The sequence below is a fragment of the Gordonia sp. SGD-V-85 genome (assembly GCF_001456905.1).
Lineage (GTDB): Bacteria > Actinomycetota > Actinomycetes > Mycobacteriales > Mycobacteriaceae > Gordonia > Gordonia hongkongensis.
In genome coordinates this window covers 57383-146292 of record NZ_LNQO01000014.1, presented here as the reverse complement: position 1 = coordinate 146292, position 88910 = coordinate 57383, and the positions used below count along the sequence as shown (strand labels likewise).

At 69.6% G+C, this 88910-nt stretch carries 71 protein-coding genes and 2 pseudogenes (1 of these 73 cut by a window edge); 21 read left to right on the top strand and 52 right to left on the bottom strand.

Going from position 1 to position 88910, the window contains the following annotated elements; all coding sequences use genetic code 11:
• Nucleotides 1–732, top strand: a 732-nt coding sequence (locus AS181_RS16710) for an HNH endonuclease signature motif containing protein (protein WP_139114215.1), incomplete at its 5' end; no start/stop codon positions are given.
• A gap of 476 nt (nt 733–1208) precedes the next feature.
• Here AS181_RS16710 and AS181_RS16705 read toward each other — a convergent pair.
• The 4 genes from AS181_RS16705 to AS181_RS16690 form a co-directional block, all read right to left on the bottom strand.
• Nucleotides 1209–2969: a DUF4012 domain-containing protein gene (locus AS181_RS16705; protein ID WP_058252676.1), complete on the bottom strand. Its 1761-nt coding sequence runs from the start codon at nt 2967–2969 to the stop codon at nt 1209–1211.
• Nucleotides 2966–3589, bottom strand: a complete 624-nt coding sequence (locus tag AS181_RS16700) for an arsenate reductase/protein-tyrosine-phosphatase family protein (protein WP_231742510.1) — start codon at nt 3587–3589, stop codon at nt 2966–2968. Before AS181_RS16700 ends, AS181_RS16705 begins: the two co-directional genes overlap by 4 nt.
• The gene (locus tag AS181_RS16695) at nt 3583–18510 is read right to left on the bottom strand and encodes a non-ribosomal peptide synthetase (RefSeq protein ID WP_058252675.1); all 14928 of its coding nucleotides are present in this window, start codon (nt 18508–18510) and stop codon (nt 3583–3585) included. The genes AS181_RS16700 and AS181_RS16695 overlap by 7 nt, the downstream gene beginning before the upstream one ends.
• A 604-nt stretch (nt 18511–19114) precedes the next feature.
• Nucleotides 19115–20179, bottom strand: a complete 1065-nt coding sequence (locus AS181_RS16690; RefSeq protein ID WP_058252689.1) for an LLM class F420-dependent oxidoreductase — start codon at nt 20177–20179, stop codon at nt 19115–19117.
• A 143-nt stretch (nt 20180–20322) separates the two neighbouring features.
• On the opposite strand from AS181_RS16690, the gene AS181_RS16685 reads away from it, so the two are divergent.
• Genes AS181_RS16685 through menE form a run of 4 tightly spaced genes read left to right on the top strand, consistent with a single transcriptional unit; the run spans nt 20323 to nt 23439 of the window.
• Nucleotides 20323–21618, top strand: coding sequence for an inorganic phosphate transporter (locus AS181_RS16685; RefSeq protein ID WP_058252674.1), 1296 nt, complete (start codon nt 20323–20325; stop codon nt 21616–21618).
• Nucleotides 21619–21620: 2 nt separating this feature from the next.
• A complete protein-coding gene (locus AS181_RS16680; protein ID WP_058252673.1) occupies nt 21621–21902 on the top strand; it encodes a hypothetical protein in 282 nt (93 codons plus the stop codon).
• A 29-nt stretch (nt 21903–21931) separates the two neighbouring features.
• On the top strand, nt 21932–22276 hold the full coding sequence (locus AS181_RS16675) for a DUF3349 domain-containing protein (RefSeq protein WP_058252672.1): 345 nt from the start codon (nt 21932–21934) through the stop codon (nt 22274–22276).
• A gap of 38 nt (nt 22277–22314) precedes the next feature.
• Complete coding sequence (menE, locus tag AS181_RS16670) at nt 22315–23439, top strand: o-succinylbenzoate--CoA ligase (protein WP_420871667.1); 1125 nt, start codon at nt 22315–22317, stop codon at nt 23437–23439.
• Nucleotides 23440–23481: 42 nt separating this feature from the next.
• On the opposite strand, the gene AS181_RS16665 is transcribed toward menE, so the two are convergent.
• A complete protein-coding gene (locus AS181_RS16665; protein WP_058252687.1) occupies nt 23482–24357 on the bottom strand; it encodes a type IV toxin-antitoxin system AbiEi family antitoxin domain-containing protein in 876 nt (291 codons plus the stop codon).
• Nucleotides 24358–24503: 146 nt separating this feature from the next.
• Here AS181_RS16665 and AS181_RS16660 point away from each other — a divergent pair, with 146 nt between their 5' ends.
• Nucleotides 24504–25373, top strand: a complete 870-nt coding sequence (locus tag AS181_RS16660) for a 1,4-dihydroxy-2-naphthoate polyprenyltransferase (protein WP_058252686.1) — start codon at nt 24504–24506, stop codon at nt 25371–25373.
• 30 nt (nt 25374–25403) lie between these two features.
• Here the strand turns inward: AS181_RS16660 and AS181_RS16655 are convergent, their stop codons facing one another.
• From AS181_RS16655 to AS181_RS25435, 6 genes are all read right to left on the bottom strand, one after another.
• Nucleotides 25404–26264: a Clp protease N-terminal domain-containing protein gene (locus AS181_RS16655; protein WP_058252671.1), complete on the bottom strand. Its 861-nt coding sequence runs from the start codon at nt 26262–26264 to the stop codon at nt 25404–25406.
• Nucleotides 26239–26538 (bottom strand): hypothetical protein, encoded by a 300-nt coding sequence (locus tag AS181_RS16650; RefSeq protein ID WP_058252670.1) that lies wholly within the window; start codon nt 26536–26538, stop codon nt 26239–26241. The genes AS181_RS16655 and AS181_RS16650 overlap by 26 nt, the downstream gene beginning before the upstream one ends.
• Nucleotides 26539–26630: 92 nt before the next feature.
• The gene (locus AS181_RS16645) at nt 26631–29195 is read right to left on the bottom strand and encodes an FtsX-like permease family protein (RefSeq protein WP_058252669.1); all 2565 of its coding nucleotides are present in this window, start codon (nt 29193–29195) and stop codon (nt 26631–26633) included.
• Complete coding sequence (locus AS181_RS16640) at nt 29195–29896, bottom strand: ABC transporter ATP-binding protein (RefSeq protein WP_058252685.1); 702 nt, start codon at nt 29894–29896, stop codon at nt 29195–29197. Before AS181_RS16640 ends, AS181_RS16645 begins: the two co-directional genes overlap by 1 nt.
• A gap of 45 nt (nt 29897–29941) precedes the next feature.
• The gene (locus tag AS181_RS16635) at nt 29942–31075 is read right to left on the bottom strand and encodes a PLP-dependent cysteine synthase family protein (RefSeq protein ID WP_058252668.1); all 1134 of its coding nucleotides are present in this window, start codon (nt 31073–31075) and stop codon (nt 29942–29944) included.
• Between the two features lie 12 nt (nt 31076–31087).
• Nucleotides 31088–31465, bottom strand: coding sequence for a DUF4229 domain-containing protein (locus AS181_RS25435; RefSeq protein WP_058252667.1), 378 nt, complete (start codon nt 31463–31465; stop codon nt 31088–31090).
• 190 nt (nt 31466–31655) lie between these two features.
• On the opposite strand from AS181_RS25435, the gene AS181_RS16625 reads away from it, so the two are divergent.
• The 3 genes from AS181_RS16625 to AS181_RS16615 all read left to right on the top strand — a co-directional run bounded on the left by AS181_RS16625 (nt 31656) and on the right by AS181_RS16615 (nt 32835).
• The gene (locus AS181_RS16625; protein ID WP_058252666.1) at nt 31656–31880 is read left to right on the top strand and encodes a BldC family transcriptional regulator; all 225 of its coding nucleotides are present in this window, start codon (nt 31656–31658) and stop codon (nt 31878–31880) included.
• Nucleotides 31881–32016: 136 nt separating this feature from the next.
• A complete protein-coding gene (locus tag AS181_RS16620) occupies nt 32017–32235 on the top strand; it encodes a hypothetical protein (protein WP_058252665.1) in 219 nt (72 codons plus the stop codon).
• A gap of 123 nt (nt 32236–32358) precedes the next feature.
• Nucleotides 32359–32835 carry a helix-turn-helix domain-containing protein gene (locus tag AS181_RS16615; protein WP_058252664.1) on the top strand — a complete coding sequence of 159 codons (477 nt, stop codon included), beginning with the start codon at nt 32359–32361 and terminating at the stop codon, nt 32833–32835.
• Between the two features lie 36 nt (nt 32836–32871).
• Here AS181_RS16615 and ccsB read toward each other — a convergent pair whose 3' ends face one another.
• The 7 genes from ccsB to AS181_RS16580 all read right to left on the bottom strand — a co-directional run bounded on the left by ccsB (nt 32872) and on the right by AS181_RS16580 (nt 40102).
• A complete protein-coding gene (ccsB, locus tag AS181_RS16610) occupies nt 32872–33891 on the bottom strand; it encodes a c-type cytochrome biogenesis protein CcsB (RefSeq protein ID WP_058252663.1) in 1020 nt (339 codons plus the stop codon).
• A gap of 20 nt (nt 33892–33911) precedes the next feature.
• Nucleotides 33912–35654, bottom strand: a complete 1743-nt coding sequence (gene resB / locus AS181_RS16605; RefSeq protein ID WP_058252662.1) for a cytochrome c biogenesis protein ResB — start codon at nt 35652–35654, stop codon at nt 33912–33914.
• Between the two features lie 11 nt (nt 35655–35665).
• On the bottom strand, nt 35666–36493 hold the full coding sequence (locus AS181_RS16600; protein WP_058252661.1) for a cytochrome c biogenesis CcdA family protein: 828 nt from the start codon (nt 36491–36493) through the stop codon (nt 35666–35668).
• On the bottom strand, nt 36493–37086 hold the full coding sequence (locus AS181_RS16595; RefSeq protein ID WP_058252660.1) for a TlpA family protein disulfide reductase: 594 nt from the start codon (nt 37084–37086) through the stop codon (nt 36493–36495). The genes AS181_RS16600 and AS181_RS16595 overlap by 1 nt, the downstream gene beginning before the upstream one ends.
• 15 nt (nt 37087–37101) lie before the next feature.
• The gene (locus tag AS181_RS16590) at nt 37102–37728 is read right to left on the bottom strand and encodes a histidine phosphatase family protein (RefSeq protein ID WP_058252659.1); all 627 of its coding nucleotides are present in this window, start codon (nt 37726–37728) and stop codon (nt 37102–37104) included.
• Complete coding sequence (gene hemL / locus AS181_RS16585) at nt 37728–39077, bottom strand: glutamate-1-semialdehyde 2,1-aminomutase (RefSeq protein WP_058252658.1); 1350 nt, start codon at nt 39075–39077, stop codon at nt 37728–37730. Before hemL ends, AS181_RS16590 begins: the two co-directional genes overlap by 1 nt.
• Nucleotides 39078–39160: 83 nt before the next feature.
• On the bottom strand, nt 39161–40102 hold the full coding sequence (locus tag AS181_RS16580; protein WP_058252657.1) for an SGNH/GDSL hydrolase family protein: 942 nt from the start codon (nt 40100–40102) through the stop codon (nt 39161–39163).
• Nucleotides 40103–40237: 135 nt separating this feature from the next.
• Between AS181_RS16580 and AS181_RS16575 the strand changes: the two genes are divergently transcribed.
• Both AS181_RS16575 and AS181_RS16570 read left to right on the top strand, forming a co-directional pair.
• On the top strand, nt 40238–41707 hold the full coding sequence (locus AS181_RS16575; protein ID WP_058252684.1) for an NAD-dependent succinate-semialdehyde dehydrogenase: 1470 nt from the start codon (nt 40238–40240) through the stop codon (nt 41705–41707).
• Between the two features lie 82 nt (nt 41708–41789).
• Nucleotides 41790–42392, top strand: coding sequence for a YdcF family protein (locus AS181_RS16570; protein WP_058252656.1), 603 nt, complete (start codon nt 41790–41792; stop codon nt 42390–42392).
• A gap of 142 nt (nt 42393–42534) precedes the next feature.
• Here the strand turns inward: AS181_RS16570 and AS181_RS16565 are convergent, their stop codons facing one another.
• Together AS181_RS16565 and AS181_RS16560 are read right to left on the bottom strand one after the other, a co-directional pair.
• Complete coding sequence (locus AS181_RS16565; protein WP_058252655.1) at nt 42535–43698, bottom strand: acyl-CoA dehydrogenase; 1164 nt, start codon at nt 43696–43698, stop codon at nt 42535–42537.
• Between the two features lie 170 nt (nt 43699–43868).
• Nucleotides 43869–44564 (bottom strand): TetR family transcriptional regulator, encoded by a 696-nt coding sequence (locus AS181_RS16560; protein WP_058252654.1) that lies wholly within the window; start codon nt 44562–44564, stop codon nt 43869–43871.
• Between the two features lie 157 nt (nt 44565–44721).
• Between AS181_RS16560 and AS181_RS16555 the strand changes: the two genes are divergently transcribed.
• The 3 genes and pseudogenes from AS181_RS16555 (at nt 44722) to AS181_RS16550 (ending at nt 47807) form a co-directional block, all read left to right on the top strand.
• The gene (locus AS181_RS16555) at nt 44722–46815 is read left to right on the top strand and encodes an acyl-CoA dehydrogenase family protein (RefSeq protein ID WP_058252653.1); all 2094 of its coding nucleotides are present in this window, start codon (nt 44722–44724) and stop codon (nt 46813–46815) included.
• Nucleotides 46816–46912: 97 nt separating this feature from the next.
• Nucleotides 46913–47076 (top strand): annotated as a pseudogene (locus AS181_RS25725) (manganese catalase family protein); the annotation flags it as partial.
• 26 nt (nt 47077–47102) lie between these two features.
• The gene (locus AS181_RS16550; protein ID WP_058252652.1) at nt 47103–47807 is read left to right on the top strand and encodes a hypothetical protein; all 705 of its coding nucleotides are present in this window, start codon (nt 47103–47105) and stop codon (nt 47805–47807) included.
• On the opposite strand, the gene AS181_RS16545 is transcribed toward AS181_RS16550, so the two are convergent.
• From AS181_RS16545 to AS181_RS16505, 9 genes are all read right to left on the bottom strand, one after another.
• A complete protein-coding gene (locus tag AS181_RS16545) occupies nt 47789–48352 on the bottom strand; it encodes a hypothetical protein (RefSeq protein ID WP_058252651.1) in 564 nt (187 codons plus the stop codon). The genes AS181_RS16550 and AS181_RS16545 overlap by 19 nt on opposite strands.
• Before the next feature lie 5 nt (nt 48353–48357).
• Nucleotides 48358–48783 carry a hypothetical protein gene (locus AS181_RS16540; protein WP_058252650.1) on the bottom strand — a complete coding sequence of 142 codons (426 nt, stop codon included), beginning with the start codon at nt 48781–48783 and terminating at the stop codon, nt 48358–48360.
• On the bottom strand, nt 48780–49511 hold the full coding sequence (locus AS181_RS16535) for a hypothetical protein (RefSeq protein ID WP_058252649.1): 732 nt from the start codon (nt 49509–49511) through the stop codon (nt 48780–48782). Before AS181_RS16535 ends, AS181_RS16540 begins: the two co-directional genes overlap by 4 nt.
• A 48-nt stretch (nt 49512–49559) precedes the next feature.
• On the bottom strand, nt 49560–50537 hold the full coding sequence (hemB, locus tag AS181_RS16530; RefSeq protein ID WP_058252648.1) for a porphobilinogen synthase: 978 nt from the start codon (nt 50535–50537) through the stop codon (nt 49560–49562).
• A gap of 110 nt (nt 50538–50647) precedes the next feature.
• Entirely contained in the window at nt 50648–52339 is a 1692-nt protein-coding gene (locus tag AS181_RS16525) for a uroporphyrinogen-III synthase (RefSeq protein ID WP_058252647.1), read from the bottom strand.
• A 49-nt stretch (nt 52340–52388) separates the two neighbouring features.
• Nucleotides 52389–53333, bottom strand: coding sequence for a hydroxymethylbilane synthase (gene hemC, locus AS181_RS16520; RefSeq protein ID WP_058252646.1), 945 nt, complete (start codon nt 53331–53333; stop codon nt 52389–52391).
• Entirely contained in the window at nt 53330–54709 is a 1380-nt protein-coding gene (locus AS181_RS16515; protein ID WP_058252645.1) for a glutamyl-tRNA reductase, read from the bottom strand. The genes hemC and AS181_RS16515 overlap by 4 nt, the downstream gene beginning before the upstream one ends.
• A complete protein-coding gene (locus tag AS181_RS16510) occupies nt 54706–55512 on the bottom strand; it encodes a redox-sensing transcriptional repressor Rex (RefSeq protein ID WP_058252644.1) in 807 nt (268 codons plus the stop codon). Before AS181_RS16510 ends, AS181_RS16515 begins: the two co-directional genes overlap by 4 nt.
• A 150-nt stretch (nt 55513–55662) precedes the next feature.
• Nucleotides 55663–55917, bottom strand: coding sequence for a glutaredoxin family protein (locus tag AS181_RS16505; protein WP_058252683.1), 255 nt, complete (start codon nt 55915–55917; stop codon nt 55663–55665).
• 179 nt (nt 55918–56096) lie between these two features.
• Between AS181_RS16505 and AS181_RS16500 the strand changes: the two genes are divergently transcribed.
• Nucleotides 56097–57224 (top strand): HAD family hydrolase, encoded by a 1128-nt coding sequence (locus tag AS181_RS16500; protein ID WP_058252643.1) that lies wholly within the window; start codon nt 56097–56099, stop codon nt 57222–57224.
• Between the two features lie 32 nt (nt 57225–57256).
• Here AS181_RS16500 and AS181_RS16495 read toward each other — a convergent pair.
• The 11 genes and pseudogenes from AS181_RS16495 to AS181_RS16450 all read right to left on the bottom strand — a co-directional run bounded on the left by AS181_RS16495 (nt 57257) and on the right by AS181_RS16450 (nt 69386).
• Nucleotides 57257–58946, bottom strand: a pseudogene (locus AS181_RS16495) (DUF222 domain-containing protein).
• Between the two features lie 383 nt (nt 58947–59329).
• Nucleotides 59330–60493 (bottom strand): zinc-binding dehydrogenase, encoded by a 1164-nt coding sequence (locus AS181_RS16490; protein WP_058252642.1) that lies wholly within the window; start codon nt 60491–60493, stop codon nt 59330–59332.
• Nucleotides 60494–60564: 71 nt separating this feature from the next.
• Entirely contained in the window at nt 60565–61740 is a 1176-nt protein-coding gene (locus AS181_RS16485; protein ID WP_171011610.1) for a lysophospholipid acyltransferase family protein, read from the bottom strand.
• A 192-nt stretch (nt 61741–61932) separates the two neighbouring features.
• Complete coding sequence (locus AS181_RS16480) at nt 61933–62985, bottom strand: NAD-dependent epimerase/dehydratase family protein (RefSeq protein WP_058252640.1); 1053 nt, start codon at nt 62983–62985, stop codon at nt 61933–61935.
• A 97-nt stretch (nt 62986–63082) separates the two neighbouring features.
• On the bottom strand, nt 63083–63184 hold the full coding sequence (locus AS181_RS24625) for a 30S ribosomal protein bS22 (protein WP_003402602.1): 102 nt from the start codon (nt 63182–63184) through the stop codon (nt 63083–63085).
• A gap of 293 nt (nt 63185–63477) precedes the next feature.
• Nucleotides 63478–63711, bottom strand: a complete 234-nt coding sequence (locus tag AS181_RS16475; RefSeq protein WP_004019963.1) for a helix-turn-helix domain-containing protein — start codon at nt 63709–63711, stop codon at nt 63478–63480.
• A gap of 188 nt (nt 63712–63899) precedes the next feature.
• Entirely contained in the window at nt 63900–64760 is an 861-nt protein-coding gene (gene proC, locus AS181_RS16470; RefSeq protein ID WP_058252639.1) for a pyrroline-5-carboxylate reductase, read from the bottom strand.
• A gap of 6 nt (nt 64761–64766) precedes the next feature.
• A complete protein-coding gene (locus AS181_RS16465; protein ID WP_058252638.1) occupies nt 64767–65624 on the bottom strand; it encodes a thioesterase family protein in 858 nt (285 codons plus the stop codon).
• A gap of 38 nt (nt 65625–65662) precedes the next feature.
• Nucleotides 65663–66565, bottom strand: a complete 903-nt coding sequence (locus tag AS181_RS16460) for a sugar phosphate isomerase/epimerase family protein (protein ID WP_058252637.1) — start codon at nt 66563–66565, stop codon at nt 65663–65665.
• 52 nt (nt 66566–66617) lie between these two features.
• Nucleotides 66618–68354: a hypothetical protein gene (locus AS181_RS16455; RefSeq protein ID WP_058252636.1), complete on the bottom strand. Its 1737-nt coding sequence runs from the start codon at nt 68352–68354 to the stop codon at nt 66618–66620.
• Between the two features lie 54 nt (nt 68355–68408).
• Nucleotides 68409–69386, bottom strand: coding sequence for a Ppx/GppA phosphatase family protein (locus AS181_RS16450; protein ID WP_175404346.1), 978 nt, complete (start codon nt 69384–69386; stop codon nt 68409–68411).
• Between the two features lie 54 nt (nt 69387–69440).
• Between AS181_RS16450 and AS181_RS16445 the strand changes: the two genes are divergently transcribed.
• Nucleotides 69441–70301, top strand: coding sequence for a hypothetical protein (locus AS181_RS16445; protein ID WP_058252634.1), 861 nt, complete (start codon nt 69441–69443; stop codon nt 70299–70301).
• Nucleotides 70302–70328: 27 nt separating this feature from the next.
• Here AS181_RS16445 and AS181_RS16440 read toward each other — a convergent pair whose 3' ends face one another.
• From AS181_RS16440 to AS181_RS16425, 4 genes are all read right to left on the bottom strand, one after another.
• Entirely contained in the window at nt 70329–71015 is a 687-nt protein-coding gene (locus AS181_RS16440) for a response regulator transcription factor (RefSeq protein ID WP_058252633.1), read from the bottom strand.
• A complete protein-coding gene (locus AS181_RS16435) occupies nt 71012–72424 on the bottom strand; it encodes a sensor histidine kinase (protein ID WP_058252632.1) in 1413 nt (470 codons plus the stop codon). The genes AS181_RS16440 and AS181_RS16435 overlap by 4 nt, the downstream gene beginning before the upstream one ends.
• Before the next feature lie 139 nt (nt 72425–72563).
• Complete coding sequence (locus AS181_RS16430) at nt 72564–72884, bottom strand: GNAT family N-acetyltransferase (protein ID WP_058252631.1); 321 nt, start codon at nt 72882–72884, stop codon at nt 72564–72566.
• Nucleotides 72885–72965: 81 nt separating this feature from the next.
• Nucleotides 72966–73712: a phosphoglyceromutase gene (locus tag AS181_RS16425; RefSeq protein ID WP_058252630.1), complete on the bottom strand. Its 747-nt coding sequence runs from the start codon at nt 73710–73712 to the stop codon at nt 72966–72968.
• Nucleotides 73713–73863: 151 nt separating this feature from the next.
• On the opposite strand from AS181_RS16425, the gene AS181_RS16420 reads away from it, so the two are divergent.
• Complete coding sequence (locus tag AS181_RS16420; RefSeq protein WP_058252629.1) at nt 73864–75309, top strand: APC family permease; 1446 nt, start codon at nt 73864–73866, stop codon at nt 75307–75309.
• A gap of 69 nt (nt 75310–75378) precedes the next feature.
• Here AS181_RS16420 and AS181_RS16415 read toward each other — a convergent pair whose 3' ends face one another.
• The 3 genes from AS181_RS16415 to mshA all read right to left on the bottom strand — a co-directional run bounded on the left by AS181_RS16415 (nt 75379) and on the right by mshA (nt 79105).
• Complete coding sequence (locus AS181_RS16415) at nt 75379–76986, bottom strand: 4-coumarate--CoA ligase family protein (protein WP_058252628.1); 1608 nt, start codon at nt 76984–76986, stop codon at nt 75379–75381.
• Nucleotides 76987–77068: 82 nt separating this feature from the next.
• Nucleotides 77069–77689, bottom strand: coding sequence for a YbjN domain-containing protein (locus AS181_RS16410; RefSeq protein WP_058252627.1), 621 nt, complete (start codon nt 77687–77689; stop codon nt 77069–77071).
• Between the two features lie 60 nt (nt 77690–77749).
• Nucleotides 77750–79105 (bottom strand): D-inositol-3-phosphate glycosyltransferase, encoded by a 1356-nt coding sequence (mshA, locus tag AS181_RS16405; protein ID WP_058252682.1) that lies wholly within the window; start codon nt 79103–79105, stop codon nt 77750–77752.
• A 127-nt stretch (nt 79106–79232) separates the two neighbouring features.
• Between mshA and AS181_RS16400 the strand changes: the two genes are divergently transcribed.
• From AS181_RS16400 to AS181_RS16390, 3 genes are read left to right on the top strand one after another with little or no spacing between them, the layout of a single operon-like run.
• Entirely contained in the window at nt 79233–80225 is a 993-nt protein-coding gene (locus AS181_RS16400) for a metal ABC transporter solute-binding protein, Zn/Mn family (RefSeq protein WP_058252626.1), read from the top strand.
• Entirely contained in the window at nt 80222–81064 is an 843-nt protein-coding gene (locus AS181_RS16395; RefSeq protein ID WP_058252625.1) for a metal ABC transporter ATP-binding protein, read from the top strand. The genes AS181_RS16400 and AS181_RS16395 overlap by 4 nt, the downstream gene beginning before the upstream one ends.
• Nucleotides 81061–81930: a metal ABC transporter permease gene (locus tag AS181_RS16390; RefSeq protein WP_058252624.1), complete on the top strand. Its 870-nt coding sequence runs from the start codon at nt 81061–81063 to the stop codon at nt 81928–81930. Before AS181_RS16395 ends, AS181_RS16390 begins: the two co-directional genes overlap by 4 nt.
• Nucleotides 81931–81982: 52 nt before the next feature.
• On the opposite strand, the gene AS181_RS16385 is transcribed toward AS181_RS16390, so the two are convergent.
• Nucleotides 81983–82528 (bottom strand): DUF2599 domain-containing protein, encoded by a 546-nt coding sequence (locus AS181_RS16385; protein ID WP_058252623.1) that lies wholly within the window; start codon nt 82526–82528, stop codon nt 81983–81985.
• Nucleotides 82529–82541: 13 nt separating this feature from the next.
• Here AS181_RS16385 and AS181_RS16380 point away from each other — a divergent pair, with 13 nt between their 5' ends.
• Complete coding sequence (locus tag AS181_RS16380; RefSeq protein WP_082652958.1) at nt 82542–83690, top strand: beta-mannosidase; 1149 nt, start codon at nt 82542–82544, stop codon at nt 83688–83690.
• 24 nt (nt 83691–83714) lie between these two features.
• Here the strand turns inward: AS181_RS16380 and AS181_RS16375 are convergent, their stop codons facing one another.
• The 4 genes in view from AS181_RS16375 to AS181_RS16360 are tightly spaced (at most 5 nt apart) and all read right to left on the bottom strand, a layout consistent with a single transcriptional unit that may run on beyond the window.
• On the bottom strand, nt 83715–85370 hold the full coding sequence (locus AS181_RS16375; RefSeq protein ID WP_058252622.1) for a glycosyltransferase family 39 protein: 1656 nt from the start codon (nt 85368–85370) through the stop codon (nt 83715–83717).
• Nucleotides 85367–86926 (bottom strand): glycosyltransferase, encoded by a 1560-nt coding sequence (locus AS181_RS16370; protein WP_058252621.1) that lies wholly within the window; start codon nt 86924–86926, stop codon nt 85367–85369. The genes AS181_RS16375 and AS181_RS16370 overlap by 4 nt, the downstream gene beginning before the upstream one ends.
• The gene (locus AS181_RS16365) at nt 86923–88533 is read right to left on the bottom strand and encodes a hypothetical protein (protein WP_058252620.1); all 1611 of its coding nucleotides are present in this window, start codon (nt 88531–88533) and stop codon (nt 86923–86925) included. Before AS181_RS16365 ends, AS181_RS16370 begins: the two co-directional genes overlap by 4 nt.
• Nucleotides 88534–88538: 5 nt before the next feature.
• Nucleotides 88539–88910, bottom strand: the 3' portion of a protein-coding gene (locus tag AS181_RS16360) for an LPXTG cell wall anchor domain-containing protein (RefSeq protein ID WP_082652957.1). It continues 1590 nt past the right edge of the window; only the last 372 of its 1962 coding nucleotides appear in the window; its start codon lies beyond the right edge, outside the window; the stop codon is at nt 88539–88541.

Here is an 88910-nt window from a genome sequence, read left to right as displayed (position 1 = left end):
GTACCGGCCGCCGACGACCCATCGCTGAACGCGGTCAACGCCCACACCACCGACGACGGCCGCGTCGAAATCCGGGCCGACCTCACCCAGATCGTGGGCGAGAAGTTCCAGGCCATGATCGACGAACGATCGTGTCCACGGTCCGAACCCGACGGCGCTGAAGATCGTCGCACCGCCGAGCAGCGCCGTGCCGACGCTTTCGAGTTGATCCTCGACCAAGCCGCGATCGGCGCTACCCTCGATACCGTTGGTTCCCCGCGCACTCAATTGATGCTGACCATCCCCGCGACCGGAGAACTCGCAACGCTGCCGTGGACCGGATCGGTCAGCCATGCCACCGCGAAACAGGTGTCGTGCGACGGCTCGCTCACGGAGATCATCCTCGATAGTGAGGGCGTACCGCTGCAGATGGGTCACACCCGTCGGTTGTATCCGTCACACTTACGCAAAGCGATCATCGTCCGCGACGCGTGCTGCATCAAATGTGGTGCACCGCCGTCCCATACGCAGGTGCATCACATCAGGCCGTGGGCCGACGGAGGTCCCACCGACCTCGACAACGGCTGTTTGCTGTGTCAGCGCTGCCACACACAGGTCCACCACCACGGCTGGGACATCGTGATGGGTTTCGACCGCCACCCCTGGCTCGTACCGCCCGTGTCGATCGATCCGCAACGCCGACCGCTACCCGCATACAACCGACGCACCATGCGCCTCGACGACGCCGCCTGACCGGCCCTCCGACACACACTTTCGCGCAGCACCTTTTCGCACCCGGCCATCGCCCGGGATCGCATCTGTCCCTTGACAACTCCACAGTGACGCCCCAGTCGGCTCCGTTCCCGGTCAGATCGTCGGCCGGGGACGGGCCCCGTCGGGGACTACGAAGAAACCCGTTGTGCACGGGGCGAGCCCCACTACTGCTCCCTGAGGAGGCCGGAGCTTGCGGAGGCCGTCACGAAGGGGCCTGGCGAGTTGCGTCGCCAACCCTTCGAGGCTCGTCGACCTCGACGCGCTCCTTCGTCGCTCGCTCGGCCCGGCGGCTAACGCTCCTCGCACCTCAGGGAGCAGAAGGGGCCATCGCTTGCACCCCCTAGAACAGCGGTTTTGTGGTTCTTCGGATTAGGGAGCGGGGTGACGCGCCCTCCGCAAGCGCCGGCTTCCTCAGGGAGCAGGGGCTGGCCGCGCCCTCCGCAAGCTCCGGGTGCTCAGTTCTCCGGCCCACACGCCGGGACGTCGACGGTGACGGTCGGGTCGTCGACGAGCGGCTGGATCGGGACCTCGGCGTCCCCGTGTGCCGAGGTCGGCTCGTCGATCTTCAGCACGATGGTGGCGGTCTCGCCCGGTGCGATGCCCACGCGGGTCGAGTAGTACGGCCGACCGTGCAGGGCCTGCTCGACGTAGAAGGCCCCGCCCTCGCCGAGGGTCATCTCCTTGAGGACCGCGCCCTTCGTCGCCAGGAACTCGACGTTGGCGAGGTTGGTTCCCTTCTTCACCGACAGTTCGGTCCCGAGGTTGCCGGCGACGTAGTCGGTGGTGTCCGTGGTGTCGAGGGTGTTGGTGAGCTTCACCGTGATCGTCGACTCCCTGGTGTCACCCTCGCACCCGCCTGAGGTGTAGCTGATCTCGCGCCGCAGGAAATAGTCCAGCTTCGTTCCGGACGCATTGCCGATGGCCACCTGCAGATAGGGCGACGACGTGTCGGAGATCTGGTGACCCAGCTTCGTCGACTCGAGGATCTTCTGATCCTCGGCATCGGTGCTGTACACCATGATCCGCCGCTCGTGCACGCCACGGCCGAGCGCCTCGAGCAGATCCCGCGTGCTTCCGCCGGAGGTGACGAGTTTGTTCACAACGGCCTGGGAGATGGCCTGCAAGTAGTCCTTTCGCGCGGCGTTGTCGTCGGCGAAGCGCTGATACGCCGTCGACAGCGTGATCGGGACGACGTTGTCGGCGGTGATCTTCTCCCGTCCCACCGACACCGGGCCGACGACCTCGAGGACATACTTCAGCGCGATCGGATCCAGCGCGATCGCCCCGTCGAGCTGGCGGCCGGTCTGGGCGCGCCAGTTCGCCAGCCAGATCTGCGCGGCGTCGGGGAAGTGGGCGCTGAGGTTGCCGTTCCGGAAGTCGGTGTAGGGGCGGTAGTAGGAGTAGATCGCGTCGTACTCGGGGCCGAGGTTGATCTGCGGGGTGGCCGGGTCGCGGAACTCCGAATTCGCACCGAGCTCGGGGATGGTCACCCGGCCCCCGGTCGCGTTCAGTACCGCGAAACCACCGACGAGGCCGCCGGTTCCACGAGCCTCGGACGGTGTCTGGAACGCCATGAAGTAGTTGCGCGGACCGTCGGCGCCGAGCATCGACGGGACGAGTTCGGCCGCGATGCTCGTCGCCTGCACCGTCGAGTCGGCAGCCTCGACCTGCTCGGCGAGCTGAGCCCGGGCATCAGCCACGACGCCCAGCCAACTCGGTTCGATCGCCGAGACCTGGGCGGCCACCGCCGCCGACTCCTCCGCGACCGACTTCAGCGCCGGCTGCGCATCCCGCAGCAGTGCCAGGTTCACGGTGTTGCCGGTGCGCAGGCGATTCGGGTCGAGCACGGTGGCGAGGTCGGCAGCCGGCACCAGCACGTCGGCCGACAGCGCCGCAACGGCATCGCTCATCTGCTGCACCGATTTCAGCGGCGATCCGACGACCGGCACCGCCGCAGCCGCCGACCACAGGAAACCGTTCGCACGGTCCTGGGCGTCCTCGGCCCGCACCGACGCCGCCTCGGCCGCCTGACGGGCGCCGGCCTGATCGCCGTCGAGCATCAACGCCCGGGCCCTGCTCGCATCCGCGCGCACCGATTCCAGGTCGTCGCGGACCTGGAATGCCGAGTACGCCAGCCAGATCAGCGCGGCGGCGACGAGCAGCAGCACCACCGCGACGACCTGGACGACGCGGTTACCCGCCAGCCGCCGGATCATCGGCTCTCCCCCGTCGCGTGCCGGCCCGGTCGAGTGGCGGAGGCCTGCTCGGCGGACGATTGGCCCGCTCGCTTCGCTCCCGGCGCCGCCAGCCACGTGACCAACGCCTCGACCTTCGGTTCGACCTCGGCGAAAACCCGGTCGAAGTCCTCGCGCGGGCGGCCCATCGGGTCGACGATGTCGAGCAGGTCCGAGTTCGGATCGAGGCGTCCACGCCCGGCGATGATCTCCGGCAGCGCGCCGAGGTCGCAGAGCGCGGCGAACTCGGTCAGCGTGAAGACCCGCTTCCAGCGTGCCGGGGCCATCTGCTGCGCGGCGGCACGGTGTTCGCGGCTCATGCACAGCACGAGGTCGGCCTCGGTGAGCATCGGCGGACGCAGATACCGGGACTCGAACCCCGATGCGTCGTAACCGTTCTCGACCAGGACGGCGGAGGCGTGCGGATGGATGGGCTGCCCGTTGAGCGCTCCGACCCCGGCGCTCGACGACGTCACGGGGACACCCGCCCGGCCGGCGAGGCCGGTCAGCACGCGTTCGCCGATCGGTGAACGACAGATGTTGCCCGTGCACACGAACAGGATCGACATCTGCGGCGTCGCCGCTTCGGATCCGGTCACCATTCCTCCTCGATTCTGCGGGCCACCCGCGCCAATACGTCCGGCTGCCCCAGCTCTGCGTGCGTCGTGCCGGCGTGCAGCACGTCGACGACGACCCGTCCGTCCGGATCGACCGCACGCCTCCAGGCGTCCGGGTCCGGGTTGTCCTGCGCCGCAACGTAGAGCACCTTACCGGCGGCCACCGGACGCAGGTCGTAGGAGCGCGCCGCCGCGGCCAGGCCCCTCGTCCGGTCCTCGAACCGCCGCAGTGCGTCGGGGTCGTGCTGCTCGGCCAGGGCACGCAGGGGGTGATCGGCGGCTCGCAGCTCCGCGTCGTCCACAGTGGCCAGTTCGGCCGGCGTCCGCGCGTCGAGCAGCACCAGCAGCGCGACCTCTTCGCCGAGTTCGACGAGCCGGCGCGCGATCTCATGGGCGACGATGCCGCCGACGGACCAGCCGACGACCCGGTACGGTCCCTGCGGCTGGGTCGCCCGGATGGCCTCGACGTGCAGTGCCGCGATGCCCTCGATCGTCGTCGGCAGATCCCGTTCGGCGAGTACGAGTTCGGGCAGTTGCAGGCCGAACACCGACGCCGACGGCAGGGACTCGCCCAGCGCCCGGAACGGTTCGACGATCCCGGTCGCGGTGTGCACACACCAGACCTCGGGTCGTCGGCCGGTGCCGGGCGACAGCGGCACGACGCGTCGGCCGCTAACGCCGCCTTCCGGGTCGTCGAGCAGCCGGGCGATCTCGGCCGGGGTGCGATGACCGAAGAGTTCCGCCGCGTCGACGACCCGGCCCGTCCGGCGGGCCAGTTCGTCCCGCAACTGCAGCAGGGCGAGCGAATGCCCACCGGCGGCGAAGAAGTCGTCGTCCATGCCGATGGGTGTCCCGGCACCGTCTGCGCCCGCGTGCGGACCGGCCGCCGCGTCGCCCAGCACGGCCCGGAAGGCGTCGAGAACCGCTGCCTCGGTGGCGGTTCCCGGTTCGCGCACGGACTCCGACCAGGCCGGTTCGGGCAGTCGGCGTACGTCGATCTTGCCCGCGCCGCTGAGCGGCAGGTCGTCGAGTACGACGATCCGGCTCGGCACCATGTGCCGCGGCAGCGACGATCGGCACGCGGCCCGGAGCTCGGTGGCCGGCACCGACGGTGCCACCACATAGGACACGAGCGCTGGTCCGACCGGACCCGGCCGCAGGACGGTCACCGAGCGCTCGGCGCCCGCCCGCACGATCACCGCGTCGATCTCGGCGGGTTCCACTCGCTGACCCCGGATCTTGACCTGACGGTCCGCCCGGCCGACGTAGACCAGCTCGCCGGTGTCGCGATCCCACCGCATCAGGTCCCCGGTGCGGTAGCGGCGCACGCCGTCGGCGCCGGCGACGAACGTCGCAGCGGTGAGCGCCGGATCACCGAGATAGCCACGGGCGACCCCGGTTCCGCCGATGTACAACTCGCCGACGACACCCGGCGGGACGTGGCGCAGCTGGGCGTCGAGCACCTCGGCGCCGATGCCCGGTCGCGGATGCCCCAGCCGGATCGGTTCGCCGCGCCGGAACGCACTGGTGGACACGGTCACCGTCGTCTCGGTGGGGCCGTAGATGTTGAGGACCTGGGCGTGCTCCGACCACATCGCGGCCAGATCGGCCGAGAGTGCCTCGCCGCCGATGTACACCAGGCGCAGCGCACCGATCGCCGCCGGTCGCAGTGTGCGGACGACCGAAGGCGTCGCCGTGAAGACGCTGACCCCGGTGCGGTCGAGGAACCGGGTGAGGTCGTCCCCGCCGGTGATCCCGGCCGGGACCACCACCAGGGTCGCGCCGGCGGCGAGTGGCAACAGCATGTCGTGGAACGTGGCGTCGAATCCCGGACTGATGGCCATCCCGACGCGGTCGTCTGGTTCGACGTCGCCGAGCGAGGCCACGCGGTGTACACCGCGATGGGTGACCCCGACGATGTTCGGGGTCCCGGTGGTACCCGACGTGGTGATGACGTAGGCCAGCGCGTCGCGCGACACCGGCGTGACGGGTTCGGACACAACCGGTTCCGTCGGTTGGGCGGGGATGTCGGCGGGCGTGATCACACTCGCCGACGCGCCGGCGACCACGTGGTCGATCCGGGCCGTCGGGTAGGTGACGTCGACCGGTACGCACACCGCGCCGATCCGGCTGACCGCCCAGATGGCGACGACCGACTCGATCGACCGCGGCACCACGACGGCCACCGCGTCACCGGCACCGAGCCCTCGACGTCGCATCGCGCGGGCGGTCACCGAAACCCACCCGTCGAATTCGCGGTAGGTGAGGGACCGGTGCTCGTCGGCGATGCCGGGACGGTCGCCGTACGCCGCGACAGCCGTCGTGAACAGCTCGGCCAGCAGCGGTTCGGCCCCCGTCGTCGAGGATGCCCGCGCCCGGTCGGCGACGAAGCGTCGTTCGGCGCCGGTCAGCGGCTCGATGGCCGCGAGGCGACGTGACGGCTCCCCCACGACGGCGGCGACCGCGGCGACCACTCGCTCGCCGAGGGCGCGGATCGTGCCCTCGTCGAACAGTTCCCGGCCGTGGTGGACGCGCAACCGCCAGCCGCCGGCGTCGGGCACCGCCTCGACGTGGATGTCGAACTCGCTGCGCGGCGACATCCACGTCGGCGCGCCGGTGTCTGCCGGGTCGGGCCCGGGCATCTCCGGATCGGCCATCGAGAACGCCACCTGTACCAGCGGATGCCGCCCGGGGACGCGCGGCGGATCGATCAGGGCGACCACATCGTCGAAGGCGATCGCGGCATGATCGAGCGCCGCCAGGTCGTCGTCGCGGACCGCCGTGATCAGATCGCCGACGGTCATGCCGGGGCGAATCCGGGTGCGCAACACGACCGTGGAGATGAGCATGCCGACCGTGCCGGCGGTGTCGGAGTCGCGGCGCATCGAGGCGGGCGTGGCCAGCGCGATGTCATCGGCCCCCGACTGCACCGCGAGGGCCAGCACCAGGGCCGCGTGCAGGATGTGGAACTCGCTCGCCGACGCCCGGCGCGCGGCTGCCGGAATCGCCTGGCCGACCCCATCTTCCAGCAGATACTCAGTCGTCGAGGTCCGCAGGTCCCGGACGGCGGGACGGCGCTGCGCGAGATCGAGCTCGCCGCTGTGCCCCTCGAGCGCACGCCGCCAGAAGTCCACCAGCACGGCCCGGGACCGCTCCTCATCGGCAGCCAGCCGGCGGGCGACCACCGCGAAACCCGTGGGCGCCGGGCCCAGGTCGAGACCCGCCAGCAGCGCCGCCAGCTCACGCTGCACGATGCCGGCGGATTCACCGTCCATCGCGATGTGGTGCGCGACCACCACGACCGCCGCCGGGGTCACCTCATCGTCGCCGATGACCAGCCACACCCGAACCGGGGGCTCGCCGGCGAGATCGAAGGCCTCGCCGAGCATTCCGATCCCCGCGGGGGTCGTGAGCTCAGCCGCACCCACCCGCCGCAGGGCCGGGCGCCAGGCGTCGAGGACACGCTGCCGGGGACCGTCTGGCGTCGCGAGATACCGGGTACGGAGCGCGGGATGGCGGTCGACGAGCGCCTCGACCGCGCCGACTACCGCGGACTCGTCGGTACCGGGTGGCACGGGTACCACCGCGGGCACGGCGTAGATCGGCACCGCGCCGAGCACCTGCGCGCCCACCCACATCCGGCGCTGCGTGGGGGCGAGTGGGAGGTCGCCGAGGTCGGCCTCCGACGTGCCGGTCGGCGCACCGCCTCCCGCGTCCGTCCCCTCCGCGGGGAGTTCGGTCACCGCGCGTGCGAGCGCGATCGGGGTGGGGTTCTCGAAGAGCACCCGGGTGGGCACGCGGACGCCCAGACGGCGCCCCAGGGCGGAGGTCACCCTGGTGGCCGACAGTGAGGTCCCGCCCATCGTGAAGAAGTCGTCGGTGTCCCCCACCGATCCCGGTGCGACCTCCAGCACCTCGGCCATCACATCGGTGACCGCGGCGACGAGCGGAGCCGAGGGCGCCGGAGGCGACGACGCCCCGGCACCAGCCGGCGCCACCGCGGTGCCCGATACCCGTTCGGCCGCAATGACGTCGACGTCCGGTCCGTCGACCTCCGGGAACGGCTGATCGGCATCGGTTGCCGCCGCGACGACCGATCTGCGGAAGTCGTCGAGAAGCGCCTGCGCGACCACGGTCGGGACGGCGGCGGAGTGCACCACCGTGATGTGCAATTCGTCGTCGCGTTCGGCGAGCACGACCTCGACGTCGAACTTGGCGTCGACGGTGTCCGTGTACTCCGGGACCAGCGTGGCGACGACGGAATCCGCCTCGGGACCCGGGCCACCCGCCGACGCTCCGCCGAGCACGATCTCGCCGGAGGACTGGGGCACGACGTCCTGGTTGACCAGCAGTATCGAGATCAGCGGGTCCCCGGCCTCCCGGCCGTCGGGACGGACCGTGCGGGCGACGTCCTCGTAGGGGACCTCGCTGTGCGGTTGGGCGGCCAGGGCGGCATCGCGAGCCCGCACGACGGCGTCGCGGATCGGGAGCTCCGGATGCAGTTGCGTCCGCAGGGCGACGGTGTTGACGAACATGCCAACCACCGACTCCCACTCCGGCGCGTGCCGGCCGTGCACCGGTACGCCGATCAGCAGGTCCCACTCACCGGTCCACCGGCCCAGCACCGTCGCGAGCGCGGCGTGTGCGACCTGGAAGACGCTCGCCGACATCGCTTTCGCGGTCTGGTGCAGTGAATCCGTGCCGACGATCGACGCCGACAACCGCCCGGCGGCAGCGTCGCGCGGCCGCCCGCCGGTGTCCGCGATTCCCGGCAACCGGAGCGGGCCGGGGGCATCGGCGAGCGTCGACGTCCAGAAACGCAGTTGCCGTGCGTATCTGCTGCGCGGATCGGACGGGTCGCCGAGGCGGGCGATCTGCCACTGCGTGAAGTCGGCATAGGTGAACGCCTCGTCGGCGGGGACCGAGAGCCGCTGGCCGTCGTAGGCACGGAGCAGGTCCGTGAGCAGCACCCGGATCGACCACCCGTCGATCGCGACGTGATGCAGGACCACCGCCAGATGGGTGTGCGGATCCTCCGCCGAGTCGAGCTCGAAGACCGCGGCCCGGAACCCGGTCTCGGACTCCAGATCGAACGGCCGGCGCAGGAAGTCGTCGATGTCACGACGGAGACCCTCGGGACCCGTCGCGGCGTCGACGAGGCGATGCCGTAGCACCGGACTCCGATGCTCGATCCGGCGCTGCCGTGGACCCGACGGCGAATCCGGGTGGACCGTCCGGAGGACGGCATGAGCCGCGACCACCTCGTCGACCGCCTTCCGCAGGCGGGCGAGGTCGACACGGCCACTCATCCGCAACACGAGCGGAACATGGTAGGCCGTCGAACGCGGATCGAACTGATGGTGAATCCACATGCGGCGCTGCGGATATGCGAGCGGCAGGAACTCCGGCACCGGGAGTCGGGTGGGTGCCGCGCCGGACTCCACTCCGCTTCCGGCGCCGGTATCACCCGGCCCGGCCAGCAGTTCGTCGACACGTCGCGCGACTCCCGCGACCGTGCGTGCTTCGAAGATCTCGCGGACCCCGATGTCCGCACCGGTCGCCGCCGTCAGTCTCGACGTCACCTGCGTGGCCGACAGCGAGGTACCGCCCTCGGTGAAGAAATCGGAATCGGCGTCCAGCGACTGGACGGGACGGTCGAGGACCTCCGCCCACACCGCGGTCACCAGTTCCTCGGTGGCCCCCGACGGCGGCCGTCCGGGGCGGACATCCGAACCCGCTGCCGCACCGGCGAAATCGGGATCGGGCAGCGCCGCCACGTCGATCTTCCCGTTGCGTCCGAACGGCAACGCCGGGACACCGACGATCGCACTCGGGATCATGCTGCGCGGCAACAGGTGCGCGAGCTGACGAGGCAGGTCGGCCACTTCCGCATCGTCTCCGTCGACCACGACCCACGACACGAGGATCTTCTCGCCCGCCGGGGTGGTCCGCGTCGCGGTCACCGAGGTCGCCACGCCGGGCAGCCCCGACAGCGCCGCATCGACCTCACCCGGCTCCAGACGCACGCCGCGGATCTTCACCTGGTCGTCGGTGCGACCGTGGATCACGAACGTGCCGTCGGGACGCCGGTGGACGAGGTCACCGGTCCGGTACATCCGCCCGCCGGCGATGAACGGGTCGGTGCTGAACGGATCGGGGACGAACGCCCCGGCCGTCGTCGCCGGGTCGTCGAGATACCCTCGGGCAAGGCAGTTCCCGGAGAGGTACAGTTCGCCGACGGTGTGGTCGGGCACCGGCCGCAGGGCACCGTCGAGCACATACATCCCCACACCCGGCAGCGGAGCGCCGATGTGAACCGGCCCGCCCGGAGTTGCGGTGTACCGCGCACTGCTGACCGCGACGGTGGCCTCGGTCGGGCCGTACTCGTTGCTCAGCGTGTGGCCGGCCGTCCACTCCCGGACCAGCCCGGCGCCGAGGGGTTCACCGCCGACCGCCACGTGACGAACACCGGGGACTTCGTCGGGCCGCAGGGTCGCGAGCACCGACGGGGTGGTCAGCAGGACGCTGACCCGTTCGGCGCCGACGAACTCGGCGAGCTCGTCCGCGGCGATGACATCGGGCGGGCACACGACGATCGTGGCGCCGGCGACCCGCGGGGGCACGAGCCCCATCAGGTGTGCGTCGAATCCGGTTGCATACGTGTGCAACACCGCGTCCGACGAGTCGAGCCGCAGTCGGGCCACGGTGTCGCGCGCCCAGTCCGTGAGGCCCCGATGGGTCACCTGCACACCCTTGGGCAGTCCGGTCGTCCCCGAGGTGAAGGTGATGTAGGCGACGTCGTCCACCGACAGCGGGCGCACCCGCTCGGCGGCGGCGAACGGCAGCGAATCCGCCGCATTCGCACCGGAATCGGTATGTCGGGCGAGCAACTCGTCAAGGGCGAGCACCGGGATGCCGCCGGTCACGGATTCCGCGGTCGCCGCGAGGGTGACAACGGCACGCGGTCGGCACCGCTCGATGATCATCTGCCGGCGCCCCGCTGGGTCGGCCGGATCGACGTTCACGAACGCTGCGCCCGCGCGGGCGACCGCGACCGTGGCGAGCACGCCGAAGACCGAGCGCGGCAGCAGGGCGACCACCACGTCCCCCGGACCGATTCCCGCCTCGATGAGCGAGCGAGCCGTGAACGTCGCGAGCCGGTCGAGGTCGGAATTGGTGAGCGAGACACCCGACCCGGGCACCGGATGGCGCCGGTCGACGACCGCGATCGCATCCGGATCGTCAGCGAGCCCACCGGTCAGCAGCTCGTCGAGCGTGTCGAACTCGCGAATCCGATTCTGCGGCGCGATTTCCGGGACCGACGTCGGGTCCGACGGGGCGAGCAGCGCCGCGACCGTCCGGTTCGGTTCGCGCACCCCGCGCCGGATCGTCTCGACGACGAGGTCGCACAGAGCGTCCAGTCTCGCGGCACTCGCCACCGCATCCGTGCACGTCATCATCAGATGCAGCGCACCGTCCCGGCGGTACATCGACACGTCCACACCGAACAGCGGCACTCCCCCGAAGGCACTCGCGTCCGACGGGACGCTCGCTGCCGCAGCCGGACTCGCCGCCACCAGCTCGTCCGGGACGGCGCCGAGGGAGACCTCGAACAGCGGGGTGCCCGCCTTGACACGACCGGGATCGGCGATCTCGGTGATCTCGGTGAGCGGGAGGTCGGCGTGCGCGAACGCGCCGAGGTCGACCGCGGTGACCGAGGCCAGGAGGTCGACGAACGGCAGGTCGACGTCGATCGGGGTGTGCAGGGGTACGGCACGGGCGAACAGCCCCGGCACGGAGACCAGGCGCGGGTCGATCCGCCCGGACAGAGCGGTGCCGATCGTGACCACCTCGGCGTCGGACTGCCTTGTCAGCACCGCCGCGAGCGCGGTGTGCACGACGATGAACGGAGTGCTGTGTCTGGCCACCGCCAGATCGTCGAGTGCTCCGGTCTCGGTGCGGTCGAGCGACCGGTGCGCACGGTGCACCACCGCTCGTCCCGGCGCGGACGGATGCGGGGCCGCCGGGTTCAGTTCGGGCAGGCGCAGTGGTTCGACGGCCCGATCGAACGCCGAGACCCAGTGCGCGACGAGCTCGGTCCGCCGGGCGGCCAGCGACCCGGCTCGCCACGCCGAGTACTCCTGGTAGTCGACGTCGGCGGGCGCCGGGAGGGTCCCGGACAGGGCGGATCGCAGCTCTGCGGACAGGATGCCGAACGACTCGCCGTCGACCGCGATGTGGTGCGCGACGACGAGAAGCCAGGTCTGCCCGTCCACCGCGCAGATCCGTACCCGCCAGGGCAGTTCGGCGGCCAGGTCGATCGGCGTGTGCAGCGTACGCAGAGCGGCGTCGACCGACTCGATGTCTGCGACCGAGACCGTCTGCGCCAGTTGCGCTCTCAGTTCACCCGCGACATGGGAGTCGGGTCGGCGACGCTGCACCGGGCCGTCGGGACCCGAGGGGAACACGGTGCACAACGCGTCGTGCCGCGTCACGATCTCGAGCAGGGCACGGCGCAGCTCGTCGGGGCCGGCGTCGACGGGGAGGGCGAGCGGCATCAGATACCCGGTGAAGTCCGGCTCGGTGCGCCATCGGAGCCATAGATCCATCTGCTCGGGGGTCAGCGGCAGATCCACCCCGTCAGCGGTTGCGAAGTCGGCGAGACCGGTCCGGGAGCCGTCGGCGATCGTGCGCCCCGAACTCGCCGCGGACTCGATGTGCGCGGCGAGCGCGGCCACCGTCGGATGGGCGAACACATCGGCGACGGAGACTTGGTCGCCGACACCCGTCAGTGTGGCCGCGAGTCGCGCTGCCGACAGTGATGTTCCTCCGGTCGCGAAGAAGTTGGTGTCCGCGGCGACCACGGCATCCGTGCCGGTCACCGCGCGCATGGCGTCGGCGACGGTCTGCTCGGCCGGTGTCAGTGCTCGGGTCGATCCCGTCGGCACCTCGGGCAGCAGATCCGTGAGCCGGTGGCGGTCGAGTTTGCCGGTCGGGGTCATCGGCCAGCCGTCGACGATCGCGAGTCGCGCCGGGATCATGTGCGCCGGGAGCCTGGTCGCACAGAACACGAGGATCTGCTCGGCGGAGAGGGCGTCCAGCACATCGAAGTCGGCGAGGCCGTCCTCGGTGACGAATGCGAGCAGCCGTTCCTCGCCGCGGCGGCTGCCCGGGTCGAGGAGCACCCGCGCGTCGCCGACGCCGGGGTGCTCGCGCAGCACCGACGTGATCTCACCGAGTTCGATGCGGTGCCCGCGGATCTGGACCTGGTCGTCGCTGCGGCCGAGATAGACCATGCGGCCGCCGGCGATCTCGCGTACGCGGTCGCCGGTACGGTACATCCGGCGGCCGGTGCCGCGCGGGTCGGCGACGAACCGCGCGGCGGTCGTGGCCGGGGCGTTGTGATAGCCGAGCGTGACCTGATCGCCGCTCACGTACAGTTCGCCGATGGCGCCCACCGGGACCGGGCGTAGGTCGCGGCCCAGGATCGCCGTCGAGACGCCGTCCAGCGGGACACCGATGTCGCTGCGGGCGTCGTCGACATCGACGTCGACCGCCGTGAGGTGCACGGTCGTCTCGGTGATGCCGTACATGTTGACCAACCGGACGTCCGGATGCGCGGCCGACCACTCCCGTAACAGCCCCGGCGACAACGGTTCGCCACCGAAGACGACGGCCCGCAACGCGAGTGATCCGGCGTCCGGGGGGGCAGCGGCCACCGTCGGGTCGACGAGGTTGCCGAACGCCGTCGGGGTCTGCGAACAGACGGTGACCCCGTACCGGTCGATCGCCGCCGCCAGCAAGCGCGGGTCGAGCACGGTGGCGCGCTCCAGCACGACGACGGCACCACCGGAGGCCAACGGCCCCAGGATCTCCCAGACGGAGAAGTCGAACGCGTAGGAGTGCACCCAGCTCCACACGTCGTCGTCGGACGCGGCGATCGTGTCCAGCGCGGCGCCGAGCATGGCCGCCAGATTCGCGCGGGTCACCAACACGGCTTTCGGGACGCCGGTGGAGCCGGAGGTGTGGATCACATAGGCGCCACCCGGAACCGGTTGTGCACGTTCGCTTGTCGCGACGGCGCGCACCGCCGGCCCGGCTTCGATCACCGCGACGGGTGCGGTCGCGTCGACGATCAGCTCCGTCCTCGACGGCGGATCGTCGGGTTCGATCGGCACGTACACGGCATCGGCCAAGAGCACCGCGACGATCGCGATCACGGTCTCGACGCTCCGGGGCAGCGACAGCGCGACTCGGTCGCCCGGTTGTACCCCGTTCTCCCGCAACGTGTTCGCGAGGGCCTCGGCGCGACCGAGCAGATCCCGGTAGGTCAGAATCGCGTCGTCGGCGATGACGGCGGCGGCGCCCGGCTTCGCCTGCGCACGGCGTCGCAGGGCATCGATCGGGTCGACGGGAGCGGTCCGGCGGCTGCGGGCGGAGAGCGCCCGGTCGGCGGGAACCGGGATGCACGCCGCGACGACCGAGTCGGGCGTCGCGACACCGAGCGCGGCGACCGTCTCGACGAATCGGTCGAGCAGGTGGCCGGCAGCCATCGGGTCGACCCGGCGTTCGGCGACGGTCAGCGCGACCGACAACCCGTCCGGTTCGTCGAAGACGGTTACTTCCAACGCGGTTCGCGCCTGGCCGGCGGACAAGGTCTGGACCTCGGCGAACACCGCCGGGTCGGCGACGTCGGGCCGGGAGGCGTGATAGGCGAAGATGACATCGGCGAGCCCCGTCGGTGCCGCGTCGGCGTGGGTGATCGCCGCCGTCAGGCCCGCGCCCACGCGGGCGAGGGCCTCCGCAACGCTATTGCTCCGTACCCCGGTGATCCGCACCGGCACCGTCTCGACGAACATGCCGACCGGGCGTAGTTCCTCGGTGGTGAATCGCCCTGAGACCGGCACCGACAGCACGAAGTCGTCGGAATCCGAGTACTCGGCCAGTACGGCCGAGAGCGCCACGCACAGCATCGTGTTGAGCGTCGTCCCGGACTCGCGTGCACGAGCAGCGGCACGGTCCCGGGCCCCACGGTCGACGTCACGACGCAGGACGGTCGCCGGGCCGGAGGTGAGTCCCGCCGGCACCGGTTGCGCCGGCTCCGGCAGCACGATGCGAGAAGGAGCCTCCCGCAACGTCTTCGCCCAGTGGACCTCGGCCGCCGCATCCGCCGCGGCCGGCCGCGCGGACAGCGCGGCACTGAAGGCCACCGCGTCCTCCGTCCACACCGGAGTCGCACCGTCGAGACGAGCACGCAGTGCATGCGCGAAGTCGTCGACGACGATGTGCAGCGACCACTCGTCGATCGCGATGTGGTGGGCGACGAGAACGAGCTCGGTCCGTCCGCGGGTCTCGTCGACGACCGCACGCCACGGCAGGTCCACCGTCAGGTCGAAGGGGGCCGCGACGGCGAGGTCGATGCCGGTCGCGTCGAGGGTGGCCGCGGTCACCGGCGCGGCAACCTTTGCCTCGTCGACTCCGCGGACGACCGCGACCGGCTCCCCGCCGTTGTCGGGGTACACGGTCCGCAGTGCCTCGTGCCGCGCCGCGACGTCGATGAGTGCGGCGCGGACGACTTCGGCCGAGATGCCCTCGGCGAGAACGACATGCACCGGCAGGTGATAAACGGTCGCCTGCCGGTCGGCGCGATTGAGCAGCCAGATCTCCTGCTGCGCGCGGGTCGGCCGGTAGCGGACGGTGCCCGCGGGATCACCCGGCGCGGCGCGGCGCGGCGCGGAGGCCTCGAGGACGGCGGCGAGTTCGGCGAGGGTCGTGACATCACCGAGATCGCGCACGCTGACGACGACCTGCAAGGTGTCACCGAGGTGCGTGGCCAGTTGCATGAATCCCAGTGACGTGGCGCCGAGCTGGACCAGTTCGTCGTCCAGGGACGGCTCGGGCACGCCGAGGACGGACGTCACCGCGTCGGCAACGGCGCGTTCGACCGGCGTCGACGGACGGCGGCGCGCGGCCCGCGTTTCGGGCGCCGCGGCGATCAACCCGGCGGCGGCAGACCGGTCGACGCCGCCGAACCCGTCGAGCGGCACCGCATCCAGGATCGCGACCCGGCGCAGCCACAGCACCGCCGGGAGTTCCGCATTGACCCGGCGTCGAACCGCCGCCCGAATCCGTTGCGGATCCGATGGTTCGGTCGCCTCCGACGAGGAACGGGCCGGCACGAGTCCGAGCGCGAGCCCGTCACCGTCGCCGAGTACGGTCGCAGTCGCTGCCACGACCCCGGGGACCTCCGTGGCGGCACGTTCGAGCAGTGCGAGATCGACTCGGATGCCGTCGATCTCGACGATCTCACCGGCGCGGTGATCGATGACGAGAAGTCCCGTCCCCGGTTCGAGATGCCCGCGGTCGCCGGTGACCAGCATGCGCCGGCCGGGATGCCACGGACAGGCGACGAGTGTCGGCGACGTACGCGAGCCTTCCCCAGCGAAGTGCTGTGGCACAACGCTTCCCACGACGTACACGTCGCCCGTGATGCCGGGCGGCAGGGGTCGTAGACGGCGGTCGAGGATCGCGATGCCGACGCCGTCGCGCGGGTGTCCGCTCGGGAGTGGCCGGCCGATCGGCTGGTCGGGACGGACACGGTTCGCAGCGGTGTAGGGGCCCAGCACGCCCCGAGGGCTGTAGGCGGTCCGCACATCCCGGCCGGCGGCGTATCGGACGGCCGGCGCCGGCGCTGCGCCGGCGTCGACGATCAGCACCGTCGTCGCGGCGCCGCGCCCCGTGTCGTCGGCAAGTAACCCGGAGGGCACGATCCGGTGCGTCACTCCGGCGGCGTCGGGCTCGACGAGCCGCAACCCGTGGGCGGCACCGGCGACGATCTCGAGGTGGGCCGCCCAGGAGGCCATCGGCGCCGTGACCGCGAGCTGTCCGTGTCCCGCATCGGATGTGTTGTGGCCGAATGATTCCGGCGCGAACAGGCCGTCAACGATGAGCGCGGCCACGGCCCGCTGCGGGAGTGCGACCACACCCTCGGCGCCGACGGCGAAGCAGGCGGTGTCCTCCAGACGGGGCGACGCGGGCTCCGCCGACGGCGCGACCCCGGTCAGTCCGGCCAGCGTGTGCACGTCCTCCGCGCGGACACCGGCCGGCACGTCCGCATCGTCGTCGGCGATCACCAGCACGCCGGACACCCCCGGGACATCCGGCGACACCGAGTGCGGTGCTGCGGGATCGAGCAGGATCACGGCGGCCCCCGTCGCCGCGACGGCCCACCACGACAGCACCCGGTCCGCGTCCGACCCGACCAAGACGCCGACCGCCGAGCCGGGTCGCGCTCCGAGCGTGCGCAACCGGGCGCCGAGATCGCGAGCCCGCGCGTGCAGCTGTTCGAAGGTCAGCAGCGTTGCGTCCGAAGATGTTCCAGAGATCTCGACGGCGGGATCACGCCGGTGCCGCAGCGCGACGTCGGTGAGGGCCGTCCAGACGGTGCCCGCGTCCGGCGCCTCGTTCGCCGGCAGCTCACGCGCCTCTCCGGCCGAGGTGTCGGCGAAACGCAGCGGCAGGTCGTCGACGCGGGTGTCCGGCGCCCGGAGGAGCGCATCGGCGAACGTGTCGAGCATCGACAGGAACTGCCCGTGGTGTTCGGCGACCTCCGCGTCGTCGTATCGGTTGGGGTTCGCCTCGACGCCGATCATCAGCGAGGAATCCTGATCCTCACCGGGTACCGGGTAGATGTTGATCGTCAGGTCGTCGGCTGGGCCGACGGTCAGGATGTGAAACGTGGCTCGTGCTTCGCCGCAGGGGAATTCGCGGTCGAACAGCATCAGGTTGAGCATCGGACCGGAGCGTTCCTGAGCCGCCGTGCGCGGTGTCGCCCCGGAGGATTCGTCGGCGGCGAGGTCGGCCCAGATGTCCTCGCCGCGGTAGCGCTGGTGCCGCAGCGCGCCCATGAGCGCGGCCTGGGTGGACGCGAGCGCGTCGGCGACGCTGCCCGATCCGGTGACCCCGGTGCGCAGCGGCACGATGTTGGCGACCGGGAGCGGGGTGGCACGCAGCGCGGCGGTCGTCCGCGCGGCGACCGGGAACTGGAAGATCACCTCGTCGCCCTGCGCGGCCGCGCGGCCCAGATAGGCCGCGAAGGCGGCGACGAGAACGTTGGGCAGGATCGTCGAACCGCGTTGTGCGGCAGCACGTAACCGCGCCATCGTGTCGGCGGGCACCGCGGCGGCGACGCGTCTGGCAACGGCTGCGGGACGTCCCGGGCGGTGCGCCAGGGTCGCGGCGATCCCCACGCCCGCCATGTTCTCCCGCCAGTACGCGCGGTCGGTGGCGAAGCGCTTCGACTGGCGGTACTCGGCGTCGGCGCGGGCCGGAAGGTCCAGGTCGACCGGCTTCTGGGGCGGCGCGGGCTCGCCGGTGACCGCCGCGTGATAGGCCGCGAGGGCCTCGACCATCCGGTCCTTGCCGCCCATCCCGTCCGAGAGCAGGTGATGACCGCGGTTGTAGACCAGCGCCTTGTCGTCGGACAGCCGGAACAGGCACCCGCGTGCGGTCCGGTCCACCCGGGGGTCGAGGGGTCGCGAATAGTCCTGCGCCATCATCTCCTCGGCGACGGCGCGCGGGTCCGGCCGGTCACGGAGATCGATGATGTCGGCCCAGTAGTGCAGGGCGGGGTCGTACACGCCGACCAGCCCGTCCTCGGTGTCGACGAACCGGAGCTGGGTGAACTGCGCGCGCTGCACCACCGTGCTGGTCGCCCGCACGAAGAGCTCGGCGTCGATGGGACCGTCGATCTCGACGTACTGGGCGACGTTGATCGGCACATCGAGCGCCGCCTGCTGGGTGAACCACAGCGATCGCTGGGCCGCGCTGAGGGTGAAACGACGCGGGGCGTCGGGGTCGGAGGGACCCGACGGGGCCACGAACTCGCGCTTGGACGAATCGCTCATACGACGACCCGGCCTCTACGCGTGCGGCCGGGGAGAACGGGGCTCACGGGGCGGGCCGACCGTCTGATCCCCCCGGTCCCAGAAATGCCATGCCACACCCAGCCGTGCATGAAAAAGGCATGCGTCGGCCGCGAGATCGAAACACGGGCGTCGTCGAATTCAACGCCTTGCCTCACCACCCACCATGTGCCGTCCTCTTGTCACGCCGATCCGTTGCCGCCGGTCGCGTGGTGATTCTCATCATCGACGCGTCACCGGGGCGAACGGCCATTTCCCGACACTGTCATCGCGACGGCCGCTCGGCGTGAAACCGATGCGGGCCGAGCGGATGACAAGAGCCTATGGGACGGGTTGTCGCCTCACAACTCGGGGGGAACGCCGTTACTGACGCTAATCGATGTGAACGGAATGGTATTTCGCGCGACCTGCGACGGGATTCGGAAACACCGTGAATGCACACCCGAATTCACGGTCGGCAGAACATCGTCGAAGTGTAGTGAAATGTCTCGGAATTGCACCCGAGGAGCAAATGACCGAGAAAGGAAAACGACGGCCGTGCGTACACGGGCCGTCGTTTTCCGGACAACAATCGCCGATCGCGCGATCAGCCCCCGAAGATGTCGCGCAGGTGCTCGACCTCGGTGACGCGCTCGGCGTGGGTCGGCGCGGTGGGCGAGGCCAGGATGCACGTGACACCGGCCTCCCGGAACGCCGCGACCCGCTCGGCCACCTGGGCCTTGGAACCGATCAGCGACATCGACGTGACGAGGTCCTCGGGGACCGCGGCGGCGGCCTCCATCTTCTTGCCGTCGAGGTAGAGGTCCTGGATCAGCTTCGCCTCGTCGGTGTAGCCGTAGCGGATGGCGAGCTGGTTGTAGAAGTTCTTCCCACGGGCGCCCATCCCGCCGATGTACAGGGCGGCATGATGGCGCACGAGCTGCTTGGCGTTGTCGATCTGCTCGGCGTCGTCGGAGATGCGGGCGGTGGCCTGGACGACGATGCCCAGATCCCCCAGCGACGGATCGCGCTTGGCCTTGCCCGCCGCCAGCGACTCACCGAAGGCCGCGTCGATCTGCTCGGGGTGGAACAGGATCGGCTGCAGCTCGTCGAACATCTCCGCGGCCAACTCGATTTTCTTCGGGCCGATGGCGGCGAGGAGCAACGGGATGTTGTCGCGTACGGGGTGATTGATGATCTTCAGGGACTTGCCCAGTCCCGAGCCGCCATGCTCCTCGTCGAGCGGCAACGTGTAGTGCTTGCCCTGGTAGTTCAGTTTCTCGCGGCGCCAGACCATCCGGCAGATCTCGGCGTGCTCGCGGGCGCGTCCCAGCGGGTAGTCGTACTTGACGCCGTGGAATCCCTCGATCACCTGCGGACCGGATGCGCCGATACCGAGCACCGCGCGACCGCCGCTGATGTAGTCGAGGCCGGCCGCGGTCATCGCCAGGTTGGTGGGCGTCCGCGAGTACATCGGCAGGATCGCGGTCTGCAGTTCCATCGTCTCGGTCTTGGCCGCGATGTACCCCAGCTGCGAGACGGCGTCGAAGCTGTAGGCCTCCGGAACCGCGATGCGCTGCACGCCCGCGGCTTCGAAGTCCGCGAGGTTGTTGATGGTCTCGCGGAAGTCGCCCGCGTAGTTGATCGGCATGCCCAGCTTCATCGATGTCATGCCGACGGATTCTTCCACAGCGGCGACCGGTTTCCGAGGGTCTGTTGAACGTTCGATAGGTCGGCCCCGGCCGGGGACCCCGCGCACCGGAACTGTGCCCGATGTTTAGGTAAATGAGGGCGGTAGGTCCCACAATCGTCACCATGAGCGGCGAGATGCTGATCCTGGTGCTGTTGGTGGTCACAGCCCTCGGCTTCGACTTCACCAACGGCTTCCACGACACCGGCAACGCGATGGCGACGTCGATCGCCACCGGCGCCCTGAAGCCGAAGGTCGCGGTCGGGCTGTCGGCGGTGCTCAACCTGGTCGGCGCCTTCCTGTCCGTGGAGGTCGCGGCGACCATCACCAAGGACGTGCTGAACATCCAGCAGACCTCGGGACCCGACGCCGGGGAGCTGGTGGCCGGACTGTCGGCGACGACGGCGCTGCTCATCATCTTCGCGGGCCTGATCGGCGGCATCCTGTGGAATCTCTTCACCTGGCTTTTCGGGCTGCCCTCGAGTTCGTCCCACGCCCTGTTCGGCGGGCTGATCGGTTCGGGTCTGGCCGCGATCGGTGTCAGCGGGATCAACTGGTCCGGGATCACCTCCAAGATCCTCATCCCCGCGCTGGCCGCACCGGTCATCGCCTGTCTGGTCGCGGCGTGCGGAACCTGGCTGGTCTTCGCGATCACCCGCCGGATCGCCGACCGGCAGAAGGAGGACGGCTTCCGCTACGGGCAGGTCGCCACCGCATCGCTGGTCTCGCTGGCCCACGGCACCGGAGACGCCCAGAAGACGATGGGTGTCATCGCGATGGCCCTCATCGCCACCGGACACCTCGAGGCGTCGAGCGTCAGCCACGGACTCCCCTTCTGGGTGGTGTTCAGCTGCGCCGCCGCCATCGCGATCGGCACCTACCTGGGCGGCTGGCGGATCATCCGCACCCTCGGCAAGGGACTCGTCGAGATCACCTCGCCGCAGGGCATGGCCGCCGAGGCGTCGTCGGCCGCCATCATCCTCACCTCGAGTGCCGCGGGCATGGCGCTCTCGACCACCCAGGTCGCGACCGGCTCCATCCTGGGTTCGGGGGTCGGCCGCAAAGGCGCCCAGGTCCGCTGGTCGGTCGCCGGCCGGATGGCCGTCGCCTGGGTGACGACCCTGCCCGCCGCCGGCGCGGTCGGTGCCGCCTGCTACTTCCTCGCGCACCTGTTCGAAGACGTCACCGGGGCCCTCATCATCTTCGCGATCCTGGTCGTCGCGTCGGGCTACATGTACTGGCGCGCGCAGGAGAACAAGGTCGACCACGAGAACGTCAACGACGCCTGGGAGGGCGAGGCCCTCGCGGGCGAGGAGTGGGAGGAAGCGGTCGCCACCGAGACGGACGACACGACCCTCCCGCTGCCACCGGTCATCCCGGCCGAGATCATCGTGCAGCACGACCCGGAGAGGAGCGCCTGAGAATGGAGACGTTCGAGGCCATCGGCAAAGTCCTCATCGTCGGACTGGTCCTGGGAGCGGGACTGCCCGCGCTGTTCGCAGTCGGGTTGCGTCTGCGGTCCCTCGCCGACGGTTCCGTTGCCGCCGACGAAACGACCTCCGATCCGCATCCCGCGCTGAAGCCCGTGGCGTATCTCATCTTCGGCGTCGTCATCCTGGTGATCGTCGTCGGGATCCTCTGGATCACCCGGCAGACGATCTTCTACTACACCGGCGTCAAGATCTTCCCGTTCGGCTACAAGTGATCGTCCCCGCTTCTGATCGGAGACACCCCGTGGACCGCCCGACACTTCTGCAGAAGGTCGTGGAGTGGTTGCGCGCCGGCTACCCCGACGGCGTCCCGCACAACGACTACATACCGCTCGTGGCGTTGCTGCGCCGGCAGCTTACCGACGACGAGGTGAGCCAGGTGTCGGCGGAGCTGGCCCGCGAGTCCCCGCCGCCACCCGAACCGATATCGCGGATCGACGCGGCGGTGAAGATCACCCACTACACCCATGAACTGCCGCACGAGGACGACATCGCGCGGGTACGCGCACACCTCGTCGCCCGCGGATGGCCGTTCAGCGACGAGCCCGATCCCGATGGGGACGGTCCGACCGATGGGGACCTGCCCTGAGGACCCTGCGAACCCTGCCGCTGCCGTCGACCGCCGCCGTGCTCGACCACGTCGACGACCTCCGGGCGATCCTCGACGGTTCCTCGGCCTTCCTGCCCGTGCCCGACGACGCCCGCGCCGCAGCCGAACTCGCCTCGGCGCTGCAGGTCGACGCACCGATCGACGACCCCGTGTCCCTCGTCGTCTCGACGTCGGGGTCGACGGGCACCCCCAAGGGCGCGCAACACTCTCCGGCGGCCCTCGCCGCGTCGTCGCGGGCCACCGCCGACCATCTGGGCGGGCCGGGCAATTGGCTGCTGGCGCTGGCACCGCACCACATCGCCGGCCTGCAGGTCCTGCTCCGCGCGCTGACCGCCGGGCAGACGCCGGTTGTCCTGGACATGCGGGCCGGTTTCGATCCCGAGGTCTACGCCCGCGCCGTACGCGACTTCGAGGGTCCGCGGCGATACACCTCGCTGGTGCCCACCCAGCTCGTCAAGGTTCTCGACCAGCCCGCCGCGACCGCCGCCTCGCGGGAGCTCGACGCCATCCTCGTCGGCGGTGCGGCGACCCCGAAACCGTTGTGGGACAGAGCGGTCGACGAGGGTCTGCCGGTCGTCGCGACATACGGGATGAGCGAGACCGCCGGAGGGTGCGTCTACGACGGGCGACCCCTCGACGGCGTCGCGGCCCGCATCGCCGATCCGGCACCCGACGGGGTGGGGCGCGTACTGCTCGGCGGTCCGGTCGTCGCCTCCGGCTATCGCAATCTGCCCGACCATCCGGCCTTCGCCGAGCCGGGCTGGTTCCGCACCGACGACCTCGGCCGCGTCGACGACGCCGGGCTGCTCTCGATCGTCGGCCGCGCCGACGAGGCCATCTCGACCGGCGGGCTGACCGTCGTACCGCAGGTCGTCGAGGCCGTGATCGCCGACGACCCGGCGGTTGCCGAATGCGTCGTCGTCGGACTCCCCGACGACCGGCTCGGCGAGGCGGTCACCGCGTTCGTCGTCGTCCGTCCCGGAGAACGCGTCGACGTCAACCGGATTCGCGGTTCGGTCACCGAGCGGCTCGACAAGTACGCGGCCCCCCGGCGGGTCGTCGAACTCGACGCCCTCCCCCTCCGCGGACCCGGCAAGTACGACCGACGCGCGTTGCGGGCCCGCTTCGGTGCGCAGATGTAGTGTGTCGTCGCGCCTGGCGCAACGATGTGCGACAGCTGCAGTTCAGGCGGCGGTCGCAAGTGCCTGGGAGATCGACGTAGCGACGTAGTCCGCTCGGTCGCGGAGGTCACCCCAGGTGTAGTTCAGCACCGTCCAACCCGCCGCGATGAGCGCATTGCGTCGGGTACGGTCGCGCTGAAACGTCTCCGCGTCGCGGTGGAAAGCGAACCCGTCGATCTCCACCGCCACCATCCGGTCGAGGAAGGCGAAGTCGATCTCGTACCCGCAGGCCGGATGGTTCGCCACCCACCCTTCGATACCCGCGGTCCGGAGGATCGTGACAGCGAGCCGCTCGGCGGCCGACCGCGCACCCGATTCCAGCAGCTCGACCATCGGACCCATGTCCGCCGCGCCGACGCAACGGCGTCGCCGCTCGTAGGCCTCGACGAGACGCTCGACCGTGGTGCGCCGCTGCTGCAGCGCGGAATCGATGACCTCGATGCCGCCCTCTACCGCACCCTCCAAAACCGACAACGCGACCCCGGTGACCGGTAGCCCGTCCCGGGTCAGCACGTCGGCGTCGGCGAGAGCGCGGTTGAGAATCCGGACTCCCGTCACCGGATGACCGTGGCGGCCGCGGAGAGCGGTGACCGTGGGCAAGGCGGGTGGGGCTTCGACGATCCCATGCCACCATGCGGCAGCGAGTCCCGAGAGGACCCCGTGAGTGCCGACGGCCAGCGTCGCGGTCCGGATTCGCGTGCGGTCGGTCTCGGGGTGGTCGGCGAGCCGATAGACACGAGGATGCACCGATACCCACTCGCCGGCCCGCACCCGACGGTGCACCGCCGACCGGTTGATGCCGTGTTCGCGGGCATCGGCAGCGGTGAACACGCCGTCCTGCTCGAGGGCGAGCGCCCGAAAGTCCGGCGGAAGATGCATGACCTTCAGACGCACCTGCGCCGCAACCGGTTCCATCGCTCGACGGTCGCCGCAGATGTAGTGTGTCGTCGCGCCAGGCGCTACGAAGTTTCACACCTGCCGGGCAGCCGCCGACTCGCGCGCGCGGCCGTGACACGATGAACCCCGTGGCTACCCCCTCGCAGTGGATCCAGGGCGCTCGTCCGCGCACGCTCCCCAACGCGATCGCGCCGGTCGTGGTCGGTGTCGGCGCGGCGCTGCACTCCGGCGACGTCACATGGTGGAAGTCCGTACTCGCGCTGGCGGTGGCCGTCGCGTTCATCATCGGCGTGAACTTCGCCAACGACTACTCCGACGGCGTGCGGGGGACCGACGACGACCGGGTCGGTCCGATGCGCCTGGTCGGGTCGGGCGCCGCCTCGCCGAAGGCCGTGAAGACCGCCGCGTTCCTGTGCTTCGGGATCGGCGCGGTCTGCGGGCTCGTCCTCGCCATCGCGACGGCGTGGTGGCTCGTGCTGGTCGGCGCGATCTGCATCGCCGGCGCCTGGTTCTACACCGGCGGCAAACGCCCATACGGCTACGCCGGCTGGGGCGAGGTCGCGGTGTTCACCTTCTTCGGGCTCGTGGCCGTCCTCGGCACCCAGTTCGTCTCCGCCGGTCGCATCGATTGGGTCGGACTGGCCGGCGCGATCGGGATCGGTGCGATCTCGAGCAGCGTGCTGGTCGTCAACAACCTCCGAGACATCCCCAGCGACACCGAATCCGGCAAGATCACCCTCGCCGTGCGACTCGGTGACGCCCGGACCCGGTTTCTGTTCGCCGTGCTTCTCCTGACCCCGCTCGCGATCAGCGTGGTCCTGGCCTTCGCGACCCCCTGGGCGCTGCTCGGACTGGTGACGTTCCCGCTGCTGTGGCAGGCCTACGCCCCGGTCCGGACCGGGGCGGCCGGACCGGGACTGATCCCGTCGATCGGGACGACCGGGAAGGCGATGCTCGCCTGGGCGGTCGTCACGGCGGTCGCGCTCGCGCTCACCTGACGGACCTCGACGCCAGACCTGCGCCGACGATCAGACCTGCGCCTCGACGTCGGGCAGGCTCGCCACGACCGCGGCGCGGAGTTCGTCGGCCGTGGTGGCGGATTCGATCAGCGCCCGCGACGCGTCGTCGGCGGTGTCGATGATGCCCAGCAACAGGTACTCCGCGCGGAGGCGCCGGTCACCCCGTTCCCGCGCGATCTCCATGGCCCGGCCGAACACCGTCCGGGTGTCGTTCGCGAAACGCGGACGGGCGCCCCGGCCCCGCGGTCCGCGCCGGCCGCGACCCGGCTCCCAGGGCCCCTCGCCGCCGAACGGTCCGCCCGGTCCGAAACCACCCAGCCCGAAACCTCCTGGCCCGAAACCACCTGGGCCGAAACCCTCCGGTCCGAAACCCTCTGGTCCGAAACCCTCTGGCCCGAGACCCTGTGGGCCGCAATCCGGCCGGGGTCCGCGACCGCGACCATGGTGCCGGTGCCCCCGACGCCCGTGACCACGTCCTCGGGGGCCGCGCTCGGCACGCTCGCCCCAGCCATCGGACAGGTCCTCACCGAAGCGACCGCGCACCGCTTCCCGGACCTTGTCGAGGTCGATTCCGATGCTGCGCAGGGCTTTTCGATCCTCCTCGTAGCGTTCGCGGGCCGACTCGTCGTCGGCGGTCTCCGCGGTGTCGGACCGTTCCGCGTGCTCGCCGTGGTACTTCCGGACCACCTCCCGGGCCGACGTCAGCGTCAACCCCTGATCGGCCAGCAGCGCGAACAACGGGCTGCGGGCGTTGCAGAGCATGCCCAGGATCAGGTGGTCATTGCCGAGTTGCCGGTGACCCAGGTCGCCGGCCTCCTGCGTGGCGAAAGCCAGCAGCATCTTGTCATCGCGACTGATTCGCTCGAACATCTGTGTCTCCTTCTGGCCCACTCGCGCGGGCCTCACGTTGTGAGTGCTTCTGATGCACGGCCTGTCGGCTGATCTGCAGCACTTCTGCGATCGCCTGCCAGCTCCACCCGTGGGCACGGGCGTTGGCCACCTGCACGTCCTCGAGCCGGTCGGCCAGGGTGCGCAGGGCGCGTACCGCGGCCAGGCCCCTCGCCGGATCGCCGCTCGCGGCGTCTCCGGCCAGCTCGGCGCTCGATGCGTCGGGTGCGGTGTCGGTGCTGTGGTCGTCGTGCATGATGTCAGGTTATGTTGACATCTCCGCTATGTCAAGAATTATTGACAAGCGGGGCATGGCACATCTGATTCGATCGCGCCGCCGCGAGCGGACTACTCGTTCTGGATCGACTCGCTGATGTTCATCCGCCCGGCCCGGACCGCGGGGACGAACGCACCGATCAGGCAGAGAGCCACGGCGATGGTCACGAAGAGCAGGGCCGACGGCCGTGGCGAGTACAGCACCGTCAGGGACGTCGTGATGGTCAGGATCTGGTTGCTGAGCAGATGCATGGCGGCACCGAGGGCGACGCCGAGGACCGACCCGACCAGGGCGACCGCTCCCGCCTCGGCGAGCACCGTCCGCGAGACGAACCGGCGGGAGGCCCCCATCGCCCGCAGGACGCCCAGTTCGCGGCGTCGTTCGAGGACCGACAGCAGCAGCGTGTTGAGCAGTGCGATCGCGGCCGCACCGGCGACGATCCACTGGATGGCGACCGCGAACGCGCCCGCCTGCTCGACAGTGGCCTGGGTGGCCGCGAGGGCCTCGGCACCGCTGTAGACACTGATGGGCTTGTTGCCCGTCGTCGGGACGCCGTCGACGAGCGCCTCGAGGTCCCGGCGGACCTGCTCCGGGTCGGCATCGGGCGAGGTGATCACCTGCAGGTAGGTGTCGCCGTCGCGATCGAACCACTCCCCCAGCAACTCCTGCGACATGGCCGCCACACCGGAGTCGAGGGAGACATAGTCGACGGTGTCGCGCACGACCGTCTGCCGCGGACCGTTGGGGGTCGCGAGTTCCACCGTGTCGCCCGTGCCCACGCCCAATGCGCGGGCCAGCACGTTCGACATCAGGATGCCGTCGCCGGCGAGGACGCTCGCCACCGCTTCCGGCGACGCCTTGCGCATGAACGGTGCGCGCGAACCCGGCTCGAGCCCTTGCACATTCGCTTTGCTCTCGCCGATGTTGACCGCGGCCCACTGACCACCGACGACCTCGGTGACCCCGGGAACCGCCGCAACGCGTTCGGCCACCGAGGGCGGCAGGATCGGACCCAGGGGCAGGCTCGCGGCCGACGTCGACGACACGTAGAAGTCCGGATCCCCCAGTCCGTCGAGCGATTTCGACATCGACGAGACGAGGTTGTCCAGTGCTCCCGACGTCCCCATGCCGACCGCGATGGCCACCGCGACCGTCATCAGCGTCGCCCACGCGCGCCGCGGGGCGCGCTCGCTGTTCACCGAGGCGAGCTGTCCGGGGCCACCGAACCAGCGCGCCACCCGAACCACCGCCCAGGCCAGCGGTTTCGACAGCGCGAAGCACAGCAGCAGCGCGCCGACCAGATAGAAGACGCCGGCCACGATGGCCGGGCGGCCCGGCACGGTTGCCACGACCACCCACGACGCGATCAGGCCGGCGACCCCGAGCACCGCGGCGATCACCACCGCGGGACCACGCCGCGCGGCGGAGTCCGACACCTCGACCGGAGCCATCGCCTCCACCGGCGAGACCGCGAACACCGCCCGCGCGGCCAGCGTCGTCGCCGCGACACACGCGACCACGCAGGCGATCACCGCCGCCGCGGGCGCGTACCCGGGCAGGTGGTAGTTGATGACGGTGCCGACGGAATCGGCCGGGGGTTCGGGCAGGCTGCTGATCACCGCCCGCCCGGCCAGGATTCCGAGGGGGATGCCGAGTACGCCGCCGACGAAACCCATCAGCGCGGCCTCGCCGAGCATGTCCCCGACGAGGTGAGACCGCTTGGCGCCCAACGCCCGGATCATCGCCAGCGACCTCCGCCGCGACGCCACCGCCATGTTCATCGTGTTGAACACCAGGAAGGCGGCGATCACCAGCGACACGAGCGAGACCAGCAGGGTCGCATCGCGGGTCACCGAACTCGCGACCTCGGCCTGCTTGGCGCGGAAGTCCGGATCGACCACCACCGCGCGGCCGTCCACGATGCCCTGCACCTGCGAGCGCACGGCGGACAGATCGGCGCCGGGCTCGGTCACGATGAGGATCGAGTCGAGCCGGCCCTCGAGTCCGACGAGCCGCTGCGCGAGGTCGACGTAGGCGAAGAGAAAGCGGCCGTTGTTGAGACCGGCGGCCTGCTCGTTGCCGACGACCTCGAGGACCTCGACCTCGATCCCGTTGACGGTCAATCGGTCTCCGCGGTCGAGCCCGAGTCCCGGGCCGACGAACACGCCGGTGCGCAGTCGGTCCAGGTCGACGGTCCCCGGACCGGTCCCGGCCTGCCCCTGCTGCAGGGCGCCGCGCAGACTGCCCGAGAGCTGGGTGACGCGTTGATCGGAGCCGAGCAGCGGCACGGCCGAACCGTCGACGACGACCGACCCGCGGATCATCGGCACGACGGCCGCCGCCGCGTCGACGTCGCGACGGATCTCGCCGGCCAGCGACTCGTCGACGCCGGTGTCGGTGATGCCGGCGACCTCGATGTCGGCGACCCCCGACACCGCATTGTTGAAGTCCCGCACCGACTCCGACGCCGACCCGTAGGTCCCGAGCACCGCGATCAGCAACGCCGACGACACGACCACCACCGCCAGCGAGGTGAGCAGGCGCAGCCGGTGGGTACGGATCTCGCGCAGGTTCAGCAGGCGGATGCGGGTCAGACCGGCGGCTAGGGCGGCGGCCCGAGAACCCCGTCGCGCCACTAGGCGATCTTCCCGTCGCGGACCGTGATGGTGGTGTCGGCGACCGCGGCGGCCTTCGGGTCGTGGGTCACCATCACCACCAGCCGATCGGGGGTGTCGTGGGCGACCTCGGAGAGCAGTTCGAGTACCGCCTCACCCGTCTTGGAGTCCAGGTTGCCGGTCGGTTCGTCGGCGAGCAGGATCGTCGGGTCCATGATGAGCGAGCGGGCGATCGCGACGCGCTGCATCTGGCCGCCGGACAGCTCCGAGGGCCGATGGTCGACCCGGTCGCCGAGTCCGACCCGCGCAAGCAGTTCCACGGCACGGGGTTTCGCCTTGCGGAGCGACTGGTTGTCGAGCAGTCGCGGCAGCGCGACGTTCTCCCACGCCGACATCGTCGGCACGAGGTTGAAGAACTGGAAGATGAACCCGACGCGGTTGCGCCGGAACTCGGAGGCGGCGGTGTCGTCGAGTGCCCCGAGGTCGACACCGTCGATGCTGATCCGGCCCGACGTCGGGGTGTCGAGAGCTCCGAGTACGTGCAGCAGGGTGCTCTTGCCCGCTCCCGACGGGCCGACCACCGAGACGAACTGACCGCCGTCGATGGACAGGTTCAGACCGTCGAGGGCGCGAACCCGTTCCTCGCCCATCTGGTACTCGCGCACCAGATCGACCGCTTCCACCAGGGCACTTCCGGTGCCGGGCGTCCGCCCGGGTTCCATCGACACTCCCGGATCGTAACCCACCCGCGGCGACCGGCCCGGGTCTCAGGCGGTCCAGCGACCGGTGGCGAGGAACTGGTCGAGCACCGTCTCGGCGGGGCCGAGGTCGAACGAACCGGCGGCGAGCCAGTCGTCGTCGAAGTAGGTCGTCGCGTACCGGTCACCCGAGTCACACAACAGGGTGACGATGCTGCCGGGCGTGCGCGCGGCGACCATCTCGGCGACGAGCGAGAAGGCCCCCCACATGTTGGTGCCGGTGGAGCCACCGACCCGACGACCCAGGAGGTCGCTCACGCGCCGCGCGGTCGCGATCGACGCCGCATCGGGCACCCCGATCATGCGGTCGATGACCTGCGAGATGAACGACGGCTCGACCCGCGGCCGGCCGATGCCCTCGATGCGCGAGCCGGTCTGGGCGGTCAGCGTGCCGTCCGCCGACGCGTAGGCCGGCAGGAACACCGAGTTCTCCGGGTCGACGACGGCCAGCCAGGTGTCGTGGCGCCGGTAGCGCACATACCGTCCGAGGGTCGCCGATGTACCGCCGGTACCCGCCCCCACGACGATCCAGGTGGGGATCGGGTGTTCCTCCTCGGCCAGCTGGGCGAAGATCGACTCGGCGATGTTGTTGTTGCCGCGCCAATCGGTGGCCCGTTCGGCCATCGTGAACTGGTCGATGAAGTGGCCACCGAGTTCGGACTCGAGACGCAACGCCTCGGCATAGACCTCACCGGGGTGCTCGACGAAATGACACCGCCCGCCGTGGCGTTCGATGAGTGCCGTCTTCGCCGGGGACGTGCTCCGTGCCATCACCGCGATGAACGGGACGCCGATCAGCTCGGCGAAGTAGGCCTCGCTCACCGCCGTCGACCCCGACGACGCCTCGATCACCGGCGTGCCCTCGACGACCCACCCGTTGCACAGCGCATAGAGGAACAGCGAGCGCGCGAGCCGGTGCTTCAGCGACCCCGTCGGATGGGTCGACTCGTCCTTGACATAGAGGTCCACGCCGACCTCGCGGCTCGTGTCGCCGTCGGCGACGGTCCAACGGGACCATGCGGGCAGCGCGACGCGGAGGAGATGGGTGTCGGCACTGCGCCGGCCGTCGGCCTCGATGAGGCGGACGGCGTTCCGGGTCCAGGCCCGATCAGCGCGACGGTCGACGACTCGCGTGGGTTCCACGGGTCGCCGAACTCACTTCTCGCCGCGGAGCCGGGCCTGCAGGTCGTCGTGCTTGGAACGGCGACCGGCCTCCAGTGCCGCGATCTCGCTGTTGACCTTCAGACGCAGGGTCTTGAAGAGGACCATGCCGAGCGGGAGCGCGATCAGCACCCCGAACACCGCCGCCACGAGGAACGGCACCTCGACGCCGACCAGGTTGCCGCCGACCATGATGATCACCACGACCGCGGTGACGAGCAGCAGACGCGCGAACGTGTATGCGAACAGGGCGAACGCCAGGGTCATCGGGCGACCACCCGCCTGCGGCGTGGCGTCGCCGGCCGTGGTCTCGCGGGTGGCCGCGTCGGGCGTGGCCTTCTTGCCGGGGGTGGGGTCGGGCGTTTCACTCACCCCCTCAGCGTACTGGGCGGTCTCGGCGCTCCCGCAGGTCGCGGGCCTTTGCATGCTCTTTACCTCCCACTGACGGTTCGAGTACCTGGGCGATTTGCGTGTATTCATAAGGAACTCGTCCACCACCGTGCAGAGCCGCTTCGCCATCTCGGCGCACCGACCGAGCACTCCAACACGCACAGGGGGAATCATGACCAGCATCGAGACCGCACCGCCCACGACCTACATCACGCCGGGACTGGCCAGCCAGCACACGTTGACCCCCGGCCAGGTCGCCGCGATGTTCAACGTGAATCCCAAGACGGTCGCCCGCTGGGCGAGCTCCGGCATCCTCGGCTCGATCCGCACCCCGGGCGGCCACCGACGCTTCCGCGAGGAGGACGTCGTAGCCTTGCTCAACCGCCGCGCCCACTGACCCGACGGCCCTGTGGTTCTCCCGACGACCCGACGCCCGGCCGGACCTCATCCGATCAGTGGAGAAGTGCGGGTCAGGTCGGCTTTCGCCCTGACCTCTCAGGCGTCTCACGTACGCTGGTCGTCGGGAGGTTGTCATGATCTATCTGTTCGCCGTTCTGGGTCTGCTGGCCATCGGTTTCCTCATGTGGCGCGCCTTCGGACCCCACTCCGACGAGTCCGGCGACACCCCTTCGCCCGGCCCGCGTCGATCCCGTCCCCGCGGCCCGCTCGGCCCCGACGACGACCCCGATTTCCTGCGCGACCTGGACAATCGCACCCGCGGCACCAACGGCACCGACGGTGATGAGATCTGAGGCGTGACGCGCGGCCGAAAAGCTGCGACCAGGTTCAGAACGTCTCTGCGGAACATACCCGTGGGTAGGGTATTGTCCACTTCACCATCGACTCCCCGATGGCCGGACCGAGAGAAGGCGCCGTTGAACCCGGGACGATCTCCGCGAGGGGCGTCGACCGATGACGACCTGAGCTTCGCCGAGAAGATCGGATACCTCTTCGAACACAGCCGTGACGAGAACGGCATCCGATATACCGGCAAGAAGATCGCCGAGAAGGCCAACCGTCTCGGCTACTCGCTGTCCGACGCGTACATCTCCCAGCTACGCACCGGCAAGGCCCGCACGCCGTCATTCCGCACCGTCGAGGCCATCGCCCGCGCCTTCGACGTCAGCGTCACCTACTTCCTGTCCAACCCCGACGAAGACCTCGAACGCGTTCGGCAGCAACAGAATTACGTCGAGATGCTCCAGGTCACCGGGAGTCACCTGTCCGGCATCGACATGGGTTCGCTGTGCCCGGACACCATCGACGCACTCATCGACCTGCTCAAACTGGTCAAGGCCCAGGCGATCGCCAAGCGGGCCGAGGAGAACTCCCCGAGCGAGGCGTCCGGCTGACGGTTTCCGCCGGCGCGCCTCACGACCGGGCGGTCCTCACAGACCGGCGTACGAGTGCAGTCCCGAGACGACCAGGTTGATGATGAACAGGTTGAACAGCATCGCCACGAATCCGGCGACGTTGATCCAGGCCGCGGCATTGCTGCGCCAGCCCGCCGTCGCGCGTGCGTGCAGGTAGGCCGCGTAGATCACCCAGGCGATGAAGGACACCGTCTCCTTGGGGTCCCAGCCCCAGAATCGGCCCCAGGCCGCCTCGGCCCAGATGGCACCGCAGATCACCCCGAGGCCGAACAGCGGGAAGCCGATCACGACGCACTTGTAGGCCAGGCGGTCGAGCTGCTCGACGGACGGCAGATGGTCGACGACCCGACGGACCGCGCCGCCCAGACCCGGACGGGTCGCGGCCGTGGCGGAGTCGTCGGACGAGGTCGGAGCCCAGCGCATCTTGACCAGATAGAGGATGCTCGCCACACCGGACACCAGCAGGATGCCCGAGGACACCGAGATGATCGAGACGTGCACGGCCAGCCAGTAGGACTTCAGGGCCGGGACGACGGGTGCGGCCTGGGTGTAGAGCCAGCGGCCGGCGATGAACATCAGCAGGATGACGGGCAACAGCACGAACGAGAGCAGCGGGCGGTGCTCGCGCTTGCGCAGGATGATCAGGGCGGCGAGCACGCCCGCGGCACACGTCATCGAGATGAACTCGTACATGTTGCCCCAGGGCGCACGGTCGGTCGCGATGCCGCGGAGCACGATCGAACCGATGTGCGCGGCGAGGCCGACGACGACGACCGGGAGCGCCATGTTGCCGAGCTTCTCGCCCGGGGTCCGGCGCGACGACTCGTCGACCCGCCCGGGCACCCGCGTGTCGGTTCCGTTCACCCCGGCGTTGACCAGCTGCTTCTGCTCGAGGCGTCGTCCGCGGACCGCGGCGAGGGCGCCCAGGAACAGAATGACCGCGACGACGTAGACCGTCATGGCCGTGCCGTAGAGCAGGTCCGAGTACCGCGCGAGAGTCTCGTCGATCGGCATCGCCGGAGCGTCGGTGTTCATGTGCTTCCTTTCGCCGGCCGCTAGAGCCGCCGGGTCGTCCGCCGCGAGGCAGGTCCGTCGGCGTCGTCGGCCACCAACTCGGCCGCCTGCTCGTCGAAGCCCTCACCCCAACCGGCCTGATCGGTACGCGCCAGCCCGGCGATTTCTACTACAGTACGTCGTTGCCCAGTGTGCGGGCCATCGGTGTCCTGGCCATCGCCGTCGGCACGAGCGCTCACGGCCGGCACCGGGACCAGTCGGGCCCAGATGCGGCGGCGGCGGATCAGCAGCGACACCAGCAGACCGCCGAGCATGACGATCGAGCTCACCAGCACCCAGATCTGGGCGGGGTCGTGCGAGACCTGGACCGACACCCACCGCTCGTAGCCGTCGAAGGTCACCGTCGTGCCGTCGGCGAGGGTGTGGCTCTGGCCGACCGCGAGGTTGACCTGCGCCTGACGTTGGAGGCGGCCCTGTTCGATGAGGTCCTGGTCGAGCGAGTAGACGTTCTGCGGTCTGCCGGTGTCCAGACCGGTGTCGCCCTTGAAGATCCGGATCGCGACGAAGGGGTCGTCGGGGGTCGGCGACGACGACGTCAGCAGCGAGCCGTGGAACGACGCGGTGGGCGCGAACAGGCCCTCCAGCGCGATCTGGTTCTTCCGGCGGTCGTCGGCGTCGGGGTACAGGCCCGCCGGGGTGTCGAAGCGTGCCGCGCCCGACGAGAGCATCGTCTGGAGCTCGTCCGGCACGAACGGGGTGGTCTGCGTGCGCTTCTCCCCGTTGGGAAAGGTCACCGTGAACGTCGGCGCGAAACCGTTGCCGAGGACGTAGACCCGGTCGCCCGCGACGCGAAGCGGTTCGTTGACGCGCACCGACGCGGTGTCCCAGCCGGCGGGATCGCCGAGGTTGCCCACGCTGCCGTCACTGCCCGCGGCGTACCGGATGGTGGCGTCGTACATGTCGGGCTGACCGCTGGGCAGGAAGGTCGCCGAGAAGTCGTCGACGCGGAAGCAGAACGGCGACAGGTCGGTGCCGTCGACCAGGTTGCCGGCGCGGAACGAGTCGTAGACGGCGGTCGAGGTGTTGCACAGTCCCTGTTCGCCGTCGGCGACGAGGCTGCGGGTGCCCTCGTAGCCGTACATCTTGCCCAACGCGATCGACACCAGCAGCGCCAGCAGCGCGAAGTGGAACACCAGGTTGCCGAACTCGCGCAGGTAGCCCTTCTCCGCCGAGACCTCGACGCACCCGTCCGGATACGCCTTGCTCGGCTCGCGGACCACGACCTCGCGACGCCACCCGCGCAACCGGGCGTCGATCCGTCGGGCGACCGTCTCCGGATCCCCGTCGACGGTGTGGGTCACGTGCCGCGGCAAGCGCGACAGGTTGCGCGGTGCGGCAACGGGTTTCGCGCGCAGGCTGTGGAAGTGCTCGACCATGCGCGGCGTCAGGCAGCCGACGAGGGAGATGAACAGCAGGACGTAGATCGCGGTGAACCAGGCGCTGGAGAAGACGTCGAAGAGCTGCAGGCGGTCCATCCACACGCCGAGCTGACCGCGTGCGGCGATGTACTCCAGGGTCTTCTGCTCGTTGAGCTCGCGCTGCGGGAGCAGGGCACCGGGGATCGCGGCGAGGGCGAGCAGGAAGAGCAGGATCAGCGCGGTCCGCATCGAGGTCAGCGAACGCCACAGGTTGCGTAGTGGCCACAGCACCCGGCGGCGGGCCCAGTGGGGCTTCGGGGCCGGCTCGGGGGTGTCCACCTGCGGGCGGTCGGTCACATCGGTCATCAGGACAGCACTCAGATCGGTAGTTGGGTGTCGGTGACGAAGCGGACCTGGACCCAGACGATGAACTGGTCCCACCAGCCGGTCAGGAGGGCGACGCCGACCCCGATCAGCAGGACGCCCCCGATCACCTGGATCGTGCGGGCGTTCCGGCGGAGCCAGCCGAGACTGCGCAGGGCCCAGGCCGAGGAGAAGGCCAGGATCACGAAGGGCAGGCCCAGGCCGAGGCAGTACGCGACGATGAGGGTCACGCCCTTGGCCGCCGTCGACCCCTCGGTCCCGCTGACGGTGGCGATCACCGCGGCCAGCGTCGGCCCGAGGCACGGCGTCCAGCCGAGTGCGAAGACCGCTCCGAGCAGCGGCGCCCCGACGATGTTGGAGACCCGCCGCGGTTCGAAGCGGACCTCGCGCTGCAACGCCGGGATGAGGCCGATGAACACCAGGCCCATGGCGATGGTCACGACCCCGCCGATGCGTTGCAGCAGTTCGCGATTCAAGACGAAGGTGCTGGTCACGCCGAGGACGGTGGCGGTGGCGGCGACGAAGACGACGGTGAAGCCGAGGACGAACAGGCCGGCGGCCAGCGCGACCCGCGACCGGCCGCTCTTGGCGCTCTCCCCCACCTTCACCGCGGGCGCCTCGGCCCCGACGAGACCCGCGAGGTAGGACAGGTAGCCCGGGACGAGGGGCACGACGCACGGGGAGGCGAAGGACACGAGCCCGGCGAGCAGGCAGGCGGCGAAGGCGAGCAGCAGCGGTCCGCTGGAGACGGTGTCGGCGAACGTGTCGCCGATCGAGGAGGCGAGCACCAGGGTGGTCGAAGCCTGGGTGAACGGGTCCATCACATCGACCCCGCCGGCTCGGCCGCGACGCGCTTGACGACCTCGTCGAGCTCGTTGTCGGAGACCGCCTTGAGGAACACCGCCGCCGGCCGGTGCTGCCGATCGAGGACGATCGTCGTCGGCACCACCGAGGTGGGCGTGGTCAGAGCGGCCAGTGACATCCCCGGGAAGTCGTAGATCGACGGGAACCCGACCTTGCGGTCGAGCACGAAGTCCTTGGCCGACTCCCGGTCGTCGCGCAGGTTGATACCGAGGAATTCCACCCCGTCGGCTCGGTTGCGTTCGTAGACGCGCTCGAGGTCGTCGGCCTCACCGCGGCAGGGTCCGCACCACGAACCCCACACGTTGACGACGACGACCTTGTCCGCGAATCGCGGATCGGACAGCGACAGCGGCTGTTCGGTGACCAGGTCCTCGCCGGCGAGTTCGGCGATCGGCTTGCGCTCGTCGGGCGCGTAGGTGATGACGGTCTGCCCGCCCGGTGAAACGAACTGGAAGGTGTTCCCCTGCGCGACCGCGTCGTCGCCGGTGCTGCATCCGGCGACCAGCAGGATCAGGGCCGACAACATCGTCGGCAGGAGGAACTTGCGCACTACGTCAGGCTTTCTTCACGCACCGGTGGCCAGTGGGTCCGAGGACCCGGCCGGCTCGGAGTAGATGATGTCGACGAGGGCGTCGTCGTCGTAGATGAGGCTGGTCAGCGAGGCCAGCGAGCACTGCCGGCGACGCGGGTCGTGCCAGAGTCGCTGACCTTCGAGGAACCGGCGCAGGGTGTATACGGGCAGCTGGTGGCTGACGCAGACGGCTTCGTGACCGCGGGCGGCGTCGCGGGCCTTGTTCGCGGCGGCCAGCATGCGGTGTGCGAGCTGGATGTAGGGCTCGCCCCAGGAGGGGGTGAACGGGTCGCGCAGTTTGGGCCAGTGTCGGGGCTTGCTCAGCGCGCCGTCGCCGACGGAGACCTTGAGACCCTCGAAGACGTTGTCGGCCTCGATGAGGTCGTCGTTGGTGAGGATCGGGACGCCGTGCGCGGCAGCGATCGGGGTGGCGGTCTCCTGCGCGCGCTGCAGCGGCGAGGCGAACACGGCCTTGACGTCGTGGTCGGCGAGGGTGTCGGCGACCTTGCGGGCTTGTGCCTGGCCGTCGCCGGAGAGGCGGAAGCCGGGGAGACGGCCGTAGAGGATGCCGTCGGGGTTGTCGACCTCTCCGTGGCGCATCATGTGGACGATCGTGTGCATCAGGCGTTGTCCCCCGGGGTGGCTGCGGTCGCGGCCGCCTGCGCTGCCGCGGGCAGCGCATCGGCGATCTGCGAGAAAGCATCCTCGTCCAGCGCCGCGGACACAAACCAGGCTTCGTAGGCGCTCGGCGGCGCGTACACGCCGCGTTCGAGCAGGGCGTGGAAGAACGGCGCAAACCGCCAGGTCTCGGTGGCGGCGACGCCGTCGTAGTCGAAGATCGGGATCTCCGGGTCGGTAGTGAAGAACACACTCAGCAGGCTGCCCGCCTTCTGTACGCGGTGGGCCACCCCCGCCGCGGAGAGGGCCTCGTGCAGCAGGGTCGCGAGGCGGTCGGAGTTGGCGTCGAGCGTGCGGTAGACCTCGACGTCGGCGTTGCGCAGGGTCGCGAGGCCGGCGGCGACGGCGACGGGATTCCCCGACAGCGTGCCCGCCTGGTACACCGGCCCGGTCGGCGCGAGACGTTCCATGACGTCCGCGCGGCCACCGAACGCCGCCGCGGGCAGTCCCCCGCTCATGACCTTGCCGAAGGTGTAGAGGTCGCCGGCCACGCCCTCGAGTCCGTACCAGCCACTCGGGCTCACCCGGAACCCGGTCATGACCTCGTCCATGATCAGCAGCGCGCCGTGGCGGCGCGTCAGGTCGCGGAGTCCGGCGTTGAAGCCCTCGACCGGCGCGACCGCGCCCATGTTCCCGGCCGCCGCCTCGGTGATGACGGCCGCGATGTCGTCGCCGAACTCGGCGAAGGCGTCGGCGACGGCGGTGAGGTCGTTGTAGGGCAGCACGAGGGTGTCGTGCGCCGACGCACCGGTGACGCCGGGGCTCGTCGGCAGCCCGAGCGTGGCGACGCCGGAGCCGGCCGCGGCCAGCAGCGCGTCGACGTGACCGTGGTAGCAGCCGGCGAACTTGATGATCTTGGACCGGCCCGTGAAGCCGCGGGCCAGCCGGATCGCCGACATCGTCGCCTCGGTGCCGGAGTTCACCAGCCGGACGCGCTCGACAGGGTCGACGCGGCCGATGATCTCCTCGGCGAGTTCGATCTCGGCCTCGGTCGGGGCGCCGAACGACAGGCCGCCGGTGGCCGCCTCACGCACCGCCTCGACGACGGCCGGGTGCGCGTGCCCCAGGATCATCGGACCCCAGGAGCTCACGAGGTCGACGTAGTCGTTGCCGTCGGCGTCGGTCAGCCGGCATCCGGACGCCGAGGAGATGAAGCGAGGGGTCCCGCCGACCGCGGAGAACGCGCGCACCGGGGAGTTGACGCCGCCCGGGATGGCCTGGGTCGCGCGGGTGAACAGCGCGGCGGAGGCGGCCGTGCCGGGAGCGGGCGTGGCAGCAGCGGAAGGGGTCACGGCCTACAGTGTTCCAAACGGCACCGGGTGACCCAAATCCTCGCTGGTCGGAGGGGGTGCGACCCGGCTCGAACCGGACCCGGTCAGCTCGCGAGCGCGGTGCGCACCTGGTCGGCGATCGCCGCCTGACCCGCCTCGTTGGGGTGCACCGCGCCGGGTCCCGGAGTGGTCATCGGCTCGATCCAGCGCTGCTCGCCGGCACACGCGTCGTGGCCCTCGGAGACCTGTGACATGTCGACGAACTCGACGCCCTCGTCCTGCGCCGCGCGCCGCCCGTAGGTGTTGAGCGCGGTCTGGAGCTCGCGGATCATCGGTACGTCCCCGGCGGCGAGTCGCATCTCGGGATAGCAGCCGGTCGTCGGCGGGACCAGCCAGGGATAGCCGACGAGCAGGATGCGCGCGTTCGGCGCGCGGTCCCGGACGTCGCGCAGGGCCTGCCGCACGGCGGGATAGATGTCGGTGGCGACCGGCTCGATCAGCGCCCGTCCGTAACGGTCCGTGCACGGCGAGCCGGTGCGGTCGGAGTCGGCCAGTTCGCCGCAGAGCCGGATCGCGCGACCGTAGGTCTCCTCGTCGTTGCCGCCGATCATCATCGTGACCACGTCGGTGTCGCCGTCGAGGGCGTCGAGTTGGGGCGGCACGCCCTGGTGCTGCGACTCGCGGAAGTCGTCGGTGTCGGCGCCCGCGCAGCTGACGTCGGTGAGGTCGAAGTCCTCGTCCGCCGCGACGACATTCGCGTAGTTCCTCGACGACCGCAGGCAGTAGATCGGCGAGTCCTCCTCCAGTGGCCGCACGCCGGTCCCGGCGCTGAAGCTGTCGCCGAGGTTCACGTACTCCGTCGACCGGGTGTCGTTTTCCGTCGACTGGGCAGGCGTTTGCGTCGACTGGGCAGGTGTTTCCGTCGACTGGGCGTCGTTCTGCGTCGACTGGGCACAGCCGGCGAGGACCGCTCCCGCCGCGAGCAGCACGAGCCCGGACCGGATGAGCCGCCGTGGACGTCGATCGTCGAACCTGCGTGCCGTCATGCCGCCATCCTGCGTCCGGTGAAGCCCGTCGGCAACCACCGGCCGGCCGCCCGCCCACGCGGGTAGCGTGGTTCGCCGAGGGGATCGCCGCTCCGCGCGGAGTCCCGCAACCGAGTCACGAGGATGTGAATGCGCATGAGCGACAAGGAGATTCTCGACCCGCAGGCCGTGCTCGACGGCGTGCCCACCGGACTCTGGATCGACGGCCGGTCCACACCCGCAGCCGACGGCGGGACCTTCGAGGTCTACGACGCCGCGACCGAGGAGTCGCTCGTCTCGGTCGCCGACGCGGGGGTCGCCGATGCCCGCCGCGCTCTCGATTCCGCCGTCGCCGCGTCGGCGGACTGGGCGGCCACCGCACCACGGGAGCGCGGCGAGATCCTCCGCCGGACCTTCCAGTTGCTCACCGATCGCGCCGACGACATCGCCATGCTGATGACCCTCGAGCTGGGCCGCGCCCTCCCCGACAGCCGGGCGGAGACGACGTACGGACTCGAGTTCTTGCGGTGGTTCGCCGAGGAGGCCGTCCGGATCGGCGGTCGGTTCAGTCCGGCGCCGGCCGGCAACGGGCGCATCCTGGTGGCCCACCAGCCCGTCGGGCCGTGCCTGGCGATCACCCCGTGGAACTTCCCGCTCGCAATGGGGACGCGCAAGATCGGGCCCGCGCTCGCCGCGGGCAACGTGATGCTCGTGAAGCCGGCCCGCGAGACGCCGCTGACGATGCTGGCTCTGGCCGAGGCCTTCGCCGAAGCCGGTTTGCCGCCCGGCGTGCTGTCGGTGCTGCCCACCACGTCGAGCGGCGACGTGTCGTCGACGTTGATCACCGACGATCGCATCCGCAAGATCAGCTTCACCGGGTCGACGCCGGTGGGTCGCAGCCTGCTCGGCCAGGCCGCCGATCGCGTCCTGCGCACGTCGATGGAACTCGGCGGCAACGCTCCGTTCCTGGTCTTCGACGACGCCGACGTCGACGCCGCGGTCGAAGGCGCGTTCGCCGCTAAGATGCGCAACGGGGGCGAGGCCTGCACCGCCGCGAATCGGTTCCTGGTGCAGTCCGGTGTCGCCGAGGAATTCACCGAGAAGCTGGGGGCGAAGATGTCGGAGGTCCGGATGGGACCGGGGTACGACGACGGGGTGACCCTGGGGCCGCTGGTGAACGCCGACCAGCGAGACAAGGTTGCCGACGCGGTCGAGCAGGCCGTCGCCGACGGTGCCCGTGTGCGACTGGGCGGTGAACGTCCGGAAGGCCGGGGTTTCTTCTATCCCGCAACGGTTCTCGACAACGTCGATCCGTACGCGCCGGTGACGCGCGAGGAGATCTTCGGACCCGTCGCGGTGATCAGCACCTTCGACGACGAGTCCGCGGGCATCGAGGCCGCCAACTCGACCGAGTACGGCCTGGCGTCGTACTTCTACAGCCGCGACCTCGAGCGCTGCATGCGCGTCGCGGGTGCCCTGGACTCCGGCATGGTCGGGGTCAATCGCGGGGTGATCTCCGACGCCGCAGCACCGTTCGGTGGCATCAAGCAGTCCGGGATCGGCCGTGAGGGCGGCAGCGAGGGCATCGACGAGTACCTCTCGGTGAAGTACATCGCGCTCACTTGACCGTGTTACGTGTGTGACTAGTGATGCAGGTGTTATCGATCCGATACCTGTACGACCGTACTGATCCCTACACTCGGTCACCATGCGTCGTAGAACCCTCACGACCGCGGCAGCCGCGGCCGCAATCGCAACTGCCGCCTCGGTGGCGGTCGCCGTCGCACCCTCCGAACCGGTGGCGAAGGTCGAGAATGCCGCGATCAGCACCGATTTCGGCAGCGTCGACCTCGGCAGCTCCGAACTCGGTACCCCGAACAGCAACTTCCTCTGGCAGAGTCCGGGGACCCGGTACATCGTCGTACTCGGCGCCAGGTTCGGCGTTCTCGGGCAAACTCCGGATGTCCTCAAGCGTCGTCTCGACGTCGCGGCGAACCTCGGCAAGAAGCACCCGTTCAACCGCATGATCGTCTCCGGTGGCGACACCCACTGGCTGCCCGTCACCGAGGCCCAGTTCATGAACCTCGGGCTCATCCGACGTGGAATTCCCATGTGGCAGATGGTCAACGAGGGCGCCTCCACCTCCACGGTGCAGAACGCCCAGAACACGGTGCGGATGCTGAAGCACATGGGCGCCAACGGCGCGATCATCGTGACCAACGGCTTTCACATGGAGCGCGCGATGAAGAACTTCCGCGACGCGGCCCGGCAACAGGGCGCGCGCATCGAGTTCCGGTCCGCGTACGCCTAGCACCTCGCGAATACCCTTCTCGCGTCGCCGATTCCGTCCCGCTGATTCGATCCCATCAGCGGGACGGAAACGGCACCGCGAGAACGCAGCTCGCCCCGCCGGCCGAAGCCGACGGGGCGAGATCGTGGTGCTTCAGGGGCGATCAGCGCAGGAGCGCGCGGCTCATGACGACGCGCTGGATCTGGTTGGTGCCCTCGTAGATCTGGGTGATCTTGGCGTCGCGCATCATGCGCTCGACCGGGAAGTCGCGGGTGTACCCGGCACCGCCGAACAGCTGCACGGCGTCGGTGGTGACCTCCATCGCGACGTCGGACGCGAAGCACTTCGACGCCGAGGAGATGAAGCCCAGGTTCTTCTCGCCGCGTTCGGCGCGAGCGGCCGAGGTGTAGACCATGAGGCGAGCCGCCTCGACCTTCATCGCCATGTCGGCGATCATGAACTCGACGCCCTGGAACGAGCTGATCGGCTTGCCGAACTGCTTGCGGTCCTTGACATATGCGATGGCCTGGTCGAGCGCGCCCTGCGCGATGCCGACGGCCTGCGCGCCGATGGTCGGGCGGGTGTGGTCGAGGGTCTGCAGGGCGGTCTTGAAGCCGGTGCCCTCGTCGCCGATGATGCGGTCGAGCGGGATGGTGCAGTCCTCGAAGTACAGCTCCGCGGTCGGCGAACCCTTGATGCCGAGCTTCTTCTCCAGCGGTCCGACGGTGAAGCCGGGGTCGTCCTTGTGGACCATGAACGCGGAGATGCCGTTGGCCTTCTTCTCCGGGTCGGTCACGGCCATCACGGTGTACCAGCTCGACTTGCCGCCGTTGGTGATCCAGCACTTGGAGCCGTTGAGGACCCAGTTGTTGCCGTCCTTACGGGCGCGGGTCTTCATGCCCGCGGCATCCGAACCGGCCTCGCGCTCGCTCAGGGCGTACGACGCCATGTCCTCACCGGAGGCGATGCCGGGCAGCACCTGCTGCTTGAGTTCCTCGGAGCCGTTGAGGATCAGGCCCATGGTGCCGAGCTTGTTGACCGCGGGGATGAGCGACGACGATGCGTCGACGCGGGCGACCTCTTCGATGACGATGCAGGCGGCGATGGAGTCGCCACCCTGGCCGCCGTATTCCTCGGGCACGTGGATGGCGTTGAAACCCGATGCGACGAGGGCGTCGAGCGCCTCCTGCGGGAACCGCGAGTTCTCGTCGACGTCTGCGGCGTGCGGCTCGATCTCCTTCTCCGAGAGCGCACGGATCGCCTCGCGCAGCGCGATGTGCTCTTCCGGGAGCTCGAAGACGTTGAAGTCGGGATTTCCGTAGCCCATGACAACTCCTCACGGCACAGCGAGTGCCTGTTCGTTCCCGGCACACGGGGTGCCGGCAGATGTTGACAACCAGTTCAGCACGGCACTGAGTGCCATGTCAATCGATGCGGTCCCCGTCCCCGCCGATTGTCCTCGAAACCGGCGCCGATGTCCCGCAGCCCTCCACCTGATCAGTCCTCCCCCAGCTCTTCGGCCACCCGACGTGCGACTTCCGACCGAGACATCCCGGCCGGATAGGCGACCACGGTGACCTGTCCGCCCGACCCGCCCCCCGGGACCGGCGCGCCGCCGGCGCCCCCGGCACCGAGTGCCATCGCCACCCGTCGCAGCTCGTCCCGCAGTCGTTCGGGGGTGGCCTCGGCGTCGCCGCGGATCATCTGCCGCAGCAGGAAATTGTGAGTGCCCGTGACCGCCGCCACGTATGCGACGACACGCACCGGCGACTCGCCGGGCAACCGTGCGCGCAGGAAGTCCTCGAACGCACCCTGGTAGCGGTACGTCGTCACCAGCTCGCGATCGCGCAGCGCGGGCACCTCCTGCACCACCTGTGCGCGCCGAACCGCGAGTTCGCGATCCCGGACGAAGTGGGCGAAGACCAGTTCGGCCGCCGCACACACCGCCAGCCACGGATCGTCGTCGGAGGCCGCAAGCCGGTCTCCGACCTGCGCGAGCAGCGACTCGTGGTCGGCGAAGATGACATCTTCCTTGGACCCGAACTGCCGGAAGAACGTGCGACGGGACATCCCGGCGGCGGCCGCGAGCTGCTCGACGGTCGTCGACTCGTATCCGTGTTCGCTGAACAAGCGGATGGACTCGGCGACGACACGCGTGCGGAAGGCGGTCGGATCGGTGTCCGCGACTGACATGGGTCAAGTATCACCACATGGAGGCGACGAGACCCTCGGGCCGTCCCGAACCGGGAGTTCGGCGCGGACCCGTGCAGCGGATCGGTGCGCATTACTCGTCAGTAGCGACCGCCACAAAAGCTGGGTCCGACGCGTGGTCACTACGTACGGTGGAGCCATGGCAACCCCCACCGCTCCCACCGAGAAGACCCCGGCTGAGAAGAGCTCGACGGAGAAGACCCCGTCGACGACGAGTCCGACACCCATCGCGACCGAACCGACCGTCGACGACCCGGTCGCCCCGACCGACGTCTCCGCCGACGACGAACTGTCCGCGGACGAGCGGGCACTGCTCGTCGACAATCTGCGGTTCGTCCTCGACGGTCGCTGGCGGGCGACGAGGGAGACGGTGCGGGAGAACTCGAACCGCGCCGACCTCCTGCCCGACCCGTCCCGGACGCTCGACGAGGCGCGCGCCCACACCCTCGAGGTGATGCGCGAGCTCGCCTCGCAGGGTTTCGCGGCCGCCGGTTTCGCCGAGGACCACGGCGGCAGCGGTGACATCGGCGCGTCGATCACCGCCATCGAGATGCTCGGTTACGCGGATCTGTCCCTCATGGTCAAGGCCGGCGTGCAATGGGGCCTCTTCGGCGGCGCCGTCGAAAACCTCGGTACCGCAAGGCATCACGAGAAGTACGTGCCCGGCATCATCGACCTGAGTGTCCTCGGGTGCTTCGCGATGACCGAGACCGGGCACGGTTCGAATGTGCAGGCCATCGAGACCACGGCGACCTACGACCGCGAGGCCCGCGAGTTCGTGATCAACTCCCCCACCCCGTCGTCCCGCAAGGACTACATCGGCGGCGCCGCCGCGCACGCCCGGTATGCCGCGGTGTTCGCCCAGCTCGTCACCGGCGGGCCCGACAAGGAGCCCGAAGGCCGTGGCGTGCACTGTTTCGTGGTGCCGATCCGGGACGAGGACGGCGCCGACCTGCCCGGCGTCACCACCAGCGACTGCGGGTACAAGGGCGGACTCGCCGGCGTCGACAACGGCCGGATCATGTTCGACAACGTCCGCATCCCCGCGGAGAACCTGCTCAACCGCTACGCCGACGTCGCCGATGACGGCAGCTACAGCTCGCCGATCGAGAACACCAACCGCCGCTTCTTCACCATGCTGGGCACCCTCATCCGCGGCCGCGTCAGCGTGGCGGCGACCGCGGGTGCCGCCGGCCGCAAGGCGCTGGCACTCTCGACCCGCTACGGATTGATCCGCAAGCAGTTCGAGGCGCCCGAGGGCACCGACGAGATCACCGTGATGGACTACCTCGGTCACCAGCGAAAGCTGTTGCCGCTCATCGCGAAGTCGTACGCGATCGGATTCGCGCAGAACGAGATCGTCGACGAACTGCACGAGGTCCAGTCGGTCGCACCCGACGACTCCGACGCCGGACGCCAGCGCCAGCTCGAGGGGCAGGCCGCCGGCCTCAAGGCCTACGCCACGTGGCACGCCTCCCACGCGATCAACGTCAGCCGTGAAGCCTGCGGCGGCGCAGGCTATCTCGACGAGAACCAGCTGTCGATCATGCGCGGCGACATCGACGTCTTCACCACCTTCGAGGGCGACAACACGATCATGACGCAGCTCATCGCCAAGGAACTGCTGTCCGCGTACTCCGAAGACGTCCAGGGCCTTTCGGCGGGCGGCTGGGTGCGCTTCATCGCGGGCATGGCCCGCGACGTGGTGGCCGAGAAGACCGCGGTCCGGCAGGTCGTGCAGACCCTGCTCGACGGTTCCGACGAGGACACCGAGAAGTCGGCGCTCACCGACCGCAGCACCCAGATCCGGTTGTTTCGTAACCGTGAGGACCACCTCGTCCGGACGTGCGCCCAACGTCTACGCCGCGCGCTCGACGACGACAACGACGCTTTCGAGGTGTTCAACAACGCGCAGGACCACCTGCTGAAGGTCGGGCACGCGCACATCGAACGCGTGGTGCTCGAGGCCTTTGTCGAGGCGATCGAGAATTGCGATTCCCGTTCGGCGGCCGAGCTTCTGGGCAAGGTGTGCGACCTGTTCGTCTACTCGGCACTGGCGGACGACCTGTCCTGGTTCATGATGCACCGGCACATCTCGGTGGAGCGCGCCAAGGCGATCCGCCGCGGCGTGAACGAGCTCTGCCAGGAACTGCGACCGCATGCCCGGTCGCTCGTCGACGCCTTCGGCGTCCCTGAAGAGTTGCTGCGCGCACCCATGCTCCAGAACGGCTGAGCCCCGCTCTCGAGACCATCGCGGCCACCGTCGAACAGACGGTGGCCGCGTTGTCGTTTCGGCATTGGTGTTTGGGCCCGCGCACCACGGGCATACTGACCCGCAGCCGCTGGGCGATCGGCAGTCGGGGCCGCCGCCGGACCCGAAGCTCTACGAGACCTACGACGGCGCGATGGGCACCCGCAGAAGCCGCAGTTCGGCACCGAGAAGGGTGTCATGGGCAAGATCAAGGACGTCGTCGATCCGGACCCGTCCGGCTAGGAACGCACCGACAACCCGGAGTTCTCATGAACGCACTACCCGACCTCATCACGACCCCGTTCCGCTGGCTGGCCGCCCTCAGACACGCCCGGGTGTTCCACCCCGACGGTCTGCTGTGTGGGGGCGCGGCCGCGCTGTCAGCTGACCACCCACTCCCCTTCCACAGCGGCCCGGTGTCGGTGCGGGTGTCCAAGGGCATCGGCACACCCGGCGGCCTACCAGACATCGTCGGCCTGGCCATCCGCTTCCCGTCGACCGACCCCGGCGCCGTTGGCGGCGGCGGGGTGTCGCCGTCGACCAACGCCACCGGCGCGTGGGATCTTTTGCTCGCCGGCCCGGCGCCGCTCGACGGCCGATTGCCCGTCCCGCTGCCGACGACGCACTGGGCCACCGCGGTGTCGAGCCTGACGCCGTACCGGTACGACGGCGACCTCTACTGGATTCGGGCCCGCATCCTCGAACCGTCGGACTCCTCGGGCCTGTCGATCGAGGACCTGGCCGGCCGTCTCCGCCGCAACCAACCGATCGTGATCGTCCTGGAGGCCGGCGCCGGACGGTTCGTGCCGGTCGTCCGGATCGAACTCGACCGTGTCCTCACCGGACTCGACGTCGATTTCGACCCCATCCTGCACCGGCCCGAGGGCGTCGAGTTCGCCCCGTCGTGGCTCGGGGATCTACGACGCCGCGCCTACCGCGACAGCCGGGCGGGGCGTCACTCCGTGGTGTCCTGATCCTCCGAGGACGGTTCCGTCCTCGACGTCCCCCGAGGCGGTAGCCCCAGCCGGACGGCCTCGTGCGCCTGCGTGAGCTCGCTGCGCAACCGCTCGACGTCGCGGGCCCACGCCTGGGCGATCCGCCCGGAGGTCAGCTGCACACCGATTCCCTTGCGGCGGCGCGGTACACCGTGCAGCTCGCCCAACGCGGACGCACTCTCCCAGTCCTCGGGGGTGTGGCTGTGATTGGGCGGGAAGATCTTCGCGATGTCGGCCAGCGGCGTCGTGACGGCACCCTGGCGGAGCGTGGTCTCGGTGAGCTCGACGCTGACATGCCGACGGGCTGCCGACACCTGCACGAGCGAGAACCCCAGCAGCAGCACGAAGAAGATCGCCAGCACCGGCCAGTGCACCTGACCGGGCCCGGCGATCTCCATCGCGAGGACCGCGCCCACCAGGACCGGACCGATCAGCACCACCCACCAGCTGCCGCCGGACTCGGCGAACAGCACCTCGCCCGCCGGCTCGACGGGGTCGTGACCTTCGGGATCGTCGTCGGTCATGTGCCCTACTTGCGCGATCGCGGCGTCTTGGGCTCCGGCTCCTTGCCGGTGTACCAGGTCTCGGCGGGCGGACGGTAGGCGAGCAACGACCCGAACAAACCGATGAGGCCCGCGAGCAACGGGAACGCGAAGAAGTTCATCCCCAGGCTCAGGAACAGCAGCATGGCCACGACGACCAGGGTCAGTGCCGCCAGCGACGACCGCCACCGCACATCGCCGGTGTAGGCCTTGCTGCCCAGCAGGATGTACCCGACACCCACGACGGCGACCATGGCGCCGAGCACCCCGGACGTGACGGTCCCGGTGTCGCTGGCCGCCGACACGACGATGACCAGTGCACCGAGCGCGATCAGCAGTGCGCCGGAGGTCAGCCAGCACCGGTAGGCCCAGACGACGAGTTTCGGACGCAGCGCCGGATCAGGACTTGTCACTGGTTCTTCGGTCCTTCGTTCTGGTTGTCGGTGCCCCGGTTCTCCGGATGCGGCTTGTCGAGGTGAACGGGCTCGGATCGGGCGTCGTCGGAGTACGGGCCGGGCGCGCCGCGATGATCGCTGTCACCATACGGCCTGTTCTGGCCGTACGGGTTCTGGCCGTACGGGTTCTGGCCGTACGGGTACGGGGGTGACGGCGGGTGGACCGGCTGCGGCTTCCGCGCTGCGGCCATCTCCCGGCAGTACTTTTCCGAGTCCCCGCGCATGAGGAGCACGGTCGCACCGAGCGCCGCGACGCCGCTGATCACCTGCGGGACCATCGCCCACGCCGGCGACGTGTCGCCACCGAACAGCGAGAAGAGCAGGCTGACCACGACGTAGACACCCATCGCCGACAGCACGATCCGCGCCCAGTTGTAGCCCTTACGGGTGAACCAGACGACCAGTGCCGTGATCGCGGTGAGGAACAGCGACGTCACGACCAGCACACCGACCACGAACCCCGACGAGGTCATGAAGTCGATCTGCTCGGGCGGGACCCCTTCCTGCGGAGCGGAACTCACCTGATCGCGGATCATGTCGACGAAGGTGCCGGTCTGCGCGAACATCGCCACGATCTGCCCGACGATCACCACCACCCAGAGCTCGACGGCGATGGAGATGGAGTCGGGGATCTTCGGTCGCGACGGCGCGCCGGGGACGGACGCGGGGTCGTACGGTGCGGACATGGGACCAGCCTAGTGAACGGGCATCACCACGAGCCCTACACGCTCAGGTCAGGACAGGCGCTGCGCCACCTCGGCCGCCCAGTAGGTCAGGACAATCGACGCACCGGCCCGTCGGATGGCGGTCAGCGATTCCAGGATCGCGGCATCCCGGTCGATCCAGCCGCGTTCGGCGGCGGCGGAGATCATCGAGTACTCGCCGCTGATCTGGTAGGCCGCGACCGGCACGTCACTCATGTCGGCGACGTCGCGCACGATGTCGAGGTAACTCATCGCCGGCTTCACCATCACGATGTCGGCGCCCTCCTCGAGGTCGAGCCGGACCTCGCGCAGCGCCTCGACCCGGTTGGCCGCGTCCTGCTGGTACGTGCGCCGGTCGCCCTGCAACGACGAGCCGACCGCCTCGCGGAACGGGCCGTAGAACGCCGAGGCGTACTTCGCGGCGTAGGCCAGGATCCCGGTGTCGGTGAAGCCCGCCGCGTCGAGGGCGGCCCGGATCGTGGCGACCTGGCCGTCCATCATCCCGCTCGGCCCGAGCAGATGCGCACCCGCCCGCGCCTGCGCCAGGGACATCGACACGTAGCGTGCGAGGGTCTCGTCGTTGTCGACGCGACCCCGACCGTCGACGACGCCGCAGTGCCCGTGATCGGTGAACTCGTCGAGGCATGTGTCGGCCATCAGGACCGTGGCGTCCCCGAGATCGTCACCGAGGGTGCGCAGAGCCCGGTTGAGGATTCCGTCGTCGGCATCCGCACCCGACCCGGTGGCGTCCTTGTCCTCGGCGCGCGGCACCCCGAACAGCATGAGCCCGCCGACACCGGCGTCGACGGCCTCGGCCGCGGCGGTCCGCAGCGAATCCATCGTGTGCTGCACGACGCCCGGCATCGACGAGATCGGAGCCGGGTCGTCGATGCCGTCGGCGACGAACATCGGCAGCACCAGATGTCGCGGCTCCAGCGAGGTCTCGGCGACCAGCCGGCGCATGGCCGGGGTGGTGCGCAGTCGTCGGGGCCGGATCACGGGTGGCATGGGTCTCCTTCGTCTCACGGGCCCTTCGAGGCTCGTCGCTATCGCTCCTCGCACCTCAGGGAGCAGGAGCCTCGGCTTTCGCTCCTCGCACCTCAGGGAGCAGGAGCAGCTCAGGAACGCGAGCGGCGAGACTTCTTGCGCGGGGGCGGAAGTGCGCCCTCGGCCCGAAGTCGGGCGGCGTGCTCGGCGAGCGCGTCGACGAGTTCGAGCACCGATGCGTTCTCCGGCTGAACATCCACCCGGAGGCCGAATTCCGTTGCGGTCTCGGCGGTCTTGGGCCCGATGCACGCGACGATGGTGCGCGCGTGCGGCTTTCCGGCGATGCCCACGAGATTGCGCACGGTCGAGCTGGAGGTGAAGCAGACCGCGTCGAAACCACCGGTCTTGATCATCTCGCGGGTCTCGGCGGGCGGCGGCGCGGCGCGCACGGTGCGGTACGCGGTGACGTCGTCGATCTCCCAGCCGCGGTCGCGCAGTCCCTCGGACAGTGTCTCGGTCGCGATGTCGGCGCGCGGCAACAGAACTCGGTTCACCGGGTCGAAGACGTCGTCGTAGGGCGGGAAGTCCTCGAGGAGACCGAGCGAGCTCTGCTCACCCGACGGCACGAGTTCGGGGTTGATGCCGAAGGAGCGCACCTTCTCGGCGGTGGCCTCACCGACGCAGGCGATCTTGACGCCGGAGAACGCCCGGGCGTCCAGCCCGAACTCGGCGAACTTCTCCCACACCGCGCGCACCGCGTTGGTGGAGGTGAACACCACCCACTGGTACCGCCCGTCGACAAGACCCTTGACGGCGCGTTCCATCTGCGCGGGGCTCCGCGGCGGCTCGACCGCGATGGTCGGCACCTCCTTGGGCATCGCACCGTGGCTGACGAGGCGTTCGCTCATGTCGCCGGCCTGGTCCTTCGTCCGCGGCACCAGGACGGTCCAGCCGTACAGGGCGCGCGACTCCCACCACGACAGCTTGCCGCGCGCACCCACGACCTTGCCGACCGTGACGATCAGCGGACCGGTGAGCGCGTTGCCCTGCTCGTTGAGCGTCGCGAGCGTGGCCTCGATGGTGCGCTGCGCACAGGTGGTGCCGTTGATGGTGATGGCGGCCGGGGTCTGGGGGGCCATGCCGTGCTCGGTGAGCGCGCTGGCGGTCTCGGCCAGGTGGCCCGATGTCGCGTGCAGCACCAGCGGGCCGGGGGCGGCGGCCAACGCGGCCCAGTCGACCTCGCCGCGCACGTCGGCCTCGGTGTGGGTGGAACCGAGCGGCATGCCGGCGTAGCTCGGGACCACGGATGCGGCGGGCAGGCCCGGCAGCACCTCGAAGGTGACCGTCGTACGGGCGACGGCGTTGACCTCGGCGAGGACCGAATCGGTGGTCAGCGGATCGCCGGCGACCACGCGCACGACGTCGTCGCCGTTGCGGGCCGCGGCCACGAGAGTTTTGGCGACCTCGGCCGGATCGCCGAGCGCCGGCCGGACCACCGACTCCTCGTCGGTCTGCCCGGCATCGGTCGCGCCGGCCTCGCCACCGGCGGCCTGCGAGTCGTCGGCCGATGCGGCGGGCGTCGACGCGGCGTCGTCAGCGGGTTTCTCGGCCTTCTTGGTGGATCGGCGAGTGTCGGCGGCGGGTTCGTCGCGATGCGCACTGCCGATCAGCGACACCACCGGCGCGGGTACATCGGGGTCGATGTAGGCGGTGGTCGCGTTGGTGATCACGGTGCGTGCCCGCACGGTGAGCAGGTCTGGGTCCCCTGGACCCGACCCCACGAACAGGATCCGTCCGGGATTTGCCTTCTTCGTACGGCTCATGGGTTCGCACTCTCCTGCCCTCTCGGCGAGGGCTGCAGTTCGTTCTCTGCTAGGGAGAGTTGACGAGGTCGCCCGCTCCCAGCTCCAGCAGTTCGGCGGCGAGGTCCTTGCCCAGCTGAACGGCACGATCGACCGGACCCACCACCGAAGCGCGGATCACGTCCGACCCGTCCTCGGCCGCCACCGCCGCACGCAACGACAGTTCGGCGAAGATGCGCCCGTCCTCGTCGATCGACTCGACCACCTCGGCGATCGCACCGACCGGTGCGGTACATCCGGCTTCGAGAGCCGCGAGTACCGCCCGTTCGGCCTCGATGGCCGCGCGGGTGGACTGGTCGTCCAACTCGGCGAGAATTCTCACCAGTTCGGCATCGTCTGAGCGGCACTCCACAGCGAGTGCACCCTGCGCCGGCGCCGGCAGCATGACCACCGGTTCGAGCGCCTCGGAGACCACGTCGGTCCGTCCGATCCGCACGAGTCCGGCGCGGGCGACCACGACTGCGTCGAGTTCGCCGCTGGCGACTTTGCCCAACCGAGAGTCTAGGTTGCCTCGTAGGGGGCGGATTTCCAAACCGAGACCCAGTGCTCTAAGCTGCGCGGCCCGCCGCGGGGCCGAGGTACCGATCACCGAGCCGGGCGGCAGTTCGCCGAGCACCATTCCGTCGCGTGCGACCAGCGCATCCCGGGGATCGACGCGCGGCGGGACGGCCGCGATCGTGAGGTCGTTCTCGGGGGCGGTCGGGAGGTCCTTGTACGAGTGCACCGCGACGTCGACCTCGTTGTTCCGCAGCGCGACGCGGATCGCCGTGGTGAACACCCCGACGCCGATCTCGGTGACGGGGGCCGCCGAGGCGTCACCGGCGGTCTTGATGATGACCAGTTCGGCGGGATGTCCGGCGGCGGTCAGGGCGTCGGCGATGGTCTGCGACTGGGTCCGGGCCAGCAGCGAGCCCCGCGTACCGATCCGGATCGGCGCGGTGGAGGGTTCGCTCATCGGTCACCCAGATCGCCGGCCACCTCGCCCGAAGGCAGGCCACCGAGATGGTCGGGAGCCGAAACCGCTTCGGCAGCACCGGGTTTGAGTTCGAACAGCTCGCGCAGCGCCTCGGCGTAGTGATCCCCGTTGGGGGTCGAGGCGAGCTGCTTGACGCGCACGGTCGGTGCGTGCAGCAGCTTGTCGACGACGCGGCGGACGGTCTTGGCGACCTCGTCGCGCTGTGCGCCCTCGAGGTCGGGCAGGCGGGTCTCGAGGCGCAGGATCTCCGCCTCGACGACGTCGGCCGCGCGCTGGCGCAGGGCCGCGACGGTCGGGGTGACCTCCGCCTGACGCTGGTGCGTGAGGTAGTCGGCGAGCTCGGCGGCGACGATCGACCGGGCGGCGAGGGTGTCGTTCTCGGCAGCCTGGGTCTCGGAGTCGCCGCGCAGTCCCTCGATGTCGACGATGTGCACGCCGGGCAGGCGGGCCGCGGCGGGGTCGACGTTACGCGGGAGCCCGAGGTCGCAGATGACGAGCGGTGCTGCGTCCCCGGTACGGGCCGCGAGTGCCGAGTGCACCGACCCGACGCCGACGACCGCACCGATCGCGCCCGTACACGTGACGACGACGTCGGCCGTGGCCATCGCCTCCGGCAGGTCGTCGAGCCCGACGCCGCGGACGCTGATGCCGTGGTTGGCGGCGATGTTGCCCGCGAGGTGGTCGGCCTTGTCGACGGTCCGGTTGACGACGACCATCTCGGTCACGCCCTCACGGGCCAGCTGCGCGGTCGCCAGACCGCCCATGGCGCCGGCACCGACGACCACCGCGCGGCGCAGGCGATGCGCGCCCGTCGCGGGATCGGCGAGCAGCGACTTCGCACGGTGCAGCGCGACGGAGACCACGGAGGCACCCGCGCGGTCGATGCCGGTCTCGGTGTGCACGCGCTTGCCGACCCGCAGCGCCTGCTGCGCCAGCTCGTGCAGCACTCGTCCGGCGGAGTCGTTGGCGTCGGCGCTGAGGTAGGCGTTGCGGATCTGACCGAGGATCTGCTGCTCGCCGACGACGAGCGAGTCGAGGCCCGCCGCGACGGTGAAGAGATGCTCGACGGCGGCCTCGGAGTAACGGACGTAGGCGTGGCGGGTCATCTCGTTGACGGTCATGCCGGAGTGGTCGCCGAGGACCGAGCCGACCGCCTCGAGCGCCGGGTGGAAGGCGTCGACGACGGCATAGATCTCCACGCGGTTGCACGTGGACACGAGCATGGCTTCGGAGATCGCCCGCGAGGAGAGCAGTTCGTCGATCAGTTTGGGGCGGTCGTGGTCGGAGACCGCCAACCGCTCGAGCACCTCGACGGGAGCACTGCGGTGCGATACCCCGAACAACAGAACACTCACGCTGTCACCGTTTCTTCACCCATCACATTTCCCTGGTGTCCGGCACTTCCCCGGTGCCCCCGCGTCGGCTTCGCCTCGCGCGCCTCCTTGACGTCGTCGCGCGGCCCGCGAGAGGCCTGGAAAGCCAACACCTGTAGTTCCAAGGCTAGATCAACTTGTCTGACGACAACATCCGACTCCGCCGCAAGCGACACGGGCGTGACGTTGAGCACCTGCCGGACACCCGCGGCCACGAATGCATCGAAGACGCGTCGGGCGTCGTCGTCGGCGGTGGCGATCACCGCGATCTCGACGGCCGGGACCACCTGTGCGCAGACGGCGGCGATGTCGGTCAGCGGGGCGACCCGCGGGCCGCCCGGCTCGAGAACCGCGCCGGTCAGGGCCGGATCGGCGTCGAACATCGCGGCGACCCGGAAGCCGCGTCCGAAGCCGGCGTGCGACAGCAGCGCACGGCCGAGCGAGCCGGCGCCTGCGAGCGCGACGGTGTGGATGCTGTCGGTGTGCAGCGTCATCGAGATCCGGGCGGTCAGCTTGCCCACGTCGTATCCGACGCCGCGCACGCCGTTGGCGCCGACGTAGGAGAGGTCCTTGCGCAGGATGGCCGGGTTGACCCCGGCTGCCGTCGCGAGCTCGCCGCTCGACGCCAGCAGGATGCCCCGACGACTGAACGAGCGCAGTACGTGCAGGTAGGTGGCCAACCGAGCAACCGTGGGACCGGGGATGTCGGTGGCGGGGTCGTCGACCGGAGGGACGGCGGACGCAGGAGGGTCGGCGTCGGCCGACTTCGCACTCTCCGCGCCCACTCGCACTCCCACACATCTGCCGGCGTCACCAGACACCGGGACCCGACTCTGCCCGACCAAGGGAGGATATAACTTCCCTGTGAATCTGTTCACACGGCCCCTCGGGATCGGCCGTGCTGTGTTAGGCGTCTCGTCGAACGTGGGCGCCGATCACCGCCGCGCCGCGAGATCGGCCCGCAGACGCGGTTCGTCGACCTCCCAGTAGCTGTGCTCGTCACCGTCGAGGAGGACCACCGGGAGCCGGTCGCCGAACTCGGCGCGCACGTCCGGCCGACCCCCTTCGGCCGCCTCGTCGACGTCGACCTCGGTGAACTCCACGCCCATGTCGGCGCAGATCCGGGTCAGTTCGGAGCGGGCCGCCGCGCACGCCGCGCACCCCGCACGGGTCAACAGTTCCACCGTCATGCCGACCATCCTCCCAGCGCAGCGCCCGCGGGATCAGCCGGGTGACCCTCCCCCGCCGGCGGTGTGCGGTCCGTCACCGGGCGGGGGATCGAACGCCGGAGACCAGTCGCCCGGTTCCCAGGCGCACCACTAGGCTGTACCCGGCAAGCAGTGCTGGCGCTACGCGTGGGAGGTGGGCAGTGGGCGAGACCCCGGGCCCGGAAGACCGGCAGGACGACGAGACGCCCGACGACGCCGCACTTCTCCCGCCGAATCCGATGCAGGGCGACGGCCCGACGGGCGACGACTGGGAGGCCCACGCCGCGAGCGTGGAGTTCACCGACGACTTCGACGAGGACGCCGAACTCCACGAACTCGTCGACGACGAGTCCAACCGGGTCACCACCTGGATCTCCCAGCGGGCGACCGCCGCGACCGGCCGCTTCCGGCAGACGGCTCACGAACTCCGCCAGACCCTGGCCGGTGAGGCGAGCGCGAAGGCCGCCGTCGACTCGCTGCGTTCGCGCCCGACGGCCGAGATCCCGGGCGAACCGCGGCGCGATCTCACCGCGGCCGCCTTCTTCGACGTCGACAACACCCTGGTCCAGGGCGCGTCGATCGTGCACTTCGCTCGCGGTCTCGCCGCGCGGAAGTACTTCACCTACGGCGACATCATGGATTTCGCGTGGACGCAGGCGAAGTTCCGGATCACCGGCAAGGAGAATGCGCGCGACGTCGCGGAGGGCCGGGAGAAGGCGTTGTCGTTCATCGCGGGCAAGCCGACCTCCGAACTCGTCGAGCTCGGCGAGGAGATCTTCGACGACTACATCGCGGACAAGATCTGGCCGGGTACGCGGGCGTTGGCACAGCGTCACCTCGATGCCGGACAGCAGGTCTGGCTGGTGACCGCGACACCCGTCGAACTCGCGCAGACCATCGCCGACCGGCTGGGCCTCACCGGTGCGCTGGGCACCGTCGCCGAGAGCGTCGACGGGGTCTTCACCGGGCGGCTCGTCGGCGACATCCTGCACGGCCCCGGTAAGGCCCATGCGGTGCGCGCGCTCGCGATCCGCGAGGGGCTCAACCTCAAACGCTGTACGGCGTACTCGGATTCGCACAACGACGTACCGATGCTGTCGCTCGTCGGCCGCGCGGTGGCGATCAACCCCGACACCGACCTGCGCGACGTCGCCAAGGTCCGCGGCTGGGAGATGTACGACTTCCGCACCGCGCGCAAGGCCGCCAAGTACGGCGCCGGTACTGCGATCGTTCTCGGCGCCGCGGGCGGTGGCGCCGCAGCCGCGGCGCGGTTCCTGCGGCAGCGCTGATCGTTCGACGCCGACGGCCCTGGCTCCCCGGATCAGAAGGGCGGTGGGTCGATGCGGTCGAGTTCTTCGCGGGCTCGTTTGTTTCGGGCGCGTTCTTGTCGCCGGCGGGCCAGTTTGGCGTCCAGTCGGCTGTGCGTGCGCTCCGGGTTGACGGCGGTGATCACCCGTGGGGTGGGTGGGGCTTGGGCGGCTTGTTCGAACCGGATCCGCCGCAGGTTGGGGAAGGTGTCTTCGAGGGTTTCGGCGTCGCCGGGCAGGGTGACCCCTTCGGGGGTCGCGTAGTCGGTGACCAGGCGTCCGTCGTCGTCGCGGTATTGCACATCGACCCAGTCCCCGTGGGTTTTCAAGAGGTGACCGGGACGGCATTTGGTGTTGAGGTTCTCACTCGACGTCGCCCCACCGCGGGCGGGGTCGGTGTGGTCGTATTCGGTGACGTGGTCGAGATCGCAGGCGAATGCTGAACGGGTGCAGCCGGGTTCGGTGCAGTAGCCGTCCCGGACTCGCACGAAGTCGGCGCACGCCGTGGTGGGCCGGTATCCGTTGCCGGGGTGGGTGGCCGGGTAGACCACTGCGACACTCGCGGTGGTCTCGACGGACGGATCGGGTTCGGCTGCGTCCGTCTCGTTTTCGCCGCGGGTGCCGGTCGTGGCGGCGTCGGCTCGGGTGTCCTCGGCTGGTGCCGGGCGTTGGGCGGTCCGCCGCTGGTCGGCGTCGTTGGTGCTGGGGGGCGACGTAGGTGGGTTGGGTGCGGGCGGGGGTGACCGGGGACAGCGTGGCGTCGGGGCGGGCGGCGAGGTCACGGACGTGTTGGTCGCTGATGATGCCGTGTTCGTCGAGGAACCCGACCCCGGGTGCCCCGGCCAGGGTGGCGGCACCGGTGACCACATGGATCACGATCTCGGCGCGGACCGCGTCGAGGACATCGTGTGGGTCGGGGATGTCGGCGGTGCACGGCTCGTCGTCGTCGCATTGGCAGTCGAAGCTGGTGCGGGTCAACAGCGCGAACATCGCATCGGATCGTCGTATCCCCTGGGTGCGGCCATCTCGCTGACAGACCGTGTCGGCGAGGATGGCGACGGCTTTGGCCGAGATCCGCACGTTTTCCGCCGACATCACGGCGGTGAGTTCGGCGGTGCCGTCGGGCAGTTCGTGGGTCCACACCCCACGCTGATCCATCGCGTCTTGGCGGCGTTGGCGTACCGCGTCGGGGTCGTGGCGGAACACGAGGCGGTCGACCATGTCCCGCAGCCGCGCCCGATCCCACACACCTGTTCGGCGGCGCACAGTGTCGGCGATCTCGGCGTCCAACGCGGGGGTGATCGGGTCGTCGGTGGGGATCAGTTCGGTGCGGGAGATGATCAGCCGGATCTGCCACTGCGACAGGACCCCGTCACGCAGGGTGTCGGCGACCTCGGGGAGCCGATCCCGCAGCGCGATGGCCTCATCGATGAGGGTTTCGGCGTGGCGGCGGGACACCCCGGCCTGGCGGGCGATGCGGGCCGCGCAGTCAGCATGGCCGTCCATCACGAACCCGGACGCGCTGGTGGTGATCAGGCGGTCGGTCATCGCCGCGATCGTCTGATAGCGGTGCCAGGCGAGGTAGGACTCGCCGCGCCGGGTGGCGTCGAGGCCGGCCATCAACATGACCATGTCGGTCTCGGCGGCGTGGGCAGGATCGACCCCGGCGATGTACTCGCCCGGCAGATCGGTCCACGCCTTCACCACGCCCCCCGACGCCTGTCCACTCACCCGCTGCGACCAGGTGATCCGTTGAAAAACAATGTAAACCCGGCCACCGACAATTCCGGTTGAGTCTCCACAGGAGTGACATCGTTGTCGACGAAATAGATTCTGGGCGTTGCGGTGTGGTGCCGTCCGGGTTGGCGATGGCTGAGATCGTCGGGTCGCCAGGTGGTTTCGACACGGCGACTCGCCTAGCGGCTCGTTGCCGGCTCAACCAGCGGAGGGGCCGGCTCAACCAGCGGGGGGTGGGGGTGGTCGCCAGGTGGTTTCGACACGGCGCCTCGCTCCGCTCGGGGCCGGCTCAACCAGCGGAGGGGCCGCACAGTCGACGGGATCCGGCGCACGATCGACGAACCCTCCCCCTACAGCGAGTCCACCTCACTCATCGGGTCGATGAGGACCTTGGCGTGGTGTTCGGCGCCGCCGAGGGCATCGAACGCCGCTCCCACGCCGTCGAGGCCGACCGTCGCGGTGATCAGCGGTGCGACGTCGACCTTGCCGTCGGCCATCATGTGCAGCGTGTCGTGGAATTCGGCGGGGTCGTAGGCGAACACGAACCGCAACTCGTGTTCCTTGTTGAGAGCCATCGCCGGACGGAAGGTGTCAGGCTCCATGCACACCCCGACCACGACGATCCGCGACCGGAACGGCGCCTCGGTCACGATGTGCTCGATCATCCCGGGCGTCCCCACACATTCGAAGACGACGGGGCCCTTCGGTGTGGCACCCAGGCGGTCGGCCATGCGGAAGACCGAGGACCACGGCGCCAAGGGGATTCGCCGCAGCGTCCGCATGGCGTCGAACGCCGCGCCCAGCAGATCCTGGGCGCGAGTGATGTACTTGCCGACCTCGGCACACCGCTCGAACGGCGACGACGCCGCCGGGTCGACGACGATGTCGGCCCCTACGCGGTGCGCCAGCACCCGGCGGCCGGGTGACGGGTCGCTCGCGATGACCGTGCGAACTCCGTCGGCCTTCAGCATCGTGATGACGGCCAGCCCGATCGGGCCGCAACCCACGACGACCGCGACATCCCGGCGTCCCACCTCCCCGCGCCGGACCGCGTGATGGGCGACGGCCATCGGCTCGGTCAGCGCGGCATGCTCGGCGGGCAGGTTCTCCGGGATCTCGAAGGTCATGTCCTCCGACACCAGGACGAACTGGGCGTACCCGCCGGGCGCGGACTCCGACAGTCCGGTCAGGTGGGCGTCGGCGCCGTGCCGGATCATCGGGACCGACACCACCGGGGTCCCGGGAGCCCAGCGTTTACGGCAACCGGGCCCGTAGGAGACCACCTCGCCGGCGAACTCGTGTCCCATGACCACCGACTGCCCGGATCGCATGAATGCGTCGTAGCCGACCTCGGCGGACACCTGCGCCGTGGCATCGGCATGGACCCGGGCGTGCAGGTCCGAACCACAGATGCCCGCGCGGAGAACGCGGAGCAGTACCTGACCCTTGCCGGGCTCCGGGGTGGGGATCTCCTCGACCGTCAGCTCGCCCTGCCGGCACACGACTGCACGCATGCTCCATGAGTATCAGCTGACGGACCGGAACGGGCGTCGAACGCGCGCCACGCCCCCGCGCGACACCGAGCTCAGCCGAAGTAGACGCTTCCGCGCCGGCTCAGCATCCGGAAGAGGGTCTGCTGGATCTCTTCGCGCACGTGGTCGGTGAGATCGAAGACCACCATCGGGTCGTCGGCGGACGCCTCGTCGTAGGAGCCGGTCTCGATGGGCCGGCCGAAGTGGATGTGCCACTTCGACGGCAACGGCACCATGCCCAGCGGCCCGAGCCACGGGAACAGCGGGGTCACCGGGAAGTACGGCAGGCCGAGGATCTTGGCGAGCGGCTTGAGGTCGGCGAGCATCGGGTAGATCTCCTCGGAGCCGACGATCGACACCGGGATGATCGGCGCGGCGTTGCGCAGCGCGGTCGTCACGAACCCGCCGCGGCCGAACCGCTGGAGCTTGTAGCGGTCCTTGTACAGCTTGCCGATGCCCTTGTACCCCTCGGGCCAGACCGCGGTCAGCTCACCCGCGCGCAGCAGACGGTCGGCGTCGGAGTTGCACGCCAGCGTCGCACCGATCCGCCGCGCGACCTCACTGACGCCCGGCGTGTCGAAGGCCATGTCGGCGGCCAGGACCCGCAGGTACCGGCCCTCCGGGTGGTTGTCGCGCACGGCCAGCGAGGTGATCACGGCGTCGACCGGGATCGTGCCCGCGTGGTTGGCGACCAGGAGCGCCCCACCCTCGCGCGGCAGGTTCTCCACACCGGTGACCTCGACGCGGAACCACTTCTCGTAGACCTGCCGGATCGCCGGGAACCACACCGATTCGGTGAAGTGGGGATCGAATCCGAACTCGTCGACCTCGTACTCCCCCGCCATCCGTTCCCGGATGAACCCGGCGGTCGAGGTGAGGGTGTCGGCGACCGCGCCGCGCAGACCGCCCAGGCTGAACAGCGGACTCGATTTCGACGGACCGCGATGTTCGACGCCCAGCGCCTCGTCGGGAAGGGTGATCTCGTCGCTGATCGGGGTCACCTGCGCGGGCGCGCGGCCGAACCCATCGGTGTTGGGGTGTCCGAGCGTCGACGATCCCCGTTGCGCCGCTGCGCTTTTCGATCGTTCACGACCGACCTGCTGACTCGGATGGCGTCGGCGACCCGATTCCCGGACACCCCGGGCATCGGGACCCGTCGGCGATGTGTAGAGCTGAATGACTTTCGCGGTACGTGCATCTGTCGCTCCGCCACCTGCCAAAGTGCTCACCCCTAGCTGAGTCCTGGGTTCGAAATCCGGGCCGGGTCTGGGCTCGGGTTGCTGCCGGCACTCGGACCGCCGGGGCGAACGAGTCGCGGCGTAGGAGCGCTGGGCGCGATGTGGGTCTGGCGTCCAAGTCTAGAGGTTGCACCCACGTTGCGCATGCTCACGGCGACTTCGCCGCCATCATGACCCTGAATTTCACTGCAACTGGTGGGCGGCCGACACGACCCGTCGCTCGAACGATCTCCACGAATCGGACCCGATCACCGGCGTCACCCCGCTGCGTTCGATGAAGTCGTCCAACGTCTCCAGCGTCGTGTACCGCGGGACGAAGCCGAGTTCGGTCCGCATGCGGGTCGTGTCGAGCACCCGGCCGTAGGTGAGGAACTCCGTCTGCGACGACCGCAGCTTCGCCGACCGCAGGTCCTGGAACACCCCCGCGATCGGCGCCAGCAGACTGCTCGGAACAGGCAGTTCGATGTGCCCGACGCGTCGGATCGCCTGCGTGAGCGTCACCACGCCCTCGCCCGAGATGTTGTAGGTGCCGACCTTCCCGGCGAGGGTGACGTGCTCCATCGCCGCAAGCGCATCCTCCTCGTGCAGGAACTGCAGGCGCGGCTGGAATCCGATCACCGTCGGCACGACCGGCAGGGAGAGGTACGAACTCATCCGGGTGGTGATGCGCGGACCCAACATGGCCTGCGGGCGGACGATGGTGATGTCGATGTCCTGACGCCGCCGACCGAGGCCGCGGACGTAACCCTCGACGTCGAGTAGATCTCGACCGTATCCCCGCTTCGGCTCCCGGGGAGCGCGCGTCTCCTCGGCGAAGTGCGACGGGTCGCGGCTGCCCGCGCCGTACACCATGGCGGTGGAACGCAGCACGAGACGCTTCACCGATGGTGTGCGCTGGCAGGCCGCGCACACCTGCATCGCCCCGACGAGGTTGAACTCCTTGATCGCAGGGGAGTGCGGGGCGGTGTCGGCGATCGACGTCGCGGCGTGGACGACCGTGTCCACGTCATAGGCGGCGAGCGCCTTCGCGATCGTGGGACGCCGGATGTCCACCCGGAGGAACTCCGCTCGCCCCATCCGGCGGAGGAGATCCTTGCGCGGCACCCGCGAGTCCACGGCGAGCACCTTCTCGATGTCCGGATTGGCCGCGAGACGGGCCACCAGGTAGCCGCCGAGGAAGGTCGACGCCCCGGTGACCAGGACCACCCTGGGGGGTGCGGAGGTGGATTCGGCCATGCCCCGAGGCTATCGCCAGTCGGGCGTTCCGGCGCACCGAGGAGGCCCGAGACGACAAAAGGACCCGCCGTAGCGGGTCCTGATGCCGAAGAAAAGCCTATTTACCGAGTTTGCGACGCTGCACCCGGGTCCGACGCAGCAACTTGCGGTGCTTCTTCTTCGACATGCGCTTGCGGCGCTTCTTGATCACTGAACCCATCGGGGCGCTTCCTCACGATTGACACTGATGTACTTGTTCGGCCCTGGTCAGCACTTCAGCCGGGTACGGCGCCGGGAGCGAAGCGACGAGCGGCGGTGCGTCACGTAGGGCTCACCGGCGCATCCAGGTACGCGACCACCGAGCCTACCGGGCGGCACGCCGGATCGGGAAATCGCGATGGCCGACGAGCGGCAGCGGGGGACGCCCACACGCAAAAGGCCCCGTGACCGGCGTGGGCCGGTCACGGAGACCATTCGAAGGAACTGCTGTTCAGGCGTGGTGCGAAAGCCGGATCAGCCGGCGTCGAAGTACGACGTCTCCAGGTAGTCGTGGACCGCTTTCGCGTGCACACGGAACGAGCGTCCGACCCGAACCGCGGGCAGTTCGCCGTTGTGGACGAGACGGTAGACGGTCATCTTCGAAACGCGCATCAACGATGCAACCTCGGCGACGGTGAGGAACTGCGACGCCGAAGCCGCGTTGCTCACTGCGCCTGTCCTGTCACCAGGAGTGTCTGCAGGTGCCATGAATCACTCATACCTCCGGTGCACGCGTCGCGGCCGCAGGCTTCCCCTCCTGCGGACATCAGACACGCACGTGCTTAAAGAAGCTTAGCGTGGCAGATGTGAAAAAAGCGACGTGAGAGACCGGTATTTCTGAGATTCCTGTGACTCGACCCCAACATGCTGGGGTTTGTCGGCCGTTCGACCACAATTCATGGGGTGTCCGTGACGGCGTGTCCCTGCGCCAAACCCTCGACTTCCACTCGACGTCCGCCGCGGGCGCTGGCGGCCGCGCAGGCACGAGTCGCCTGGTAGACCGCGTGCCGCAGACCGTTGGCCTCGAACTCCCGGATCGCCTCGGCGGTGGTGCCGCCGGGCGAGGTGACGGCCGCACGCAGGTCGACCGCGGACAGCCCCGAGTCGCTCAGCAGGATGCCGGCGCCGCGAATGGTCTGCACCGCCATCTCCGAGGCCTGGGCACGGGTGAGCCCCAGGCCGACGCCGGCGTCGATCATCGCCTCGGCGAGCAGGAAGACGTAGGCCGGACCGGAACCGGACACCGCGGTGACCGCGTCCATCTGCTTCTCCGGCACGACCGTCACCCGGCCGACTGTCTGCAGGATCTTGACCACCGCCTGCAGCTGTTCGTCGCCGACGTACCGGCCGGCCGAGACCGCCGACATCGCCTCGTTGACGAGCATCGGGGTGTTGGGCATGACCCGGATGACGGGCGACCCGGCCTGCAGCGCGCTCTCGTAGCGCGACAGGGGCAGGCCGGCCACGAGGGTCACGGTCACCCGCTCGGATTGCGCGTTGTCCTCCGCCGAGGCGAGGATGCGCAGGATCGAGTCGACGTCGTCGGGCTTGATCGCCAGGAACACATACTGCGCCGACTCGGCCGCGCTCTTGACGTCGGTGACCAGCACGCCGTACTCCTCGGCGATCTCGGCGGCGCGGCTCTCCACCCGCTCGGCGACGACGAGGTCCTTGGTGGGGGTGCCTGCACCGATCAGACCGGCGAGCAGTGCCTCACCGATCTTGCCTCCGCCGATGATGGCGATGCGTTCGGACACGGATGTCTACCTTCCTGCGGGGATGAGGGCGAGCTGACGGGACTGTGCGACGACGGTCCCGGTCGAGTCCACCACGAGGTGGTCCTCCTCGAACATCCCGGGGCCGACCTCGGAACTCGTCGCGGCGAAACGCAGCCAGCCGGGCGCGGGATGGCGCCGGACGTAGGTGGTCAGCTGCACCGTGGGCGCCCATCCGAACAGTGCCAGGTTCATGACGACCGGGGGCGAGATGTCTCCGACCAGGACCGTGAAGTACTCGTCGGGTTCGACGCCCTTCGGCCGGATCCACCCACGGACGAGCGGCTCGCCGGTCTCGCCGCGGACGACGGGGAACGTCTCAGAGTCGAGGACCAGGTCGATGGCGGCGCCGAGGTGGTTGACCTCGGCGATGGGCGAACCGTCGAGCGGGATGCCGGTCGACGACGGTTCCACGGGCACGGAGTCGAGGACCGTGGGGCCGGAGTGGTGCGGCCGGCCGCTGTCGGGACGGGCCATCGTCACCGACGAGGACACCACGGTCCGACCGAGTTGCACGGCGTCGACCGACAGGACCGTGACGGTGCGCCCACGCTTGCGCACACTGATCACCAGGTCGACGTCCGCGGCATCGGGAGCGGTGAGGTAGTCGCTGGAGATCGCCACCGGGATCATCGCGGCCGCCGACTCGGCGAGCCGGTCGCCGTCCGGCGTGAGCGCGGTCAGCGCGGTCCGGGCCGCCTTCGCGACCACCATCTGCAGCGTGCCGCCGTGCACCTTGGGGCCGATCGTGAACGTCTCGTCGATGTGCGCCCGCAGGGTGATCGAGTCCGGACCGCCACGGTCGACCTCGGTCAGCTCCTGCACCTGGGTGATCTTGCTGGTCATCGTCCCGCCTTCGTCGAGGAGACCCGTCCCCCGACGAATCAGCTGCTCAACTGGCCGGTGGGCTCGGGGTGCAGCTCCCGTTTGAGATGCCGCCGCGCAAAATCTAGCGAACGGGCCAGCAGCGCGCTGCGCTCGGGTTTGGTGCGCGCGCTCCCCGTGGTGACCTCGAGCACAACCGCCCCGGCGAAGTCGCTCGCCGCGATGCGCCGGCACACCTCGGCGCAGGGCTGCGCCCCGTCGCCGGGGATCAGGTGCTCGTCGGTGGCGGCACCATTGCCGTCGGCGAGATGCAGGTGGTTGAGGCGCGAGCCCATCCGGTCGAGAAGAGCGAGGGCGTCGACGCCGGCGGTCGCGGTGTGCGAGAGATCGAGCGTGTAGTGCGCGTAGCCGTCATCGGTCGGATCGATCGACTTGCCGAACGCCGATGCCGCCAGACCGGGACCACCGCCGCGCTTGCTGAGTCGCCGGACCGAGGGCTCCCCTGCGCCGAACAGCCGGTCGGCCCGCATGGGAAACATGTTCTCCACGGCGACCGCGACCCCGCTGTCCGCCTCGAGTTCGTCGACGAGATCGTCGAAGGCGGCGACGTAGCCACGCTGCCACCGGAACGGTGGATGCACGACGACGGTCGACGCACCGAGATCCTCGGCCGCCTCCACCGCACGGGCCAGCTTCACGACCGGGTCGCGTCCCCACACCCGCTGGGTGATGAGCAGACACGGGGCGTGGATCGACAGCACCGGAACCTGATAGTGGTCCGACAGGTACTCGACCCGCCGGATGTCCTGGCTCAGAGCGTCACCCCACACCATCAACTCGACGCCGTCGAAGCCCAGTTCGGCGGCGTAGGCGAAGGCCGCCTCGGTGTTCTGGGGATACACCGACGCCGTCGACAGGCCGATCGGGATCTCGGCGGACGGACGCGGGAGGTCGGGTCTCATCCGGCCCGCCCGCTTCGCTCCGCTCCCGACGGGTTCATCGGTTCACACCGGCTCACGCGGCCAACAACACCAGCGGCCCGATGGTGACCAGCAGACCCACGCCGAGCGCGAGCAGCGTCGTCGGCAGGTCCTTGGTGCGCCGGACCACATGCGACAGCGTCACGATGCCGAAGATCACCAGGACCGCGAGCACCAGCGCGAAGTACGGATTCCAACGCCACAGTTCGGTGAAACCCCAGAACAGGCCGACACCGACCGCTAGGCCGACGATCGCCTGTCCGAACAACACCAGCCAGGCCTTCACCGGCGACTCCTCGGCGTCGTCGGTCCCCCGACCGTCCGGTGCCGGTGTGTCGACGGTGCCGGTCCGCTCGGCGGTCTCCGCGTCCGCGGCCGAATGCACGACGTCCGGTCCGGCGTGCTCCGCCGTGGCGGCTGCCGAGTCGGGATCGGCGTCGTCATCGGAGGTCTCGTCGATGTCCGTGGTGTCCTGCAGGGCATCGAAGTCCGCCGGGCCCTCGGGCTCGGCGGGACCCTCCGGCTCGCGCTCCTTCACCAGGTCGACCCGGTCCTCGTCGCCCTCGGAAGCGGACTCGATCGGTTCGATGGCCTCGGTCGGGTGGTCGTCGGTGGGGCGGTCGGCGGTCTGGAGACCCTCGGTCTCGTCCGAGCCGGTCCACCGACCGTCGGCCTCATGGGTCTCGGGGTGCGCCGCGGCGATCGCCGCCGTCGTCCCGCCCGCGGTCGCGGCGGCGGCCGCGGTGGCTGCCCAGTCATGTGTCGACTCGTTGCCGTCGGTGTGTGCGCCCGGGTGGTCGTCGGTGTGGCGATCGGGGTCGTTCCGGTCCCGGTTCTTGCCGCCGAAGAGCTTTCGCGCGAACCCGACGACACCCGACGGCCCCGTCTTCTTCGACGCCCCGATCTTGCGGGCCGGGCCCCCGGACCGGCCCTTGCCCCCCGGCCCGTCGTTCCCACTCTCCACGTCGGCGAAGTTGCGATAGGCGTCGAAGTCCATGACCTCGGAGAACCCGCCGTCGCCGCGCTCGCGGGGGCCGTCGGTTCCCGCATCGACCTCGGTCAGGTCGTAGGTGACCACGTCGTCGGAGTCGACGACCGACAGATCCGACCCGTTCTCACCCACCACCGGGATGATGCCGGTGACGGCGTTCGCCGACTCGTGGTCGACCGGAGCGGAATCTCGCGGCGGCGTCTGCCCGAGCCGACGTGCCACCGCCTCGGAGCTGAAGTCGCGCGTCGACATCGGCGGGACGGCTCCCTGGCCGTAACCGGGCATCCCGCTGGCGGTGCGGTTACCCGGCCGTGCCTGGTATTGCTGGTCGGCGCGCGGCCGGTCGACGACGGGCTGATCGTCGGCCGGGCGGCGCGGGACCGGGTTCGTCGAACGCGGGAACGGCGCGGCGGCCGCGGCCGGACGGTTCCGCGGGGTCGTGTCCCGCTCCGGGATACCGTTCTCCGCAGCAGTCGTTTCCGGAGCGGTCTTCTCCGGAGCTGCATTCTCCGGGGCCGCCGTCTCCGCAGGCGCGGTGCTCGCCGGTGGGGCAGCCGGTTCAGGCCGGGCCGCGGGCGCCGCGGAACCCTCTCCCGCGTCGGCGACCTTCGGGATCTCGCCGGTCAGCTCGGACACCGAGAACGATCCGTCCCGGCCGGCGCGTCGGCGGCCGCGGCCGTCACGGGTACGTGCCGGCGAGTCCCCCTGGGACCCCTGCGAGCGGGCGAGAAGTTCCGACACCGAGATGGGTCGGGATTCGGGCTCCGAATCCTTCGGCATGTAGTGGCTCTCCGTCCTCGTTCTCGAACGTTTGGGTCCGGGTCTACCAGGGTGTCAGCCGACGCCCTCGCGAACGCCCTGCACCGGTGTCGGCTCCAGCGCGTCGGCCTGCTCCGCGTCGAGTCGGCGCAGGATCACACCTTCCCGGAGTGCCCACGGACAGATTTCCAGTGTATCGACTTGCAACGCGCGCATCGCCGCCTCGGCGACCAGCGCTCCGGCGACCAGCTGGCCGGCCCGGTCCGAGCTGACGCCCTCGAGTTCGGCGCGATCGGCCTTGGTCATGCGGGAGATGAAGGAGATGAGCTGACGAAGCCCGCTCGTCGTCAGTTCGCGGCGCACCCGCGGTCCGGCGCTCGACGGCGCCGCGCCGGTCAGTCGGGCCAGGCTCCGGAAGGTCTTCGACGTGCCGACGCACAGATCCGGCGCACCGGGTGCGAGCAGCTGGGACGCGGGTGCGCGGAGCTCGGCGTCGAGCCAGTCGCGCAGCACTCCGACCCGCCGCCGGTCCGGCGGATCGTCGGGCAGCCACTCGCGGGTGAGTCGTCCGGCCCCCAGCGGCAGTGACAGCGCGACGTCGGGTTCCTCGTCGACGCCGTTCGACATCTCCAGGGAGCCGCCGCCGATGTCGAGAGCGAGGATGCGGCCGGCGCTCCAGCCACGCCAGCGGCGCACCGCCAGCGACGTCAACCTGGCCTCGTCGCGTCCCGACAGGACGAGCACGCGCACCCCGGTCCGCTGCTCGATCTCGTCGAGCAGGTCGTCGGAGTTCGTCGCATCGCGCACGGCCGACGTCGCGAACGCCATCATCTGCTCACAACCGGACGTCCGGGCGATATGGGTGAATTCGTCGATCGACTCGACGAGCTTGGCGACGGCGCGGTCACTCATCCGGCCGTCGGCGTCAATCTGTTCGGCCAGGCGCAGGACCGCCTTGGTCGAACTCATCGGGGTGGGGTGACCGCCACGATGGGCGTCGACCACCAGGAGGTGGACTGTGTTGCTGCCCACGTCGAGGACTCCTAAGCGCACGGGTCAACGGTAGTGCAGCCGCCTACACCGCCCGATCCCGGCTACCGTGTAAAGGTGACCGCCATTTCGCCGTCCGCGCCTCGCATCGATCCCGCGCCGGAGGTCGAACTCGACTTTCCGCGCGAATGGTACGAATTCGCCGATCCCGCCGACCCCGAGCACGTCATCCGGGCCGATCTCACCTGGCTGCTCTCGCACTGGACGTGTGTGTTCGGCACACCCGCATGTCAGGGCATCCTCCCGGGCCGGGAGACCGACGGGTGCTGCAGTCACGGCGCGTATCTGTCCGACAAGGACGATCGCAAGACCCTCGCCCGCGGCGTCGCGATGCTGACGCCCGAGGACTGGCAGTTCTACAAGAAGGGCTCCGGCAAGGATCCGGTCGGCCCGAAGGGGTACCTCGAGGAGAGCGACCTCGACGACGAGCCCGCCTTGAAGACGCGACTCCACAAGGGCGCGTGCATCTTTCTGAACCGACCCGGGTTCTCCGGCGGCGTCGGATGCGCGCTGCACTCGATGGCGCTGCGCAAGGGACTCGAACCGCTCACGGTCAAACCCGACGTGTGCTGGCAGCTGCCCATCCGTCGTGAGCAGGACTGGATCGAACGCCCCGACGGCACCCAGGTGCTCCAGACGACGATCACCGAATTCGACCGGCGTGGCTGGGGCGAGGGCGGCCACGATCTGAAGTGGTACTGCTCGGGTTCCCCCGACGTCCACATCGGGGCCAAGCAGGTGTGGGAGTCGTACGCACCCGAGCTCACCGCGCTGCTCGGCGAGGCCGCCTATGCGGCGCTGGCAGCGGCCTGCCGGCGCCGGAACGGGCTGGGGCTCATCGCGATCCACCCGGCGACGCAGGCCGCGACCGAGCGCCGCGAGACCGACGTCAAATACGAGCTGCAGCCCCCGGAGTAGTCCCCGGGGCGCCGCGGCCCGGCCGGCTCACGCCTCGAGCTTGTACCCGAGGCCGCGGACGGTGATGAGGTGCTTCGGATTCGCCGGGTCGGGCTCGATCTTCGAGCGCAGGCGCTTGACGTGTACGTCGAGTGTCTTGGTGTCGCCGACGTAGTCGACGCCCCACACCCGGTCGATGAGCTGACCCCGGGTCAGGACGCGGCCGGAGTTGCGCAGCAGATACTCGAGGAGGTCGAACTCCTTGAGCGGCAGGGTGATCGACGTTCCGTTGACCGACACGGTGTGTCGCTCGACGTCCATCCGGACCGGCCCGGCCTCCAGGATCCCGATCTCCAGACCGTCGTCGGGTACCTCCCCGCCGCGTCGCAGCACCGCGCGGATGCGGGCGATCAGCTCGCGCGCCGAATACGGCTTGGTCACATAGTCATCCGCGCCGAGTTCGAGGCCGACGACCTTGTCGATCTCACTGTCGCGCGCGGTCACCATGATCACCGGGACATTCGACCGGGTGCGCAAGGCCTTGCAGATCTCGGTTCCGGACATCCCGGGCAGCATGAGATCGAGGAGCACGATGTCGGGACTGACCCGATCGAAGGTCGGCAACGCCTGCGCGCCATCGGTGATGACGCTGGCCTCGAAGCCCTCTTTGCGCAGCAGGAAGGCCAGCGGATCCGCCAGCGATTCCTCGTCCTCGACGATCAGAACGTGGGTCAACTCTTGTTTCCTTCGGTGGGTCGGGCAGATGGGTCGTCACCCTCCGCGGAGGGAAGTGCGCGGGGCGGCGCATCGGGATCCGACAGCGCCTGCTGCGCTGCCGGCGGCCAGCCGGCGTCGGACAGATCCTCCGGAATGCACAGCGTGAAGGTCGAGCCGGTGCCGGGTTTGCTCCACAGGTTGATGGTCCCGCCGTGGTTGGCGGCCACGTGCTTGACGATGGCCAGTCCGAGTCCGGTGCCGCCGGTCATCCGGGACCGGGCCTTGTCGACCCGGAAGAACCGCTCGAAGACCCGCTGCTGATCCTCCGGCTCGATCCCGATCCCCCGGTCGGTCACCGCGATGGCGACCATCGGCCGCCCGTCGATCTTGATCACGCGGCGGCTGATCGAGACCACGGTGTCCGACGCCGAGTACGAGATGGCGTTCGAGATGAGGTTGTTCAGTGCGGTGAGCAGCAGCGGACGGTCGCCGCGGATGATGACGCCGATCGGACCGTCGGCGCGCAGTTCGATGGCCGCCGCCTCGGCGGCGAGCGTCGCCGCGGCCAGCGCGTCGTCGATGAGCGAGTCGACGTCGATGCAGGTGAACTCCGGTGTGACGCCGTCCTGGAGTCGGGACAACGCCAGCAGCTCGCTCACCATGTTGCCCATGCGCTTGGTCTCGCCGACGACGCGGCGACCGAAGTGCTGCACCGAATCGGTGTCGTCGGCCGACTCGAGCAACGCCTCGGCGAGCAGCCCGATCGCGCCGACGGGGGTCTTGAGTTCGTGCGAGACGTTGGCGACGAAGTCGCGCCGGGTGGCCTCCACGCGTTTGTGTTCGGTGTCGTCGAGTCCGTACGCGACGACATAGCGTTCCTCGCCCTGCGCGACGATCCGCGCGTGACAGCGCACGTGCTCGACACTGGGCCGGGGCGTCCGGCCGGTAGAGACGAAACCGAGACTCGACATCGGCGGGCTGAACTCGAAGCGCCGTTCGACGCCGGTGTCGAGCACTTCCTTCACGGCCTCCCACACCGGGTCGGCCAGCAGCATCTCGCGTACGAGCCCGAGTTCGACGGCCCGCTGGTTGTACAGCACGACGTCGCGGAACTCGTCGACCACGGCGATGGCGGTCTCGGTGTTGCGCACGACCATGCTCAACAGACCGGCCTTGGTCATACGGCCGTCGTCGGTGGTCGCCTGCACGTCGGAGTCACGGACCTCGGCCGAGGCCGGCACCTCACGGGGACCGAGGGTCGCCTCGGGAACGAATTCGGCGGCGGTGGATGCGGAACGACGCGGGATGCGATCGAGGAACGCGAACCCTCGGGACCGGTCCCGGTCCCGGGTGCGTCGACCGATCACGACACCGAGGCAGAGCGCGAGTACGAACGCGATCGTCGCGGCGAAGATTGCGGCGGTCACAGGGGCAGCTTACGGCTCGACCAACACCGAACGCACATCTGACGAAGGTGTTCGACAGTTGTTCACGCGGAGTTGGCCGGAGTCCCTGCCGACGCGGCGGCGCGCTTCCCCGGTACCGGGGCGGCCGTGTCCGGACCGGTCATTGCGGAACCGGAACCGCCATGTCCGCGAACTCGGGGTGACGTTCGATGAAGCGCTGCACGTACGAGCAGACCGGCACGACCTGCTTGCCGCCGCGCCGGATGTCCTCGAGGACCGCCTGGACCAATTGGCCCGCGTACCCGTGACCACTGAACTGCTCGCGGATCACGGTGTGCGTGATGACCACCTGGTAGGGCTCGGAGACGTAGTCGAGATAACCGACGATCTCGTCGTCGCCCTGGGAATCGGCGACGAGGATCGCCTCGTACCGCTCCTGGGCAGGTGAGTGCTCGATTCGCAGGGTGCCCATGTCCGCCATGCCGTCTAATGTAGCGCGCGCCACACCGTCGACGCCATGGCGAAACGTGTCACGTCTGGATGTCCGAACGGACCCCGACGACTACTTCTGCCCTTGGGCCGCCACCGCGGCGGCACCCGCGGCGGCCGCCTCGGGGTCGAGGTAGGTACCACCCGGGTTGAGCGGCTTCAGGTCGTCGTCGAGGTCGTAACGAAGCGGGTTGCCGGTGGGGATGTTCAGTCCGGCGATGTCGTCGTCGGAGATGCCGTCGAGGTGCTTGACGAGCGCGCGCAGCGAGTTGCCGTGTGCCGCGAGCAGCACGTTCTTCCCCGCCCGGACGTCGGCGACGATCGTCTCGAGGTAGTACGGGATGAACCGCTCGACGACGTCCTTGAGGCACTCGGTCAGCGGCACCTCGGGGAGATCGGCGTACCGCGCGTCGCCCACCTGGCTGTATTCGGCATCGGGTTCGATCGCCGGCGGCGGGGTGTCGTAACTGCGGCGCCACAGCATGAACTGCTCGTCGCCGAACTTCTCCTTGGTCTCGGCCTTGTTCAGGCCCTGCAGCGCGCCGTAGTGACGTTCGTTGAGTCGCCAGTCGCGGATCACCGGGATCCAGAGCCGGTCGGCCCGGTCGAGGGCGATGTGCGCGGTCGTGATCGCGCGGCGCAGCAGCGACGTGTAGACGACGTCAGGCAGCAGGTCGTGCTCGACGAGGAGCTCGCCCCCGCGTTCGGCCTCGGCCCTGCCCTTGTCGGTGAGCGCCACATCGACCCAACCGGTGAACTGGTTGGACGCATTCCATTCGCTCTCGCCGTGCCGCATCAGGATCAGGGTGCCGTTGCTCATGGCCGATAGTTTTCCACAGTCGGTGCGCACCCTCTCCTCACCGGCGCCTGAACCCCCGGCCGGACCCCGGCGCGCACCTGGTGACGACGAAATGGTAATGAACCGGTCGATTCGCCGCGCGAACGGCCATGGGCGGGTCTAGCGTTAGCGCATGACAGCCAGTACAGACGCCGGCGCGACCGGCCAGAATGCGGAGAAGCAGCCCGAGCTCAAACGCGTGTTGGGCTGGAAGCTGTTGTTGCTGTTTATCATCGGCGACATCCTGGGCACCGGCGTCTACGCACTCACCGGCCAGGTCGCCGGCGAGGTCGGGGGCGCGGCGTGGCTGCCGTTCCTCATCGCGTTCGCGGTGGCGACGCTGACGGCGTTCTCCTACCTGGAGCTGGTGACCAAATATCCCCAGGCCGCCGGCGCTGCCCTGTACGTGCACAAGGCTTTCGGCGTCCACTTCATCACCTTCATCGTGCTGTTCACCGTGATGTGTTCGGGTATCACCTCGGCGACCACCGCGTCCCGCGCGTTCGCGGTGAACATGCTGACCGCGTTCAGCGGTGACAAGCCCGACGCCACGAGCCCGGCGCTGTTCGCCATCGCCATCGGCTTCCTCCTGCTGGTCATGTTCATCAACTTCCGCGGGGTCGCCGAAGGCGTCGGCACCAATGTGGTGCTGACGCTCGTGGAACTGACGGGCTTGCTGCTGGTGCTGTTCATCGGTTACTGGTTCATCGTGGGCGGCAATGCCGATCACTGGGATGCGGTGGTGGCCTTCGAGAGTCCCGACGACAAGAACGTCTTCATCGCCGTCACCGCGGCGACGTCGCTGGCGTTCTTCGCCCTCGTCGGTTTCGAGGACTCGGTGAACATGGCCGAGGAATGCAAGGAACCCGTCCGGATCTTCCCCAAGGTGATGCTGAGCGGCCTCGGGATCACCGCGGTCGTCTACGTGCTGATCGCGATCTGCGCGGTGGCGATCGTCCCGGTCGGCGTCCTCGCCGAGAGCGAGACCCCACTCGTCGACGTCGTGCAGACCGCGGCCCCCGACTTCCCGATGTCGGATCTGCTGCCGTGGATCTCGATGTTCGCCGTCGCCAACACCGCGCTCATCAACATGATGATGGCGAGCCGGCTGCTGTACGGCATGGCCAAGCAGGGTGTCCTGCCCAAGTTCCTGGCCTACGTCCATCCCGGACGCCGTACCCCGTTCGCCGCGATTGTGTTCACCACCGTCATCGCGCTGTGCCTACTGGTCTACGTCAGCGCCGACCCGAAGGGTTCCATCGTCGGACTGCTCGGCGGCACCACCGCGCTGCTGCTGCTCGCGGTGTTCACCGTCGTCAACGTCTCCGTCCTGGTGCTGCGCAAGGATCACGTGGGACACAACCACTTCCGCACCTATACGCCGGTTGCGGTGCTCGGCGCCGTGACCTCCGGGGCGCTCACCCTCCCGTTTGCCCGCGCCGACAACCAGCAGTACGTGATCGCGGCCTGGCTACTCCTGCTCGGCGTCGTGCTGTGGGCGTTCACCTACTGGCATCAGAAGCGAACCGGCGCCGAAGCGGCCTCCTACGACGACATCCCTCCCCACGAGATCCCCTGACGCACCGACGAGTATGACGTTGTGCCCGGCAACCGGGCACAACGTCATACTCGATGTCAGAAGCAGAGACTACTTGCGGAGGTCCTTGCGCAGGATCTTGCCCGAGGCCGACTTGGGGATCGTCTCGATGAACTCGACCGCCCGGACCTTCTTGTGCGGGGCCACCTTCGACGCCACGAACTCGATGACCTCGTCGGCGGTGATCTCCGCATCGGGCTGGCGCACCACGAAGGCCTTGGGGATCTCCTCGCCCGACTCCGCCTCGATCACGCCGATGACCGCGGCGTCGGCGATCTTGTCGTTGGTGAGCAGCAGCGCCTCCAGCTCGGCGGGCGGCACCTGGTAGCCCTTGTACTTGATGAGCTCCTTGAGCCGGTCGACGATGTAGACGCAGCCGGTCGGGTCGACCTGCGCCATGTCGCCGGTGTGCAGGTAGCCGTCGGCGTCGATGGTGTCGGCGGTCGCCTGCTCGTTGTTGAGGTAGCCCAGCATCACGTTCGGCCCCTTGACCCACAGCTCGCCCGGCTCCGACAGTCCCTCGCTCGGCAGCTCGATCTCGGCACCCGATGCGGGGTCGACGATCTTGTTCTCGGAGTTCGGCACCGCCCACCCGGTCGAGGACAGCGGGGGGTCCTGCTGACCCAGCAGGCCGGGGGTGTCGGCCGGGATGATGTGACTCACCGGCGACAACTCACTCATGCCGTAGCCCTGCAGCATGTGCAGGTCGAGACGTTTGGCGACGGCCTGGCCCAGCTCGTCGTCCAGCGGCGCCGCGCCCGACATAATCGTGTGCAGCGAGGACAGGTCGTAGTTGTCGATGATCGGGTGCTTGGCCAGCGCCACGGCCACCGGCGGCGCGATGTAGGCCATGGTGACCTTGTGGTTCTGGATGTTCTCGAGGAACTCGACGAGGTCGAACCGCGGCATCACGACCAGCGACGCCCGGTTGTACAGCGCCGCGTTCAGCAGCACCGTCATGCCGTAGATGTGGAAGAACGGCAGCACCGCGATCACCACATCGTCGGCGCCCATGCCCTGCAACGGTCGGATCTGCGCGACATTGGCGACCAGATTGCGATGCGAGAGCGCGACACCCTTCGGATTCCCGGTCGTGCCCGATGAATACGGCAGGACCGCGACGTGCGTGGCCGGATCGAACGACACCTCCGGTGCGGCCAGTCCGGCGCCCAGGAGGTCCGCCGCGTTCGGGTGTCCGGAGGCGTCCTGGCCCTCGCCGTCGAGGACGATCAGGTCGGCATCCGCCAGCCCGACCTCATCGGCGGCGGCCTTGGCCTGCTCCAGCATCGGCGAGATCGTCACCAGCATCTTGGCGCCGGAATCCCGCAGCTGCTTGGCGATCTCGGGTCCGGTGAAGAGTGCGTTGATCGTCGTCGCGGTGCCGCCGGCCCGCAGAATCCCGTGGAACACCGTCGCGAACGCCGGGATGTTGGGCGACAGGATGCCCACCACGTCGCCGACGCCGATCCCCCGCGACGCCAACGCGCCCGCCGCCGCCTCGATCTGCGAGATCAGCTGCGCATAGGTGGTCGTCGCCCCCGACTTCGGGTCCACCAGCGCGGTACGGGCGAGGTCCTCCTCGGCCACCGCGCCGAACAGGAACTCGAACACACTCACGTCCGGGATCTCGACGTCGGGAAACGGACTCGTGAAGCTCATGACACCTCCATTGGGGAATTTCTCGACCGCATCGTATCAACGCACGTTGACACGATGCAACGTGGACCTCTCTCGAGAGAGTCTACGATTCGTCCGATTCGGCGGTCGACGGATCCTCGGTGACGCTCTGCGCACCGTCGACGACCGACTCACCCGGTATGTAGCGACCTTCGAGCGGCTTCCCCGCCTCCGGCAGGGACTCCTTGTCGATGAGGTGCTCGAAGGCGAGCAGGTTGCGCAGCGATTCGCCGCGCGACACCCGCCACGCCCACTCCCGCTGGATCGAGGTCAGGAACCCGAGTTCGAGCAGGGTGTTGAAATCCCCGTCCGCGGCCTCGAGGACCTGCCCCAGGATCCGGTCGACCTCGCCGGGACTCAACCCGTCGGCGGAGATCCGGCCCACGAGGTAGATGTCACCGGTGTTGTCGATGGTGTAGGCGACGCCGTACAGCCGGCGGTTGCGCTTCAACAGGTACTTGTACACGCCGGCGTGGTTCTCGTCGGGCCGGCGGCACACGAAGGCCTCCACCCGGACGCCGTGCTCGCTCGCCGTCAGCAGCACGGTGGTCTTGAGTTTGCGTTCGCCGGGCAGCTCGACGACCACGTGATCGACGTCGGCCCCGCCGCCGCTCTTGCGCGCGAAGGCGATCTCGTTATCGCCCAGCGTCTTCTCCAGCAGGTCGACGACCTCGTTGCGACTCACGGCATCCTCTCGTCGGTGGTATCGGAAACCCCTTGCGCAGCGGGCGATTTCGGCGCAGCGTCAGACGGTGACCCGGTTGCGCCGACGACGCCAGCGGCGCCGGAGGCGCGCCGAGGCCGCGGCCGTCGCGGACACCTCGGGCGACGCCGGGCGCTGGTGCGCGGCGAACGACCGCATCGCCCGACCGTAACTCTCGAGGAGCTGATCGACCGTGTGTTCCCAGGAGAACTGCTCGGCGTGGGCGCGGGCGTGCTGTCCGAGCTCGACGAGTCGATCGGGTTGCGCGAGAAGTTTTTCCAGCGCGTTCGTCCAGTCCCCGACCCGATGCCCGTTGACCAGCACACCGGTCCGACCGTCGTCGACCGCCACCCCGAGGCCACCCACATTCGCGGCGATGACGGGCGTCCCGCAGGCCTGCGCCTCGATCGCGACCAGTCCGAAACTCTCCGAATGACTGGGCACGGCAACCACATCCGACGCCCGGTAGACCTGCACCAGACGGTTCGCCGGCTGGGGCGGCAGGAAGGTGACCGAATCGGCGATCCCGAGTTCGGCGACCTGATCCATCAGCGCGGTGGGCCGTTGCAGCCCCGACCCCGACGGCCCGCCGACGATGAGCACCCGCAGCCTCCGCCCGGTCGCGGCGGACTCACCGATGAGCGGCGCGACCGCGGCGACGAGGAGGTCGGGGGCCTTCAGCGGTTGGATGCGCCCGACGAACGTCACGATCATCTCGTCGGGGTCGAGGCCGAGCTCCGCGCGGGCGGCCGCGGCGGAACCCGGTGTGTAACAGTCGAGATCGGCACCAGGGGTCACCACGTCGATACGGTCGGCGGCGGCACCGTACATCGAGAGCAATTCGGTCGCCTCGGTCTGGGTGTTCGCGACCAGGCGATCGGCCTCCCCGACCACCTGCTGCTCCCCGATGACCCGCAGCTGCGGCTCGGCGGTGTCGCCCTCGGCCAGCGATGCGTTCTTGACCGCGGCCAGGGTGTGCGCGGTGTGCACCAGCGGTACACCCCACCGGTCGCGGGCGAGCCACCCCACCTGGCCGGAGAGCCAGTAGTGCGAGTGGATGACGTCGTAGTGACCGGGCGCCTGCGCGGCCTCGGCACGCAGGACCCCGGCCGTGAACGCACACAGCTGGGCGGGCAGGTCGCGCTTGTCGAGGCCCTCGAACGGGCCGGCGACGACGTTGCGCACCGTCACCCCCGGCGCTGCGGCGACCGACGCCGGGTCGGCCGACGACGTCGCGCGGGTGAAGATCTCGACCTCGACTCCCCGACGGGCCAGCCGCGTCGCGGTCTGCCAGACGTAGACGTTCATCCCGCCGGCGTCGCCGGTGCCCGGTTGCGCCAGCGGCGAGGTGTGCACGGAGATCAGCGCGACACGCCGCGGGGACGGGCTCGAGGTCATGGTCTCCACCATAGAGAAACGCCGTGTCGGGCGAGGAGTCCCCCGGCCTGCGGACACCCTGCACGCCCGTCGCCGCGATCACCTAGACTGCTTTCGGTAACGATTGTCATTTGCGTGAAGGTTGTCGATGAAGAAATCCCTGCTGGCCACGGCCGGTGTGCTGTCCGCCGCCGCCCTGGTGTTGTCCGCCTGCTCCAGCGACTCCGGCGGGACCGACGGCCCCCCGACCGTGGTCGCGTCCACGAACGTCTGGGGTTCGGTGGCGGCCGCGGTCGCCGGCGACAACGCCGAGGTGACCGCGCTGTACACCAACGCCGACGGTGATCCGCACGAGTTCGAGCCCTCGGCAGCGGACACCGCGACGATCGCCGATGCCGACATCCTCGTCTTCAACGGCGGCCACTACGACTCCTACATGGAGGAGGCGGCGGCCAACTCGGACGCGACGGCGGTCGACGCCTACGCCCTGCTCGGGAGCGACGAGCATGCCGACGAGGCCGGTGGCGATCACGGCGACGAGCACGCGTCCGGCGATCACTCCGACGGTGATCACTCCGACGGGGCCCACGACCACGCGCACGGCGACCAGAACGAGCACGTCTTCTACGACCTCCCCGTCGTCGCCCAGGTGGCCGACAAGGTCGCCGACGCGCTGGCCGAGAAGGACCCGGACAACGCGGAGACCTACCGCGCCAACGCCGAGACCTTGACCACCGGCATCGACGGTCTGCGCGCGAAGCTCACCACCATCCGGGAACAGCACGCCGACACCGAGGTCGCCCAGACCGAGCCGCTCGCGGGCTTCATGCTGACCGAGGCCGGGCTCGTCGACATCGCACCGGCCGGTTTCACCCAGGCCGTCGAGGAGGGCCAGTCACCCGCGGCCGCCGACCGTGCGGCACTGCAGGACATCCTGGCCGACCGTCGGGCGAAGGTGCTGATCTACAACACCCAGGCCGTGGACCCGGTGACACAGGCCATGCTCGACGTCGCGCGCTCCGCGGGCGTCCCGGTCGTGGAGTTCACCGAGACCCTGCCCGACGGCGTCACCGACTACGTCGTGTGGCAGGGCGCCCAGATCGACGCCCTGACCGCGGCGCTGGGTTCCGGCTCCAATTGACCGGGGCAGGCGACTCGACCGGAGCAGGCAAGGGCAGGCCGGTCGTGGAGTTCACCGGCGCCCGGCTCGCGTTCGGCGACCGGGTTCTCTGGGACGACCTCGACCTGACGATCGAATCCGGTGAGTTCGTCGCGGTCCTCGGGCCCAACGGCTCCGGCAAGACGTCGTTCCTGCGGGTTCTGTTGCACCAGTACGCGCTCGACCGCGGCACCGTGACCACCACCGACGCCGTGGGCTACATCCCCCAGCAGCACGCCGAGGACGACGCCGACCCGATGGCCATCCGCGGCCGGGACCTCGTCGGGTTCGGTGTCGACGGCGGCCGCTGGGGTGTCGGACTCCGGGGCCGGGCACGACGCCGCGCACTCGTCGACACCGCGCTCGGTTCGGTGGACGCCCTGCCATACGCCGACGCCCCGCTGGGCGTCCTGTCCGGCGGCGAGCAGCAACGGCTACGCGTCGCCCAGGCGGTGGTGAGCGATCCCGCGCTGCTGCTCTGCGACGAGCCGCTCGCCAGTCTCGATCCGACCAATCAACAGGTGGTCGTGGACCTCATCGATCGCCGGCGCCGGGACGCCGGGACGGCCGTCGTGTTCGTGACCCACGAGATCAACCCGATCCTGCCCTTTGTCGACCGGGTCCTGTACCTCGTCGACGGCCGGTTCCGCATCGGCGAGCCGCATGAGGTGATGACGACGGAGACGCTGAGCGAGCTGTACGGCAGCGATGTCGAGGTGCTGCGCGTCAACGGCCGTCTGGTCGTGATCGGCGGCGAGGACGCCCACCACTGCGCCGCCGACAGCGAACCGGGTGTCGCGAGGCGAGGCGGTCCGGCGTGAGCGTCACCCACCTCTCCGTCGACCGCTCGTTGAGCGACCTCTGGGATTTCTCCACCACCATCGACCTGCTCGGTTACGACTTCATGCAGCAGGCACTGCTCGCGATGGTGCTGCTCGGTCTCCTGGGCGGCCTGCTGGGCCCGCTCATCGTCGCCCGGCAGATGTCCTTCGCGGTGCACGGCGCCAGCGAACTGTCGGTGACCGGTGCCGCGGCGGCCCTGCTGATCGGGTTCAGCGTGAACCTCGGCGGCGTCATCGGCGCGGTCATCGCCGCGGCGGTCTTCGGTTTCCTCGGCAACAAGGCGCGGGAGCGCGACTCGGTGATCGGCGTCGTGATGGCGTTCGGCCTCGGCATCGGGGTCCTGTTCCTGGCCTTGTACGGCCGGATCGGGACCGGCTTCGCGTTGCTGACCGGTCAGGTCGTGAGCGTGGGCATCAACGGCCTGGTCGCGATCGCCATCACCACGGGCATCGTCGTCGTCGTGCTGGCCGTCATCTACCGGCCACTGCTGTTCGCCTCCACCGATCCCCGCGTCGCGCAGGCGCGGGGGGTACCCATCCGCACCCTGTCGGTGGTGTTCGCGATCATCATGGGCCTGGCGGCCGCGCAGGGCGTGCAGATCATCGGCGCGCTGCTGGTGATGTCGCTGATGATCACCCCGGGCGCCGCCGCCGCCCGCGTCACGTCGAATCCGACGCGCACGCTGGTGCTGTCGGTCGTGTTCGCCGAGGTCGCGGCGGTCGGCGGGTTGCTGATGTCGCTCGCTCCCAAGCTGCCCGTGTCGGTCTTCGTCACGATCATCTCGTTCGCGATCTACGTCGTGTGCCGGATCATCGGCAACCGCCGCGTGCATCGCACGCGCTGATCCGACAGAACACAACCACCGCCGGGCCGCCTCGCTCGCACCGCAGTACTTGTCATTCCTCGGCGAAACCGGGGTTGCAGCCGGCGCCGACCATGTCCTCCTCGGCGACGACCGGCCGGCCGGGTTCGAGGTTCCAGCTGGGCTTCTCGGGTTCGACGATGCGGGCGAACCGCCAGTGGCAATCGAACTGGGCCTGCATCCCGGGGGTGTCGGCGGTGGGGTCGAGAGCGACGACCTCCGCCCACGCGGCGGCCATCGCGCCGGGGTCGGTGGTGTAGCGCCCGGAATTCGTGGGGAACACCGAGAGGCTCGGACCGACCGCGGTGTCGGTCCACTCGGTCCGCTCGATGTACGGCGGGCGGTAGACGATCGTCGGCGCGCTCTCGGTGGGCGAGTACGGGCCCGATGAATACGGGGTGGGCGACGGGCTCGTCGTGCTCGAGCCGGTCGTGCTCGGACCCAGTGCTCCGGGGTCGACCGCGTCTGTCCCGCACGCGGACAGGACCGCGGCGACGGCCAGCGCGCCGGCCGCGGCGCGCCACCGCCGCCGCCCTCCGTCGGCCTCTCCCGCACCCGCCCTGCGCAACCCCGTCGACATACCGACACCCTAGGTGACGGGTAGCCTGCACCTTGTGGTCCGCCGGCGCACGCAGAAGCGGGCGGTCGGGTTGTTCGTCACCGCGATCGCCGTCGTCGTGCTGTGCCTCGCGGGGTGTGCGCGCACCCCCGATCCGGGACCTCCCCAGGTCACCCAGTCGCATCGGGCCTCGACCACTCCCACCGGCCTAATGCTCGACGGGAAACCCTGGTGGCCAGCGGGGTTCAACGCCTATCAGCTCAGCACCGACTGGTCGGTCAACCGCGGCTGCGGCGCCCAGGTCGAGGTCGACGGGTACTTCGACAGACTCCCGCCCCGTGCGCTGACCCGATTCAACCTGTACTCGGTCTTCGCCGTCGACAAGCGCAGCGGGCTCATCGATTTCGGGCCGATCGACCGGGTCTTCCGGGCCGCGGCCCGGCATCACCAGATGGTCCTGCCGGTCCTCACCGGAGGCTCGGGCGACTGTGAGGACGAGCGGTTCAAGGAGCGCGACTTCTACGTCGACGGTTGGCAGAGCCAGGAGATCGTCGGCGGGCTGACGTACGCGGAGTGGGTCGAGATCGCGGTGACCCGCTGGCACGACGAGCCGTCGATCGCCGGCTGGGAACTCGTCGGGGAGCCCGAGGCGAGCGAATGCGGTCCGGCCTCGTGCGACTGGGAGGCGCGAACGTGTCCCGACGATGCGACGGCCGTGTTGCGCTCGTTCTTCGACCGCGCCGGCGCCCATCTCCGGGCCTACGACGCCGACCGGCCGATCTTCTCGGGAGTGGTGGGCGGCGACCAGTGCGGCCTCGCGGGCGCGGGTTATGCCGAGGTCCTGGGCTCGGCCGGCGTGGACGTGCTCGACTTCCACGACTACCGCTCCGATGTCGACCCCGAATCGGGGCCCGCGGGCAGCAATCTGCGCGCACGACTGGCACAGGCCCGCGAGCTCGGAAAACCGCTGGTGGTCAACGAGATCGGGATACATGCCGGCTCATGTGGCTCGATCGCGAATCGGGCCGCGCAGTTCGAGACCATCGTCGCGCGCCATCGCGACGCCGGGGTCGCCGGCGCGCTGCTGTGGTCCTTCGTCCCGGACCCGCGCGGTGCGCAGTGCACGTACGACATCGGGCTCGATGACCCGGCCTGGAATGTGGTGCGCGAGAACTCCTCCTGACCACCTGCGATGGCCCGCGCGAGCTCACACCAGCTGATACAGCCGCCAGTCCGGCAGATCCGCGCCCTGGTTGCGCGCCTCGAGGACGAGAACCCCGATCTGGGCGCCGTTCTCGTAGATGGTCGGATACCGCTGGTTGACCGCGTCGGAGAGTCCCCGACCTTCCGGTGGGACGGTGAGGAAGTAGCGCACACCGCCGCCGACCGGGTCGTTGAGCAGCTGCGCGAAGTCGCGATCCGACGGGATGACGAACTGGCGCGGCCGCTCGGACTGGACCACCACCGCGAAGCCGTACACGGTGTCGCACAACACCGCGCCGTCGGGCAGGTCCAGACCGTCGAGATACTGCGCCAGCGCCCGCTCGGTGGAGAACGACCGCACGATGCGCTGCTCGCCGAGGTACTTCTGGTCCACCGAGTCCGGGCGCGGATCGACCACCGATCCGAGCGCGAACTCCTGGGGCGCGTACTTGGGTGACGTCATCCCGGCGGCGGTGACCGGGATCGCGGTGGCGACCACGACGATCACGATCGTCGCGGCGATCTTGTTACTCCAACGCGAGGCATAGGGGCGGGCCGGCAGAATGTCCGAATGCCTGCCCTCGCGACGCATCGGAACCTGCTCCCGCAGGGGCACAGACAACAGCGCGATGACGGCGGCGAGCAGGACCACGGTCATGTAGAGCCGAAGAAAGCCGAACGTCGAACCGCGTGAGTAACCGAAGACCTGAAACGCCAGCACGGCCACGATCAACAGTGCGGGCAACATCGCCGCAAGCCGATGACGTCGGGCACGGACCCCGATGACTCCGAGAATGAGTATCGGAAGCAGTGGCGCGAGGATGAAGATCTCGGTGAGGGAGAACCCGATCGCATCCCCGGTCGTCGACGACCCGCTACCGCCGGACTGCGCGATGATCGCGGCGTTGCCGTACTCAGAGGTGAACTGCGCGAACGCGTCACCCGTGATGAGCCAGCCCGCCGCCGCCCAGGCGAGGAAGGCCAGTGCGCTGGGCGCCACCACCAGGGTGATGGCGAGGAGCGTGCGCGACACCCGTTTTCGGCGGTCGCGACGTGTGTAGGTCACCCAGCCGACCACGAAGGCCGCGGCCAATGCGGCGGCACCGCCGTCGTAGCGGGTGAGATAGGACAGGCCGAGCGCGATCCCGGCCACCACGAGCTCGTGGACGTCGTCTGAGGAGACCCACCGGATCAGACGACGGGTGGCCCAGGCCAAGAAGAAGAGGTACGGCGCCTCGCTCATCCCGTTCGCGGCATAGAGGACGATCATCGGATTGATCGCGTAGAAGGTCGTGAAAGTGCCTGCCACGAGAGGACGCAGGCCCTGGTCGCGCGCGATCCCCGACGCCTGCACCACCGATCCGGCCATGAACGCCGACGACATGATCACCGCCGAGAGCGCCTGCGTCGTCATCTCCGGGATCCACGGGGTGAGCGCGGTCAGCGGCAGCTGGACGATGGCGGTCAGCGGGGTGAAGATGAATCCGATCGCCGCGAGATGCGGTGTCCGACTGAACAGCACGCTCTGTGCCGACTGCACCCTCGACAGCGCGTCGCCGAAGAACAGCTGCACCTCGCTGACGAGGTAGACCCCGATGACGAGGTACGGGATCCACGTCGCGAGGAAGATCAGCACCGAGGCCGGGACACGGCGGGTCACGTCGTCTCCTGCCCGTCGGGATCGGTGTCCGGTGAACTGCTCGTCGACAGACCGTGAAAGGTCTTCTCCCAGTAGGACGGATTGACCAGGATCTGCCACATGCCCTTGATGGCGGCGACACTCATCATCAGCCAGTACAGCGGGATGAGAAGGGCCGAACCGAGCAGTTCGCTGCGATCGTCCTCGCGGATCGCGACGAGGTTCATGTACAGCGCCGCCCCGTTGCCCAGCAGCAGCGAGATCAGCGACAGGTAGTAGATGGGTCCGGGGAACAGCTCGGCGACGACCGGTGGCTGTCCGCCGATCCACAGCGCCAGGATCAGCCAGAACACCATGTTCAGGCAGGCGATCACCGGGGTCCCGGCGATCAGCAGCGTGAAGCGCACGAACGCGACGGGCCCGAGGATGTGCCAGAGCTTGACCGGGTGCCGCATGTGGACGAGCCACGTCTGCATGTAGCCCTTGTACCAACGGGAGCGCTGGCGGACCCAGTTGATGGCATCGACATTGGCCTCTTCCATCGTGACCGAGTCGAGCACCAGGGTGCGGTATCCGTGGTCGGCGATCCGGACCCCGAGGTCGGCGTCCTCGGTCACGTTGTAGGGGTCCCAGGCGCCGATCGTGTCGAGGACATCGCGCCGGAAGTGATTCGACGTGCCGCCCAACGGGATCGGCGCTCGACTGACCATCATGCCCGGCAGCAGGAAGCCGAACCAGATGCCGTAGTCGGCCGTGAACCACTCGGTCAGCATGTTGTCGCGCACGTTGTGGAAGCTGAGCTTGCCCTGCACGCAGACCACCGAGTCGTCGCCGGAGTTGTTCAGCACGTACACCGCCCGACGCAGCTGCAACGGGTCCGGTTTGTCCTCGGCGTCGAAGATGGTGACGATGTCGCCGGTGGCGAAGTGCATGCCGTAGTTGCAGGCCTTCGGTTTGGTCCGCGGCTGCGCCGGGGGTGTCAGGACGACCGTGACGATCCCGTTCTCCTCCACCCCGCGCGCCGCCTCGATCGTCGGCTCGTCGTCCTCTTCCAACAGCAGCAGGACCTGGAGCTTGTCCCGTGGGTACTCGATCGTCTCCATCGCGGCCACCAGTTGACCCACCACCTCCGGCTCGCCGTAGGCCGGGACGAACACGGTGTAGGCGGGCAACTCGTCGTCGGGGATGGACCGGGCGTCCTCGTCGGAGACGCGGATGGCACCGTTGACCAGTCCCCGCCGGAAGATCACCAGGCGGTCGGCGAGGGTCACCACGTATCCGATCGTGGCGATCGAGACCAGGGTCGCGCAGGTCCCGACCGGTTCGATCACCATCGCGACGGCGATGATGCCGAGCAGCGTGAACCCGATGATCTTCTGAATCCGGCTGAAGGCCACCGAGGCCGACATGTCCTCGTCGGCGTTGCGGAGACGGTTCACGGCGTCTTCGAGGGCCTGCGCCCGGTAGCCCGGGTCGGCGAGCAGTTCGGCCACCGGACGCGTCGGTCTGGTGCTGCGCGCGACCCCCGGCTTGTCGGCGGCTGCGGCGTGCCCGGGGCCGGCCTTGTCGATGCTCATGCACCGGCCCCCCGAGCGGCCCCGAGCTGGGCCCGGATGAGCTCCCCGGCCAAGCCGATGAGCAGGGCCTCGTCCTTGAGTTGCGGGTCGGTGTCCAGCAGGACCGAGTTGCCCCGCAGCAGGATCGTCATCAGCGAGTTCATGTTCGCGAGGATGGTGATCCGCGGCTCCGGGAAGTAGGCCTCGGGCTCGTGGTTGTCGACTGCCCACAGCATGACCTGCTGGGTCCGGTTGCCGTTGTTCCATCGCCAGGACAACGCCGTGTAGGTGAGGTAGCGCTCGTCGTCGACGACACTCCACACCCGACCCCGGACCCCGTTCGACAGGTCCACCTCGATCGGAAGGCTCGTGCGTTCGCTGGACAGGTCGTAGCGGAAGATGTCCGGGTAGACGTCGAGGACGAGTGGCCGCCTGCTGTCGACGCTGTCGACGACCACCCGCCGGGGACGCGCGAACTTGTCGTAGGCGCGGTTGCCGCGGGTCTGCACCAGGACCTGGCGGATCAGCACGGACCCCGGCCCGTAGAGGCGTGACACCCACCCGTAGACACCCAGGGACTCCTGCCGCCAGCCGACCGGGACCACGAGCGGCTCACCGATACCGAGCTGCGGATAGCGATTGCTCTGGTAGTTGCTACCCACCGGCGGGGTGGGGCACAGCGCCAGCAGGACCGCCACGAGCAGCACCACCAGACCCGGCCGGCCCACGAACGGGACTTTCGGCGGACTGATCCGGCCGGCCTCGGGCGGCGACCACTGCCGGCCGCCGCGCCGCCGATAGTCGACCAGCATGTAGGCCGACGTCGCGAGGGCCGCGATCAGGCCCGGATAGGGCACGACGATGTTCCGGGGCGCGCCGAGCGCGTCGAGCACGAACAGCGCGACCAGGCCCACCGCACCGGCCAGCAGCGCCGCGACCAATTTTCGGCGCCAGGTCCGACCCACCGCGATCGCGGTCGCGGCGACGGCCATCAGCACCACCACGAAACCGGCGGCGAGCGACGTCCCACCCATGATCAGCACGACGGCGCGGACCGGCGGCGGGAAGATGAGCACCAACAGCAGCCACACCCACCGGTAGCGGGCGACCGGACGCAGCCCGAAGAGCAGAACCGCGGCGCCGAAGACGAACAACCACAGGGCGAGCAGATCCATGTGGGTGGTGAGGTACGCGCGCGCATAGCGCGGGTTGACCAGATACTTCATCGCCAGCGCGAGGATCAGCACCACGATGCCGACGATGACGTCGGTCTGCCGGTCGTAGATCGGCAGTTCGTCGACGGTGCGCCACGACACCCCGATGACGGCGATCAGCGCGAGGACGACCAGCACCGGGACGTAGAGGATGAGCGTCTGCGCCATCAACTCGTCGACGATCGCGACGATCGTGTTCCAGAACCCCAGGGCCGTGCACCCGATCAGGAACAGCCACCGGGCCGCCACCAGCCACTCCGGGTGATCGACAAAAGCGGGGTGCGGCGTCTCGGGCTTGCGGCGCGTGACGACGCCGACGAGCGTGGCGACCGCACTCGTCGCACCGGCCGACCCCGGATCCGGGGTCGACGGTTCCGGGTTCTGGGCCGTGGTCGTCGCGGGAGCCTCGGGCACGCCGGTCAGCTCTCGGCGGTCCGTTGCCGTCGACGGCGCAGGATGAGGGTCGCCGCGACGGCCGCCACCACGACGATGCCGACCCCGACGACCGCGAACGCCACCCAGGAGGTGTCGCCGGTCGACGATTCCGGCTGCTGCGCGTCGTCATCGACCACGAGGACGGGCTCCTGGCCGGACACCTGCAACAAGGCGTCGCCGTTCAGCGACGGCCAGCGATCGGGATCGGCGGCCAGCCAGTCGAGCAGGGCGTCGAGATCAGCGGCGTCGTTCGTCGACGTCGCGACCAGCACCGACCGGCCGGCATCACGGGCCACCTGCAGCGAACCGAAGCGCACGGTCGGCGACAGCAGCACCTCGGCGCGCCGGCCGTCCGG

Coding starts and splice junctions, on each gene's coding strand:
- ccsB (WP_058252663.1), bottom strand. CDS start 33,891: ATGAACACCGACGCTCCGGCGATGCCGATCGACGAGACTCTCGCGCGG.
- AS181_RS16455 (WP_058252636.1), bottom strand. CDS start 68,354: ATGCCGAAGGATTCGGAGCCCGAATCCCGACCCATCTCGGTGTCGGAA.
- AS181_RS16415 (WP_058252628.1), bottom strand. CDS start 76,986: ATGAGCTTCACGAGTCCGTTTCCCGACGTCGAGATCCCGGACGTGAGT.
- AS181_RS16420 (WP_058252629.1), top strand. CDS start 73,864: ATGACAGCCAGTACAGACGCCGGCGCGACCGGCCAGAATGCGGAGAAG.
- AS181_RS16600 (WP_058252661.1), bottom strand. CDS start 36,493: ATGGACCCGTTCACCCAGGCTTCGACCACCCTGGTGCTCGCCTCCTCG.
- AS181_RS24625 (WP_003402602.1), bottom strand. CDS start 63,184: ATGGGTTCAGTGATCAAGAAGCGCCGCAAGCGCATGTCGAAGAAGAAG.
- AS181_RS16550 (WP_058252652.1), top strand. CDS start 47,103: ATGAACGCACTACCCGACCTCATCACGACCCCGTTCCGCTGGCTGGCC.
- AS181_RS16425 (WP_058252630.1), bottom strand. CDS start 73,712: ATGAGCAACGGCACCCTGATCCTGATGCGGCACGGCGAGAGCGAATGG.
- AS181_RS16525 (WP_058252647.1), bottom strand. CDS start 52,339: ATGAGCCGTACGAAGAAGGCAAATCCCGGACGGATCCTGTTCGTGGGG.
- AS181_RS16575 (WP_058252684.1), top strand. CDS start 40,238: ATGAGCGACAAGGAGATTCTCGACCCGCAGGCCGTGCTCGACGGCGTG.
- AS181_RS16465 (WP_058252638.1), bottom strand. CDS start 65,624: ATGACCAGCAAGATCACCCAGGTGCAGGAGCTGACCGAGGTCGACCGT.
- AS181_RS16590 (WP_058252659.1), bottom strand. CDS start 37,728: ATGCACACGATCGTCCACATGATGCGCCACGGAGAGGTCGACAACCCC.
- hemC (WP_058252646.1), bottom strand. CDS start 53,333: ATGAGCGAACCCTCCACCGCGCCGATCCGGATCGGTACGCGGGGCTCG.
- AS181_RS16665 (WP_058252687.1), bottom strand. CDS start 24,357: ATGCATCTTCCGCCGGACTTTCGGGCGCTCGCCCTCGAGCAGGACGGC.
- AS181_RS16400 (WP_058252626.1), top strand. CDS start 79,233: ATGAAGAAATCCCTGCTGGCCACGGCCGGTGTGCTGTCCGCCGCCGCC.
- AS181_RS16555 (WP_058252653.1), top strand. CDS start 44,722: ATGGCAACCCCCACCGCTCCCACCGAGAAGACCCCGGCTGAGAAGAGC.
- AS181_RS16430 (WP_058252631.1), bottom strand. CDS start 72,884: ATGGCGGACATGGGCACCCTGCGAATCGAGCACTCACCTGCCCAGGAG.
- AS181_RS16505 (WP_058252683.1), bottom strand. CDS start 55,917: ATGACGGTGGAACTGTTGACCCGTGCGGGGTGCGCGGCGTGCGCGGCG.
- AS181_RS16700 (WP_231742510.1), bottom strand. CDS start 3,589: ATGGTGACCGGATCCGAAGCGGCGACGCCGCAGATGTCGATCCTGTTC.
- AS181_RS16705 (WP_058252676.1), bottom strand. CDS start 2,969: ATGATCCGGCGGCTGGCGGGTAACCGCGTCGTCCAGGTCGTCGCGGTG.
- AS181_RS16460 (WP_058252637.1), bottom strand. CDS start 66,565: ATGAGACCCGACCTCCCGCGTCCGTCCGCCGAGATCCCGATCGGCCTG.
- AS181_RS16475 (WP_004019963.1), bottom strand. CDS start 63,711: ATGGCACCTGCAGACACTCCTGGTGACAGGACAGGCGCAGTGAGCAAC.
- AS181_RS16650 (WP_058252670.1), bottom strand. CDS start 26,538: ATGCACGACGACCACAGCACCGACACCGCACCCGACGCATCGAGCGCC.
- hemB (WP_058252648.1), bottom strand. CDS start 50,537: ATGCCACCCGTGATCCGGCCCCGACGACTGCGCACCACCCCGGCCATG.
- AS181_RS16685 (WP_058252674.1), top strand. CDS start 20,323: ATGAGCGGCGAGATGCTGATCCTGGTGCTGTTGGTGGTCACAGCCCTC.
- AS181_RS16385 (WP_058252623.1), bottom strand. CDS start 82,528: ATGTCGACGGGGTTGCGCAGGGCGGGTGCGGGAGAGGCCGACGGAGGG.
- AS181_RS16535 (WP_058252649.1), bottom strand. CDS start 49,511: ATGTCCGCACCGTACGACCCCGCGTCCGTCCCCGGCGCGCCGTCGCGA.
- AS181_RS16480 (WP_058252640.1), bottom strand. CDS start 62,985: ATGGCCGAATCCACCTCCGCACCCCCCAGGGTGGTCCTGGTCACCGGG.
- AS181_RS16370 (WP_058252621.1), bottom strand. CDS start 86,926: ATGAGCATCGACAAGGCCGGCCCCGGGCACGCCGCAGCCGCCGACAAG.
- AS181_RS16695 (WP_058252675.1), bottom strand. CDS start 18,510: ATGAGCGATTCGTCCAAGCGCGAGTTCGTGGCCCCGTCGGGTCCCTCC.
- AS181_RS16655 (WP_058252671.1), bottom strand. CDS start 26,264: ATGTTCGAGCGAATCAGTCGCGATGACAAGATGCTGCTGGCTTTCGCC.
- AS181_RS16565 (WP_058252655.1), bottom strand. CDS start 43,698: ATGGGCTACGGAAATCCCGACTTCAACGTCTTCGAGCTCCCGGAAGAG.
- AS181_RS16580 (WP_058252657.1), bottom strand. CDS start 40,102: ATGACGGCACGCAGGTTCGACGATCGACGTCCACGGCGGCTCATCCGG.
- resB (WP_058252662.1), bottom strand. CDS start 35,654: ATGACCGATGTGACCGACCGCCCGCAGGTGGACACCCCCGAGCCGGCC.
- AS181_RS16560 (WP_058252654.1), bottom strand. CDS start 44,564: ATGTCAGTCGCGGACACCGATCCGACCGCCTTCCGCACGCGTGTCGTC.
- AS181_RS16680 (WP_058252673.1), top strand. CDS start 21,621: ATGGAGACGTTCGAGGCCATCGGCAAAGTCCTCATCGTCGGACTGGTC.
- AS181_RS16545 (WP_058252651.1), bottom strand. CDS start 48,352: ATGACCGACGACGATCCCGAAGGTCACGACCCCGTCGAGCCGGCGGGC.
- AS181_RS16640 (WP_058252685.1), bottom strand. CDS start 29,896: ATGGAACCCGGGCGGACGCCCGGCACCGGAAGTGCCCTGGTGGAAGCG.
- AS181_RS16625 (WP_058252666.1), top strand. CDS start 31,656: ATGACCAGCATCGAGACCGCACCGCCCACGACCTACATCACGCCGGGA.
- AS181_RS16690 (WP_058252689.1), bottom strand. CDS start 20,179: ATGACATCGATGAAGCTGGGCATGCCGATCAACTACGCGGGCGACTTC.
- AS181_RS16490 (WP_058252642.1), bottom strand. CDS start 60,493: ATGCGTGCAGTCGTGTGCCGGCAGGGCGAGCTGACGGTCGAGGAGATC.
- AS181_RS16570 (WP_058252656.1), top strand. CDS start 41,790: ATGCGTCGTAGAACCCTCACGACCGCGGCAGCCGCGGCCGCAATCGCA.
- AS181_RS16620 (WP_058252665.1), top strand. CDS start 32,017: ATGATCTATCTGTTCGCCGTTCTGGGTCTGCTGGCCATCGGTTTCCTC.
- mshA (WP_058252682.1), bottom strand. CDS start 79,105: ATGACCTCGAGCCCGTCCCCGCGGCGTGTCGCGCTGATCTCCGTGCAC.